A 109,186-nucleotide genomic window follows, 5' to 3' on the forward strand; every position below is an offset into this window, starting at 1 on the left:
CCGCCTTCGTACCGCGCCCGCTCGGCCGTGAACAGGGCCTGCATCGCCGGTTGGATCAGGTCGGTGGGCCCACCGGGCTCGAAGGGCGGCGGCTGCATGCCTCGGCGTACGGCGAGCAACTCGTCGAACGCCGCCCGGGTCGTTGCCTCGGCCTCGTGGTCACGCCGGTCCCGTGCGGTCTCCATCAGGTCGGCCGCGACGCGGGCTCCCCAGACCAGCATTTCGTCGGCGTCGCGGGTATCGGCGTACTGCGTGGCGATCGTCCGGCGCAGCAGGTCGAGGGCTTGTTCGGCGCGGCCGGTGGTCAGCAGGTACTCGGCCAGGACGGGCTGTGCGAACAGGCCGGCGCGCATGTCGAGATCGGGCATCAGCTCCTTGGCCCGCCGGACATGCTGACCGGCCGCGTTCGGACTCCCTTGCCGGACGGCCAACGACGCGGCACTCAACCGGACCATCGCACCGGCGTTCGGCAGTCCGGCGAGGGAGAGACCTTCGCGAAGCACGTCGGCGCTCTCCGGCAGCCGTCCGAGCATCAGCAGGTGGTGCGACAGCAGCCCGGCAGCGAAGGCGGCGACCGACAGCGCGCCCTCGTCCAGAGCGAACGCGAGGAAGTTCCTGGTCGGTTCGACGGTCTCCAGCAGTCGGCCTCGCCGGGTCAGATAGTTCTGCCGGATCACGAGCATCCGCCAGATCAGGTCGGGCTCGCCGGTCTGCTCGGCGAGCCGCAGGCCGGTGGCGGTGTCGTGATCAGAGCCCTCGCCGTGGACGTCCGCGTTGCCGCGGACCGCGTACGCCAGGCTGAGCGCCGCCTTGGAGCCCGACCGGTGCGCGGCCTGCACCACTTCCTCGGCGTACCTCCCGGACAGTTGGGGTTCGTTGTTCCACCACTGGCACCAGGCGAGGAAGGCGAGGGCCTCGGCGTACTCCTCGCTGTCGGGAGAGCCCGCGCTCAACTCGAGCGCGTGCAGTGCCTCGGCGACCGGTCGTCCGTCGGTCCTGCCTGTCGCCCAGGCGGCGTCCGCCCATCGCCGCAGCAACCGGCAGGCCCGCAGCGGGTCCGTGCGCTCGTCGACGAGCTCCACCGCTCGGCTCCAGGCCCGGAAGCTGGCCTCGCCGTCACCGGCCAGGTCGTTCGCGCGCGCAACGCGCTCCAGCAGGCCGACCTCTTCGTCTGCATGCTCATCCGGGTGCTCACCTGCGTGCACGGCCGGCCACAGCCGGGTCGCACGACGCAGATGCACCGCCTCCTCACGCCGCGCCTTGATCGCGCCCGCGAGGTCGGCTGCTCGCAGCGAGGCCTCGAGACAGGCAGCCAGGTCGTGGGCCGCTTCGTAGTGCAGCGCGAGGTCTCCCTGTCGCTGGACCTCGTCGAGGCCGGCGGCCGGGTGGGCTTCGAGGACCGTCGCCCAGGCGGCGTGCATCGGCCCGGCCTCGCCGGGGACGAAGGTGGCGTACAGAACCTCGGCCAGCAAGGGATGCCGAAACCAGCAGGTCTCGGCATCCTGCGCCACGCTGATCCCGGTGTTCGTCGCTGCCGCCAGTGCGCCGGTCACCTCGCCGGGACCGATCCCGCACGCCGCGGCGACCTCGATCAGGTCGTCGATCGATGCCGGCCGCCCGGCGACCGCGAGCAGCCGCATGACCTCCCGCGCCGCCGCCGGCAGCCGGTGCCAGGCAGCGAGCAACGCGCCCGTCAGCTCGGCCGGCAGACCGGCGGGCAACGCGTCGGCGGTCACGGTGACTCCCTCGAGGAGCAGTTCAGTGAGGTAGGGATTGCCCTCGGACCGCCGGACGACCTCGTCCACGAGCCGGGGCCGCGGACGTCCACCCAGCAACGTCGCGATCTGTTGCTCGGTCTCGTCCCGGCTCAGCCGATCGAGCCGTACGTCGCTCACCGACGGAAGCCGGCGGAGATCCGCCAGCCAGCCGTGCAACGGGTGACCGGTGACGAGCTCCTCGTCCCGGTACGTCGCCAGCATCGCCAGCCGCTGACTGCGGAAACCGGCCACCAGGTAGGCGAGCGCGTCCCGGGACGCTGGATCGGCCCACTGCACGTCGTCGACGATCAGGATCGTCGGCCGGTACCTGGCGATCGCCATCACCAGCGCATCGAGCACTGACAAGAGCCTGACCTCACGCTCGAACGCTCGCCCGCCCAGCGCCGGCAGCACCTCGGCGGCGGCCGGCACGGCCTCGACCACCTCGGCCAGCTCAGGAGACTCGGCCGACTCGGCCCAACCCTCCAGCGCACTGACGAGCGGACCGTACGGCGAGTCGACAGCACCGAAGCGGACGCAACGGCCCCACAGGACAGCCACACCGCGGTCGGCGACGTCGTCGCAGACCGCCCGCACCAGACGGGTCTTGCCGACACCGGCCTCGCCGTGCACGAACACCGCACACGGTCGCCCCTCGATCGCTCCCCGCATCGCGGTCCCGAGGACCTCGCGTTCCCCGATCCGGCCGGCGATGCCGGGTGAGCTGGTGGCAGCTCCCCTTCCCACACGGCTCAGTCTGCCGTCGGCAGCCCCGGCTTGTCTGTATCCGCTGTCCGGCGGGCATCAGCACGCCGGACAGCGGATCCCCCTCCTGGTGGAGCTTGCGGCTACCCGGCGAGCCGGTGGTGACGCCGGAACAGCCACATGGCACCGAAGGCGACTCCGGCACCACCGAGGGCGGAGGCGCCGGCCTGCAGCACCGCGGTCGGGTCGGTGTCCGACGGAGCCGTCGCGCCGGCCGCCACGGGAAGCACAGGCTGCACCGGCGTCACGCCGTACCGCCTGTCGTAGTTCTCCCGGGTCCCGGCGCCCGGGTAGCCGGCGCCTTCGTCCGGCCAGCTCGTCGATCCGGCCGTGGGCACTGCGCCCGGGTAGCCGGTTCCTTCGTCCGGCCAGTCCGTCGAGACGCCCACCCACGGGTCCTTCGGATCGGCCGACGCCTCGGTCGCGGTGGCGGCGACCGCGCCCATCGCCACTACGGACAGTGCGAGGGCTGACCACCTGCGGTTCATGATTCCTCCAGTGAGACTTTCGCGGCGGAGTCGCCGCTGTCCTCTCACGATCGGCGCGCAGACCCTGCGGCCACATCGGAATCAACCCCTCAGAAACCGCCCGCAACCCCTCAGATCGAGTCCAGGTACGCCATGCCGCGGGGGCTGAGTTCGTAGCCGGTTTCGAGGCTGTAGGTGAGGCCGAGGTTCTTCAGCTTGCGGACGTCGAGCTTGAACGGCGCGGTGTCGCGGTTGAGCTCGGCGGCCAGGTCGGCGGCCCGGGTCGCCGGCTTGGACTGGATCAACCGGAGCGTGGCCGTGGTCCAGGGCCCCTGCCGGCCCTCGTCGAACCGGGCGAGGCGGGACCGCAGCTCGGCCAGCTCCTCGGGAGACAGGTCCGCCTGGGCCGCCAGTTGTTCCCGCGGATCGGGTCCCTCGACCAGGTGGAATTTGATCAGGAACGTCGGCCAGTCCTCGTTGCCGCGGAGCCGGCGCCGGACGTCCTTGGCGTTGCGGCGGTCGGCGGCCGCGACGTCGGCGTCGTGGTCGGCGATCAGCTCCGGGTTGACCTCGCGGACGCTGTCGATCTCGATCCGGCCGGCGTTCGTGCGGTAGATCCGGCCCTCGACCACCCGCGGCTCCGCCCACCGCCGGTACGCCGAGGTGATCCTGCCGTCGGCGACGCCGTCGCGATCCGATCCGGCGAACAGCATGACTACCCTCCCAGCGCCTTCGCGACGATCGGCGCCAGGGCGCGCAATGCCTTGCCCCGGTGGCTGATCGCGTCCTTCTCCTCGACCGACAGCTCGGCCGTCGTCCGGTCGTACCCTTCGGCGGCGAACAGGACGTCGTACCCGAAGCCGCCGGTGCCGCGGAGCTCGCGGATGACCGAGCCGCGCATCTCGCCGATCACGATCTCGTCCTCGGCGCCCGGCCGGACGAACGCGACCGCGGCGACGAACGACGCGCCGCGCCGCTCGTCCGGCACGTCCTCCAGTTGTCCGAGCAGCAGCAGGTTGTTCGCGTGGTTGTCCTTCGCGGGCCCGGACCAGCGGGCGGACAGCACCCCCGGCATCCCGTTCAGCGCGTCCACACAGATGCCGCTGTCGTCCGCGATCGACGGCAGCCCGGTGGCCGCCATCGCGGCGTGGGCCTTCAGCAGCGCGTTGCCCTCGAACGTCGGCTCGGTCTCGGCCGGCTCGTCGTACGCCGGTACGTCGCCCAGCCCGAGCACCTCGATCCCGGGCACGATCGGGGTCAGGATGCGGCGCAGTTCCTCGAGCTTCTTCTGGTTGTTCGAGGCGAGCAGCACACGGCTCACGCGAGCGCCTCCTGCTGCAGCTTGGTGAGCTCCGCGCAGCCCGCCGCACCGATCTCCAGCAGGCTGTCGAGCTCGCCGCGGTCGAACGGCGCGCCCTCGGCGGTGCCCTGCACCTCGATGAACCTGCCGTCCCCGGTCATCACCAGGTTCATGTCGGTCTCGGCCCGGACGTCCTCCTCGTAGCAGAGGTCGAGCATTGGGGCGCCGTCGATGATGCCGACCGAGACCGCGGCCACCGATCCGGTCAGCGGCTCGCTCTTCAGCAGCTTGCGGTCCCGCAGGTAGGACACCGCGTCCGCGAGGGCGACGTACGCGCCGGTGATCGCCGCCGTCCGGGTGCCGCCGTCGGCCTGCAGGACGTCGCAGTCGAGCAGGATCGTGTTCTCGCCGAGCGCCTTGTAGTCGATCACCGCGCGCAGCGACCGGCCGATCAGCCGGGAGATCTCGTGCGTCCGGCCGCCGATCCGGCCCTTCACCGACTCGCGGTCGGAGCGGGTGTTCGTCGACCGCGGCAGCATCGCGTACTCCGCGCTGACCCAGCCCAGCCCGGAGCCCTTCCGCCACCGCGGCACGCCCTCGGTCACACTCGCCGCGCACAGCACCCGGGTCCGGCCGAACTCGACCAGCACCGACCCTTCCGCATGGTCGAGCCACTGCCGGGTCAGGGTGACGGGCCGCAGCTGATCCGGAGTACGTCCATCGATACGCGCCATGCCCCGACCCTATGCCTCCAGGCGCTGGACCTCCGAACGCACCGGGGTGCGGAACTGGTTGACGGCCATCCGGGCCGCCCACGGCGTCAGGTCCCCGGCCCGCCGCCCCAGCCACGGCACGCCCTCGCGGACGAGCCAGACCGTGTCCGCCCACTTGCTCGGCGGCTTGTACGCGCAGTCCAGCTCCGGCGGTACGTCGATCCGCAGACCACGGCGGGCCAGCTCGTCGGCGAACCCACGAGCTAGCCGCCGGTGACCGCGTTCGCCGGGATGCAGCCGGTCGATGCTCCAGAAGTCCCGGCGGTACACCTCGGGGTAGTCGGCCATGTCGAGCCGGATCCCGCCGAAGCGTGCGTGCAGGTCGTCGTACGCGAGGTTGACCTGCTCGATCCGCTGCCACAGTGGCCGGCGCAGCCACGACGGCAGCCCGAAGACCTGGCCGTGATCGTGGAACCTGACGGTGAGCAGCAGGGCGCCGCGAGCGGTCAGCTGTTCGGCGCAGTGGTGCAGGTAGTCGCGGATCCGGCCGGCGTCGAAGCCGGACCGCATGGTGTCGTTGACCCCGACGATCAGCGACGCGAGGTCGATCGGGCCGGTGCCGGTCTCGGGCAGTTGCTCGGTCGCGACGACCGGCACGGTCGCGCCGCTGGTCGCGAAGTTGGCGAACGTCACACGGTGGGAGCTGGCCAGGGAGTCGGCGAGCAGCGAGGCCCAGCCCCGCCACCCTTCGCCCGGGCGCGCTCCGGCACCGGATAGGTCGGTCGTACTGCTGCCGTTCATCGGGTCCCCGACACCCACGGTGGTCGAGTCCCCCAGTGCCACATAGTGGAGGCTCACATTCCGTCATGGTGACGTCACCGGACGAGCCGACGGTGTTGCCTGGATGACGTGTTGGTCAATTCCAGCTGGAGGACGGGTGATTGAAGGACGGAAGTGCGCGGAGTTAGGCTGCTGTAAACAACTATGTGCAGGAGTTGCTCGGTGATGACTGATCTTCGGTTCGGTGTGGTGGGACTCGGTGCCCGTAGCCGCATCGCGCAGTACGCCCACCGGCCCGGCGAAGGGTCGGAGGTGGTCGCCCTCGCCGACCCGGCCGCCGCCCAGCGGGACGCGGCACAGGCGCAGTACCCGGACGCCACCACGTACGCCGACCACGCCGAGCTGCTCGACCAGAAGCTCGACGGGGTCTTCCTGACCACGCCGGACGACCTGCACGAGGGCCCGGCGATCGACTTCCTCCGGGCCGGCGTGGCGGTGTTCGTGGAGAAGCCGCTGGCGATCACGACGGCCGGGTGCGACCGCGTGCTGCAGGCGGCGTACGAGAGCGGCGCCCGGTTGTACGTCGGCCACAACATGCGGCACATGCCCGTCGTCCTGACGATGCGCGAGCTCATCCAGTCGGGTGCGATCGGCGAGGTGAAGGCGATCTGGTGCCGGCACTTCGTCGGCCACGGTGGCGACTTCTACTTCAAGGACTGGCACGCGGACCGTCGCCGGACCACCGGACTGCTGCTGCAGAAAGGTGCCCACGACATCGATGTGATGCACTGGCTCGCCGACGGCTACACCACCCGGGTCAACGCGATGGGCGCGCTCACCCTGTACGGCGGCATCGAGGACCGGCTCGACCGCTCGGACCAGCGGTTCGGCGACTTCGTCTCGTCGGAGAACTGGCCGCCGCTGTCACAGAAGGGTCTGGCGCCGGTGATGGACGTCGAGGACCTCTCGATGGCGAACCTCCTGCTGGACAACGGGGTCTTCCTCACCTACGAGCAGTGCCACTACACGCCGGACTACTGGCGCAACTACACCGTGATCGGCACCGCGGGCCGGCTGGAGAACTTCGGCGACGGCCCGGGCGGCGTGGTGAAGGTGTGGAACAGCAAGCGGTCGGGGTACCGCGAGGACGCGGACCTGGTGGTCGAGATCCCGGACGCCGAGGGCGGTCACGCCGGTGCGGACCCGCGGCTGGTCGGCGAGTACATCCGGTTCGTCCGCGAGGGCGGCGCGACGCTCACGTCGCCGGTCGCGGCCCGCGCCGCGGTCGCCGCCGGCTACGCCGCGACCACCTCCCTGCGCACCAACGGCACCCCGGTCGACATCCCACCCCTGGACCCAGCCCTGGTCACGTACTTCGACAACGGTCAGAGCCGCTAGTACGATCCTTGTCGTGAATACGTACGCCGCCATGCGAATGCTGAGCCCTCGATGCGGAGGACTCTAGCGGCGCGTGCACTGACGCTTGCAGCCAGAGAGGTCCCCGACGTCGGGGGCCTCTCTTTTTCGTCCCAGCTGCACAACGTCTCCAGGAGCACGCATGTACCCGATCACCTATCTCACCGACTGTTTCGACGCGAACGCCCGGGCCCGGCTGAGCACCCGCATCGGCGCCCTGTTCGGCCAGTCGCCGACCATCGTCGCCGCCGACGGTCCTGATCCTGAGGCCTTCGCGGCCCTCACCCTGCTGGACTGTCTGAGATCCACGGAATCCCTGGGCGAGGACGGTCATCCGACCATCACGTTGCTCAACATCGCACCACGCGACGGTGCGTGGCCGAACGGCGTACCGTTCTGCTACTTCTGGTTCGGGCGGCACCTCGTGGCCGGCACGTTCAACCCGCGTGCGCTCGCCCTCGTACGGCGGGAGCTCGACGTACAGAAGGTGTTCGTCACCGACATCCGCGAGGTCCTAGCCGCGGCCTCCTGGACGAACCTGACCTCGGCCGAGGCGGACCGGATCGCGGACACCCAGTTCCGCAGCCTGTGGTACCTGCCGCTGCTCGCCAAGTGGATCGCCGACGACCGCTCGGTCCCGTCGACGCCGACCGTCGTACCACTCACCCCGGACGAGCCCCCGACCATCAGCGTCATCGACAACTTCGGCAACTGCAAACTCGACCACCACCCATCGACAGCCGGCTTCGCCCTCGGCGCCACCCTCCCGATCACCCACCGCACGCCCGACGGCACCACCATCGTCACGAACGTCCGCTGCTACCCCCACCTGACAGCAGTCCCACGCAACGCACCAGGCCTGATCCCCGGCTCGTCCGGCACCGGCTACCTCGAGCTGGTGATCCGCGGCGGCTCAGCGGCGAAGTACTTCGACCTGAGGCCCGGAGACTCGCCTCTGCACGGCGTATGAGGTGCCAGAGGCGGGACTCGAACCCGCACGCCCGGGGGCACCGGCACCTAAAGCCGGCGTGTCTGCCGTTCCACCACTCTGGCCGGGAAGTCGCCTTCCCTGCGGAGAACATCCTAGGGGAGGCGGTGCCCGCTGATCCCCACACAGCTGCGGGGACCAGCGGGCGCGACCGTGTTCAGCGGCTCTGGAGGGCGTCGATGAAGACCTGGCGGAGGTCGGAGGGGTTGCGGGCGACGTAGCTCTGGCCGCCGGTCGCCTTGGCGATCGCGCGGAGCTCGTCGGCGTTCGCCTCCGGGCCCATCCCGAGGGCGATGATCCGGACCGGGCGGGCCGGGTCCTTCAGGCCCTCGAGCGTCCGGACGGTCTCCTCCAGCGTCGGGCTGCCCGGGTCGTCGTTCTTGCCGTCGGTGAACAGCAGGATCGAGTTGACCGCCTTGGAGTCGTACTGCTGCCGGACCGCGCGGACGGCCGCGATCGCGGTGTCGTACAGGCCGGTGCTGCCGTTCGGGATCGGGCGCTGGATCTTCAGGTTGTCCAGGATCTTCTTGCGCTGCCGGTCCGACAGCGGCGCGATCGGGACGAGCTCCTTGTAGTCGGCGCCGTCCGGACCGATCTTGGTCGAGAACGTCCACAATCCGAGCGACGCGCTGTTCGGGAACAGCGACAGACCGCCGCCGGCCGCCTCGATGGTCAGCTGCATCCGGGTCTTCTTGCCGACCAGCTCGGCCATCGAGCCGGAGATGTCCAGCACCGCGAGCGAGTGCGTGGACAGCGACAGGCGGGTCCAGTTGAGCAGCGTCTTGTCGATCGTCTCGCCGTTCGGCTTCGGCAGCTGCGTCAGGTCACCGACACCCCGGCCGGCGCTGAGCGGGCTGAACAGCGCGTCCCGGAAGCCGGCCTCGTCACGTGCCTGGGCGGCGCCGTCGGTGAGCAGCTCGGCCGCGAGCGACTTCGCCGCGTCGTTGGCCTGCTCGGTCTCCGACTTGGCCGTGACCACGATCGGGTAGTCCAGTGTGAGCGTGCCGGTGGCCGGCACGATCGCCTTCAGCTGGGCGTCCGGGTGGTCCTCCTGGTACTTCACGAAGCTCTGCTCCGAGGCCGGTACGACGACCCGGCTGCCGTCCTGGTCGGCCCGGGCGAACAACCCGTTCGGGTCGGTGTACGGCTTGGCCATCGAGCCGAGCCGCTGCGCCAGCGGCACGACCACCGTCGCGACCTGGGTCTCCGACGCCGACGTCCGCTGCCGCTCCGACTGGATCGCGAGCAGCGAGAGCGCACCCGGCGACGTACTCAGCGGATCGAGCAGCGCGGGCTCGGCCGCGCCGAACGAGCGCAGCCAGGACGAGGTGTCGGCGAAGTTGGTGTTCCGCCCGACCAGCACCAGCGGGGACGACGCGATCGACGGTACGGCGACCGTCGGCACGCTCTCGCCGTCGTCGGCCTGGGCCACCCAGAGCGAGGAGTCCGGGATCCACAGGTCGGGACGGTTGTCGGTGCTGCCGGCAAGTTCCTGAGCGACCTTCGCCGAGGGTGCCGCGGTGATGGTGAACTGCAGACACGGAGTCCCGTCGTCGCCGCCCTTGCCGGCCAGCGTCTTCGCCGCCGACTCCAGTGACGGCTGGAGCTCGGGCGTCGTGCTGAGCGACACCTGTGTGGGGTCGTCGCACGACTGGCCGCCGCCGCTGAGGAAGCCGTCGGCTCCCGCCTCGGACCCGAAGGACCGGACCACGAACACGGCGCCCAGCGAGATCACCAGAAGCGCGACCGCGGTGATGTACACCGAACGGCGGTTGTTGTTACTTCGCGTCACCGCAGAGGAATGTTTTCCCATCGCGGCAGGTCCCTCCCTCCCAGAGGCTGACTGCGCGCGCAGATTACCCGGTTTCGGCTGGTCACGGCCAAGATCGCCGTGGCACGTCCCACACTCCGGCAGCGACCGCAACCGGACGCTGACCGGCCTGCGAGTACCGCTCTTTCGCAGGAACGCTCAAAAACTCACCGACGGTAGTCCTTCGGCTGCGGTGGGGTGAAATCTGCGTGTGATCCAAATCACAGTGGATCTTTGCTCAAACGACCGTTCCATGGACCACTCGCGTGAAACGGTCGAAGGTTTTCCTCCACCAGGAGGCGCGGCTCGGGAGGTCGTTGACCGTGACTCAGAGGCCCAGGTCGCGGCGGAGCTTGGCCACGTGCCCGGTCGCCTTGACGTTGTACTGCGCGACCGCGATCTTCCCGTCCGGGTCGACCACGAACGTCGACCGGATGACGCCGGTGACCTTCTTGCCGTACATGGTCTTCTCGCCGAACGCGCCGTACTCGGTCAGCACCTGCTTGTCCGGGTCGCTGAGCAGCGGGAACGTGACCGCGTCGCGGTCGCGGAACTTGGCCAGCTTCTCCGGCTTGTCCGGGGAGATGCCGAGGACGGCGTACCCGGCGGCCTGGAGGGAGTCGAGCGAGTCACGGAAGTCGCACGCCTGCTTGGTGCAGCCCGGGGTCATCGCGGCCGGGTAGAAGTAGACGATCACGCTCTGCCCGCGCAGGTCCGTCAACGCCACCTGGTTGCCATCGGCATCGGACAGCGTGAACTCCGGTGCGGTGTCACCGACGGACAGACGTGCGCTCATCAGGCCCCTCCACGATCGATCGACTGACCGCAATGGTACGGGTGGCGCTGCCGGCCGAGCGCGGCGAGTTGCGTGCGGGGAGGTCGCAGGGTGGAGTGGACGCATGCGGGCGATGACAGTGACGACGGGGAAAGCTGACTCTGCCGCCGTAGGAGAGGTCGAGGAGCCGCCGCTCACCGACGGCTCGATCCTGGTCGAGGGACTGCTCACCGGGATCTGCGGCACCGACGTCGAGTTGGTTTCGGGGGCGTTCGGCTCGGGCAGACCGGGCTCGAGCCACCTGGTGATCGGCCATGAGTCGCTCGGACGCGTTCTGGAGGCTCCGGCCGCGTCCGGCTTCGCCGCGGGCGACCTGGTGGCCGGAGTGGTCCGCAGACCCGACCCGGAGCCCTGTCCGGCGTGTGCGCGCGGCGAATGGGACTTCTGCCGCAACGGGAAGTACACCGAGCGCGGCATCAAGGAGATGGACGGGTACGGCGCCGAGCGGTGGCGCGTGGACCCGTACTTCGCCGCACCCGTCCCGGAGCAGCTCGGGCGGCTCGGCGTACTCGTGGAGCCGGCCAGCATCCTCGCCAAGGCGTGGGAGCAGGTGGACCGCGTCGCGTCGCGGTCGTGGTTCGGGCCGGAGCAGGTGCTCGTCACCGGGGCCGGTCCGATCGGGCTGCTCGCCGCTCTCATCGCCGTGCAGCGCGGGTACGCCGTACATGTCCTGGACCGGGCCGTGGACGGGCCGAAGCCGGAGTTGGTGCGGGCGCTCGGCGGGACGTACCTGACCGACCTGTCGGAGCTGACTGTCACGCCGGACGTGGTCATCGAGGCCACCGGAGCCGGGCAGGTGGTGTTCGACTGCGCCAAGCTGCTCGCGCCGGCCGGAGTCATGTGCCTGACCGGTATTTCGCCGGGACACGCGACCCTCGACGTACAGCTGGACGCGCTCAACCGGCAGCTGGTGGTGCGCAACGCGGCCCTGGTGGGCTCGGTGAACGCGGCCAAGCGGCACTACGCGGACGCGGTGGACATCCTGACCACGGCCGACCGGGCCTGGCTGGAGCGGTTGATCACCCGGACGGTACCGCTGTCCGACTGGCCGTCCGCACTGGTCCGGGAGCCGGGCGACATCAAGGTGGTCGTCGACCTGCAGGCATGACCTGCAAGGATGGAGTCAGCAGGGCAGCCCCGGCCATCCCGGGGCAGCCCCGAGGAACGAAGGGAGTGTCGACAGGTGTCGGAGACGAAGGCTCGGACCGCCGAGCAGATCGAGGCGGACATCGAGGCCACCCGGGTGCGACTCGCCTCGACCGTGGACGAGCTGGTCGACCGGGCGCACCCGAAGAACGTCGCGAAGCGGCAGGTCGAGCAGGCGAAGGCGCAGGTCTTCGACGAGCGCGGCCAGTTGCGCACCCAGAAGATCGTCGCGGTCGGCGGTGCCGCGGTCGGCGTCCTCGCCGTCCTGCTGCTGATCCGCCGGCTGGTGGGTCGCCGGTGACTCCTCGCAAGCGGCTGTCCGACGACAAACTGCCGATCCGGATGCTGCACGACCGGGTGCTGGTCTCCCTCGAGCAGGAGGGCGAGCGGAAGTCCTCGGCGGGCATCCTGATCCCGGCGACCGCCCAGATGGGCCGCCGGCTCGCCTGGGCGAAGGTGGTCGCGATCGGCGCCAACGTCCGGACCGTCGAGGTCGACGACCGGGTCCTGTTCGACCCCGAGGACCGCGCCGAGGTCGAGGTCCGCGGCGACGACTACATCCTCCTGCGCGAACGCGACCTCCACGCCGTCGCCGCCGGCCGCCTCGAAGACGGCCAGACCGGCCTCTACCTCTGATCCAAGCCGTAGAGGCGTACGGCGTTGTCGCGACCCCACATTCTGGCTACGCGGGCGGCGTCCTCAGCTGACCAGTCGCCTTGTTGGACGAAGGTGTCCAGGACCGAGGTAGCTGCTCGGCGCCAGAGGGTGGCGCCTAGGTAGTGGAGTTCGGCGGGGCCCCAGGCGTCGGAGGAGTAGAGGAGCTTGGCGAACGGCGCCAGTTCCAGGCCTTCCGCGAGTACGGCGGGTGCCCGCGCGCCGACGTACATGGTGGTGAGACCCAGGTCGAGGTGGACGTGCGGGAAGACGTGGGCGAGGTAGCCGGCCTCGCGGTGGTACGAGTAGCAGTGCAGCAGGACGACCTGGGTGCCGAGCGGCTCGACCAGGCGCAACCACTCCGTCAGCAGCGCCGGGTTGACCCGGTGCAGCTGCAGGTCGGTGTCCCCGAGCCCGACGTGGAGCTGGAGCGGCAGACCGCGCCGCGCACCGGTCCACAGCAGCCAGCGCAGCAGCACGGGGTCAGTGACGCGCTTAGCGCCGGTCGCGTACCAGCGGTCCAGTGATGCGCGTACGTCGCCCGCACTCGGCTCAGCCGGGTCGAAGTCGAACCCGTACCGATACGCCACGATGCTCTTGAGCCCGACCGCTCCAGCAGTCCGCTCCTCCAGTCGACCTACCAACGCATCAGGTACGGCGGCCACGTCCGACTCCTGTGAGGCGACGTACTCGAGCTCAGCCTCCAGCCGGACCACCTCATGCGCGCGGGAGCCGCTCAGCTTCGCCAGCTCGTCGACGTCGGTCAGGGAGTCGGCCAGATGCCCGGTGTCGACCAGGTAGTCGCTCACGCCGGCCGCACCGAGGAAGAGCCGATTCACGTCCTGCTCAGCACGCGCGGCCAGGTAATCGTCGGCCGACGCGTGCGGCTCGAGTCCCAGGAGGGGCGCGCAGTGCCGGCGGATCGCCAGGCCCAGCTGCGAGTCGAACGTTGACATCCACGCCGGCACCGGACGGTCGGACTCGGTGATCAGCTTCTCGAACCCGGCCCGGTCGAGCGGCTCCTTGACCGCGCCGTGCACGTGGTGATCCACGAGTTGCAGGTCGTCCAGATCCATCGCTCACCCTCCCACGTCGGCGTCGGGTCCATCCAATCCCATTGCCAAGGCGCGAACGGTCGTGCTTTTATTTCAGAGTGGGCAAGGGTGAGGAGACTCGAGCTGCTGTGCTCGACGAGGCTGCGCGGGTGGTGAGTGCCGCCGGGCTGGGCGGGCTGACCATCGGGTTGCTGGCCGACCGGATGCAGCTGTCGAAGAGCGGCCTGTTCGCCCACTTCCGGTCCAAGGAGCAGTTGCAGGTCGCGGTGGTCGAGCGGGCGGCGGAGTTGTTCGCGGAGCGGGTCGTGCGGCCGGCGCTGCAGGCCCCACGCGGCGAGCCGCGGCTGCGGGAGCTCTTCGACCGCAAACTCCGCTGGGACGACGGCGATCTGGCGTTGCCCGGCGGATGTTTCTTCGCCAGCGTCTCGGCGGAGCTCGACGACGCCCCGCCGAGCCCGGTCCGCGACCGTGTGGTCAGCGCCGAGCGCGACTACGGCGACCTGCTCGCCAACGTGTTCCGGACCGGGATCGGCGAGGGCCACTTCCGGCCCGACGCCGACCCCGAGCAGTACGCCTTCGACATCAGGGGCGTCCTGCTGTCCTACCACCACGCCAGCCGGTTGCTGGCCGACCCCAAGGCCGAGGACCGGGCGCGCACCGCCTTCGAGGCGCTCCTCCGGGCGGCCCGCCGCTGACCCCCTGATCTGAGTCTGGAGCACCCGACGTGGCACCCAAGAAAAGCACGAACGTTCGGTTCTTTAATCTGTCGTTCCGTCTCTTAGAGCTTGTCGCGCCAGTGGTCGGTGTGCGGATCGTCGACCGGCTCTGGTTCCGCCTCCCCGCCGTGCCGCCGCACGTACGACGGCCGGGCGGTGAGCTGCCGGTGGCGACGCCGTTCGAGGTCGACGGCGTCCGCGGGCAGGCGTACGGCGACGGGCCGAACGTCTACCTCGTCCACGGCTGGGGCGGCTGGGGTCTGCAACTCGCCACCCACATCCAGCCGCTGGTCGACGCGGGCTTCCGGGTGGTCACGTACGACGCACCAAGCCATGGTGACTCGGCCCCGGGAGGCGGGGGCAAGGGCGCCGGGACGCTGCTCGAGCTGGCCGCCGCGCTGGAAGCGGTCGTCGCCGCGCAGGGTCCGGCGTACGGCGTGATCGCGCACTCCCTCGGCGCACCCGCGACCGCGCTCGCGCTGCGCGACGGGCTCGCGGTCGAGCGGGTCGTCTTCATCTCCGCGGCGACGGACTTCACCGAGGCGCTGGATCAGCTGGAGGCGTTCCTGGGGTTCGGGCCGCGGATCCGGGCCGGGTTCCTGCGGCGGTTCGAGGCGCGGTTCGGGCCGATGGACTCGTTCCGGATGGAGGTGCTCAGGTCCGCGATCGCCGGTCCGTTGCCGTCGCTGCTGCTGATCCACGACCGGGCGGACCGCGAAACGTCGTACCAGGGGAGTGCCGAGCTGGCCGCGCGCTGGCCGGGCGCCCGCCTCGAGACCACCGAAGGGCTGGGGCATCGGCGCATCCTCCGCGACCCCGACCTGGTGAAGAAGGCGGTCGAGTTTCTCGCGGAGCGGGCGCCTGCCGAGCGGGCACCGGGCCGGCAGGAGAGAATGCCGGAGTGATCTTCGAGACTTCGCGCCGGTTGCCGGACTTCCCGTGGGACAAGCTCGCGCCGTACAAGCAGAAGGCGGCGGCACATCCCGACGGGATCGTGGACCTATCCATCGGCAGTCCGGTCGATCCGGTGCCGGAGCTGATCCAGACCGCGCTCGCGGAGGCGGCCGACGCCCCGGCGTACCCGACCACGATCGGTACGTCGACCGTCCGCCAGGCGGCCGTGGACTGGATGGCGCGGCGTCTCGACGTACCGGAGGTCGACCCGCAGGCTGGCGTGCTGCCGGTGATCGGCACCAAGGAACTGATCATGCTCCTGCCGACGCTGCTCGGGATCGGCGCCGGCGACACCGTGCTGATCCCGGACCTGGCCTACCCGACGTACGAGGCCGGCGCCGCGCTGGCCCGGGCCACGAGCGTCCCGGTCGCGGACCCGGCGACGTACGACGGGCCGGTGCGGATCGCGTACCTGAACTCGCCGCGGAACCCGTCCGGCGAGATCACGTCGGCGGCGGACCTGCGTCGCGCGGTCGAGTGGGCGCGGGCGAACGGCGTACTGCTGGTCAGCGACGAGTGCTACGCCGAGTTCGGCTGGGACGCGCGCCCGGTGTCCGTGCTGCATCCGGACGTGAGTGGCGGTAGCTTCGACAACCTGCTCGCGGTGCACTCGCTTTCGAAGCGGTCCAACCTCGCCGGATACCGCGGCGGCTTCGTCGCCGGTGACGAGTCGGTCGTCGCCGAACTCCTTGCCGTCCGCAAGCATGCCGGCCTGATGGTGCCGGCGCCGATCCAGGCCGCGATGGCCGCCGGGTTCGCCGACGACGGACACGTGGAGGAGCAGCGATCGCGGTACCTGCGGCGGCGCGCCGTCCTGCGGGACGCCCTGACGGACGCCGGGTGGGTCATCACGCTGTCCGACGGCGGCCTCTACCTGTGGGCCGAGCACCCGGACCACGACGCGTACGGTTCGGTCGGCGCGCTCGCGGACCGCGGCATCCTGGTCGCCCCGGGCTCGTTCTACGGTACGGCGGGCGAGCGGCACGTCCGCGTCGCCCTCACCGGCACCGACGAGCGGGTCGACGCGGCGGTGAAAAGATTGCAGGAGTGACAGAACTTCCGCGTTTCCGGTGACGTCTTCTTCTGTGGCCGCATCTTTAGTGGGTAAGTTGCGGTCGGGGAGAGGAGCGTTCACATGGCGTGGCGGGTCTACGGGGTGGGATTGGCAGCGCTGCTGCTCGCGGCAGGTCTGCACGCGCCCGGTGCAACGGCGATCAGTGCAACGGCGATCAGTGCAACGGCGGTCGACGAACCGACGCCGCCGACGTCGGTGGTGAGCGAGTCTCCGCCGACTCCCTCGACCCCGCAGGAACTGATCGAACCGCCGACGCCATCAGCGGCTGAGACCCCAGCGACCGAGGAGCCGACGGTGACGCCGCCTCCCACGCCGACTCCTAAGCCGACTCCTACGCCGACGCCGTCGGTGACCGCGGACGCCGAGGACTGGTCCATCACGCTGGACAAGCCGGCCGCGTCCTGGGAGGACCGGGTCACGGTCTTCACCGGCAGGATCAGCCAGCCGATCACCGGCTCGTACATCACGCTCTGGCAGCGCGTGCCCGGTGCGTGGGTGCTCCGCGGTTCGGCGCGGACCACGGCAGGCGGTGTCTACCGGTTCCACTACGTCTCGCCGGGGCCCACCACGTCGGCGTTCCGGACGATGATCGGCGTCAAGGCCGAGACCGCGCTGGCGATCTCGGACTACCAGCTGTCCAACATCCAGGACCGCAAGATCGTCCTCAACAAGCCGGCGCCCTGGTACGCGACGCTCACCGGTGTCTCGGTCACCGGCCGGATGATCCCGGCCGAGCCCGGCAAGGAGCTCGCTCTCCAGGACTACCTCGGCAGCGGCAAGTGGAGGCTGCTGGCGATCGGCACAATGGATGCTGCTGGCAACTTCCGGCTCAGGGTGCCGGACGACGTCCCGGCGACCCGGACCGTCCGGGTGGTGACACGCTGGGTCACCCAACCGCTGATGGAGTACTCCGGTCTCGCCACCGTCGTGGTCAAGGCCCACCTCAACGCCAAGGTGTACGCCGTCTCGGCGTCGATGGTGCCGTACACGTACCGGGCCGGCTGTCCGGTCCGGCCGTCGTCGCTGCGGCTGATCCAGCTGAACTACTGGGGCTTCGACCGCAAGGTCCACCGCGGCGAGCTGATCGTCCGGGACGCCGCCGTCCAGAAGATGCTCACGGTCTGGACCTCGACGTTCGCGTCCACGTTCCCGATCCGGCAGATGCGCCGGGTGGACCGGTTCGGCGGCAGCGACATCAAGTCGATGGCCGCTGACAACACGTCGGCCTTCAACTGCCGCCGGGTGACCGGCAACCCGTACGCCCTCTCGCCGCACTCGTACGGCTGGGCCATCGACATCAACACCGTCGAGAACCCGTACCTCGCGGCCAACGGTGTCTGGTACCCGTCCAACGGGCTCGCCTACCGCAACCGGTCGGTGTCCCGGCCCGGCATGCTGTACGCGAGCAGCACCGCCACCAAGGCGCTGGTTGCCCAGGGCTACTTGTGGGGCGCGTACTGGAGCAAGCCCGACTACCAGCACTTCCAACCGAGGTGAGAGCCGTCGCAGCCGCTGCGGCCCTCTCGGTGCTGCTGGTCGGCTGCAGCAGCGAAGAGACTCCGCAGGCAGCAAGCACTCCCAGCGAGACGCCGATCCCGAGCACGGTCGGCGGGACGGTGCCGGTGCCGACCAACACGCTCAACACCGTGAAGCCGACCGATGCCGCCGTACCGCCTGAGTTGCCCGAGGAGGCGACCGCGCCGCCGCCCGCGACGGCCGGTCCGCTGAATGCGCGGAACCTGCCGGCGCCGGGCACGCTGGGCGCCGGCTGGAAGACGTACGTCGACCCGGGCGGGGCGGAGGAGGGCTTCCTGGGCAACCAGACCTGGACTCGTCGTCGCGAGCCGCATCAGGCTGCGTACGAGGCCCTGCCGGTCGGGTGTGCCGGCCAGGTGCCCACCGGCTCGTTGCCGGTCCCGCAGTACGCACTGCAGGGTGCGTACCGCACAGGAGACGGCAAGCCCGGCACTGCGCTCCTCCTGCGCTTCCCTGACGCTGCCAAGGCGATGGCGTACCGGACTGGCTATCACGCGCGGATGGCGGCGTGCGGCAGTGGCGGTGACCTGAGTGTTAAGCAGCTGTGGTCGGAGGACGCCGCTGCAGCCGCAGTACGGCGCTATGCGGGTGACGAGGCCGAGCAGTTCGTCGATGTGTCCGTGGTGCAGGGCTCCACGGTCGCTCTGCTCGCGGCGGCCTCGGCTGCGCCGGACACCCAGGCCGACTGGGCGCACGGCGTCGTCCAAGCGTTGAAGGCTGTGATCGATTCACCGTAGGAAGCGCAACAGAAGTTGTATTACCTTTCAGTATTTGTTGTCCTACACTCCGGGTATGGGTGACTTCGACCGGTACGCCCGCCTGACCGCGGACCTCGACGCGCCGTTCGCGGTCGTCGACCTGGCCGCGTTCCGGCAGAACGCGGACGATCTGGTCCGCCGCGCCGCCGGGACGCCGATCCGGGTCGCGTCCAAGTCGGTGCGCTGCCGGTCGTTGATCGCCGCCGCGCTCGAGCGGCCCGGGTTCCACGGCGTGATGAGCTACGCGCTGCCGGAGGCGCTCTGGCTGGCCCGCAACGGCGTCGACGACATCCTGCTCGGCTACCCGACCACCCACCGGACCGCGCTCCGCTCGCTGGCCGAGGACCCGGAGGCGGCCGCCCGGATCACGCTGATGGTCGACTCGCCCGAGCACCTGGCCTTCATCAGGTCCGTCACCGCGGGCGGCGCGCGGATCCAGGTCTGCCTGGACGTGGACGCGTCGCTGCGGATCCTCGGGCAGCACCTCGGCGTACGTCGTTCGCCGTTGCGGACTCCCGACGACGTCGCCGCGCTGGCGCGCCGCGTCGTCGCCGACAGCGCTTTCGAGTTGGTCGGCGTGATGTTCTACGAGGCGCAGATCGCCGGCCTGCCGGACACGTCGCCGGCCGTCCGCTGGGTCAAACGCCGCTCGGCCGCCGAGCTCGCGGACCGCCGCGGCGCCGTGGTCGACGCGCTCAAGCAGTTCGCTCCGCTGCGATTCGTGAACAGCGGCGGCACCGGCAGTCTCGAGATCAGCAGCGCCGATCCGGTCGTCACCGAGGTCACCGCGGGCTCCGGCCTCTACGGCCCGACTCTCTTCGACAAGTACGACGTCTTCCAGCCACTACCCGCGGTCGCCTTCGCGCTGGACGTCGTACGCCGGCCGGCGCCACGGATCGCCACGCTCTTCGGCGGTGGCTACGTCGCGTCCGGGCCAGCCAAGAAGTCCCGGCTGCCGCTGCCGACCTGGCCGGCCGGGCTGAAGCTGCTCGGGACCGAAGGGGCAGGGGAGGTGCAGACTCCGGTCAGTGGAAGGGCCGCGGACGCGTTGCGGCTCGGAGACCGGGTGTGGCTGCGCTATGCGAAGGCCGGCGAGATGCTGGAGCGATTCGATGTCGTGCACGCGATCGACGGTGACGAGCTGACCGCGCTCGCGACGTACCGGGGCGAGGGGAAGAACTTCGGATGAGCACCTGGCGGAACTGGTCGGGCACCGAATCGGCGACCGGAGTGGAGCTGCTCCGCCCGTCCTCGGCCGACGAGCTCGCGGCTGCGGTGAAGAACGCCGCCGAGCAGGGCAAGAAGCTGAAGGCGGTCGGCTCGGGGCACTCGTTCACCGGCTGCTCCGTGCCCGAGCAGGTGATGATCCGGCTCGACGGGCTGTCCTCGATCACCAGCGCCGACAAGGAGTCCGGCCGGGTCACGGTCGGCGCCGGCACCGGGCTGCGCAAGCTCAACGCCGGGCTGGCGGCGTTCGACCTGGCGATGGCGAACCTCGGCGACATCGACAAGCAGACGATCTCCGGCGCGATCTCCACCGGCACGCACGGCACCGGTGCGCGGCTCGGCGGGCTGGCCACCCAGGTCGTCGAGCTCGACCTGGTCACCGCCGACGGCTCGGTGCTGCGCTGCTCCAAGGAGGAGAACGCGGACGTGTTCGACGCCGCCCGCATCTCGGTCGGGGCGCTCGGCGTGATCACCTCGCTGACCGTGCAGTGCGTGCCCGCGTTCCTGCTGCGTGCCCAGGAGATGCCGCTGCCGCTGGGCGAGGTCCTGGACGGCTTCGATGAGCTTGCCGACGGCAACGACCACTTCGAGTTCTACTGGTTCCCGCACACCGACATCGCGCTGACCAAGCGGAACAACCGGGTCGCGGCCGGCGTCGGTCCGTCCCCGGTCGGCCGGATCCGCGGCTGGGTCGACGACGAGTTGCTGTCCAACCAGGTCTTCGAGCTGACCAACCGGCTCGCCAGCCGCCGGCCGGGGTTGGTCCCGCGGATCAACCGGATCGCGTCCCGCGCGTTGTCGGCCCGCGAGTACGTCGACGCGTCGTACAAGGTGTTCTGCTCCGAGCGCAGCGTGGTGTTCCGCGAGTCGGAGTACGCCGTACCGCGGGAGCACGTGGTCGACGTACTCCGTCGGCTGCGCGAGTGGATCGACGCGTCCGGGTCGCGCATCCCGTTCCCGATCGAGGTCCGGGTCGCCGCCGCGGACGACATCTGGCTGTCCACCGCGTACGGCCGCGACACGGCGTACGTCGCGATCCACCAGTACCACCGGCTTCCGCACGACCCATACTTCCAGGCCTTCGAGCGCATCGTCGCCGACTACGACGCCCGGCCGCACTGGGGCAAGCTTCACACGCTCGATCCTTCCGGCCTCGCGGCCCGGTATCCGCGCTTCGACGAATTCCTGGCCATGCGAGACCGGTTGGATCCGGAGCGCGTGTTCACCAACCCGTACTCGCGTCAAGTCTTCGGCTGACTCGCGTCGGGAATCACGTTCACTGATGACGCGCCGGGCGGTTAGCCTGCGGGCATGAGCGTGGACAAACTCGAAGCGGTGGCGGAGGACTGGCACAAGGCGCTGGCGGTGATCGCGCATCCCGACGACCTGGAGTTCGGGGCGGCCGCGGCGATCGCGCGGTGGACCGGCCAGGGCAAGGAGGTCGCGTACTGCCTGCTGACCTCGGGTGAGGCCGGCATCGACGGCGTCGCACCGGACGAGTCCGGACCGCTGCGCGAGGCCGAGCAGATCGAGTCCGCGCGGATCGTCGGAGTGTCGGCGGTCGAGTTCCTCGGTCAGCCGGACGGCACCATCGAGTACGGCGTCGCGCTCCGCCGCCTCATCACGTCGGTCATCCGGCGGCACCAGCCCGAGATCGTGATCACGAACAACTTCCGCGAGACCTGGGACGGCGACGTCTCGCTCAACCAGGCCGACCACATGAACACCGGCCGGGCCACCCTCGACGCGGTCCGGGACGCCGCCAACCGCTGGATCTTCCCAGACGCCGGTGACCGCTGGAACGGCGTACGCCAGGTCTGGGCCGCGAGCTCACCCGGCTCCCGTCACGGGGTGGACACCACTGCCACCTTCGACGTCGGTGTGGAGTCGCTGCGTGCGCACAAGGCCTACATCGAAGGGCTCAACCAGCCCGACTTCGACCCCGCCGAGTTCCTCGAGGGTCTGTGTCGCGCCGCCGGCACCCGCCTGGGCACCAAGTACGCCACCGCCTTCGAAGTCTTCACCCCGTAGCCGGACGCGAAGGAACCGGTCAATCCTTGGGCAGGTCGAGGGTGACCCTCAGATGGGGTGGGTTGGGCGCCGGGCGGCGGGGCTCGCGGTCGCCGGACGGGTCTGCCGGGGGCGGTGGGGTGACCCAGGAGCGGACCAGCGTCCGGCCCCTGCGGGACAGGCGGTGCAGGTCGATCTGCTGGACCTGGCCGGCGGGGATGCCGAGTTGGGCGAGGCTGCGGTTCGCCATCGTGCAGGCGGTGTCGTGCTTGCGGGGCGAAAGCTTCTGCTGGAGGACGACGGCGATGGTGCCGTCGGGCAGGTCCTCGACCCGCTGGAACCGCATGCCCTTGTCGAGAGCGTGCGACTTGAGGGCGAGCTCGAGGTAGTCGGTGTCGGACAGTCGTCGATCGGTCTTCGCGCGAGCAACCACTTCATACCGGGCCATACCCCGATCATCCGTCGCCCCTCGACGGTTTTCCAGGCATGCCGCTGGCAGCTAACTGCCGGTCGACACTCGCGGTCAGAGCTCGAGGGCCGCGCTTTAGAGCTCGAGGGCCGCCCTTAGAGCTCGAGGGCTGCGGTCAGAGTTCGAGGGCCGCGCTTAGAGCTCGAGGGCTGCGGTCAGAGTTCGAGGGCTCGGTTGGCTTCGGCCAGGACCGCGGGGGAGGCCAGGGACTGCCAGCGGGGAATCTGGTCCTGGAGGAAGGGGCGGAGCTTCGGGGCGAGCGCGGGGGCGTGGTCGAGGACGTCGAGCTCGTTGACGATGGTGAGATCGACGAAGTCGCGGAGGTCGGCGCCGGAGAGCTCTTCCGAGGTGCCGGTGAAGCGGTCGGTAACCGTCCGGTGCTCGGCGAGGTCGCGCCAGGTGGTCTCGCGTTCGCAGGAGCCGTAGCGGTACACGATCAGCTCGGCCTCGGGGCCGATGACGGCTTCCAGGACAGGGCGTTCCTGCTGCCAGTCGAACAGGTGGGTGGGAAACCCGTCGGTCCCGTACGCCGCATGCGCGAGTCCGGCCAGCACCAGGGTGTCGGACGCGCCGAGCGTGGTCAGGCGCTTGGCGACCCGGTGCAGATGGACGTACAGGCTGCCGCCCGCGTGCTCGAGCTCGTCGGCACCACGGACCAGCAGCAGCGATCCCATGTCCTGAAAAGCGCTCATCTGACCCCTTCATCCGCAGTGGCCAGGGCCCAGCAGGAGCGGCCCAGGCAATCACGGTAAGGCTTCGCTCACCACCCCGCCCACCCATCCGGCGCGCCGACTACATCACATTTCGTAACCCCCAAGCACCCCCGCAGCCCCCGCCGCGCCCGAGCACCCCCGCAGTCCTCGCCGCGCCCTATCACCCCAGCACCCCCGCAGCCCCCGACCCCGAGCACAGCGGAGGTTCCCGCTTCGTCGGAGTACGGCGGTCGGTCCCGCGTCGTCCAAGGCGGGAAGCTCGGGCGTTGCCGGAGTACGCGGTGGGTCTCGCGTCGTCGGAGTACGCCGGTGGGCCTCGCGTTGTCGGAGTACGGCGCGTCGTCGTGGCGCGGGGTGGGTGCCGTGTGGTGGGGTACGGCGTCGTCAGGCACGGCCGTGGTCTCGCGTCGACGTACGACGGTGGGCATCGCGTTGTCGGAGGGCGGGGGTGGGCGTCGCGTCGTGCGAGTACGGGAAGGTTGCCGCTCGTCCGAGGTCGGCGGACGCCTCCCGCCTGCTTGGTGCGGGTGGTTGGTGGGGTTGCCGGTTGGGGTGGCTGCCGTTTGGTGCCTTTCACCCTGTGCGGGAGGAGCGCACGGGATTCGTCGCAGCGAACGGGTGGAAGGCGCCAAACGACAGCAGCTTTGAGCTCGTGCCGGACCTGGACGAAGGACCCGGCCCGGCGCCGCGGGTCGTGAAGTTGGCCCGGGGTGGCCGTGGTCAGTCGAGGTCGGCCAGGGCTTTGCGGGCGGCTTCCAGCTCCGCTTCGAGGGCGGCGACCTTGGCGGCTTGCTGCTCGCGAGCGGCTTCGATGACCTCGTCGATGGGGGTGGAGAGGTCCTCGTGCAGCTCCTTGGCGGCGCGGGAGACGGCGGCGGCCGCGACGGCGAGGTTGCGGGCCAGGTAGGTGCTGCCCTGCTTGAGCTCGGCGTGCCACTCGCCATCGGCCGTGCCGGTGACGGTCAGCGTCAGCTCGAGGGTCTTAATCTTCTTGCCGGCCGCCTTCTTCGCCGGAGCCTTCTTCGGCTTCTCGGCAGCCGTGCCCGCGGCCACATCGGCTCCCGGACCGTCAGCAACACCCGCGGCGACATCCGCCGGAGCGGTCTGCTTCACGGCGACCGACTCCGAAGGGCTGAGGGTGTCGGGAGTGTCGGCGGCGTCCGACGGCGCTTCTACTGCCAGAGTGTCTACAGTCATCGTTGCGGCGATCTCCTTCTGAACATCGCCCGCAGTGAGCGGGCTGGCGCTGTGCGTCCATTAGAACATATGTTCGACACACAAGCCAATCCAGCCCCACCAGTCACACCTGAACCACACAACAGCCGGACCCGACAGGAACGCCGGGCCCCGCTGTCAACCAAGCCGCGTGCGCGGCTACCTCAGGACTGCGTCTCGGAGCGGTCGCCCGACCACTCGAGATGGAAGGTGCCCTCGCGGTCCACCCGCTTGTACGTGTGCGCCCCGAACAGGTCGCGCAGCCCCTGGATCAGGGCCGCCGGAAGGCGCTCCGCCCGCAGGCCGTCGTAGTACGACAGTGCGGCGGAGAAGCCCGGAGCAGGTACGCCGACGGTCGCGGCGGTCGCGACGACCCGCCGCCACGCCTCCTGGCCGTTCGACACGGCTTCCTTGAAGTAGTCGTCGACGAGCAGCGACGGCAGGTCGGCGTTCCGGTCGTACGCCTCCTTGATCCGGTCGAGGAACCGCGCCCGGATGATGCAGCCGCCGCGCCAGATGGTCGCCATCGCCCCGAGGTCGATGTTCCAGTCGTACTCCTCGCTCGCCGCCCGGATCGCGTCGAAGCCCTGCGCGTACGCGACCAGCTTCGACGAGTACAGCGCGTGCCGTACGTCGTCGATGAACGCGTCCCGGTCCACATCCGCCTTCGCCTCCGCCGGCCCCGGCAGCACACCGGCCGCGGCCTCCCGCCGTACGACGTCACCGGACAGCGACCGGGCGAACACGGCCTCGGCCATGCCGCTCACCGGGATGCCGAGGTCGAGGGCGGACTGCACGGTCCAGCGGCCGGTGCCCTTCTGCTCCGCCTGGTCGAGGACGACGTCGACGAACGGACCGCCGGCGGTCGGGTCGGTCTGGCTGAGCACCTCGGCGGTGATCTCGATCAGGAAGGACTCCAGGTCGCCGGAGTTCCACTCGCGGAACACGTCGGCGAGCTCGGCCGGGGACAGGCCGAGCACGTGCCGGAGCAGGTCGTACGCCTCCGCGATCAGCTGCATGTCGGCGTATTCGATGCCGTTGTGCAGCATCTTGACGAAGTGGCCGGCGCCGTCCGGTCCGACGTGCACGCAGCAGGGCTCGCCGTTCACGTGCGCGGAGATCTTGGTCAGCATCGGCTCGAGCGCGGCGTACGATTCGGGTGAGCCGCCCGGCATGATGCTCGGGCCGTTCAGCGCGCCTTCCTCGCCGCCGGAGACGCCGCTGCCGACGAAGTGCAGGCCCTTCTCGCGCAGCGCGGTCTCGCGGCGCCGCGTGTCGACGAAGTGCGCGTTGCCTGCGTCGACGACGATGTCGCCCTCGTCGAGCAACGGCACCAGCTCCTCGATGACCGCGTCCGTCGGCTCACCGGCCTTGACCATGACGATGATCTTCCGCGGCTGCTCGAGCGACTCGACGAACCCGGCCAGGTCGGTGGACGGGACGAACTCGCCCTCGGAGCCGAACTCCTCGACCAGGGAGTCGGTGCGCGCCTGGGAGCGGTTGTGCAGGGCGACGCGGAACCCGTTGCGTGCGAGGTTCCGGGCCAGGTTGCGGCCCATCACCGCGAGGCCGGTGACGCCGATCTGGGCTTTGGCAGCAGAGCTCATCGAATCTCCCGCAGTCTCAAGTTGTGTGCGGGACCAGTCTCGCGCGCCGGAGTCGTGCCCGCTGCGCCGGGGCCGCTTCCTGGACGAGAAGTCGTCCGGCCTGAACTCTTCTCAACCGGGGTGCAACGATGGTAGAAACCTGAGAAATCGATTTCCCACGACGAAGCCGGAAGGCCGCCCATGATCCGTCGTCTCGTTGCGCTCGCCGCCGCCGCGGTGCTCGTCCTCCCTGTCACGACAGCTCCAGGTACGGCGTCCGCCGTACCGGCCACCGCGAACGGCCCGGTCGGCTGGGAGGTCTACCGGAAGCTCGACCGCCTGCCCGAGCTCCAGACCGGGGTGCGGACGAAGCAGTTCTCCAGCTTCGGCCGGGACGGCACCAACAACGACGGCTTCGACGGCAAGTACTCGTGCCTGCGGACGACCTCCGCCGGTTGTGTGATCGCCGAGGACGAAGGCGCCGGCGAGGTCGGGACGGTCTGGTTCACCCGGGACGGCGGCGACGTCACCAACACCGGGACGATCACGATCGAGCTCGACGGCAAGCAGGTCGTGCACACGTCCCTGCAGGACCTCGCCGACGGCAAGCTCGGCGCGCCGTTCGTGTACCCGCTGGTCGCGAACGCCCAGGAGACCAGCGGCGGCGTCTATATCCGAGTGCCGATGCCGTACCGGAAGTCGATGCGCATCACCACCCAGAGCAACCCGTACTTCTATCACGTCGGTTACCGCGAGTTCCCGGACGCGACCGGCATCCGCACGTTCGACCCGGCCGACAAGGCCGAGGACGTGCTCGCCCTGCTCAAGGCCGCCGGCACCAAGGACCCGAAGCCCGCGCACCCGAACGCGCAGACCAAGGCCAGCCCGCTGAACCTTGCCCCCGGCAAACAGATCACCCTGGCCGACGCCCGGGGACCGGGTGAGGTCAGCGCCCTCCGGCTGAGGCTGCCGGAGATCGTCGGTCTCGACCTCCAGTCGGTCGCGGACGACGGCCGTGCGTTCACCGGCAGCAGCAAGTTCACCCTGAAGGTCGACCCGGCCAACACCGGCGTGAAGCTGATCCGCCGGATGGACCTGCGGATCGGCAACCAGCGGGCGAAGGTGCTGGTCGACGGCGTCGAGGCCGGCGAGTGGGCACCGCTGAAGGCGGAGGGCGCGCAGTGGCACGACCAGGTCGTCGACCTGCCGGCCGAACTTACCGCCGGTAAGTCCGAGATCACCGTCACCAACGAGTTCATCTCGTCCGACCTGGACTTCAACGAGTTCACCTACTGGGCCGACTCGATCGTCGGCGGTACGGCGAAGCGCACCGACACCCTGGACCTCGGCCCGGACCATCTCGCCGAGGAGCAGGCCCACGGCTACGTCATCACCGACCAGAAGTGGAGCGGCACGCACGCGATGTCGTACGCCGCGACCGCGGAGGACGGCGCCCGGGTGAAGCCGTCGGACTCGCTGTTGGCCGGCGTCCGCGTCCAGGTGACGATCGACGGCCGCAAGCGCGTCGACGCCCCGATCGGCGAGTTCTTCGGCTCCGGTCTCGGGGAGAACCCGGTCCGCTCGCTGTTCTTCGCGATGGACCCCGACGGCTGGTACTCGTCCTGGTGGCCGATGCCGTACGCCGGCCGCGCCACGGTCACGCTCACCAACACGTCGGCGTACCCGCTCAAGGGCCAGGCCGAGGTGACCACCGCGCGGGACGCCCGCAGGGCGGTCGAGCTGCTGGCCGGGAAGACCGGGTACTTCACCGCGATCTCGCACCGCGGTGAGACCACGCAGGGCAGCGACTGGACGTTCGCGGACGTCACCGGTCGCGGCAAGTTCGTCGGCGTCTCCCAGACGATGGAAGGTCTGCTTGCCGACGGCAACACCCGCGGCTACCTCGAGGGCGACGAGCGGGTGTACGTCGACGGCGAACGCACCCCCGCGATCCACGGCACCGGCACCGAGGACTACTACGAGTCCGGCTGGTACTTCAACGCGGGCACGTACTCCACGCCGTTCCACGGCAACTCGGCGCACGAGGTCAAGGCCGGCTTCTGCACCGTCGAGTGCGACGGCGCCTGGCGACTGCACATCACCGATGCGATCGACTATCACAACCACCTCGACTTCACCATCGAGCACGGCCAGCAGAACGACCACCCGGGCATCTACGGCTCGACGGCGTTCCTCTACACCGCCGCGAAGTTCGGTGCCCGCGAGACCGACCGGATCGACACCGGCTCGGCCGCGAGCCGGCAGCAGCACGGGTACGCCGACAGCGGTGCTCAGGCGTACGACGTGACGTCGGTGTACGAGGGTGAGCACGACGACATCGTCCTGACGGACCAGGTCCGCAAGACGACCCAGCCGGTCAAGTTCAGCGTGAAGGTCGATCCGGTCAACCGGGGAGTGACGCTGCGCCGGACCAGCGACCAGAACACCGCCGGCCAGTCCGCCAAGGTGCTGGTCAACGGCAAGGATGCGGGCACCTGGCTGCAGCCGCTCGGCAACGACCAGCAGCGCTGGCTGGACGACAACTACCAGTTGCCGCCGGCCCTCACCTTCGGCCGGACCAAGCTCGACATCGAGCTCCGGCCGACCGGCCCCGACTGGACGGCCTCGGCGTACGTCGTGCAGTCGATGGTCCTCCCGTACGACGACAGGCGGGCGCCCGGCGCGGTCGCCACGGTCACGGCCACCGGCCGGACGAACAACGCGGTCGACGTGCGCTGGTCCGACGCCGCGGACGACAGCGGGATCAGGCACTACAACGTCTACGGGACCAAGGCCGGTGGCGCGGAGAAGCTGATCGGCACCAGCCCGCTGCCCGGCTTCGTGCACCGGAACCTCGGGCTGCACGAGACCTGGTCATACCGCATCGCCGCCGTCGACTTCGCCGGGAACGTCGGCCGGAAGTCGGCGGCGGCGCAAGCGACGACCGGCAACACGCTGCGGGTCGAGGGCGAGTCGATGCTGCCAGCGGTGTCGTCCACCGTGCCGGTTGATCCGCAGGGCAACTGCTGCGGGGTGAGCTGGTCGAACGGCACGCAGGCCTGGATCCACGGGACCAAGGCCGGCGACAAGGTGGTGCTCGGGTTCACCGTCCCGACCACCGGCTCGTACGACCTGAGCACCGTCCTGACCAAGGCCGCCGACTACGGCATCGCCGACATCCAGGTCGGCAGCAGCAAGACCACGTTCGACGGTTACGTCGCCCAGGGTGTGACTACGCAGCAGGTCGACCTCGGGACCGCGCAACTTACTGCCGGTAAGCACGAGCTGACGATCACCCTGACCGGCAAGAATCCAGCCGCCACCGGCTACCTGGTCGGCCTGGACTTCCTCGACCTGGTGCTGAACTCATGATCCGGAAGATCGTCGCCGCGCTCGTCGGCCTGACCGTCCTCGCCACCCCACTGCAGGCGGACGCATCGCCGTTCCGCGTCCGGATCACGCCGTACGTCGAGGTCAACCAGGTGGTTGCTGCGGGCAAGTTCATGAAGGTCTACGATCCCGGCGTGGGAGAGTCCGAGCCGTGGTACTACAACGACCACACGCTGGTGCAGGACCGGAAGACCGGCACCTGGCACGTGTACGCGATCACCCATGCGGAGCCGGCGAATCCGCTCGATGAGAAGAGCTTCGGCCACGCCACCGCGCCGACGCCGAACGGTCCGTGGACGAAGCAGCCGCCCGCGCTGGTCGCCGATCCGGCCGCCGGGGAGAGCCACATCTGGGCGCCGTACGTGCTGTACGACGCGGGCACCTACTACATGTTCTACGCCGCCGGCACCCCGGACCACACGGCGTACCGGATGCACCTGGCGACCTCGACCGATCTCGTGAACTGGACGCGGGACGCGGCGAACCCGCTGTTCACCGACGGCTTCGACGGGCGTGACCCGATGGTGCTCAAGGTCGGCGATCAGTGGGTGATGTACTACACCGCGAACTCGACGCCGGCCGGCGGCAACCACATCGTTGCCTACCGCACCAGTACGGATCTGCGGAGCTGGAGCGAGCGCCGGACCGCGTTCGAGCATCCGGCGACCGGGACGTTCGGCGGGCCGACCGAGTCGCCGTACGTCGTCCAGCGCGGGAGCGACTGGTACCTGTTCGTGTGCTGCGACGGCGGCTACGAGACGACCAAGGTGTACAAGAGCAAGGACCCGCTGCACTTCACCGTCGATCAGCACGTCGGCACAATCCCGGCCCACGCGGCCGAGGTCGTGCAGGACGGCCGGGACTGGTACGTCACCGGAGCCGGTTGGGGTAAGGGCGGCCTGTTCATCGCGCCGCTCGACTTCGCCAAGCTGCAGGTGACGAAGGGCCGGGTCGTGAGCACCGCGCACTACCGGGCGACGATCGAAAGCACCCCACGGGCCGCGCTCCGAAGCCTGGAGGTCGACCCGGCCGGGCGTCGGAACTACCGGCCGGCGCTGGACTCGTCGGGTCGGTCGACCGCGCCGTATCTCGCGGTCGGGAACTTCGGTGCCACCGACCTCAGCGGTCCGGCCGCCCGCGTCGACACCGGTCGATCGAGGCTCACGCTGCGCGGCGTCTCGTTCGGTGACGAGCCCGTCTCGGCGGACTGGTCGTTCGAGTTCGGCGCGGCCACCTTCGACACGCACCTCACCTGGAAGGTGCACAAGCCGACCAACGCACCGGTCTGGGAGGCGGCGTTCAACGTCGACTCGGCGCTCACCGACCAAGGCGATCCCGGTGGCTTCGGTCGTACGGGCGACGTCGCAGGACTGCCGCGGTGGTCGATGGCGACCGGCTCCGGGCTGAGCGTCGTCACGGCGTACCGGGAAGGGTCGGCCTGGTCGGCGGACAACCACTGGTACGACCCGTCGAACGGCGCGGTCGCCTGGCAGCCGCTGTGGCAACCGGGCGGGCGCCCGCTCCCACCGGGCACGTACGACGGCGGCCACTACCGGGTGGGCTTCTCCGGGACCGAACGGGACGTCGCCTTCGCGGACGGCCTGGCCGCCGGCCTCAACTGATGCCGGCCTGACCAGTGCCTGGGCCGGAGGCCGGGCACTAGGGTCGGAGTATGACCGAGCTCAAGCTGGACCCCCGGCGTACTGCGCTGGTTCTGATCGACCTGATGCCGCGGATCGTGGCGCTGGAGACGGCGCCACTGTCCGGGCGGGAGGTGCTCGAGCGGTGTGTCGCGCTGGCGAAGGCGACCCGGTCGGTGGGCGGGTTGGTCGTGAACGTGCGGGTCGAGCGGCCCGGGGTCGACGTCCAGCCGGAGGGCAGCGGGTTCGCGCCCGGCGCGCAGCCGGAGCCGGGTGACCTGGAGATCGTCAAGCGGACGCTCGGCGCCTTCGGCCGGACCGGGCTGGACCTCGAGTTGCAGACCCGGGGCATCGAGACGGTCGCGCTGGCCGGGATCGCGACGAACTTCGGGGTCGAGTCGACCGGCCGGGCGGCCGACGATCTCGGGTACGCCGCCGTCTACGTCGCCGACGCGATGACCGGGCTGGACGCGCGGGCGCACGAGTTCGCGGTCAGCACGATGTTCCCGAGGCTCGGCACCGTCTGCTCCGGCACCGAGTACGTCGCCGCCCTCAGCCCGACCACCTGACCGAGCCCCGGCCGCCCGGTTGCGATCGGCGCCCGCTGGGTACCGGTGCACGACTATCGGACTGTGCATCGAAGGAGTCGCCGAGGATGAGGTGGTGGGCCGCGATCGCCGTCGCCCTGCTGGCTCTGCCGGCCATGCTGACGGGTTGCGGCGCCGATTCCGAGCGGCAACTGCTCACCGAAGGCGCCCGCGCCGCTCGCGAGGCTCGCTCCGAGGTGAACACCGTCCGCCTGATCAGCAACCAATTCCTCGACGGCAACCTGTGGGCGCCGGCCGCGAACCGGATGGTCACCGACGCCGATGAGGCTCTCGACCAGGTCGTGTCCGGCTTCGAAGCGCGGCAGCCCGGCGATGCGACGGCTCGCCGGAGGTACGACGAGTTCGGTGAGGCGCTCGACGCCGCCGCGTCCGCCGTCCGCGATACCCGGATCGCGCTGGCCAACGGCGACCTCACGACCGTCCGGCAGCAGGTCGGCGTACTCGAGCAGGCCGGCCGCGAGCTAGACCGCCTCGGGGAGTCCGCGCGGTGAAGAAGTGGCTCGGGGTCACGCTCGGCATCCTGACCGCGATCGGCGGCTTCGTCGACATCGGCGACCTGGTCACCAACGCGCTGGTCGGCGCCCGGTTCGGCACCCGGCTCGCGTGGGTGGTCGTGGTCGGCGTGATCGGCATCTGCCTGTACGCCGAGATGTGCGGCCGGGTGGTCGCGGTCTCGGGCCGTCCGGTGTTCGACCTGATCCGCGAGCGGCTCGGCCGCAGGACCGGTCTGCTCGCACTGATCGCATCGTTCCTGGTCACGCTGCTGACGCTGATCGCCGAGATCGGCGGCGTCGCGCTGGCGCTCGAACTCGCGAGCAGCGTCAACTACCTGCTCTGGGTCCCGGTGGCCGCGTTCGCGGTCTGGCTGGTCATCTGGCGGGTGAAGTTCTCCCGGCTGGAGACCGCGTTCGGGCTGCTGGGCCTGCTGCTGATCGTGTTCGCGGTGGCACTGTGGAAGCTCGGTCCGGACTGGGGCCAGTTGATGCACCAGGCAACGAATCCGCGACCGGTCGGGCACGAGACCTGGGCGACCTACGCGTATTACGCGATCGCGTTGTTCGGTGCCGCGATGACGCCGTACGAGGTGTTCTTCTTCTCCTCCGGCGGGGTGGAGGAGAAGTGGACCCGGCGCGACCTGGTGACCGAGCGGGCGAACGTGTTCGTCGGGTTCCCGCTCGGCGGGTTGCTGTCGCTGGCGATCATGGGTTGCGCGGCCGTGCTCTACCTGCCGGCCGGCATCCAGGTCGGCACGCTCGGGCAGGTGACGCTGCCGGTGGCGGTTGCCCTGGGCAAGATCGGACTGGTGGTCGTGCTGCTCGGCGTGTTCGCCGCGACCTTCGGTGCGGCGCTGGAGACCGCGCTGTCGTGCGGCTACACGATCGGGCAGTACTTCGGCTGGCAGTGGGGCAAGTTCGTCCGGCCGCGGGAGGCGTCCCGGTTCCACCTGGTGATGATCATCTGCATCGCGCTGTCGATCCTGGTGCTGCTGACGGCTGTGGATCCGGTGAAGGTGACGGAGTACTCGGTGGTGTTCGCGGCGATGGCACTGCCGTTGACGTACCTGCCCATCCTGATCATCGCGAACGATCCCGACTACATGGGCGAGCACACGAACCGGCGGGTGACGAACGTCCTCGGGCTGTTCTACCTGGGGCTGCTGCTGGTGGCCTCGATCGCGGCGATTCCGTTGATGATCATCACGAGAGCGGGGCAGTAGCCATGGCCGGACGGGTGTTGCACGCACAACTGCATCTGCTGGACCGTCAGCTCATCGACCACCGGACGGGCCGGCTGGTCGGGAAGGTGGACGACGTCGAGTTTGACCTGGCGGCGGATCCGCCGCTGCTGACCGCGCTGATCTGCGGCGGGCAGCGGATCCCGGCGCGGCTGATCGCCGAGGTCGACAGCGCGGTGAAGATCAGCACCGACGGCCTCGACCTGGACCGCTGGGACGACTGGGTCGACGAGCACGTGATCCGCAAGATCCCGGGAGCCCGCCATGCGACTGAATGAGCTGCTCGGCCGCCGGGTGGTGGACGCCGGGGGAGACGACATCGGCTGGGTCGCGGACGTCCGGCTGGTCCAGGACGGGCCGGTGCTGCCGTCGATGCAGGCCGCCTTTCGGGTGACCGGGTTGATCGTGGTCGAGCACCACGCCACCCGGCTGCTCGGCTACGAACGTCACGTCGGCCCGGCTCTGCTGCGCTGGCTGGTGCACCGTCGCCTCGGCGAGGTCTGGTACCTGCCCTGGGAGGACGTCCGGTTGGCCGACCCGAGGATCGAAGTCGCCCGCGGCCGCTCCGACCTGCAGCACCTGGAGGAGACCCCGCGCATCTGACCGCCCGTCGTCGCCGCGACAGGCGGTCCGTTTGTCACCGAGGTGGTCGGGCACCGGGCCGCCATGCTTCCCACTGCGACGTTCCCGGATGCCGCGCGGGCGGTCCGCGACGTACTGCTGCCGGTCGTCGCGCAGGGCGCGATCATGCGCCGGCCGGCAGCATCCAGAGCGGCCGACCTGCTCCACGCCGACGACCGGGCCCTCCGCCGCGTGCGCGCGTTCCGGCAGCGGTACGGCGAGGGCCCGCTGCTGATCCGCCTTCCGGGCCGGACCATCGCGCTGGTCCTGGACCCGGACCACGTCCACCGCATCCTGCACGAGACCCCGGACCCGTTCTCCGCGGCCACCTCGGACAAGGTCGGCGCCCTGAACCACTTCCAGCCGCACGCCGTCCTCGCGACCGACCCACCGCTGCGTGCGCCTCGCCGCGAGCTCAACGAGGACGCCCTCGACACCCATCGTCCGGTCCATCGGTACGCCGACCAGATGGTGGCCGCGATCACCCAGGAGCTGCACCCGAGCGGCACTCTCGGCTGGACCGACTTCCGGAAGCTCTGGTCCCGGGTCGTCCGCCGCATCGTGCTCGGTGACAAGGCCCGTGACGACACCGAGCTGACCAGGCTGCTCGACGTACTGCGCTCGAACGCCAACTGGGCCGCGGCGCATCCCCGCAACCGCCGTGCGCAGGAACGCTTCGACCGCAAGCTCGGCGAGTACGTCGAGAACGCCGCGCCCGGAAGTCTCGTCGAGGCGCTCATGCACAGCACGCTCCACCGCGACAGCCGTACCGTCGAACCGGGTGGCGGACTCGATCCGGCCGGGCAGGTGCCGCACTGGATGTTCGCGTTCGACTCGGCCGGGATCGCGCTCTGGCGACTCCTCGCCGTCCTCGCGACCCGGCCGGACGCGGCCAAGACGATCGCAGCGGAGGAATCGCCGCTGCTCGCGTACGCCGGCGCCGCGGTCCAGGAGTCGGTGCGGCTATGGCCGACGACCCTCGTCGTACTGCGGGAAGGACGGACCGAGACCCGGTGGGACGCCGGCACCGCACCGGCCGGGACCGAGTTCGCGATCGTGACCTCGGTGTTCCACCGCGACGACGAGGCGCTCGACTTCGCGAACGACTTCGTCCCGGAGATCTGGCTGGACGGGCGGTCGGACCGGTCCTGGCCGCTGATCCCGTTCAGCGAAGGGCCGGCGGTGTGTCCCGGCCGGAACGTCGTCCTGCTGACCGTGAGTACGGCGGCCCATCGGCTCACGTCGCGCTACGACCTCGATGTGGATCCGCACACCCGCGCCAAACTCACCGCCGGTCCGCTGCCGGCGACGTTCGACCACACCGCGCCCCGGATGGGCTTCTGGAGGATCTGATGAACGCCAGACCGGCCGAGATCGGCGACCTGCGACTGGCGACGATCGTCGTCAACGCCCTGGACATGGACCGCGCCGCGGACTTCTGGTCCGCCACCCTCGGGTACGGCCGACCCGACCGGATCGGTCCGGCCGACCAGTTCGCCAAACTGACCGATCCCGCCGGCACCGGTCCGGCCGTGCTGATCCAGCGCGCCGAGACGATCCCGTCCGACCCGGCCCCGGTGCACATCGACCTCTACACCAGCAAGCGCGACGAGCACATCGACCGCATCCTCGCCCTCGGCGCAACCCGCGTGGACGACTGGAACTACCCCGACGAGCACGGCTTCATCGTCCTCCGCGACCCCGAAGGCAACGAGTTCTGCGTCATCCAGGTCGACTGACCACACGGGCACTGGTCCGGCCCCAGCTCCACCTAGGCGTTTGCGGAAGATTGGTGCCGGTCCGCGACAGTGATCTTCCGCAAACCCCCTCAACGCACCGGGCAGGCAGGACGACAGGCTCGGGCGGGGAGGTCCGGCCGGGTGCGGCGCAGTACCTGAAGCACCTGTACGGCGGCCTCACACGGGCGGCTGGTGACGTCCAACCAGCCGTACCGCAGCGTCGCCTCCGCGCGGAGCGTGGCGCGGTTGTCGCGGTCCAGATCACGCCATCTCGTCCGCGGGACGAGATGGAGCCGTCCGTCGAGCTCGACGACCAGTCCGAATCCCTGGTACAGGACGTCAGTGAACTCGTTCTCGACCGGACGCTGCCGGACACCCGTCGGCAGCTCGTGTCGGCGCTCGACGTCACGCAGGTACCGCAGTTCGAGCAGTGAGTGTGAGCCGGCGGCGACATCGGCGACGATCGGGCGCAACAGGTGGCGATACCGGAGCCGCGGCCGGTCGGCCAGGGCCTGAAGGAGGTCGGCCGGCGCGACCCGGCCGCTCTGACACGTCTCGGCGATCACCGCGGCCGCGTCGTCGACCGACCGCGAGACGCCGACGATGTCCAGGACGGCGTGGGCCGGCGTACGCCGGGGCGGAATCACCGGCGCCAGGCGGTCCGGCCAGTGCTGATCGCGGTGGATGAGGAGGCCCGGTCGCCGGACCACTCGGCGTCGCTCCGGGATCGACACGTACACCGGCCGGTTGCCGTCCGGCCTGAGCAGGCCGAGCTGCTCCGCCGCGGTGTAGTGGCTCCAGGCCGCCTCCGGGCCGGCGTAGAGCAGGGCGGCCAGCAGCCGGGCGTCGTACCCGATGGGGCCGGTGTGGGTCGCGTAGACGCCGGGGTGGACGACCTGCCAGCGCCGGTTCCGCAACGGTCGGCGGATCCGGGCCTGGCTCCAGCCGGCGATCGCCAGCTGTTTCCGCGACACGATCCGACCCTGGTCGTGGATCAGCGCGTCGATCCCTTCGTCAGCGAGCTGTCGCTGCCACCACCAGTCCATCCGGCGTAGCCTGCCGGATCCCTCCGCTCCCCGCTTGAACCCCTGTGGACAACTGCTTCTCGGAAGAAAATGCTCACTGGGTGACCGTTTCCTTCCGGCAATCTCAGGTCTTCCGGAGGCGGTGCCAGGTGCGGCGGCCGGACTTGAGGAGTACGTCGGATGCCAACGAGATCACCTGGTCGGGGTCGTCCACCCGGGTCCCGTCGACGGTCACGGCTCCTTGGCGCACCAGGCGGCGGAGCTCCGACCGGCTGTCCGCCGGGCGTACCGTCTGCAGCAGCTCGAGGACGGTTGCGGCCTCTCGCCCGACGGAGACCTCCGGGATGTCCGCGGGCTGCTGTCCGTCCGAGAAGGTCCGGTTGAACGCGTCGAGCTCACCGCGGGCGACGCCGGCGCCGTGGTAGCGGGTGACTACCGCGGCGGCCAGCCGGAGCTTGGCGTCGCGTGCCGGTGGACCGCCGACGGCGGCGGCCTCTCCGAGCGCGGCGACGGTGTCGAGCGGGAGTTCGGTGTAGACGCGCGCGTAGCTCTCCACCAGCGAGTCCGGGATGCTCATCAGCTTGCCGAACTTGTCCCGCGGCGTGTCCGTGAGTCCCACGTAGTTGTTCAGTGACTTCGACTGCTTCGCCCGCCCGTCGAGCCCCGGGGTGATGGTCGTGGTGATCACCACCTGCGGTGGCGCGCCCAGGCGCTGCTGGAAGTGCCGGCCGAGCTGCTCGTTGAACAACTGGTCGGAGCCGACGATCGTGAGGTCGCTGCGGAGCGCGAAGCTGTCGTAGCCCTGCAGCACCGGGTACACCAGCTCGTGGACGGCGATCTCCCGCCCGGCCGAGACCCGGTCACGGAACATGTCCCGCACCATCAGCTGGGCATGCGTGACCTGGCTGAGCAGACTCAAAAGCTCGGATACGGCCATCCCGTCGTACCACTCGGAGTTCCGCCGGACCTCGAAGACCTCGGGGTCGGTGCGCAGGACGATCGACACCTGTTCGAGGAAGGACCGGGCGTTCGTCTCGATCTGCTCGGGTGTGAGCACGGGACGCGTCTCGGAACGGCCGGTCGGGTCGCCGACGCGGGTGGTGAGGTCGCCCAGCAGGAACACGACCTGGTGGCCGAGATCCTGCAGTTGCCGCATCATCCACAGGTTGACCGCGTGCCCGATGTGGAGATCCGGCGCGGTGCAGTCCACGCCGTACTTGATCCGCAACGGCCGGCCGGACGCGAGCCGGTCCAGCAGTTCGGCCTCGCCGACGATGGTGTCGGTGGTACGGCGGAGTCGGCCGACCACCTGCTGAGGTTCGATCATGGGTTCCTCTCCGGACAGGAGGCACCCTGACAGACGCCTCCGGGAACAGAAAAGAGGCAGGAAGAGATTCCTGCCTCGGAGGCTCTGGGTGGAGCGGATCGTGGGGACTACCGGATGCCGGCCCCTCCCAGAGCCGGTCGATACGCCACGCGCCGCTTGATCACGCGGACAGGCTAGCAGGCACGGCCCGGCGGGGGTATCGGGTTAGGCTCCAGAGGTGACGGAGGAGCGGGTGGTACTGCTGGACGACGCCGGCCGGGCGATCGGGACCGAGGCGAAGGCGACGGTCCACCACGCGGCGACCCCGCTGCACCTCGCGTTCTCGAGCTACGTGGTCGACGACGCCGGCCGCGTCCTGCTGACCCAGCGGGCGTTCGGCAAGCCCACCTGGCCGGGTGCCTGGACCAACAGTTGCTGTGGGCATCCACTTCCGGACGAGCCGGTGGTGGACGCGGTACGCCGCCGGCTGGCCGACGAGCTCGGGATCGTCGCGGACCGGATCGACCTCGTGCTGCCGGAGTTCCGCTACCGGGCCGAGATGCCGAGCGGCGTGGTCGAGAACGAGCTGTGCCCGGTCTACCGGGTCAGCTGGACCGGCGAACCCACCCCGGATCCGGACGAGGTCGCGGCGTACCGCTGGGTCTCCTGGCCGCTGGACTTCCCGGACCTGTCACCCTGGTGCCTGCTGCAACTCGACGAGCTCGCGAAGCTCGGCCCGACGCCTCGCGACTGGCCGACCGCGGACCCGGCCGCCCTCCCTCCGGCCGCACTGCACTGAACGCCGCACTGGAGGAGACGAGGCATGATCAAGCTCAGGCCGGTCCGGTCGGACGCGGACTACGAAGCCTGGCGGGACGTCCGGAGTGCCGTCGAGCCGAACGAACGCGGCCTGACCGTGGCCGAGCTCCGGGAGCTCGCCAAGCCCGAGCGCCTGCTGTTGCTGGCGGAGCTCGACGGTGACGTTGTCGGCAGCGGCCTGTCGGACCGTTCGGACGTGGCCGGTCGCGCGTTCGTCGTACCCCGGGTGCGTCCGGCGGCACGGCGGCAGGGAGTCGGCTCGCGGCTGCTGGCCGAGCTGGCCGACCATGCCGCGGACCAGGGGTACGACGTCGCCGGTTCGTTCGTCGAGGACGAGGGCTCGCTCGCGTTCGCGCGACGACACGGGTTCGTTGAGACCGGCCGTCAGGTCGAGCAGGTCCGCAGCATCGGTGCCGAGCCGTGGCCGGACGCCCCGGCGTCGTACCAGGTGGTGAGCGTCGCGGAGCGGCCGGAGCTGTGGGCGCAGGCCTACGAGCAGGTCGCGCTGCCGACGCTTCCCGACCTGGATGTCCCTGGCACGCTCGAGGTCTCGGCCGAGGAGTGGGCGACCGAGTGGATCAACGACCCGGCGGCGATGTTCGTGGCCGTCGCGGGGGACGACGTGATCGGGGTCGCCGGGCTGATGCTCGACACCGATCGCCCGGAACGCGCCGAGGTCGCCTACACCGCCGTACGCCGGGAATGGCGTGGCAAGGCGGTCGCGTCGACGCTCAAGCGGACGAGCATGGCGTGGGCCGCCGAGCACGGCATCACCGAGATCTACACCTGGACCCAGCAGGGCAACGACGACATGCGCCGGCTCAACGAGCACCTCGGCTTCCGGTACGGCGCGGTCGCGGTCAACGTCCGCGCGACGCTACCCCTGGAGCTCGCGGAGGAGGTCCGGGCCTGACCAGGCTCGGCGCCTGGTCTCGGCCGCGCGGATCAGCTCGACGAGCTTGGCGTTGACCGGCGCGGTGCGGTCGAGCGACTCGGCCAGGCGGACCACTTCGCCGTTGAGGTAGTCGATCTCGGTCGTCCGCCCGGCCTCGAGGTCCTCCCACATCGACGTCCGGGCGAGCGGGTCGATGGCGAGCATCTTCGCGGCCAGGCGGCGGAAGAGGACGTCGGGCAACCGGAGGATCAGCGGGAAGCGGTGCATCGGGACCGCGAGCAGTTGGGCCGGCGTGATCCCCGCGGCGTCGAGGAGCGCAAGCGTCTCGGCCTGCGCCGCGGCCAGACACCGGCGGAACGAACGCTGCGACAGCTCGTCCCGCAACGGCAGGTCGGACAGCGCGTTGATCGGATTGTTCAGGTTCAGCAGGAGTTTCGCCCACTGCACCGGGAGGATGTCGTCGTGCTGCGTGAGCGGCAGCCCGGCCTTGGCGAACGCATCGGCGTACGGCGCGAGATCAGGGTGACGCTGGACATCGAGAGCGCCCTCGGTGCCTTGGTGGAACACCCCGCCGCCCCGGTTCAGCACGTTGAACGGGACCATCCCGGTCACCACGACGTGGTCCGGCAGCCGCTCGCGCAACAGCTCCCCGTTGCGGATGCCGTTCTGGAAGCTGACGACCACCGCACCCGGCTTCAGTACGTCGGCCAGCTCGGCGCCCGCTTTCTCGGTGGCCGCGGACTTCACGGTCACCAGCACGAGGTCGGCCTCCGCGGCCGCGTCCGGCGTCGTCTCGTAGCGCACGTCCGCCGCCTCGACCCGGAGATCCGCGCCGAGATAGTCGGTCAACCGCAGCCCGTGGCCGGTGAGCTGGTCCGCCACTCGCTGCCGGCCGACGAATGTGACCGGAGCGCCGGTCGCCGCCAACCGTCCGCCGACATAGGAGCCGATCCCGCCCGCGCCGTACACCACGATCGTCATCGCCGGCCTCCTCGAGAGTCATCCAACCGGATCCGGTCCCGGTCGGGTAGTGCGCCGGTCTGCCCGGTCAGCTCCTGGAGCATCGTCCACAGCTCGTCGAACCGCTCGCGACCGAGGGTCGCCTCCCACTCGTCCAGCAGGTCCGCGACCGCGTCGTTGATCTGCCGCTCGAGCTTCCGCCCGGCCGGCGTCAGCCGGACCCGCTTGGCCCGCGGATCGGACCGGTCGGCCTCGCGGACGAGGTACTCGTGCCGCTCGAGGTGGGTGACCAGCTCGTGCATCGACTGCTTGGTCATGCCCGCGTGCGCCGCCAGCTCGGCCGTGTGCGACCCGTCGATCCCGCCGAACCTGAACAGCTGCAGGTGGGCCGGCCGCAGCTCCGGATGACGCGGTCCGACCTGCGCGAGGACGGCGGCCAGCGCCTGGTCGAAGGCGAGCCGGAGCAGACCGAAGTAGCGCGGCGTTGACATGAGGGTCAGGTTACCTTACCTTCATGGTCAGGCAACCTGACTCAATGGGGGACGATGATGACAGCGCGGCAGGAACTGATGGGACTCCTGACCGGCAAGTGGATCCCACCGGTGCTCGCGACCCTCGCGGAGCTGGGGATCGCGGACGAGGTGGCCGAGAAGCCGTTGACCGCCGAGGATCTGGCGGAGCGGGTCGGTGCCCAGCCGCGAGCGCTGTATCGGGTGCTCCGGTCAGCGGCGAGTGTCGGGGTGTTCGCGGAGGACGCCGACGGGCGGTTCGGTCTGACGGAGACGGCCGGTCTGCTGCGGTCCGGCGTACCGGAGTCGTTGCGGGACGCTGCCCGGATGTTCGGGCTCGAGCCGTTCTGGACGCCGTACGCGCAGCTCGCGCACACCGTGCGGACGGGTGAGCCGGCGTTCGACCGGGTCTTCGGGCAGAGCATCTACGAGTATCTGGGCGGGCATCCGGACGACGCAGGCGTGTTCGGCGCGGCGGCGGCCACGTTCCACGGGCACGCGATGGCGCCGATCGTCGCGTCGCACGACTTCTCGCCGTACGGCGTCGTCGTCGATGTCGGCGGTGGATCCGGGGGACTGCTGGTCGAGCTGCTGCGGGCGTACCCCCGCCTGCGTGGGGTGCTGCTGGAGCTCGAGTCGGTGTTGCCGGAAGCAACCACGACCTTCCGGGACGCCGGGGTCGCTGACCGGGTCGACCTGGTCGCGGGCGACTTCTTCACCGACGTTCCACCCGGCGACGCCCACCTGATCAAGAGCTGCCTGCACAACTTCACCGACGAGCAGACGATCGAGATCCTCCGCGTACTGCGCCGGACGGGAGCGCCGGTGCTGATCGTCGAGACGATGATCCCGGCCGGGAATACGCCGCACTACTCGAAGTTCGACGACATCGAGATGCTGGCGATCGCGGGCGGTGCGGACCGGACCGAACGCGAGTGGGCCGCGCTCGCCGAAGCGGCCGGACTCCGGCCGCGCGGGGTGGTCGAGTGCGACGACCGGTTCTCGTTGCTTGAAGCAACTTAAGGCTGTCGGGCCGGGAGCTCGACGGTGAACCGGGCGCCGCCGCCGGGGCGGTCGACGACCTTGACGGTGCCGTCGTGCCACTGGACGTGGCGGGCGACGATGGCCAGCCCGAGACCGACCCCGCGGCCGCGGTTGCTGTTCTCGCCGCGGCCGAAGCGCTCGAAGATCCGCTCCCGGTCGTCGACCGGGACACCGGGGCCGGCGTCGTCCACGGTGATGACGACGCCCAGCCCGCCGGCCTCCACGCCGACACCCTTGCAGCCGCCGGCGTGGTCCTCGGCGTTCTCGACCAGGTTGGCGATCACCCGCTCGAGTCGCCGCTTGTCCGCCTGCAGCGTCAGGCCCTCCGCGTCCGGCTCGACCGTCGTCACGTCCCGGCCGGCGGTCGCGTTCGCCGCCGCCCGGACCAGGTCGGCGATCCGGACCGTCTCCCGGCTGCCCTGGTCGCCGCCGTCGTTCCGGGAGATCTCCAGCAGGTCGACCACCAGCCGGCGGAACCGCTCGAGATCGTCGCCGAGCAGGTCGACCGGCTCGCGCACCGGGCCGGGCAGCTCGTCGCGGTGGTTCTGGATCAGCTGCATCGAGTTCAGCATCGTCATCAACGGTGTCCGCAGCTCGTGGCTCACGTCCCCGGCGAACCGGGCGTCCGCCGCCACCCGCCGTTCGAGGTTCGCCGCGGTCTGGTTGAAGGATCGCGCCAGCCCGTCGAGGTCCCGGTCGTTGTCCACCTGCAAGCGGGCGTCCAGCTGGCCACGCGCGACCGCGTCCGCCGCCCGGGTCAGCGCGGCCAGTGGCCGCAGCGCCAGCGTGCTCGCGAGCCGCCCGACCGCCAGGCCGATCAGGGCGGCCACGATCGCGGCCCCGACCAGCGTGATCTTCAACGTCCGCAGCGTCGTGTCGAGCCTCGTCAGCGGATGCCACTCGAAGAAGGCCTCACCCGGACCGCTCATCGGTACGCCGACCGCGAGCACCTGCTGACCGCCGACGGTGATCCGGCGGTTCGCCGGTTCGCCGTTGCGCACCGTGGCGATCAGATCCTCCGGCAGGTCGGCCGGCCGGCCGGTCAGCGAGTACCACTGGTTGTCGTAGAAGACGATCGAGGCGGCCGCGTCGGTCGACGGCAGGCTGCTCAGCAGCTCGACGATGGTGACGTCCTGGCGCCGGGTGGGGCTGCTGCACTCGGCCTCGTCCTGGAGCCGGCAGGGCTTCGGCGCGCCGAACAGCCCGTAGCGGAAGGCGGCCGCGTTGTCGGCGGTCGCCGTCATCGCCGCGGACCGGCGCTGCTCGGTCAGGTGGTCGGAGACGACGCTCCAAGTGACCAGCGCGAGCACCGAGGACAGACCGAGGGCGAGCAGGCCGTAGGCCAACATAACCCGGCCGCGCAGGCTGAGCCAGGCCCCGTCCCGGCCCCACAGCTTCAGTCGCCGACCGCGCACCGGTCAGCTCACCAGTCGGTAGCCCAGACCGCGGGCGGTGACCAGGTACTTCGGGCTGGCCGGGTCGTGCTCGATCTTCACCCGCAGCCGGCGGACATGGACGTCGACGATCCGGCTGTCGCCGAAGTACCCGTAGCCCCAGACCTTCGACAGCAGCTGCTCGCGGCTGAGCACCTTGCCCTCGGCACCGGCCAGCTCGGCGAGCAGCTTGAATTCCGTCCGGGTGAGCGGCAGCACGGTCTCACCGCGGGTCACCTCGGCACAGCCGACGTCGATCCGCAGCTCCCCGACCACGAGCACGTCCGCGTGCCGGGAATTGGCCGGCTCCACCCGCCGCAGCAGCGCCCGGATGCGGGCCGACAACTCCTTGGCCACCAGCGGTTTGGTGACGTAGTCGTCGGCGCCGGCCTCGAGCCCGGTGACCACGTCGTGGCTGTCGGTCCGCGCGGTCACCATGATCACCGGCACGTCGCTGGTACGGCGGATCTCGCGGCAGACCGTGAAGCCGTCGCGGTCGGGCAGCATCACGTCCAGCAGCACGACGTCCGGCGGCTCCCGGCGCAGCGCGGCCAGGGCGTCGTACCCGTTCGCCGCCTCGGCGATCTGGTATCCCTCGTCCTCCAGGGCGAGCCGCAGTACCCGCCGGATGCGCGGCTCGTCGTCGACCAACAACAGGCTGTGTGCCACCGGTCCAGTGTCGCCTACCGCGGGCTTATCCGCCGGTGGCGCGGGCGGGCCGCCGGATAAATCGGTTGGTCGCTCTCCGGTGGTCTCCTACTCTGGAGGCATGGCTACTTGCCTCTGTGTCTAGCTGCGGACCCGCTTCCCCACCAGAAGTGCGTCCACCAGCTACCACGGAGAGTAACCATGATCACCGTTCGCGGTGTAGATGTTCGCGTCGGCGCCCACCTGCTGCTGTCCGGCGTCTCGTTCAACCTCGGCCCGGGCGACCGCGTCGGGCTCGTCGGCCGCAACGGTGCCGGCAAGACCACCCTGATGAAGACGCTGGCCGGCGAGGACCGCCCGGCAGCGGGCTCGATCACGGTGGCCGGCTCGGTCGGCTACCTGCCCCAGGACCCGCGGGCCGCCGACCCGCGGCTGACCGTCACCACCCGCATCCTGTCGGCCCGCGGGCTGGACGTTGCCGTCAGCAACCTCCGCGCGGCCGAGGCCGCGATGAGCACGGCCGTCGGCGACGCCCAGGAGCGCGCGATGGCGGCGTACGCGCGGGCGGAGGCGCAGTTCCAGGCCGGCGGCGGGTACGCGGCCGAGGCCGAGGCGGCCCGGCTCGCGGCCGGGGTCGGCCTGCCCGCCCACGCGCTCGATCAACCCGTCGGCGAGCTGTCCGGCGGTCAGCGGCGCCGGGTCGAGCTGGCCCGGATCCTGTTCGCGCAGCACGACACCCTGCTGCTCGACGAGCCGACCAACCACCTGGACGCCGACTCGGTCCTGTGGCTGCGGCAGTTCCTGCTCGGCTACCCGGGTGGCCTGGTCGTCATCAGCCACGACCGTGAGTTGCTGGCGGCAACGGTCAACCGGGTGTTCCACCTGGATCCGCAGCGGGCGACGATCGACGTACACAACACCGGCTGGTCGAAGTACCTCGAACAGCTCGAGCTCGACGAGCGCCGCCGGACCCGCGAGCGCAGCACAGCCGAACGCAAGGCCGCGGTCCTGCACGCCCAGGCGGCGAAGATGCAGGCCGGCGCCAACACGGCCGTTGCCGCACGCAACATGGCGCGGCGCGCGGACAGGCTGCTCGCCGATCTCGAGCCGGTCCGGCGGACCGCCCGGGTGGCCCGCATCCGGCTGCCCGAGCCGGCGCCGTCCGGGAAGACCCCGCTCAGCGCTGTCGGCCTGAAGAAGGCGTACGGCGGCCTGCAGGTGCTGGACGGCGTCGACCTGGCCGTTGACCGGGGGAGCCGGGTCGTGATCCTCGGGCTGAACGGTGCCGGCAAGACCACGCTGCTGCGGCTGCTCGCGGGTCGCGAGGTCCCGGACGCGGGCCGGGTCGTCCACGGTCACGGCCTGCGGCTGGGGTACTTCGCCCAGGAGCACGACACGCTGGACCTGGCCGGCACCGTCCGGCAGAACCTGGCGTCGGTCGCGCCCGGACTCACCGACGGCGAGGTCCGGAACGTGCTCGGCTCGTTCCTGTTCAGCGGTGACGACGCGGAGAAGCCGGCCCACGTGCTGTCCGGCGGCGAGAAGACCCGCCTGGCGCTGGCCGGGCTGGTCCACTCCGGCGCCAACGTGCTGCTCCTGGACGAGCCGACGAACAACCTGGACCCGGCCTCGCGGGACGAGGTCCTCGGCGCGGTCGGCAGCTACCCGGGCGCGATCGTCATGGTCACCCACGACGAAGGCGCGATCGAGGCCCTCCGCCCCGACCGGGTGCTGATCCTCCCGGACGCCACCGAGGACCTCTGGACCGACGACTACCTCGACCTGGTGTCCCTCGCCTGACCGGCACGGCTGACCCACCCCGCAGGTGGGTCAGCCGAGCCGTTCCTGGAGGTGGACGGTGACCTCCTCGCCGGGCTCCTTGCCGATCAGGTCGCGGAGGGCGCCCTTCACCGGGAGCTTGTGGGTGCCGTCGCCGAGCGCCATGAACGAGCTCTCGAACGGGTGCCCGTCCATCGTGCCGCGGACCTTCACCAGGCCGCGGGTGCCGAAGTACTCCGCCGACCCGGGCATCTGCACGTAGGTCCAGCCGCCTTTCGCCTCGCTCTTCCGCAGCGGCGCGGTGAACGTCGCGTCCAGCCTGCCGGTCTTCTTGGTCATGGTGAGCTCCTCTCGGGGTGTGCCTTCACCTATTGGTAGAGACCGATCACCGGATTTCGACATCTATTGTTGATCGGTGATCAGATTTCGTCAGGCGGGGCACTCCGCCGTACCCGACGTGCTGGCGTTGCTGGACGGGGCGACCGCGTGGCTGGTGGCCCGGGGACGGAGCGACCAGTGGGGTACGGAGCCGCACTCGGCGAATCCGCGGCGGATCGAGCAGATCACCGGCTTCGCCGACGACGGCGGGTTGTGGCTGGCCGAGGACGACGGGCGGGTGGTTGGTGCGCTGGCCGTGGGTACGGCGATGCCCTACGTGCCGCCCGCGACCGAGCCCGAGCTGTACGTGCGTCTCCTGGTGACGGACCGGGCGTCGTCCGGCCAAGGGATCGGCGCGGCGTTGCTCGACCACGCCCGCTCGCTGGCGCGCGCGGCCGGAGTCGGGATGCTACGGGTCGACTGTTTCGCCGGGGGAGACGGCGCGCTGATCCGGTACTACGAGCAGCAGGGCTTCACGCGGGACGTGGCGTTCGCCGTACCGGTCAATGGTTCGGAATGGCCGGGTCAGGTCCTCGTCCAGCGGCTGTGATCGACCGGTGAACGGTGCCGTGGGCATCGGAACAGTGCGCGTCGACCTCGTCGCCGGTCGCGTGGTCGACCTGGAGGGTCGAGTGCGTGAGCCCGTGCCGCTCGGCCAGTAGGGCCTCGATCCGGACCCGGATCTGGTGGCAGTCGAGCCCCTCCGCGACCAGGACGTGGGCGGACGCGGCCGGCTCACCGGAGGTGATCTCCCAGACGTGCAGGTCGTGCACCTCGACCACGCCGTCGATCGCGCACAGCTCGGCACCGAGCGCCTGCGGGTCGACCCCGGCCGGTGCCGCCTCGAGGAAGATCCGGCCGGAGTCGTGGACCAGGGAGATCCCCGCCTTCAGCATCAGCGCGGCCACGACCAGCGCGGCGATGGCGTCGGCGCGGGCGAAGCCGGTGAGCAGGACGACCAGACCCGCGATCGCGGTGGCGATGAACGCGAACAGATCGTTCAGGATGTGCTGGAACGCGCCCTCGACGTTCAGGCTGGTGCGGTTCGCCTTGCTGATCAGCCAGGTGGCGATCAGGTTCACCACGATGCCGACGACACCGGTGATCAGCACGAGCCCACCCTTGACCTCGGGCGGATGGATTATCCGGGCGATCGCCTCGTAGACGAAGTACGCCGCGAGCAGCAGCAGGGTGATGCCGTTCGCCTGCGCGGACAGGATCTCGACCCGCTTCAGGCCGTACGTGAACCCGCCCGCCGGCGGACGGGCGGCCAGCCGGATCGCGATCAGCGCGAGCACGATCGCGATCGCGTCGGTCAGCATGTGCGCGGCATCGGTGATCAGCGCGAGCGAACCGGCCGCGATCCCGACGACCACCTCGGCCGCCATGAACCCGACGATCAGCGCGAGCGCCCCGCTCAGCAACCTCCGGTCGGCCTCGGCACTCACTCCATGACCGTGCCCATGTCCATGACCATGACCATGCCCTTGTCCGTCCCGTTCTCGGGGCTCGGAGCCGGGTGCGTGCCCGGTGCCGGCCGTCATGCGTCCGACCGCTCGGGATGGATGGCGTCGGTGTGTTCGGTGTGCGCGACGGCCAGGTCGACCAGCATCCGCACGTGCGCGTCGTCCAGGCGGTAGTACGCCATCCGGCCGTCCCGCCGTACGGCGACCACCCGGTGCGCCCGCAGCAGCCGCAGAGCATGTGAGGTCGCGGACTCGCTCATCCCGGTGACCGCGGCCAGATCGCAGACGCAGAGCTCCCCGTCGAGCAACGCCACCAGCAGCTTCAGCCGACGAGGATCCCCCAACAGGCCGAACACGTCAGCCGTGTCGACCACGTCCTCCTCAGCAGGCATCCTGGCATTCACACTGGCCACCCGCTCAGGATCCACCAGCCGCACCCGGCACCCATCCAGACTCTGCACATCTGCAGAACTCTTCATACATCAAACCTAATCCCTTCCCCTCCCGCGCGGCAACGTCGCTCGGTGCGTTTCGGGGTGCGTGATCGGGGTCACGGGGGTGTTTGAGACGATCGTCACGATTGGTCGTGGTGTGCGTAAGGACTGTGTGAAGAATCGGTGCTGACCGCCTGGCCGGGTGTGGATCATCCGGTGCCGGACCGTAAGTTCGATCGGGGTGGTCAGTCGAGGTCAGGAGTGAACGAAGTGCAACGGGGATCACGGGGCGTGCCGTCGGCATGCCCAGGCAACTCGGCGCCGGGATCGTCGTGACGACGCTGAACAAGGTTCTCGCCATCGCCGGAGTGGTCGTCCTGCTCGGCGGGGTGGCGCTCGGCTTCCGGTCGGTCTCGGCCGGCGGCACCGACTGCGGTTCGGCGTTCCGGCCGGCCGCGGGCATCACCCCGATGGCGTGCGACAACGCGCTGAACGGCGCCGGCACCTTGGTGACGATCGTGATCAGCGCGGGCGTGCTCTGCCTGATCGCCGCGGCGGCCGTGAAGGTCGTCCGCGACAAGGCGCACGCCTGAAGCCTGCTCGATGAGCATCGAACCGTTCCGGCTGGACGTGCCGGAGAGCGAGTTGGCCGCCCTGCGGACCCGGCTCGACCTGACGCGCTGGCCGGACGAGCTACCAGGTGTCGGCTGGGCGTACGGCGTACCGAAGGCGTATCTGCAGGAGCTGACCGCCTACTGGCGGCACCAGTACGACTGGCGGCAGGCCGAGGAGCGGCTGAACGAATGGCCGCAGTACACCACCGTGATCGACGGTACGACCGTGCACTTCGCCCACCTCCGCTCACCCGAGCCGGACGCGACCCCGCTGATCCTCACCCACGGCTGGCCGGGCTCGCTCGTCGAGTTCGTGGACGTCGCCGGCCCGCTGTCCGATCCGCGCGCGTACGGCGGCGACCCGGCCGACGCCTTCCACCTGGTCATCCCGAGCATCCCGGGGTTCGGCCTGTCCGGGCCGACCCGCGAGACCGGCTGGGAGTTCACCCGCGTCGCCCGCGCCTGGACCGAACTGATGACCCGCCTCGGTTACCAGCGGTACGGCGTCCAAGGCGGCGACTGGGGCGCCGGGATCTCCCGTGAGGTCGGGCGGATCGACGCCCGCGTGATCGGCGTACACCTCAACCTCATCCCCGGCGGTGGCGCAACATCCGAGCCGACGGCAACCGAGCTGGAGCCGCTGGACGTCGCCGAGCGCGAACGCACCTGGGCGTCCTGGCGACGTCACCAGGAATGGCTGAAGGAGCGGCAAGGATACGCCGACCTGCAGTCGACCCGACCGCAGACGCTGGCCTACGCGCTCACCGACTCACCGGTCGGCCAGTTGGCCTGGATCGCCGAGAAGTTCGCCGAGTGGACCGACCCTGCGAGCGTCATTGACCGCGACCTGCTGCTGACCAACGTGATGCTCTACTGGCTCACCGGTACGGCGGGATCCGCGGCCCGGATCTACTACGAGCGGGCGCATGCGCCGTACTGGGGCCGGCCGCCGGAGCCGTCGACCACGCCGACGGCTCTGCTGGACCTTGCCCATGACAACTTCATCCCGTTGCGTCACCGGGTCGCGGGCACCGACAACATCGTCCGCTGGACGAGCCACCCGCACGGCGGTCACTTCGCCGCGCTCGAGCAACCTGAGCTGCTGGTCGAGGACGTGCGCGCGTTCTTCAAAAGCCTGAAGTGAGTTTGGACCGAAGCGTGAGCTTGGACTGAAGCGGTGCGCCGGCCTGCGCCAGGTAATGGCCGGCGCACCTGTCCGGGGTCAGCTCTCGGCTTCCTTCTCCACCTTCTTCTTCAGCGCGTCCTTGCTCAGCCCCGACGTACCGGAGATGTCGGCGTTGCTCGCCTGCTGCGCCAGCTGCTCCCGGGTCATGTCACCGGGCTGCTCGCCGAGGTGCTGCTTGCGGCTGGCAACGAACGCGTCACCGAGCTGCGCGAGGCGCTCGTCCGAGAGGTTGGAACGCATCCCCGGCAGCACCTTCGTCTCCTCTTCCTCGACGTGGTGCGACACGGCGTCGATCAGGTTCTGCAGCACGGTGTCGAACTCGGCCGACGTCGGATCGGTGCTCGCCAGCTTGGCCAGCAACTGGTCGGCCTCGATGTGCTCCTGCTGGCTGTGCGAGACCTCGTCCTTCTCGCCGGCCTCGGCGGCCGCGACCGGGTAGACCTCCGCCTCCTCGGCGCGGCTGTGCGCGGTGAGCAGGGTGGTGAGCACGGGCAACAGGTTCGGGCGCTTCTCCGGGCTGTCCTTCAGCTCGTCGAACAGTCGTTCGACCTCACGGTGGTCCTGCATGATCAGATCGACAACGTCCGCGGGCATGTCACGTCCTTTCGAGGTGGCCGGGGTGATGGGCCCGCCCCCGGTACCCGCGAGGTAACGACTCATTCGAGGTCGAACTATCGTGGGCCGCATGAGCTTCACCGGGTTCCCGGCCGCCGCGCTGGACTTCTACGACGACCTCGAGATGGACAACACCAAGTCGTTCTGGACGGCGAACAAGCACGTCTACGAGGAGTCGGTCCGGGCGCCGATGACGGCACTGCTGGCGGAGCTCGAGGAGGAGTTCGGGACGGCGAAGCTCTTCCGGCCGTACCGCGACGTCCGGTTCGCCCGCGACAAGACGCCGTACAAGACCCATCAGGGCGCGTTCATCGACGTCGCGCCGTCGACCGGGTGGTACGTGCAGATCTCCGCACCCGGCGTCCGCGTCGGCGCCGGCTTCTACGAGGCGAGCGCGGAACGACTCGGCCGGCTGCGTGCGGCGATCGACGACGACCGCCGCGGCAAGCAACTCGAACGCCTCCTGGCCGACCTCACCGCCGCCGGCTGGACCGTCGGCGGCGACCGCCTGAAAACCAGCCCCCGCGGCTACGACGCCACCCACCCCCGCATCGAACTCCTCCGCCACAAGTCCCTGACGGTCGGCAAGTCCTACGGCTTCGAACCCGTCATCCACACCCCCGCCCTCACCACCCACATCCGCCACGACTGGCAAGCCACCAAACCCCTCCTCACCTGGCTAACCGACAACAGCTAGGTCGGACATCGGGTTTCGCGAAGGACGACGAGCGGCCGTCCGGTGACGCGCTCGACGAAGGCACGCCAGCCGTAGGGATCACCGTGCACCATCAGGTGACCCAAGTGCGGGACGGCGACTGCGACCGTCCCCGGAGTCTCGAGCGCCGCCCGAACGAGAGTCTTCAACCCGCTGGGCATTCCGTCGTGCGCAGCCTGCTCCTCCACGACGATGCAACCCGGCCGAAACCCGGCCTGTCGCGCCGCATCGGCCAGAGCGTCGCTGGTCTCGTTCCAGTCCCAGATCCGGCTCACGAACGATTCGTTCACGTAGCAATGCAGAACCGTCGCATCTGTCATGAAACGACCGTACGGAGCGTAGCGGCAGCTGTACCATACGAATCTCGGTACATGCCGACCCCTTGTCGAGCAGCATTGCCGACACCAGACACCCCCATCGCATGAGATGGGTACCGTTGCGGAGCCCAAAACGAGAGGTTGTGGACAGTGCCGAGACCGCCCGGCCCTCCGACCGTCCGACTCCGCCGTCTCGCCGCCGAACTGAAAGCCCTCCGCGCCGAAGCCAAACTCACCCGCGAGCAGGTCCAGGAACAGACCGGCGTCAATCAAGGAACCCTCTGGCGAATCGAGAAAGGCCACGCCAAGCCCCACAACGGCACCCTCGAAACGCTGTTCGACCTGTACGGCGTACCCGACTCGCGCCGGCTCGAGCTCATCGAGCTGACCAGGGGAGCGAAGTACCCGAACTGGCTCCGCCAGTACCGCCAATACCATTCCGAACTGCCCGAGGGCTACGCCGCGTTCATCAGCTTCGAGTCCGACGCGAAGGCTGCACAGAATTACGAGTCACTCTTCGTTCCAGGACTTCTGCAGACCGAGGAGTACGCTCGGGCGACCATGGTCGACGGTCTGCCGATGGAGCCGGACGGCATCGAACGGCGGGTCCAGATGCGGATGGAGCGGCAAGCCATCCTGACACGGAAGCGAGAGGCCGGCGATCCGCTGCAGTACTGGGCGGTGGTCGACGAGGCTGCGCTCCGGCGAGAGGTGGGCAGTCCCGCCATCCTCCGTGCCCAACTCGGCAAGCTGCTGGAGATGAGCGAACGACCGAACGTGACCCTGCAGGTCATGCCGTTCAGCAAGGGCGCCTATCCCGGGATGCAGGGATCCTTTGTCCGGCTCGTCTTCGGCGGCACAACACCCGACCTCATCTACGAGGAGAGGTTGTCAGGAGATCTCTTTCTGGAAACTGAGGCCGAAGTCGACCGATACAGCTTCGTGTTCGACCACCTACGCGCCAGGGCCCTGAGCCCACGCGACTCGACTACCTTGATCGCCACGCTGATCGCTCAATAGGCAGGTCCACCGGTTCATCGCGAGCCGTCCCTTCCTGTGCCGCACCGTGCGCCTCCGTTGTCCACAGCCTCGCATTTCCTGGACGTCCAGGTGCAGCGCGATGCCTGTACGCCTTGCCGATCGCCCTCATCAGCCATTCAGATTCATCTGGTGCGGGCGTCGTCGATTTACGTACGTTCGTTGCGTGCTCGTCTTCCAGACAGCACGCACCGAGCAGCGGGGCGGACATGCTGGACCCCTGCGCCCGTGTCCGTCCCGCTTTCCACCGCGCAGATCTGCGCGTGCCGTAGAACGGTGGTTCGCGACCACGCGTCGGGAATCGTCGAGGGAGAGCTGAATGCCGATCGAGTTCGAAGCGAAGGTGCTGGACGTCGAACCACACGAGATGGCGGAACGGATCCTGCGGCTGGGTGGGCGATCGGTGGGGGAGCGGCTGATGCGGCGTTATGTGTACGACGTCCGCGCGGGGGACGAGTCGCGATGGATTCGGCTGCGGGACGACGGCTCGGCGGTGACGTTGACCGTGAAGGAAATCGCTCATGACGGGATCGACGGGACGTCGGAGACCGAGGTGGTGGTGAGCGGCTTCGAGGCCGCCGACGAGATCTTGGGGCGGATCGGGTTCCGGGCCAAGTCGTACCAGGAGAATCGGCGGGCGAGCTTCGAGTTCGGCGGTGCTCAGTTGGAGATCGATTCGTGGCCGCTGATTCCGCCGTACCTGGAGATCGAGGGGCACTCCCAGGAGCATGTCGTGCGGGTCGCCGACGAACTGGGCATCGCCGAGGACGAGCTCACCGGTGAGAACACGGTCAACGTGTACGCCCGCTACGGCATCGATCTGACCGCGATCCCGGAGCTCGTGTTTCCGGGGTGATCGAGGTCGGCGGGCGCTGGGTCAGTCGTCGTAGGAGCGGAGGATTCGGGCGATGATGTCTCGGGTTTTGTTGGGGGGAGGGGCGGCTACGCAGAGGGCTTCCATGGTGGCGGTGTAGCGGTCCAGGTCCTCGATCTTGTCGAGGTAGAGGGCACTGGTGAGGTGCTCGATGTAGACGATGTCGGGCAGGTCCTGCTCGGGGAAACGCAGGATGCTGTAGGCGCCGCCGGTCGCGGCGTGGCCGCCGCCCTCGAACTCCATCACCTGGAGCGTGAGGTTCGGCAGGTGGGTCATCTCGAGCAGGTGCTCCAGCTGGAGCCGCATCGACTTGACGCCGCCGATCGGCCGGCGCAGGACCGACTCGTCGACGACGGCCCACAGGCGGACCGGGTCGGGCCGGGTGAGGATCTCCTGGCGGTTGACCCGCAGCGCGACCCGGCGTTCGACCTCCTCGGCCGGGATCAGGCCGCGGCCGAGCTGGACGACGGCGCGCACGTACTCCGGCGTCTGCAACAGACCCGGGACGAATTGCAGCTCATAGGTACGGATCAGCTGTGCGGCGGACTCGAGGTCCAGGTAGGAGTGGAACCAGCTGGGGAGTACGTCGCCGAAGCGGTGCCACCAACCGGGGTTGTTCGCGTCCCGGGCCAGCGACAGCAGTCGCTCGCGCTCCTCGCCGTCGTCCAGGCCGTAGAGCGTCAGCAGGTCGCTGACGTCGCGCTCCTTGAAGCCGACGCGGCCAAGCTCCATCCGGCTGACCTTCGACTCCGACGAACGGATCTCCCACCCGGCGTCGGAGCGGCTGATCCCGGCCGCCTCCCGCATCCGGCGCAGGTGCGCTCCGAGAATGATGCGCAGCGCGGTCGGCCCGCTCTGCGCGCCCGACTCGGTCACACCCACCTCCCACGGCCCCCAGCAGCTCAGATCAGCGGTGACATCATTCCGCAGGGAGACATCATCGCACGGACGACCGGCAATCTGCCGGAGTTCTTACATAAGGCATCAGCCGATCGCGGTCCGGTAACTCAGTGTAGTAGCGGACCAGCCAGTCTCCATGACTATGTCAGGACAAAATCCGGCCGTCGAGCCCGTTCGAACACCGTTCAGAGTCTCGCAGAGGGGTGGTTCGCAGGCGGAAAACCAGGTTTTCGGGTCACGAACTGGAAAACGTGCGGATGCACGTGCATCGGGCGCTTGCATTCGCAGCGTGCCGACGCCATGATTGCTTCATGCACAGAAGGTGAGCTGAATCTCGCGAAACGTGACATCGCGTGATCCGGCAGGCCGGTCCTACAGACCGCCGGCGGCGCAAGCGCCGGCACGACTGGTTGGGGAACCCGAGTCGATGAACGACGACGACAGTGAGGCAGCCGAGCACACCGCCGACACCAGCGGACGCGCGCCGGACGAGCTGACCGAGCGGGAGATCCAGGAACTGGTTGCGCGTTGCCCGGAGCAACAGCGCTGGGCCTTCGAGGGCTGGTTGCGCGGCGTCCGCCAACTCGACGGCGACCCGATCGTGAGCCTGGCCCCATGACCACCGACAGAGCAGCAGGAGGCCGAAAGATGGTGCGGATCTGGCTGGGAGACCACCTGATCGCCGAGTACGTCGCCGAGCCCGACCGCGCCTCGCGGTACCAGCGGGTGATGACGCCGAAGTTCACCGGATTGCGAATCACCGTGGACAATTCGGCCGGCGGCAGCGCATCGGAGCTGCCGAGCGAGCAGCTCTGGCCGCTCACCGTCCAGTAGTCCTCTCCCGCCCCGGGAAACATCAAGGCCGACCCTCGCCGGAGGGTCGGCCTTCGCTGTGTGTACGACGCCGGGTGGGTGACGTCAGGCGCGTCCGCAGGACCCCGCCGCTCGTCGTCGTACAGTCACCGCGGTGGTGTGGAGACGACGCGGCACAGACAAGAAGAGGCCCCTTCGCCACTCGCCTGGCGAAGGGGCCTCTCGTTTCCGGTTCGTCAGACGAGGTTGTCGAACTCGCCGTCGTGAACGCCACCGAGGAACGCCTCGATCTCGGCCTTGGTGAACACCAGTGCCGGGCCGGCGGTGTAGCGCGAGTTCCTCATCGCCACGCCGCCGTCCGGAAGCTTCGCCACCTCGACGCAGTTGCCGCTGGGGCCGCTGCGCTGGCTCTTACGCCAGATCAGCTCGTTCACCGAGTCGCCGGGCATGCCGTTGTAGATCGCAGTCATCAGCTGCACCTTCCGTACGTCTTTGGCATATGCACGTGCATTTGGCCTTGCATTTGCATCGTACACGTTTGTGGCCGATGTGTCCGCTTCGTTACTGCGAGTGTTCGACTTGCCGGTGATCACCGCAGAGTCATCGCCGGACGTGACCGTCTCCGGAGCAGGGCGATCTCCCCGCGAGTGCGGCAAACCTCCCCACGGTCCGGTGGATCGGACGGCCGGACCGGGATATCCAGCTGCCATTTCGCCCGCTCGCTCGCCGGCACCGGGTCCAAGGTGAGCCACGGAAGAGGTGAGCCAAGGAAGAGAGGAGAAGCTGGCAGTGAGGTCTGCCCAGTGAGTGGGTTTGTCAGGACGTGTGGGGCGCTGGAAAGGCTTGTGTGGTTGAGGGATCAGGCAATGGGGAGGAGTTGGAAAGTCGACACTCCCGCAGGGGCGAACCAGTGGTTCGAGAGGTCCGCAACTGCCCTACGATGACGTACAAGATTCCCCCCGACACGAAGGCTGCGCCGATGGCGACTTCCGGCACTCCGGACCCGAATCCGGAGTTCGACACTTCCCAACCGACCATCGCCCGCGTCTACGACGCTCTGCTCGGTGGCAAGGACAACTTCGCCGCCGACCGGGAAGGCGCGGCGCTCTACCTGAAGTACGTGCCGGACGCCGGTCGCTGTGCGATCGAGAACCGGCAGGCCCTGGTGAAGGGCGTGCAGTACCTGGCCCGCAGGGCGGGGATCGACCAGTTCCTCGACATCGGCAGCGGCCTGCCGACGCAGAAGAACACCCACGAGGCGGCGCAGGAGATCAACCCCGACGCCAGGGTCGCGTACGTCGACAACGACCCGATCGTGCTCGCGCACGGCCGCGCGCTGCTCGCGACCAACAACAGCACCATCGTGGTGACCGCGGACCTGCGCCGGCCGCAGGAGATCCTCGACAACGAGGAGATCAAGAACCACCTGGACTTCAGCCGCCCGATCGCGCTGATGGTCGTCGGCATCCACATGCACTTCCACGACGACGAGAAGCCGGACGAGTGGGTCCGCACGCTGATGAACGCGCTCGCCCCGGGCAGCTACCTGTTCATCACCGACTTCGTCGACACCGGCGAGCCGCTGCAGAAGGGGATCGAGCGGGCCGGCCTGGAGAGCCTTGGCAACGGCTGGATACGGACCCCGGAGCGGATCGAGCAGCACTTCCTCGGTCTGCCGCTCATCCCGCCGGGCCTGGACTTCCTGGCCCGTTGGTTCCCGGAGGACCCCGACGCCGACGTGCCCTCCGTCGAGGAGCTGCAGCCGTGGCAGCGGATCCTGATGGCGGGCATCGCCAAGAAGAGCTAACCGCAGCCGGCGCACAAAGGCGCGCACCCCGGAACGCTGGGGTGCGCGCCTTTCCTCTGCGCCGCAGCCGATCGCTGGTCAGGAACTCACTGCGGTGAAGTGAGCGGCTTGGTCGTCGGGCCGTCGAGGACCTCGCCGGTGTAGGTGAAGCGGGAGCCGTGGCAGTCGCAGTCCCAGGTCGTGTCGGCCTGGTTCCAGTGCAGCGGGCAGCCGAGGTGGGTGCAGACGGGATCGACAGTGTGCAGCGTGCCGTCGTGGTCCCGGTACGCGCCGACCGTGCCGCCGTCGTCCTGGGTGAGCAGCCCGCCCTGGCCGACCTCGAGATGGTCGACTCCGCCCTTCAGCCGGCCCAGGTGACCGGCTGCGAACTCCTTGCCGACGTGCAGGTTGTCCTTGACCAGCTTCGCCACCGCCTGCACGTCACCGATGCGACCGGCGTCGTACGCGCCGGCGGCCGGGTTCTCCCGGTCGAGGACCAGGTCGCGGAGGATGCCGGCGGCAACCGTTCCGTTGCTCAGTCCCCACTTGCTCATGCCGGTGGCCACCAGCAGCGGCGTCCCCGGTGCTTTGCCGACGAACGGGAGCAGGTCGGGCGTGCCGTAGTCGTGGGCCGACCAGCGGTACTCCGGCTCGGCCGCAAAGTCCCACGCCGAACCGACCCAGTCCACCAGCCCCTGGTACGTCGACTCGGCGTCGCCGTCCTCGTCACTGCCGACCACGATCAGCCCGTTGGGCCCGCCGCCCGGCCAAGGACGGGTGGAACGGACCGGTGAGTCGACCGAGATGGCCATCCCGGCCGGCGCTTCGACGGGCAGGTGTACGGCGATCCCGCACGACCGGCTCGGCCGCGTCCGGGCGAAGTACCCGCCGGTGAGGCCGATCGGCAACAGCGTTGCGACCACCGCATGGTTCGCACGGACGAGCGGGCCCTGGGCGGTGACCGCCTGGACGTCGTGATCGGTGTCGAGCTCGGTCACCCGGCTGTTCTCGAAGATCCGGCCCCCGGCCTGGGTGAACGCAGCAGCGAGGCCGGCCAGGTACTGGGCCGGATGTAGTTGGATCTGCTCGTCGAACCGCACGGCCTCGGCGGCCTTCAGCGGTAGGCCGACCTCCTCCGGATCGACGAAGCGTGCCGGTAGTCCGAGCGCGGCGGCGACGTCTGCCTCGCGTCGCAACGGGGACTCCGAGGTGGTCGAGTAGACGAACGCCGGGGTCCGGGTCAGTTCACACTCGATGCCGAAGCGGTCCACCAGGGCGGCGACCTCGTCGACGGCGGCCTGGTTGGCGGTCGCGTACAGACCGGCCTTGCTCGCGCCGTGCCGATCGAGCAGGTTCGCGTAGATCGCGCTGTGCTGCGACGTGACCTTGCCGGTGGTGTTGCCGCTGGTCCGGGCACCGATCCGGCCGGCCTCCAGGAGGATGACGTCCGCACCCCCCTCCTGGAGGTAGAGCGCGGTGGTCAGCCCGATCACGCCGCCGCCGACCACGACCACGTCGGCGTGCTTGTCCGCGCGGATCCCGTCGTACTGCGGAAGCGTCGCGGTCGCCAGCCACACAGAACCTTGCGTCGTCATGGTCTGCCGGTACCCGCCCGGGACGATCTCAGCGCTGCCCCTCGGCCAGCAGCGCCAGCCGGCGCAGCGTCTCGTGGTTGCGGGCCTTCAGCACCGGAGCGATCACGTTCTCCGGGATCGCGGCCGCCGGCCCCTTGACCGCCGTCTCGCGCATGACCAGGTGGCAGTCGCCGTCCTTGTCGGTGGCGACGAACTCCACCTGGCCCTCGCCGGTCGGCCAGGCCCGGACCCGCAGTTGCAGGAAGCGCAGCGGTTCGTACTGCAGGACCGTCGTACTGTCGTCGATCACCAGCGGCCAGACGCCGACCGAGTGGTGCAGGCTGTGACCTGGTTGCGGGAACCCCTCCTCGACGTCCCGCACCCGGGAGGCCCCGACGACCCAGGCGGCGTACGTCCACCCGTCGGTCAGGATCTCGAACACGTCGGCCACCGGGGCCCGGATCAGCCACTCGTTCTCGGTCATGCGGCGCCGGTACCCAGGAAGATGCACTGTCAACGAAGTGATGACCAAGGGCTTGTCAACGGATTGATGACATGCTATCTCTGTACCTGCGTGTTGACAGCGGAACTTGTCGACGACCTGGAGGTGGAAACGATGTTGATGCGCACTGACCCGTTCCGGGAGTTCGACCGGCTGGCCCAGCAGTTGACCGGCGCGGTGTCGCCGGGGACGTGGTCGCGGCCGAGCCCGATGCCGATGGACGCCTACCGCTCCGGTGACGACTACGTGATCGTGTTCGACCTGCCCGGGGTGACCCCGGACGCGATCGACCTCGACGTCGAGCGGAACGTGCTGACCGTGAAGGCCGAGCGCCGTCCGGTCGCGGTCGGTGAGGGCGTCGAGATGCAGGTCGCCGAGCGGCCGCTCGGCGTCTTCTCGCGACAGCTGTTCCTCGGCGACACCCTCGACGCGGAGCGGATCGACGCGTCCTACGAGAACGGCGTCCTGACGCTGAGGATCCCGGTCGCGGCGCAGGCCAAGCCGCGCAAGATCTCGATCACCAGCCGCGAGACCGGCAGTACGGCGGTCACCGGCGAGACCGTCGACGACTCCCGGCAGATCGACGCCTGACATCATCCGGACACCAGGAGACCCGATGCAGCCTGACCCCGACGCCCGCACTCCGGCGGCGGCGCTCGAGTTCCTGGTGGACGTGCTGGGGAAGCTGCCCTCCGCCCCGAACGTGCCGGGGGCGGAGGACGCTTCCCGCGACGGTTCCGGCGCCGACGACGTCCTGGAGGCACTCGTCGTCCTGCGCGAACTACGGGAACGCCTCGGCGACTGGGAGCCGCGGCTGATCGAGGCGGCGCGGGCCGCCGGGATCAGCTGGATCCAGCTCGCGCCGGCGCTCGGCGTCACCAGCCGGCAGGCGGCCGAACGGCGCTACCTGCGGCTCAACCCGCGCGCGAGCCAGCCGGAGCTGAACGGCGAGCAGCGGGTGCAGGCGGCCCGGGACCAGCGCGCCGGTGACCGTGCGGTCGCCGTCTGGGCCCGGGACAACGCCGCCGACCTCCGTCGGCTGGCCGGTCAGGTCGCGGCGCTCGACGGTCTCGACGGACGGGCCCAGGCCAGCGTCGACGCCGTACACGATGCCCTGGGCAACAACGACTCGGCCGCGCTGCTCGGGCCGCTCGCCGCCGCCGGCGAGCAGCTCACCCGGGACCACCCGGGCCTGGCCGGCCGTATCTCCGAGATCGGCGCGCGCACCGACGAGGCGCGCAGATCCGGTCAGAACCGCCACCGCTGACAAGGAGACCGTGAATGAAACTGCTGTTCGAGCTCCGCCCGGTCGAACATCTCGAAGCCAGTGTCGACTACTACCGCGGGCTCGGCCTGGAGCCGATCGCCTGGCCGAGTGACGACACCGCCCTGCTCGGGGCGCGCGGCCACCGCCCGACGATCGCCCTGGTGCGGGATCCCGCCGAGGGCGCGCTCGGGGTCGGCGGGGTGTACGACGTGGGCGATATCGACACCTTCTTCGAGGACCATCGCGACCTGGACTGGCTGCTCAGCCCGGCGGACAGTCCACTCGGCCGGTACGCCGTCTTCGCCGACCGCACCGGCACCGCGATCCGGCTCCTCGACCCGGCGCCCGGCGACACCGCCGAGCCGTCGGGAACCACCGAACGCAGACTCGCGCGCGTTTAGGGCGCATGACTTCTGCCCAGGTGGGTACGGGCTAGAGGCAGGCATGACCGTGGTCCAGATACGTGCCACGCCGTGACTAAGAGTCGCGAGGTCATACCCAATGGTTACCAGCAGCGTCACCGATCAGGTTCCTGTTCACTGTTCCACCGCGGCCGATCGGGCCGCGAGAGAAGCAGCCACCCGCGAGTTGATGGAACGCAGGGCTGCCAGCACCGACGAAGCCGAGCGGCAACGACTGCTCGAAGAGGTCGTCGAGCTCAACATCGAGATGGCCCGCGGAATCGCGCGCCGCTTCCGCGGCCGGGGCGCCGAGGCCGACGATCTCGAACAGGTCGCGTATCTGGGCCTGGTGAAAGCCGCACATCACTACCGGCTCGACGCCGACACCCCGTTCATCGGGTTCGCCATCCCGACCATCCGGGGCGAGGTGAAACGCTACTTCCGCGACTGTGCGTGGACCGTCCGGATCCCGCGCCGGCTGCAGGAGATGCAAGGCACGATCGCGGCCAAGCTGCCGGAGCTCGAGCAGCAGCTCAACCGCGAGCCGACCCCGGCCGAGATCGCGGCGCACCTGGGCGTCGAGGTCACCGAGGTCGAGCAGGCCATGGCCGCCAAGGGCTGTTTCAACGTGCTGTCCCTCGACCGGCCGTCCGACGCCGACGCCGACCTCACCCTGGCCGACGTGGTGGCCGACGACGAGGACGGCAGCATCGACCAGCTGGAGACGGTCGAGATGCTTCAGCCGGTGCTGGAGGAGCTCGGGCCGCGTGAGCGCCGGATCCTCCAGTTGCGGTTCGTCGAGGGCTGGACGCAGTCCGAGATCGGCCGCGACATCGGGGTCAGCCAGATGCAGGTCTCCCGCGTCCTGCGCAAGATCCTGGACGACCTCCGAGCCAAGCTCAGCCCCCTCCCCGCCGCCGCGTAGGTCCCTCCCAGCTTCCGCGGAGGCACACACCTCGGCGTTGCCGGAGTCAGAGCGTCAGCACAGCTCCGGCAATGCCGAGGTCGTCCTGCAACCGGCGCACGTCGTCGACATCAGTTGCCCCGGTCAACTGAGTGCCGAACTCGACGTCGATCGCGAGCATGAACTCCCGCGCCGGCTCGCCGAGGACCCGGCCGTCGCCGAGGTCGGTGTAGCCGAGCCCGCCTGACACCATCCCGCTGAGGTGCCGGACCGGCTCGAGTAGGAGAGCCTGCGCACCGGCGCGGCCGCGGCCCATACGCTGGCGGAGATCCCACCGTAGACAAGACCTTCGGTCACGCATTCCTCCGACCCTAAGGTGTGTCCGGATGTCACTGTCGGTGCGGGATACCTGCACAATGGGGTTGAGCGAAGGGACGGAGTCGGAGTCGGTGGTGCTGGCGTTGCGGATGATCAGGACGGTGCCCGCGGACGCGGTCGCCATCGTGCGGTCGTACCCGCCGATGGTGGTGTGCTTCGCGGCCGCGCTGACCGGCACCGCGCTCGTCTTCGACGTGTTCTACCTGGTCGCGAGCCCCGGTCTCGCGCTCGCGCTGGTGTATACGGTGCCGGTGCTGGCCGGGCTGATCGCCGGCCTGGTCGCCGCGGCCGACGACGTCGGCCTGGAGCGGGCGGTGCTGTACCGCACGGTCGGGGTGGCCGTTGCCTTGGGCATCACCAACGCGGTCGTGGTCGCGATGATCGCCGCGATGCGCCGGACCGACCCGTCGAACTGGGCCGCCGGTGGACAGGCCGTGTTGTTTGCCGGCTGCACCGTGGTCTCGGTCGGCCTGTCGATCGTTGCCTGCCACAAGCTGATTGACGCGCTCGGCCTCGAGCTGCGGACCAAGCTGCCGCGCCGGCCCGCTCGGCCCCCGGTCGCCGCGGCCCGGGTGGCGGCGCCCGAACCGCGGGTCAGTAAGGAGTCGGCCGCCCGCGCCAAGCCCGCTCCCGTCCAGGCACCACCGCCGCCGGCCCAGACACCGACTCCGGACGACGACGAGACGATCCACATCTTCGTCCCGCCGCCGCCGAAGATCGTCGACCTCGACGAGGCCCGGCCGGTCACCTCGACCGGGTCCACCGGCCACGCCGATCGCTCGGTCCCACGACTACGCCGTACGTCGTCCCGCCGGACACCCAAGCCTGGCAGAAGGCCGGGGACCTAGCGGCAGGTGAGGTCGGTGGCCGGGAGACGGCCGCTGAGGAGGTACGAGACCACCCGGTTGTCGACACAGTTGTTGCCGTACTCACCGAAGATGCCGTGCTTGCGGGCGTTCTTCAGCGTCAGCAGGCGGGCCGCGGTCAGACCCTTCTGCAGTTCGGCGGCGTACGGGTAGATCGTGCGCGGGTCACCGTCGGCCGCGATGATCAGGGCCGGCTCCGAGTTCGCGACCCGGGTCGGCGGCTCCTGCGGTTGGACCGGCCAGAAGGCGCAGGGCGAGACCATCCGGGTGAGCGAACCGAAGTGTGGCTCGGCGCGGCGGTGCTTCTGGATGTCCCGCCAGTACACCTGCGGATCACGCGGTACGGGCGTATCCCCGCAGATGATCGCGGTCTGTCCACTCACGAGCTGCGACAACGCCGGTGTCAACAGCGCGTCGAGGAACTCAGCGAGCTCCGGGCCCGGCTGCACCGGACCATTAGTGGCCTTGAGCAACGTCTGCACGAACGTGCTGTAGGCCGCCCGGGCCGGGTCGCGATCGTCGGCCAACGGCCCGAACAGCACCATCGGCACGGCTCCGTCGTCGAGCGTGTGCTTGCCGACCCGCAGTCCCTTCCGGGCCGACACCTGGTAGATCCGGTCCACCTTGGCCAGCACCTGCCTGGTCGTCGTTCCCAACTGGTAGGTCGAGTTCCGCGCGGCCGCCCACGACGCCCAGTCGCGGAGCGCCGCCTCGTTCGCCGGGCCGGCGTCGCGCAGCAGGCGGGGACCGTACGCCGACGGGTTCATCGGACCGTCCAGGACGACCCGATCCGTGCGGCCGGGGAACAGTTGCAGGTAGACCGCGCCGAGGTAGGTGCCGTAGGAGTAGCCGACGTACGAGATCTTCTTCTCGCCGAGGGCCTCGCGGACCCGGTCGATGTCGCGGGCGGTGTTCCGTGTGCTGACGTACCGCAGCACGGAGCCTTCCTCGGCCGCACACCGCGCGGCGATGTCGGCCTGCTGCATGGTTGCCCGGACGAACGACGACCGGTCGGCGCCGCCGGACCACGGCCAACCGGCGGACGGCAGTTTGCAGTCCACCGGCGTACTGCGGCCGACGAACCGGGGATCCAGGCCGATCAGGTCGTAACGCGACCCGGCCTCCTTCATCGCCACGCGCATCCGCAGCGGCATGCTCAGCCCGGGGCCGCCCGGACCGCCGTCGTTCAGCACCATCGTGCCGATCCGGCCGCCGGTCGCCTTGAGCCGCGACATGGCGATGGTGATCTGCGGCCCGTTCGGCCGGGTGTAGTCCAGCGGCACCTTCAGCTCGCCGCACTCCGCCCCGGCCTTGTCCAGCTCGGCGCCTTCGGAGTCGGCTGAGTTGAGCTGACAGTGGTGCCATCGAATCGTGGGCGGCTCGTCCGCGGCGGCCGTCGTACCCGACAGCAACGCCAGTACCAGTAGCAGTTTCATCGGTCCCTCCTCGAAGTCACTGCTGACGCTATGGACGGCGGCGTGCCGGCACAGTGCACCGGGGACCCGCGTTCGGGTCGCGTGTGCGCTACCACCTGAGAGACTTGGGGCTGTGTGGGACCTGGTGGTGGTCGGCGCCGGGCCGGCCGGGACATCGGCGGCGCTCGGGGCGCTGACGGTCGATCCGACGCTGTCGGTCCTGCTGATCGACCGGCACGACTTCCCGCGGGACAAGGCGTGCGGGGACGGGATCGCGCCGCACGTCTTCGATCTGCTGGCCGAGGTCGGCGTCACCGGGATCGTCGACGACTGGACGCCGGTACGCCGGTTCGCGCTGACCCGGGGCGCGACCGGCGTCGACCGGGACATGGCCCGACCGAACTGGGTGGTCCCGCGGACCGTCTTCGACCAGCGCCTCGCGGCCGCGGCCCAGACCGCCGGCGCCCAGCTCGTTCGCCGGCGCGTCCGCGGCCTCCGGATCACGACGGACGCGATCACGCTCGAGGGCGATCTGCACGCCCGCTTCGTCGTCGGCGCGGACGGCGCGCACTCCGTCGTACGCAAGAAGCTCGGGGTCGAGCCGGGGCCGGTCGCCCTCGCGATCCGCGGGTACGCGCCGACGCCGGGCGCGCGGGCGGCGAGTCAGGTGATCGCGTACGGGCCGGGTCGGCAACCGTCGTACGCCTGGTCCTTCGACCGCGGCGACGGTTGGTCGAACGTCGGGTACGGCGAACAGCTGACCGCCGGCCGCCCGCGTCCGACCCGCGCGGAACTGCTCCGGCACCTGGACGAACTGCTGCCCGGAGCCACTGACGGTGGGATATCCTGGTGGGGTCACCACCTGCCGTTGTCGAGCTGGACCTGGCGGCCGCGCTCCGGCCCGGTGATGCTGGCCGGTGACGCCGCCGGGCTGATCAACCCGATGACCGGCGAAGGCATCTACTACGCCGTCGCGACCGGTCTGCTGGCCGGTCGTGCGGCCGCCGACGCCCTGCACAGAGGCAGTCGCGATGCGGGTACGTCGTACCGTCGCTGGGCCGGACGCCTGCTAGGCCGGCACCTCCGGCACACCGCCCTCACCGCGCAGCTCACCCGCTCCGGCCGGATCCTCGACGCCGGGATCCGTGCCGCCGCGGCCGACCAGGTGATCTTCGACGACCTGGTCGAGCTCGGCCTCGCCGACGGCCGGATCACGCCACGGCTGCTGCGCGCACTCGTCCGGTCGTCGCGCGGAGGTCTGTGACATCGTGCTCTGATGGAGCTTCCGACGACAGCATGGCAAGGGGTCGAGCTCGAGCAGCGGCTCGCGTGGGCGAGGCGATGGATGCGGCGGACGGCCGCGGCCGCCGAGAGACTGCCGGACCTGACCTCGGTTCGGCTCGCGGTGACCGCGCACCTCGATCTGAAGTCGGCGCTGTTCCTGCGGGCGTACCGGTCGGCCGGGGCGGCGGTCATCGTGCATCCCGCCGATCCGGCGACCACCCGGGCCGATGTGCAACGGCTGGTCGAGACCTGGGGGATCGAGGTCACCGACCCGGCCGCCTGTGTCGACTGGGAGCCGACGCACACGGTCGAGATGGGCGGCGACATCGTCGTCGAGGCCGCCGCCCGCGGGTACGGCGGGATCGTGGCCGGCCTCGAGATGACGCGCACCGGCCTCAACCGGGTGGCCGAGCTCGCCCTGACCTACCCGGTCTTCGACCTGGACGGCGTACCGCTGAAGAACCAGTTGCACAACCGGTTCACCGTCGGCACGAGCACCTGGCACACGGTGACTGCTCGCACACAACTCTCCCTGCACGGCCTCGCCGTCCTGGTCGTCGGGTACGGCGAAGTCGGTGCCGGACTCGCCCGGACGGCCCGCGGCCTCGGTGCGATCGTGCAGGTCGCCGAGGTCGATCCGGGCCGGGCACTGATCGCGTCGTACGACGGGTTCGACGTCGTCGACCTGGCCGGGGACCGGGCCGACATCGTGGTCACCGCGACCGGGCGGACCGGGACCGTCTCGGCCGAGGTGATCGCCGGCCTGAAGGACGGCTGCCTGCTGGTCAACGCCGGCCACTCCGCCGACGAGCTCGATCTCGATGCCCTGGGCAACGGTAAGGAGCTGCTGCCGGGGGTGACCAGCCATCGGGTCGGCGGGCGGGAGATCCTGCTGTTCGCCGGCGGACACGTGGCGAACCTGGCGGCGGGGGACGGCGACAGCCTGAACGCCTTCGACGTCACCGCCGCGCTGATCGTCGACTCGGCCGGCTGGCTCGTGGCCCACGGCAACGAGTTTCCGGCCGGAATGCACCCGTATCCGGGACCTAGCTGAGCGCGGCCAACTGCTCGGGTGTGAGCCTGGCCGGAGCCGGGACGGCCGTGTAGGTGTCCGGAGTGGGTTGGTGGAGCACGACCGGGTCGGTGTACTCGGCGTACTTCGTCGCGTTCGCGAGGGCTTCCGTGAGGCGAGCGGGCTCCCAGCCGAGCGCGGTCGCGAGCTGATCCGCGGTGAGCGGGCGGCCGGCGTGCAGGAGCGCGGCGAGTGCGGTCAGGGCATCGTCGATGACCTCGAACGCCGGACCGCCGGACATGTCCTCGCCGAGCCGGTGGAAGAACTCGGCCATCCTGGTCAGCCGTTCGCCCGCCGACGTACCCGGCCCGAGGAGAGCCGCGCCCTCGGCGGAGGTTTCGGCCCAGTTGACGTTGGTGCGCGCGCTCACCTTCCAGGCGTGCACCCAGACGTCCTCGGCGATGACGTAGTGCTGCCGGCGGCGGCGCGGATCGGGTTCGCGGTGGACCATGCCGACCTGCTCGAGGTAGCCGACGGCCTTGGAGACCGACGCGGGGGAGACCCGCAGCTCGCGGACGAGATCGGCCGCGGTGAGACTGCGGGAGTCGGTCGTGTACAGCAGGGCCAGGACGCGCGAGGCCATCCGCGGCAGGCCGCCGTCCACCATCATCGTCGCGAAGCGCTCGACGAACGCGCGCACCTGGTCGTCGAGGCCTGACTCGGCCTCCGGCGGCTCGGTCCGTCGGCGACGGGCCCGGGACGTGGTCGCGTAGTGCGCGTGGTCGGCGCGGTAGCCGTGCGCCCCGCCGTTGCGGGCGACCTCACGGCTGACGGTCGAGGTCGGCCGATCCAGCTGCCGCGCGATCTCGGCGTACCCAAGGCCGGCCGCCAGCCCGGCCGCGATCTCCCGCCGGTCCTCGTGCGTCAGCCTGCCTCCCGGCATCGGACCTCCTCGGTGCGTTCACCGTCAGCTCATTGCAACAGGCGATTGCGTTCGAAGTCAGTGTCATTGCACAGATTGCCATGATTCGTGCGTGTTGTCAGGCGATCGGCTGTCAGATCGATTGCTCGGTTGGTGAACGCAACGTAGCTTTCAGGAATTCATGAACGAAGGGAGCCGTCCATGGTGCTGGCGGTCGACGGCCTGCGGATGCGCTACGGCTCGACGCAGGTCCTGCACGACGTCTCGTTCGAGGCCCGGCGCGGCGAGGTGCTCGCCCTGCTCGGCCCGAACGGCGCGGGCAAGAGCACGACCATCGAGATCCTCGAAGGATTCCGGCTGCGGTCGGGCGGTCACGCCGAGGTGCTCGGCGTCGATCCGGCGGACGGCGACGAGCGGTGGCGGTCGCGGCTCGGCATCGTGCTGCAGTCGTGGCGCGACCACGGCAACTGGCGGGTCCGTGAGCTGCTCCACCACCTCGGGTCGTACTACGCGCCGTACTCCACCGGCACGATCGAGCGGCCCTGGGACACCTCCGACCTGCTGGCCGCGGTCGGCCTCACCGCGCACGCGGACCAGAAGCTCAGGACCCTGTCCGGTGGTCAGCGGCGCCGGCTCGACGTCGCGATCGGGATCGTCGGCCGGCCCGAGGTGCTGTTCCTCGACGAGCCGACCACCGGCTTCGATCCGCAGGCGCGGTCGGAGTTCCACGACCTGGTCGCCCGGCTGGCGGCCGAGGACGAGACCACGATCCTGCTGACCACCCACGACCTGGACGAGGCGAGCAAGCTCGCCGATCGCATCCTGATCCTCACCGATGGCCGGATCGTCGCCGCCGGTTCACCGGCCGAGCTGACCCGGTTGATCGCGGCGGCGGACGAGGTGCGCTGGAGCGTCGACGGTCGGCACTTCCAGGTGTCGACGGCAGACGCGACCGAGTTCGTCCGCGGCCTGTTCACGCAGTACGGCGACGCCGTCCGCGAGCTCGAAGTACGCCGTGCCTCCCTCGAGGACACCTATCTCGCGCTGGTGCGCGGAGAGGAGCCGGCGCGATGAGATCCGCCGCCGTCCGGGCCGGCTGGAGCCGCGGCCTGATCGAGTTGCGCCAGTCCTTCACCAACGGGCCGGAGCTGTTCAGCCACTTCCTCTGGCCGATGCTCATGCTGGTCGCGCTGTTCTTCCTGCGGGACCGGGACTTCGGCTCGACCGGCTTCCTGCTCGGTGCGCTCGCGTTGCCCAGCATCCTCGGGATGAACGCGGCGATGGGCATGGTCAGCATGAGCCAGCAACTCACCGCCGACCGCGAGGACGGCACGTTGCTCAGGGCCAAGGCGACCCCGAACGGGATGGTGGGCTACCTGGTCGGCAAGGTCGTCTCGGTGGCCGGCGGCCTGCTCGCCGACCTGGCGATCCTGCTGATCCCGGGTCTACTCATCGTGGACGGGCTCGCTCTCGGCTCGGCCGGCGGGTGGCTGACGTTGCTGTGGGTGCTGCTCCTCGGAGTCGTCGCGACGCTGCCACTCGGCGCGGTCCTGGGTTCGGTCTTCACCACCGCCCGCGCCCAGGGGCTCATCCAGTTGCCGGTGCTCGGCCTGATCGCGATCTCCGGCATCTTCTACCCGATCACCGCGCTGCCGGACTGGCTGGCGTGGATCGGCCAGGTCGGCCCGATCTACTGGATGGGTCTCGGCATGCGTTCGGCCCTGCTGCCGGACAGCGCGGTCGTGGTCGAGGTCGGTGAGTCCTGGCGGCACCTGGAGACGGCCGCTGTCCTCGGGGCCTGGGCGGTGATCGGGCTGGCGGTCGCTCCCGTCGTACTCCGCCGGATGGCCCGGCGCGAATCCGGCTCCAAGGTCGCCGAACGCCGCGACCGCGCCCTCCGGCGGATCGCCTGACGGGTGCCGGTGGACCTCGCGCCGGGCTCGCTGGTCCGAAACTGAACGCTCCGGGGCACTTAATCGTTAGAAACGGGTGAAGATTCGCCTCGGGGAGGGATACAAGCTTCAGCAGTCGCTGCTAGCCGCGTTAGATTTGATCAAATCCTACGGGCTACCAAGGAGCGTGAGATGCGAGGTCTGACCAGGCGGGTGTGGTCGGTCCTTGCGGGATGCCCGGCGGAGTCTTCGGCACAGCGAGACGGGCAGTGCTGAGCAAGGTTCTCGGCGCGGTGGGTGTGGTCCTGCTGATCGCCGGGGTGGTGTTCGCCATCCGTCCGGTCTCCGTCGAGGGCCGCGACTGCGGGTCGCTGTTCCAGCCGGACAAGGGCATCACGCCGATGCAGTGCGACCCGCGCCTGGACACCCGCGGCAACGTGGTCGTCGTCCTCGGCATTGGTGGGGTCGCGCTGATGCTGTCCGGTTTCGCGGTCGCCGCCGTCCGCGACCGCCGTTCCCGCGTCAGCTCCTGAGACCGGTTCGGGAGACGCACCCTAGTCGGCCCGCACGATCGTGCCCAGGACCTCGTTGAACGCCTCGGTCGAGGACGGGTGCGTGTAGATCGAGTCCCGCAGCTCGGTCGCGGTGATCCGGTGCCGCATCGCCAGCGCCACCGTGTTGATCAGCTCCTGCGCGTCGACACTCAGCAGGGTCGCGCCGAGGATCTCGTCGGTGTCGGCGTCGATCACGAACTTCATCACCCCCCGCGTCTCCTCGACGATGTACGCGCGCGGCATCGCCACGATGTCGGCGACGTTCTCCCTCCCGATCCGGACCCGGTACCCGGCGGCCCGGGCCTCCCGCTCGGTCAGCCCGACGGTCGCCAGCGGCGGTGACATGAACAAGGTCCGCGGTACGGCGATCCGGTCCGCGGTGGACCGCTTCCCGGTGCCGAGCAACTGGTCGAGCACGATCCGGCTGTCGTCGAGCGAGATGTAGGTGAACTGCGGCCCGCCGTTGACGTCGCCGAGCGCGAAGATGTGTGGCTGACTGGTGCGCAGGTACTCGTCCACCTCGACGGCGCCACGGTCGGTCGTGCGCACGCCGGCCCGGTCGAGGCCGAGTCCGGCGGTCACCGGAGTACGACCGGTGGCGGCCAGGATCGCGTCGACCGTGAGGGTGTGCTCGCGGCCGTTCCGTTCGTAGACGACCGTGTCCTCGTCGCGGATCGCAACGACCTCGGCCCCGGCGACGAGCTCGATGCCGTCGTCGGCCAGGGTCCCGGCCGCGACCGCCGCGACGTCGTCGTCCTCCCGGCCCAGGATCCGCGGCGACGACTCGAGCACGGTCACCTGGGCGCCGAAGCGCCGGTAGATCGAGGCGAACTCGATCCCGAGGTACCCGCCGCCGATGACGGCCAGCCGGCCAGGCAGGTCGGTGGTGCGGATGAGGTCGACATTCGTCACCGTGCGCGGGCTCTCCCGCAGTCCGGGGATGTCCGGGATCACCGGCTCGGACCCGGTGTTGATCAGGAAGGTCTCGGCGGTCACGACCAGGTCAGTGCCCACGGCAACCGTGTGGGCATCGGTGAACCGGGCCTCGCCGGTGATCACGGTGATCGTGTCCGCGCCGTTCAGCGCCTCGTAGTTGCCGGCCCGGAAGGTCGACGTCAGCGCCTGCACCTCACCGACCGCGTGCTCGAACCACTCCTGCGGCGAGTCGTCCGGCCGCCGCTTGCCGGAGTGGTGCACCAGCGCCTTGGTCGGGACACAGCCGACGTTCGGGCAGGTGCCGCCGTACATCTGGTCGGAGCGTTCGATCAGGATCACGCGCTTGCCCGCGCGGCCGAGTGCCGCCGCACTCACCTTGCCGCCCTTCCCGAACCCGATCACGACCACGTCCGCCTGCAGGGTTGAAGTCATGGGGTTGAGTCTGCGGACTAGGCTTGAGACGTACCAGCTGCTCTCGACTCAATTTTCTGCGCGGACGTCTCATGGACACGATTACTCGGCTGACCGAGCTGGCCCGGCTGCGGGCGATCGTCGACAAGCGTTGCCTGCTCGCCGGCGCGACCAGGATGGACGTCGCCGCCGCGGACGGCGCCGACCAGGCAGCGTTCCACGTCGTACTCGACGGGGCCTGCACCCTCGAACTCCCCGGCCGGACCATCGGACTGAAGGCAGGCGACGCGGTCCTGCTGACCGGCAGCCCCGCGCACACGATCCGTACGGCGGGCGGCGGTCCCACCAGGTCGTCGGTCGAGACGCCCGGCGAGCCGTTCGACACGATCCGCAGTCCGTCCGGCGAAACGGTCGCCGACATCTTCTGCGGCCGGTACACCGTGGACTCGCGGGCCGGTCTCCTGCTGCTCCGCAGCCTGCCGGATCCGCTGGTGGTCACCTTCGACGCCGGCGACGACTCGGTTCGGACCCTGACCGAACTGATGCGCGCGGAGGCGCGATCCGTCGGTCCCGGGACGGCGGCCGTCCTCAACGCCCTGAGTGCCGCGTTGTTCGCGATGATGTTGCGCCGGTCACCGAGCGACCTGACCGGCAACACCCTCTGGACCGCGGTCGGCGACCCCCGGATCGCGGCCGCCGTCGACGCCGTACTGCGGGATCCCGGGGCGGACTGGCCGGTCGAGCGGCTGGCCGAGGTCGCGGCGATGTCCCGGGCGACGTTCGTCCGGCACTTCGGCCGGCACACCGGGTCGACGGTCGCCGCCTTCGTCACGATGGTCCGGATGATGGTCGCGGCCGACCTGCTCACGGCTGGCCACGCGACCGTCGCGGCCGTCGCCGGGCGGGTCGGGTACCACTCGGAATCGGCGTTCGCCAAGGCCTTCCGGGAGGCGACCGGACAGACCCCGGGCCGCTTCCGGCGACATTCGTTCTGACCGGGTTGACCTTGACATCGTGTCAACCAGGAAGGTGGAGGCATGTTCACCATCGGGGACTTCGCGGCATTCGGGCAGGTCTCGCCCCGGATGCTCCGGCACTACGACGCGACCGGGTTGCTCCGGCCGGCGGTCGTCGACCAGGCGACCGGGTACCGCTACTACTCGGCGGACCAGCTGAGCCGGCTCAACCGGATCATCGCGCTCAAGGATCTCGGCTTCAGCCTTCAGCAGGTGCACGAGATCGTCGATGCCAAGCTGTCCGCGGAGGAACTGCGCGGCATGCTCCGGCTTCGGCGGGCGCAGCTCGAGGACGAGCTGACCCGCGGCGCGTCCCGGTTGGTCAGTGTCGAGGCGAGGCTCCGCCTGATCGAGAAGGAAGGTCACATGCCCACCGACGACATCGTCCTGAAACACATCGCCCCGGTCCGGGTGGCCGAGCTCTCCGCGCTCTGCAAGAGCTACGAGGGTGAGGACATCGGCCCGGTCCTCCAGCCGCTGTTCGGCCAGCTGATGGAGCGCCTCGGCGCGGCCGGCGTGACGCCGGCCGGTGCGCCGGTCGCCTACTACGAGGACGCCGAGAACGACCAGATCCGCGTCCACGCCGCCGCTCCCGTCGACGCCGGCCCGATCGCCGGCGTCGACGTGCAGGAGCTCCCCGGGATCCCGCAGGCCGCGACCATCGTGCACGCCGGCGACATGTACGACGCCGACCGCAGCATGCAGACGCTGGCCCGCTGGATCGAGGACAACGGGTACCGCAGCCAGGGCTACGCCCGTGAGGTCACGCTGCAGTTCGACCCCGAGAATCCGGCCAACTGGGTCCACGAGTTCCAGATCCCGGTCACACGTTAGGGCCTTGTCTGACGGTCCAACGCCTACTGCGCGGCGCTCGGCACGGCACCTCGCCGCACTGGAGCAAAGGCCACGATGGAAACCACATCGAGGCCTTCACTCCAGCACGCCGAGCTACCGCACCGAGCACCTGCTCGCTACGGCGCTGGACCGTCAGACAAGACCCAGACTGACGGTAGCGAACGAGTGCGGCGGAAGCGTGACCCGCAGACCCCGCGGGTCCGCTTCCAGCCCGGTCAGCGGCACCGGTGCCACCGCGGTGTCCGTGGTCGTGTTGTAGGACTGCGGTTTCGATGCCGTCAGCAACCGTCCGGCCGGGTTCCGGAGCTCCGCGCCGCGCAGGTCGAGGACGACGTCGGCCGGCGCGACCGGGTCCAGGTTGCTGACCGAGATCAGCGCCGTACCGTCCTTGACGCTGGCCGACGCGGACAGCAGCTCCATGCTGCGGCCGTCCAGCTCGTACGGCGCCGGCCGGTCGACCAGGTGGACCGGGACCGACGTCGCGTCGTGGTGCCCCTTGTTCATCTCGAACACGTGGTACGTCGGCGTGAGCACGAGACCACCGTCGTCGTCGGTGAGCAGCATCGCCTGCAGCACGTTGACGGTCTGGGCGATGTTCGCCATCACCAGCCGCTCCGCGTGCCGGTGGAAGATGTCGAAGTGCAGGCTCGCGACCAGGGCATCCCGCATCGCGTTCTGCTGGAACAGGAAGCCCGGGTTCGTGCCCGGCTCGACGTCCCACCAGGTGCCCCACTCGTCGAGCACCAGGCCGACCGTGCGCTCCGGGTCGTACGCGTCCATCACCGCGGAGTGCCCGCGGATGACCCGGTCGACGTCCTGCGCCTTGATGATGGTCCGGTAGTAGTCGTCCAGGTCGAACTCGGTCGCCCGGCCCTTGTTCTCCCAGGTCCCGGCGACGGTGTAGTAGTGGAACGAGATCGCCTGGAAGATGTTCTTCGGGTCGCGACCGCAGCCGAGACAGCTGATCGCCTTCATCAGTGCCTCGGTCCAGTTCAGGTCGTCGTCCGCGGCGCCGGCCGCGATCCGGTACAGCGTGTTGTCGCTGTGGTTCTTGAGGAAGGTGGCGTACCGGCGGGCCAGGTCGGCGTACGCCTCGGCCCGCAGGTTGCCGCCGCAGCCCCAGGCCTCGTTGCCGATGCCCCAGAACGGCACCTTCCACGGCTCGTCCCGGCCGTTCGCCCGGCGCTGGCGGACCATGGGGCTGTCACCCGCGCGGGTCAGGTACTCGACCCACTCGCTCATCTCCTGGACGGTCCCGCTGCCGACGTTGCCGTTGACGTACGGGTCGGCGCCGAGCAGCTCGCACAGCGCCATGAACTCGTGGGTGCCGAAGTGGTTGTTCTCCTCGACGTCGCCCCAGTGGGTGTTGATCATCGACGGCCGCTGGTCCTTCGGGCCGATCCCGTCCTTCCAGTGGTACTCGTCCGCGAAGCAGCCGCCCGGCCAGCGCAGGTTCGGGATGTTCAGCGCCCGCAGCGCCTCGACCACGTCGAGCCGGATCCCGCCCTCGTTCGGGAGGTCCGAGTCCTCGCCCACGTAGAAGCCGCCGTAGATGCACCGCCCGAGGTGCTCGGCGAAATGGCCGTACAGGTGCCGGCTGATGGTCGGGCCGGGCACGTCCAGATCGATCACGACCCGCGATGCGTTCGACAACTGGTTCTCCTTGGGTGCTTGATGGTTCAGATGGACCGGGTCGGTGTGCAGGGGCGAGGGGCGAGCATCACGACTTCACGCTTCCCGCCAGCAGACCGTCGACGATGTGGCGCTGGGTCAGGATGAAGAACACCACCATCGGGATCAGCACGAGCACGCTCATGGTCATGAACCCGGGCCAGTCGGTCGAGAACTCACCGACGGATCGGTAGACCTGCAGCACCAGCGTGGACTTCTCCGGCGAGCTGAGGAACACGCTCGGGGTGATGAAGTCGTTCCAGATCCACATCGTCTGGAACACGCCGACCGTGGCCAGGATCGGCCGGATCAGCGGCAGCACGATCCGCCAGTAGATCTGGAACGGCCCGGCGCCGTCGATCCGGGCCGCCTCGATGATCTCGAACGGCAGCCGGCTGATGTACCCCTGGATCAGGAAGTAGCAGAAGATCGCGCCGCCGGTGTAGATGATCACCAGCCCACGCAGGGTGTCGACCAGCTCCACGTCGACCAGCATCCGGTACAGCGGGATCAGCGTCGACTGCCCAGGCACGATGAACCCGAGCAGCAGCAGCGCACCGAAGAACCGGTTGAACCGGCTGGCCCGCATCGCCATCGCGTACGCCGCCGTCGAGCCGATGAACAGCATCACCACGATCGAGGCGACCGTGACCAGCAGCGTGTTCAGGAAACTCCGCCCGAGCGGCACGGTCTCGAAGATGTGCCGGTAGTTGTCCAGGAACAGCTGACTCGGCAGCCCCAGCGGCGACCGGGCCATCTCCTCCTGCGACTTCAGCGTGTTGACGACGATGTAGTACAGCGGGACGCCGACCACACCGGCCAGCGCGATCATCACCACACTGGTGATCGGTGACCGTCGTTGTTTCACAACACCCTCCGTTCGATCCGGCGGGAGACCCACAGCTGGGCGACGGCGACCAGGCCGACCGCGATCGTGAACAGCACCGCGAGCGCCGACGCCAGCCCGTACCGACCCTGGGCGACCCCGCTGGTGATGATCGACTGCGTGATCGTGTACGTCGCGTAACCCGGGCCGCCCTTGGTCAGGGTGAACGGCAGGTCGTAGACCTTCAGGCCACCGGTCATCAGCAGGAAGTTGCTGATGACGATGGCCGGCGTGAGCAGCGGCAGCGTGAGGTGGAAGAACTGCTGCCGCGCGGACGCGCCGTCGATCGTGGCGACCTCGTAGTAGTCGGCCGGAATCGACTGCAGGTAGGCGAGGTAGAGCACCGCGTGCCAGCCGGCGCCGCCCCAGACCGCGACCACGATCACCGAGATCCGGGCCAGTGTCGCGTCCGACAGGAACGGGTACGGACCGGCGTCGAAGAGACTGCCGAGCAGCGAGTTCAGCACACCGGAGCCCAGCGGGGACAGGATGTAGCCCCAGACCAGGCCGAGGATCGCGATACTCGGGATGGCCGGGAAGAAGAACACCGACCGGACGAAGTTCCGGGCGAAGAACTTCCGGTTGAGCACGACGGCCAGCGGGATCGCGACCACGGTGATGAGCACCGCCGTACCGATCGTGAAGGCCAGCGTGAAGCCGAGACCCGCCAGCATGGACGGATCGGTCAGCACCTTGCCGTAGTTCGAGAGCCCGACGAACTTCACGTCGGCCGAGTAGCCGGTGAAGTCGGTGAAGCTCCAGTAGAACGTCTGCGTCAGCGGCACGACCAGGAGGACGACGAAGACCAGCGCGACCGGGACCAGGAACAGCTGGTTCGCCGTCGTCTCGCGGGCCCGGCCCCAGCCGCGCTGCGGTGGCCGGGCAGCCCCGCCCGGGACCTCCGTGGAGGCTCCGGGCGGAGCGATCACGCCAGCGGTCACGACGTACTCGCGAGCTTGGTGTCGAGGGCGTTCGCAACCTGCTCGGGGGTCGCCTTGCCCTGCACGAGGAGCTGCAGTTGCGCGGTCGCCTCGACGTTGAGGATGTCCTCGGCCCGCTTCCAGGCGATCTGCGGCAGGTACACGTTGCCGGCCCGGACGTCCTTGACGATCGGGGTCAGCGCCGGGTCGAGCTTCGGCTCGAAGTCGGTGGTCACGGTGATCGCGCCGGTCGCCTTCTGGTACAGCGCCATCGCCTCGGTCGAGTTCAGGAAGGTGAGGAACTTCTCCGCCGCCTCCGGGTTCTTCGCCTTGGTGTTGATCGCGTACCCGGGGCTGGCCGCACCGGCCAGGTACGGCTTGCCGCCGCTGATCCCGGGGATCGGTGCCATCTCGATTTTCAGCTTCGGCGCGGCCTCGCGGACGCCGGGCACGTCCCACGGGCCGGCCACCATCATCGCGGTCTTGCCGGTGGCGAACTCGGTGCGGACCTGGTCGCCGGTCAGGCCGACGACACCGCGGGTCACCAGGCCCTCGGTCCACAGCCGGGACCACTGCGTCAGCGGCTCGACCCAGTAGTCCTTGAACTTCGCCGACCCGTCGAAGATCTTGGTGTCCATCGTGCCGCCGTCGGCCGCGTTCCGTGCGCCCAGGAAGGCGGCCAGCGGCGTCGACATCGCCTGCACGGACTCCAGGTACGGCGTGATCCCGGCCGACTTCAGCTTGTGGCACAGGGCAAGGAACTCGTCCCAGGTCTGCGGGATCGTGGTCGCGCCGGCCTTGGCCAGCAGGTCCTTGTTGTAGAGGATCCCGGCGCCCCAGGACGCGACCGACATGCCGTAGACCGCGCCGTCCGGGCCGGAGTACGTCGCCTGGTTGAACTCCGGCACGTTCTTCAGGAACGGCTTGTCCTTCAGGTCGACGACGTGCTTGCCGTTGATCAGGTTGGTCTTGTTCTCGGCCGCGACGACGAACACGTCGGCCGCCGTACCGGCGAGGATCCGGGACTGCAGGGTGGAGATGTACTCCGCGACCGGCGGCGCGGTGGAGAACTCGACCTTCAGCCCGGGGTTCTGCTCCTCGAACTTCGCGATCACCGGTTTCATCGTTTCTTCGCCGTCCCAGGAGAAGAACGTCAGCTTCTTGTCCTCGTCGCCACCGGTGCCCGGCGTACCGCCACAGGCGGCCAGCGGGAGGGCGAGTGCGAGGGCCGCGAGTGCGGCCAGTGTGCGGCGCTGTCTCATCGCATCTCCAGAAGGTGTTTAAGGTTGGGGCCATGAAGCGAGCGACCACCGTGGTGACGATGGCCGACGTGGCGCGGTCCGCGGGGGTGTCCACGATGACCGTCTCGAACGTCATCAACGGCCGGCCGCGCGTCGGCGCGGCGACCAGGGAACGGGTGCTGGCGACGATCAACGAGCTCGGGTACCAGGTCAACCTGGCCGCCCGGCACCTGCGCGCCGGCCGGACCGGGGTGGTCGGGCTCGCGGTCCCGGAGCTCGAGCGCCCGTACTTCGCCCAGCTGGCCGGCCGGCTCGCCGACCGGTTCGAGGCGCACGGGCTGCGGATCGTGATGGAGCGCACCGGCGCCAGCCGCGAGGGGGAGCTGGACGCGGTCGCCTTCTCCCGGCTGCGGATGTACGACGGCCTGATCCTCAGCGTGGTCGACATCGACCCGGCCGAGCTGACCCAGCTGCGCACCGACGCGCCGGTGGTGATGATCGGCGAGCGGGCGCTGCCGTCCCGCTTCGACCACGTGATGATGGACAACGTCGACGGCGCCCGGCAGGCGACCGCCCACCTGCTCGCCACCGGCGCCCGTCGGGTCGCGATGCTCGGCGGCAACCCCGACTGGACGGCGAACATGCCGGCGTTGCGGGCCGAGGGCTACACGCTCGCGCACACCGACGCCGGCGTACCGGTCGACCCGGAGCTGACCGTCCGCTGCCGGTTCACCCTGCAGGAGGGGTACGACGCGATCCGGTCGCTGCTCGACCGGGCGATCGCCTTCGACGCCGTGTTCGCGCTGACCGACGTCCTGGCCATGGGGGCGCTGCGGGCGCTGGCCGACGCTGGGCTGCGAGTGCCGGACGACGTCCAGGTGGTCGGCTTCGACGACATCGACGAGGCGCCGTTCCTGGTCCCGGCGCTGTCCAGCGTCAACCCCGGGCACGAGGAGATGGCCGACCGGATCACGGCGCTGCTGGTCGCCCAGATCACCGGCGGGCCGACCGGCGACCCGCAGGAGGTGATCGTGCCGGCCGAACTGGTGCGGCGCGGCACGACCAGAGCGGCCGGCTGACCGCGCGGTGGACCTCATCTGGACTCCCGGAGGTGGGGGTGTTGTCCAGAGGTATATCGATAAACCTGACCAGTCGGCAAGAGGTCAGGCTGTCCGGATCCGGCCAGGATGAGATCGTCCGGACATGGGTCAGCCCGGCGCCGCCGCCGGTGGGGCGAGGACGCCGGGCTGGTTCGTGGTGGTGTCAGCCGGTCGGCTAGGACCCGGTGTGTCAGCTCGTCGGCTGGGACCGCTTGCGGCGGCCCTTGCCCTGCAGGGTCGGTACGTCGCCCGGCTCCTCGTGGACCGTCCACTGGGTGTCGACGTTCTTCACGCCGGGGATTCGCTTGACCGCGTGCTTGGCCATCTTCTCCTCGTCGGCCAGCACGTCCCCGACCAACGTCACCGAGCCGCCGTCCACCCGTACCTGCAGCGCGTGCGGATGGCTCACGCACCGGCCGAGCTCGGCCCGGACCCGGTCGTGCAGGACGGCGTCGTCCGCCGTCCGCCCGGTGAACCGGTAACGGGCGGCCATCGCCATCCCGCGCCCGCGGTTCGTCAGGTCGCGGGACACACCGGTCAGGCCGTCCATCCCGTGCGCGGCCCGGGCGGACTTGTCCCGGATCTTGGCGCGCCGGGCACGGCCGCGCTCCGGGTCCAGCAGGTATTCGGTCACCATCCCGGCGCAGAGCCCCGCCACGGTCAGGCCGGCGGACTTGAGGAACGGATGCCCGCGATCCTTCACCGCGATGCCACGGCGCCGTGTCGTCCGATCGACGATCAGTCGCATCGTGTCTCACCCTCTCGATGGTTGCTCACCCAACGGGTACCCATCGGCGCGCAGGGGATTCGTCAGCGTCCGAGCAGCCCGGCGATCTCGGCCATCTGGTCGTCCCGCAGCGGCCCGAACTCGATCGCCCGCGCGTTCTCCTCGGCCTGGGCGACCGTGCGGAAGCCCGGGATCGGAACGGTCCGCGGGCTCCGCGCCCACAGCCAGGCGAGCGCGCCCTGCGCGAGCGTCCGGCCGTCGCTCTCCAGGACGTCGCGGATCGCGGACACCTTCTCCCACCACTCCGGAGTGGGTACGCCGCCCTTGCCGAAGTACCGCAGCCACGACGGCGGCAACGTCCGGATGTCGGCGCCGGTGGCGGGCCGGTTCGCGTCCCGGCGGCCCAGCAGACCCATCCCCAGCGGCGTGCGGTTGATGCTGGCCAGGTCGGCGCGTTCGCAGAGCGCGAAGAACTCGGGCGCGTCGTGCAGGACGCTCGCCTCGTGCTGCACGGCCGAGCAGTGCTTGCCCTCAGCAAAGAACTCCGCGCTGGCCAGCGTGTCGGTGCTCCAGGCGTAACTGCGGATCAGGCCTTCCTTCACGAGGGCCTCACAGGCCTCGCGCAACGGCAGTGCGACCTCGTTGCTGGTGTCGAAGTGCAGTTGGTACAGGTCGAGGTAGTCGGTCCCGAGCCGCTCGAGCGACGCCTGGACCGCCGTACGCACGTAGTCGGCCGAGCTGTCCTGGTGGTGCATGACCCTGGTCGACTCGTCGAATGTGTTGCCCCACTTGGTCGCGATGACCACGTGGTCCCGCAGGCCCTCGAGTGCCTTGCCCAGCACGCGTTCGCTGTGGCCGGCGCCGTACACGTCGGCGGTGTCGAAGAACGTCACGCCCAGCTCGACGGCCCGGCGAATCGCCCGGATCGACTCGTCGTCGTCCACCTCACCCCAGCCCAGCGGCTCCCCGCTGGTGTTGGTGAACGGCCCACCGATCGCCCAGCAGCCGAACCCCACCGGGCTGACCTCGATCCCTACTCGTCCCAGTGCACGCTTGTCCATGCTGTCAACCCAACCAGTACGCCGGTCGTGCGTCCAATGCATCTTTCCCACTAGTTCGATGCATGCAGGACATCAACCGATACCGGTGACTGATCCCCGCTCGTCGGTCGTGTAGAGACCCTTGGACAGGTCGAGGACCACCAACGGATTGCCGAACGGGTCCTCGACCACGGCGCAGCGGCCGACCGGGAGGTCGAACGGCGCCGTCACCAGCCGGCCGCCGCGGTCGACGATCTGCTCGGCAGCGGCGTCGGCCGAGCTCACCAGCCAGCTCGGTGCGTAATCCAGCGCGGTCGCCAGGACGATCTCGGCGTCGCTGTCCGGCAGCCGCAGCCCGGCCTGCCCGATCTCGTCGTTCCGCCACACCAGTTCGTGTCCGAGGGCATCGCGATAGAACGCCAGCCCACTGTCCAGGTCCGGCACCCGTACCGTCACCGCGTCGACCGCCCGAAGAAGTCCACTCATGCCCTCAGCATGCCGGTTCAGCGGTCGGTCGCGCGGGCCGCGAGTGCGTGGTTCATCGCGACGAACTGCGGTTCGATGGTCTTCCGGAGCATCGAGCGGGTGAACGGGACGGCCGCGCCGCGGAAGGTCTCTTCATGGATCAGGCGGGTGCTCCCGTCCGGGAGCGCCTCGAGCCGGAAGGAGTGCTCGCCGTCGAAGACCGCGCCCGGCGGCACCTTCCCGATCCAGCGAAGCTCCTTGTTCGGCTCGACCACGAGGAGCTCGGGCGAGAACGTGGTCTCCTTGCCCTTGGTGTCGCGCAGCACGTTGGTGATCGTGCCGCCGGACGTCAGCTCGCCGGTCGAGGAGATGATGAACGGGTTCCACTCCGGATAGGCGGCCCGGTCCGCGAGGACCTTCCACACCTGCTCGGGGGAGGCGTCCATGACGAGCTCCGTGTGCAGGACGAACGGCCGGAGGACCGTGTAGACGACGTATCCGGCGACGAGGACGACAACGGTGCCGACGGCAACCAGTACTTTCATGACTGCTCCAGAGATGGTCCGAGGGTGCTGAGCACCAGCTCCCTCGCGTAGGCGGAAGTGATCGGCTCGCCGGTGACGAGGAGCCGGTAGTACAACGGCCCGACGAGCTGGTCGACCAGCACGACGGGGGAGGCGTGCGTGGGCACGAGTCCACGCTTCTGGGCCTGGGCGACGACCGCGGTCACGGCCGCGTGCCGCTCGCTCCACAGCGCGCGTACGCTCTCGCCGACCCGCGGTTCGCGGGCCGCGGCCGCCATCAGGTCGGCCACGAGTGTCGTCGGTACGGCGGTCAGCGCCGAGGCGACCGCGGTGACCAGGTCGGTGAGGTCTTGGCGCGGATCGCCGGACGGCTCGAAGGGCACGCTCGCGCGCAGCTCGGTGATCATCGCGATCACCAACTCCGCCTTGCTCGGCCACCGCCGGTAGATCGTCGTCTTCGCCACGCCGGCCCGGTCCGCGACCCGGTCGACCGACATCCCGTCGTACCCCCGCAGCCGCATCTCGGCCACCGCAGCCTCGAGCACCCGACCCTCCACGCCCGAATCCCGAGGCCGTCCCCGCTCTGCCATCGCATCCTCTTTTCGCTACCTCCGTATCGAAACTCAGCTTACGCAACTGCGGTAGCGAAATCAACGACTGGTGGTCCGAACCAACAGGACTTATATAAGTGCTGTTATGATGGCGCCATGGACGATCCGACCGAGCAGAGTCAGTGGCGGGCGTTGCATCAGTTGCTGGCGCGGATGGACGGTGAGATCGCGCAGATCTACACCGAGCGGCAGGTCACGGGGCTGAAGCCGAGCTTCGTGCTGGAGTTGCTGCGGCTGCACGCCAAGGGCCCGATGACGATCACGGAGCTGGCCGAGTCGGTCGGCCGTACGCATTCGGCGCTCAGCCAGAAGGTGTCGGCAATGCGTACTGCCGGCCTGGTCCGGACCGCGCCGGGAACGGATGCCCGGAGCAAGAAGGTGGCCCTGACGGCCAAGGCCGAGGGCATCGTCGAGCTGCTGGCCGCCGAGTGGCGCGCGACCGAGGCGGCGATCACCGAGCTCGAGGCCGAGCTGCCGTACCCGATGACCAAGATCGTCCGGGACGTCGAGGAGGCGCTGGCCCGGAAGAGCTTTCACGACCGCATCGCCGAGAAGCTCGAGCACCGGCAGCCGTGAAGGCCCGGCACGCGCTGATCGATCTGGAGCCGTTACGCGCCTCGCCGGTGTTCCGGCGGCTGTGGATCGGGCAGCTGCTGTCGACGTTCGGTGGGCAGCTGGCGTTCGTCGCGGTCATGTTCCAGGTGTGGGACCAGACCTCCAGTGCCGCCTGGACCGGAGCCGTCGGGCTGTCGCAGGCGTTGCCGCTGATCCTGCTCGGACTGTTCGCCGGTGCGGCGGTCGACCGCTTCGAGCGGCGGCGGTTCTACCTGATCACGGTCAGCGGCCAGATCGTCGTGTCCGCGCTGATGGCGGCCCAGTTGGTGATCGGGCCGGTGCCGGTCGGCGTACTGCTCGGACTCGTCGCGGCTCAGGCGGCCTTCGGTGCCGCGGGTGGTCCGGTGGCGCGGACCGTGCTTCCCCAGTTGCTGCCTCGGGAGCTGCTCGCCGCCGGTATCGCGCTCAACCGGATCCGCTTGCAGGGCGGGATGCTGATCGGTCCGGCCCTCGGTGGGCTGATCGCGAGCGCCTGGGGCGTCGGCGTCTGCTACCTGATCGACTGCCTCAGTTTCCTGGCCGCCCTGTACGGCGTACTCGGTCTGCCGGCGATGCACGTCCAGGCCGTCGCCCGGCCCGGGCTGCGCGGGATCCGGGACGGCTTGGCGTTCCTGGTGTCGACGCCGGTGATCCGGGGCGCGTTGATCACCGATCTCGCGGCGACCGTCCTGGCGATGCCGGTCAGTTTGTTCCCGGTCATCAACGCCGAGCGGTTCGGCAACGATCCGCGGACGCTGGGGTTGTTCCTGAGTGCGATCGCCGTCGGTGGCGTGGCGGCGTCCGTGCTGTCCGGGACCTTCACGCGGTTGCCGCGACCGGGGGTGGTAATGCTGGGTGGGGCGATCGGCTGGGGGATCGCGCTTGCGTTGTTCGCGTTCTCGCCGACGCCCTGGTTTGGGTTCGCCTTCCTCGCTGTCGCCGGTGCCGCGGACACGGTGTCGGTCGTCTCCCGGAGCACGATCGTCCAGTTGCACACGCCGAACGAGCTACTCGGGCGGGTGACCGCGGCCGAACAGATCGTCGGTCAGGCAGGCCCTGACCTGGGCAATCTCCGCGGCGGCCTGGTCGCCCAAGCCTTCTCGCCACTGATCGCGCTGACCAGCGGAGCTCTGCTGTGCATCGCCGCGGTGGCCGCCGTCGGCGCGACCACGCCAGGTCTCCGCTCAGCGGTCACTCGCGACCGCAGCGTCGCCTGAGCTCAGGGCGACCGTGCGGAAGCCGGCGTTGCCCATCGACGACTCCGGGGTGTTCGAGGAGCGGGCGGCGTTGCGGTAGCGGTTGCAGTACGAGTCGTGGCACAGGTACGAGCCGCCGCGCATCACCCGGGCCGCGCCCAGGGACGGGCCGTGCGGATCCTCGTCGGGCGAGAACTTGTAGTACCGCGGGCCGAACCAGTCCGCGCACCACTCCCAGACGTTGCCGACGGTCTGCCACAGTCCGTAGCCGTTGGGCTCGAAGGTCCGCACCGGCGCGGTCGTCAGGTAGCCGTCGTCCAGGTCGTTGCGCTCCGGGAACACGCCCTGCCAGATGTTGCACCGCCACTCACCGTCGTCGCCGAGCAGTTCGTCGCCCCACGGGTACCGCGCGCCCTCTGTGCCTCCCCGGGACGCGTACTCCCACTCGGCCTCGGTCGGCAGCCTCCGCCCGGCCCACGAGCAGTAGGCGACCGCGTCGTTCCAGCTGATGTGGACGACGGGATGGTCGGCGAGCCCGTCGAGATCGGACCGTCCGCCACCGGGGTGCCGCCAGTCCGCACGTCGTACGCCGATCCACCACGGCGTCCCGGATGCCGGGCCCATCAGGTCCTTCGGGTCGGCCTGCACCGCGAGGTGGAACACCGCGGAGAAGCCGTAGATCTCCGCCTCGGTCCGGTACCCGGTGTCCTCGACGAACCGCTCGAAGTCGGCGTTCGTGACCGAGGTGGCGTCGATGCTCAGCGGCCCGACCCGGACCTGGTGGATCGGCACCTCGCCGTCACCGGCGTTGCCGTCTCCGTAGCCGTCGCCCATCGCGAACACGCCGCCGTCCAGCCGGATCTGCTCGATCCCGTGCACGCCGACCGCGGGCACCGGCGCGGGCGGCGGGGTGGACCCGATGTCCATCACCGGCCGCGAGGGCGCGCAACAGGACGGCAGTTCCTCACTCATGGTCCCAGGATCTCAAATCGTCACCGGGTCACAGACTGGGCGGGCCCTGCTCGATCCGGCGGAGGACCGGATCCAGGCGGTAGAAGTCGTCGCCGCGGATGAGCTGACGCTCGTCCCACCAGGTGGCACCCGCCTCGGCCAGCGGCTCGATGGTGCCCCGGTAGTCGGCCGGGTCGCTGACGCCGCCCACGACCACGTCGTACGGCGTCGCCCGGTCCTCGCGGACGTCGCGGAGGTAGCTCATCAGCTCGCGGAAGTCGTCGAGCGGCGGCGCGACTCCGTGGTTCGCGCTCAGGAACAGTGGTACGGCGCCGTCCCAGCGAGCGGCTCGCCGCATCGGGGCCTTGCGCGGCCAGTAGCCGGCGATCCAGATGGGCGGTCGGGGCTGCTGAACCGTTGCCGGCAGCAAGGTCACGTCCTCGGCGCGGTAGTGCCGGCCGTCGTGGTCGACGGTCTCGCCCGACCAGTACCGGGTGAGCAGGTCGAGACCCTCGTCGAGCTTCTCGGCCAGCACCTTCGGATCGGTCTCGTCGCCGAAGCTGCCGAACTCGTCGTCGATCGGTCCACCAAGGCCTGCGCCGAACACGACCCGGCCGCCACTCAGGCCGTCCAGCGTCGCGACCTGCCGGGCCAACTGCTCCGGCCGCCGCCGTGCGACCGGGGTGACCAGCGGGCCGAGCTTGATCCGGGAGGTGGCGAGGCCGGCCGCCGTCAGCAGCATCCAGGGGTCGCCGAACGCCTGCCCCTGCCGTTGCTGCTTGCTGTGGACGACGTGGTCCCAGAGGAACAACCCGTCCCAGCCGGCCTCCTCGGCCGCGGTCGCCACCCGCGCGACCGTCCGGGCGTCCGCGAAGTCCCGAAGTTCGGAATGTTGATCGAGTAGCGCATCCCAGCATCCTCGCGGCTCGCACGAGACCGGGCAATCGGGTTACTCCAGGCGCAGCTCGATGAAGGGGATGGTGTCGCCGGGGAGGAGGTAGGTCTCGACCTCGATGAAGCCGTGGGCCTTGGCGAAGCGCAGGCCGTCCTCGTTGGTCGCCAGGATGTGCGTCTCGATGCCCGCGTCGCTCAGCTTCCGGCCTTCGGCCAGACTCCGCTGGTAGATCGCCGTTCCGTATCCCTGGCGCCGGTGCTCGGGCAACACGCGCGCGATCACGGTCGCCGCCGCGGTCTCCTCGGACGGCGGTCGCACCGTCGAGCATCCGATCAGTACGTCGCCGGCGTACGCGACCTCGAGCACGTTGCGCTCGGCGCGTTCACGGATCTCGTCGACCGACAACGGCGCCGTCGGGATGATCTCGTTGTGCACGCGCTGCCAATCCAGCAGCGTCACGTCGTCGCCCACCGGCACGATTCGCAGTCCGCTCACCGCTCGAGTCTAGTAGTTTGCGGGTCGTGCGCATTCTCTTCGTCGGGAACAGCTTCACCGCCCGGAACAACCTGCCCGGCCTGCTCACCGGCCTGGCCGGCGCGCGCGGGATCGAGCTCGAGCACCAGCTCATCCAGGCCGGCGGTGCGTCGCTGCGGCAGCATCTGAACGGCGGCAAGGCGCTCGCGGCGCTGGCGACCGGCGGTTTCGACGTCGTCGTACTCCAGGAGCAGAGCACACTGCCGATCAAGGGTCCGGCGCGGTTCCGGGAGAGCGTGCGGGACTTCGACGTCGCGATCAAGGAAGTCGGTGCGCGGACCGTGCTCTACATGACGTGGGCCCGGCGGAACGCACCCGAGACGCAGCAGGCGCTGACGACGGAGTACGCCGAAAGCGCCGCGGAGCTCGGGGCCACGCTCGTCCCGGTCGGCCTCGTCTGGGAGCGCTTCCTGACGACGTACGACGAACCTGTGCTGCACGACCAGGACAACAGCCACCCGGCGTTGCCCGGCAGCTACCTGGCCGCGTGCGTGTTCCTGATCGCCTTGCTCGAGCAGGACCCGGTCGGCACCGACGTACCGGTGAAGGGCCTCGACGCGGACACCGCCGCGCTGCTGCGGCAAGCCGCGTGGGACATCTGCGCGTCTTTCTAGTCCCTCCTGCCTGGCACCGGGAGCTTGGTGTCCAGCAGCTTGAACAGCGCGGCGAGGACGACGCCGATCACCAGGACCAGGCCCGCGTTGCGCATCGCCGTACCGAGGCCGAGGTCGGTGACGTCGAGGAACGGGTACGGGTACCAGTCCGTGAACGCGCCCTGGGTGAAGATGTAGACCAGCCACGCGCACGGCCAGATGAAGGCGAAGGCGACGATCGCCCAGGTCAGTCGTGGTCGAGGCCCGAACACCAACCACGCGAGCAACGCCGCCCACGGCGAGATGTAGTGGAAGCCGATCGTCGCCACCAGCGCCCAGCCGGCCAGGTCGACCTGCGGCGCGAGCACGATCGCGAACACCAGCCCGGTGATCACGATGCCGAGCAGCGAGTCGAGCCGCAGCGTCCGCCAGAAGCGTCCGTCGTACGTCGGCCGGAGCGCCAGGACCAGCGCGGCCGCGAGCACGATCAGGTTGCTCTGGATCGTGAAGTAGCTGAACAGCCGCCACAACCGGGTGCCGAGCCCGACCGACTCACCCGACTCCCCGGAGTTGGCGTCGGCCCCGCCGGTGAACAACAACACGAGCTGAATCACCAGCGACACCGCGATCACCGCCGCGATCCCACCCTGACTCACCCGCCCGGCCGTCGTGACAGTCCGATCGCTGCCCCGCGTCGAGAGCTCCGTCATGCCCACATGCTCCTGTCTCCACCCCCACTGTGACCAGCAGGCACGCGGAAGAGTGAAATGCGGGACAGGACACCGCCTTCGGCGGCGGCTGTTTGTTGCCGCCTTCGGCGGGGCGCGGAGTGGTGTCGGGTGGCCGGTGGTTGGCGGATCGGATGCGGAGAACGGGCGACGGCGGGAGGTGGCAGCGGATCGGGTGGAATCGTCGGCGGGAGGGATGGAGAAGGCTTGGAAGCGTGGCGGTGCGTGAAACAGGCCTTCCGGTGGATGCGCCCACCGGCCTAACGATTCTGGGTCCAACCACGCAGGCGCCGCAGGCGGTCCTTCTGCCGTCCAGAGTTCATCCGCGCGAGCACGCCGACCCGAACCATCAGTCTCGGCCAAGGAGAACAGCCGCCGCCGGAGGCGGTGTCCTTTGGGTGTGCGTCTGGGACTACTTTGCGTCGTGGAAGACGAGGCCTAGGGTGTGGCGGTGGCCGGTGCGGATGGGGGAGACGCCGTGGCGGACGGGGGAGGCGGACCAGCCTCGGGTGGATTGGCGGGGCGGTCGCGGGTGGTGAAGACGAGACCGTGGCCGTGGGGGATGAGGGTGGCGGTGCCGCGGGACTGGGCTCGTGGGCGTTGTTCGACCAAGAGGAACTCGCCGCCGGTGTGGTCGACGCCGGGGTTGTTGAGGTTGATGACGACCTGCAGCGGGAACACCTTGTCGCCGTACAGGTCGCGGTGCAGGGCGTTCCAGTCGCCGGGGCCGTAGCGGAGCAGGATCGGGGTCGGGCGGGTCTGGCCGGCGCGGTGGCAGATGTCGAGCCACTCGTCCAGGGTGTCCGGCCACTCGGCGTCGCGGCCGAGCTTGGCGTACCAGTCCCTTGCTATTGGCAACAATCGCGGATAGAGCGCCTGCCGGAGCGACTCGACCGGCTCCGGGAACGGTGCGTCGAAGTACCGGTACTCGCCCTCGCCGAACCGGTACCGCGCCATGTCGACCGTCGCCCGGAACCGGTCGGCGTCGTCGTACAGGCCGGCGATGCGACCCGCTTCGGCCGGGGTCAGCAGTTGCGGTAGCAGCGCGCACCCGAGGTCGTCGACCTCAGTCGCCACCTGGTCCCAGTCCGCTGTCGCCACGCGTCGCGCAAATCTGTCCATACCGGTGGAACGGTTCAGCTCGCCGTCGTGTGAGGGCGGCGGGTGGAAGTTCCACCTCCACGTCTTGACGCGGTCGGCGAGTGGGGCGACGGTTGGGGGAGACGTGGCTGGGAAACTTGATGAGTATGGCGGAGAGCGGTTGGGGATCGTATCGCCGCGGCTGGCGGACGGCAGTGGTGGTGCTGGTCGCGCTCGGCCTCGTGACGGCCTTCGTGTTCGTCGGATTGTCGACGATCGTCATCGCGTTCCTGATGGGCGGGACCCTGGTCGCGTCGATCCATCTGAGTATCGGGCTGGCGCAGGAGCGACCGCCTGCTGAGCTGGTCCGGGTCGTACTGCGCTCGGCCGTCCAGGCCGGCGTCTGCGTGGTGGCGGTTGCCGGGTTCCTCGCCGCGATCGGCTCGGCGACGGTGTGGTTGGCCGTACTCCTCGCCATCACCTCGCCCCCTGTCATCAGCTGGTTCTGGCCTCAGTTGGCCGAGCGAGTACGGCGCCCGGCGTCGCCCCAGCCACCTCGGATCGAGCAGTTGAACGAGGAGCCCGAAGGCGACCTCCGTGAGCAGCCCCGGCCCGACCTGCACCTCCGCAAGGAGGAACCGACGCCCGAGCAGGAGTCCCGCGAAGAGACCAAGCCCGAGCGCGCAGGCCGGAAGCAGTCGAAACACGACCGCGAGCGGAAGGCCGGCGACCGCGAGCGCAAGGCCGGCGACCGCGAGCGGAAGGCCGGACGGAGCAGCCGGAAACACTCGAAACCTGAGCCGCCGCCGCTGCAGGAGCCGATCGCGCCCAAGACCCCCGAGCCGGTCGACCTGAGCGGCCTGACCGACGAGGACCTTTGCCTAGCCTGGCGACGCAGCTTCACCGAGCTCCAGAGTTGTACGACAGACGAGCAGCGCCTGATCGTGATCGCCAACCGCCACGCGTACCTGGACGAGCTCGAACGCCGCGCCCCCGACGCCTTCTCCCAGTGGCTCGACTCCGGTGCCCGCGCCGCCGGCAACCCCGCCAAGTTCTTCAGCCCGCGCACCAACCACGGCGACCCGGACTGAAACCGAGCTACTTCTTGACGCGGAACCGCAGGTTCAGGCCGTCGCCACGAACGAGCTCAAGCTCGGAGTAGGCGGCTCCCGGACTCCGGTAGAAGGGGATCCCGTCGCCGAGCAGGACGGGCAGGTAGTGGAGGACGACCTCGTCGACCAGGCCGGCGTCGAGGCAGAGGCCGGGAACGGTGCCGCCGCTGACCGTCAGGTTCTTCCCGTCCGCGCCGGCCAGGGCCGTCGCGACGACCTCCCGGATGTCACCGGACAAGTAGGTCAGATCCGGATGGGGCGCGGTCGCCGGGTCCTTGTGCGTGTAGATGAACGTCCGCCCGTGCCAGTCGTCGCCGTATGGCCGGCTGTTGTCGAAGTCGAAATCCTCGGTGATCAGCCGCCCGCCGGTCAGGAACGCACCGGCCGCCTGGGCGACCTCGTCGCCGAGCTCGGACGGCGGCCCGGAGCTGACCGAGTACCAGTCCAGGGTGTCACCCGGGCCGGCGATGTAGCCGTCGAGTGACATGGTCATGTGCCAGACAACGCTTCCGGTCATCTGAGCTCCTTTCGTCACGCAGCAGCCTGCCGCCCCGCCCTCCCATGCGTCCAATGCCAATCCGGCTGCGGACGCATAGATACGATCGATGCATGCTCGATCTCGTCCGGCTCCGCGTGCTCGCCGCGGTCGCCGCGCACGGGTCCGTGACCGGCGCGGCGCAGGCGTTGCACTACACCCAGCCCACGGTCAGCCACCACCTCGCCCGGCTGGAGGCGGCCACTGGGGCACGGCTGGTGCAGAAGGTCGGCCGGGGGATCCGCCTGACCCCTGAAGGTCAGGTGCTCGCCCGTCGCGCGGCCGAGATCATCGGCCGGGTCGACGCGGCCGACGCCGAGTTGGCCGCGCTGATCGGGCTGGAGGTCGGCCGGGTCCGCCTCGGCGCGTTCACCTCGGCCCTGACAGTGCTGGTCCCGCCGGCCGCCGCGGAACTCCGCGAACAGCACCCGAACATCGAGCTCGAGCTCACCGACGTCCACCCGGTGGTCGCGCAGCAACAGCTCCGCGACGGCACGCTCGATCTCGCGATCGTCTTCCGGTACGACGACGAGCCGCCGACGGACGGCATCCGCTACACCCATCTCCTCGACGACCCGGTCTACCTGCTCAGCCGTCGTACCGGCGAGACGCTGGTCGACCATCGGGAGTCGGCCTGGATCGCCGGGTGCGTGCATTGCCGGCAGGAGTTCGTCGAGCTGTGCGCCGAGGCCGGGTTTACCCCGCGGATCGCCTACACCCAGCGACGACATCATGGTCCGGCAGGCGTTCGTCGCGCACGGACTGGGGGTCGCGACGATGCCGGGGATGGCGCTGCGCTGGCACCAGGCGGACGGCGTGCAGGCGACCAGGACGGACGCCGTCCGGCGCATCTATCTCGCGACGTACGGCGAACCGCCGGACCCGCCCGCGACCGCTGCCTTCGTCGAAGCCCTCAAGCAGGCAACGCCTCCCGGAGATCCGCCGCGATGAGCTCGATCGCGTGCCGCCCGGCCGACAACACGGCCGGGAAGTTGAGGAACGCGTGCATGGTGTCCGCGTACTCCACCAGCCGCGCCGGTACGCCGTCCGCCGTCAGCCGGGCCGCGTAGCTGCGGGCATCGTCGCGCAACGGATCGCGGCCTGCCGCCAGGACGAGCGCCGGTGGGAGACCCGCGAGGCTCGAGGCCCGCAGGGGTACGGCGGTGGCCGGCAGCTCGCCCGCCGGGAAGTACTGCGCGGACGACCAGCCGCCCGGCGCGATGCTGAGGAACGTGCCGTCGAAGAGCCGGAACGACTCGGTGTCCTGGTCGCGATCCAGACTGGGATAGCAGAGGATCTGCCGATCGGGCAGCACACCTCCTTCGTCCCGAGCGAGCAGGCACGCTCCGGCCGCGAGTGCTCCGCCGGCGCTCTGGCCGCCGACCGCGATCCGGCCGTCACCGTTGAGCTCCGCGCGGTGGTCACGGATCCACGCGAGCGCGTCGCGGACGTCGTGCAGCGCCGCCGGATAAGGGTGTTCGGGCGCGAGCCGGTAGTTGAGTGAGACAACGATGACGTTGCCTGCGGCAGCGATCCCGGAGGTCGCTGCCTCGATGTCGCGCAGGTCTCCGCCGATGAAGCCACCGCCGTGCAACCACAGCACCACCGGCCTGGGCTCCTCTGTGGCCGGGTGGTAGACGCGGGCTGGCAATCCGCGGATGGTGACGTCCTTGGAGCGTGTGTCCGGATCGCACACGCCCGCCAGCGCCGGATCGGGAAGTTGCTCGCGGTCGAGCAGCAACGCCTCGTACGGATCCAGGTCGGGACCGTCGGGCTGGTCGGCGAAGAAGGCCAGCAGCGCATCAGTTTCGGCCTTGAACTCGGGCCGGCTCACGACCGTCATGCGGGCACCTGTACCGGCTTGAGATGGCGGGCGGCGTGCCCGAACAACGCGCCGTCCGGTGGAGTCGCGGCGTACTCGGCCAGCGCTCCGATGCTCCCGTCGTACCCGCCGCCGGTCGACGGGTCGTGCCACGAGGTCTCGTCGTACTGCCGGAGCTCGGCGACGAGTGCGTCGGCCACACTGTGGAAGCGGTGCACGAGGAGAGCGGACGGGATGTGCCGGCCGGCCTCGACCCCGCCGACGTTCAGGGCGCTGCCCGCGTCGGCCGTCTCCCAGCGCGGATCGATGCTCCAGTGCACCCGGCCGGCGGCCGCGTCGCGGAGTACGGCGAGGGTGATCTCGTCCCACATCAGGATGTGCGCGGTCAGGTCGTGCAACGAGTCGCAGAAGTGGCCGAGCGGTCCGGACACCACGCGGTACGGCGCCCGGAGCTCGGTCTCGGTCAGCCCGTCGATCCGGTCGATCAGCAGTTGATGGTCGGCCCGCAGCAGCCGGGCCGCCTCGCCCGGGGAAGTAGTCGCTGTACGCATACCCGGAGCCAACCAGCCCGGCCGCTGCCGTGCGTGTCGATTGACGAATCTCTGCAATCCAACAATCTAACGGTCGACCCTGGCGAGGGCCTGACGAACAGCGGGATCGCCCGCCGCCTGTTCCTGTCCGAACGCACGGTCGAGGCGCACGTCCGGCACGTCTTCAGCAAGCTCGCGCTCCCCGAGTCCGACGACGGCCACCGTCGCGTCCTCGCCGTACTCACGCACCTGAGCGCGGCGACTCCAGACCGAGGTCAGCCAGGACCTCCGTCACCGCCCGCCCCGGCGGCGCAGCCGTGACGAGACCGCGAATGCAGCCGGTCATAACCATCCGGAAGTACGCTTCGCTGCTGATCTGGGGGAGCCCGGTGTGGGCCGCGGCGAGAGTCTCGTCGGCGGCGAGGAGCGCGTAGACCTTCTCGAGCTCACGGGTGTGCGGGCCCTCATGGTACGGGCGGTGGTGCTCCTCCGCGGCGGTCAGGTTGATCGCGAGTGAGGCGACGGTCCCGGACATCATCATCCCGCCGGCCGGGGTGTAGCCGCGCCGACCGAGTGCTTCGATCGCCTCCCGCTGCAGCCGTACGCCGGAGGCGCCACGCGGAAAGAGCGTCTGCATGTACGTCGCCAGGCCCGGGTGGTCGAGCAGGAACGCCCGGATCTGCTGGGCGAACGACAGCAGGTGCTCCTCGACGCCGTGGTCTGGGTCGTCGGTCACGTGCAGGCCGGCCAGGATCGTTTCGCCGACCAGCGCGTCGAGGCCCGGTCTGCCGTCGACGTGCCGGTAGAGCGCGGTCGGGGTCACGCCGAGCGCGCTCGCGACCCCGTTGACGGTCAGCTTGGCGAGCCCGAGCCGCACGCCCTCGCGCTCGATGTCCGCGAGCGTGATCTGCGCCTGCCGCCCGCCGGTCTTGGGCCTGGTTGCCACGTCTCTCCTTGTCCCGTGACCCCTAAATTATGGTACTAACTTAGACATGCACCGTTACCTACGGTGATCAACGACTGTCACCTCCCCAAGGAGATCATGGTGAGTGAGTACCGCCCCAGCCGGAGAGCCATACTGAAGGGCGCCGGCGGCCTGAGCGTCGCGGCCGGCCTCGGCGCCGGCACGATCCTGGCGACCTCGTCGTCCGCCAGTGCGGCCGACGACGGCCACGGCCTGCACATCGTCCAGCGCGGCGAGACCGATCCGCGGATGTGGTTCTACCGGTTCCAGACCGCGGAGCTCAGCTATCAGCCGGCGGTCAACGTGCTGCTGCCGGACGGCTACCACACCAGCGGTCAGACCTATCCGGTCCTCTACCTGCTGCACGGCGGACTGCAGGACTTCATCACCTTCGACCGGCACGGTGTCCGGGAGTGGACCGCGGGCAAGCCGATCGTCGTGGTCATGCCGGACGGCGGCAAGGCCGGCTGGTACTCGAACCCGGTCAGCACGAACGCCGGTCCGCGGAACTACGAGACCTTCCATCTGAACCAACTGCTGCCGTGGATCGAGCAGAACTTCCGGGTGTACCGCGAACCCGCCGGCCGGGCCGTCTCCGGCTTCTCGATGGGTGGCTTCGGGGCGCTGAAGTACGCCGCGAAATACTCCGGCCACTTCGCCTCCGTCAGCTCGCACTCCGGTCCGGCCAGCATCCGCCGCGACCTCGGCCTGGTGGGCCACTGGGCGAACGCGTCCTCGGCCGCGGTCGAACTGAACGGCGGCACCGTGTACGGCGTTCCGTGGGACGAGGCTCGCGTCACCGCGGACAACGCGATGCAGAACATCGAGCGGTATCGCGGCAAGCGGATCTTCCTGGTCGCCGGCACCAGTCCCGGCGGCGACCCGATGAACTACATCCAGGAGACCCAGGTCCTGGCGGGGCACCGCGAGTTCCGCGCGGCGCTGCACGCGGCCGGGATCGGGCACGAGTTCCGCGAGGAGGCGGGCGGCCACGTGATCCGCCCGGACATGTTCCGCGAGGACATCAACGGCATCGTCGCCCACCTCCGCAGGGCCGCCTGACCCTGATCAGGTCGCCCGCTTTCGGCGGAGCTGGTCGATGACGATCAGGGCGGCGCCGAGGGCGCCCAGGCCGAAGAACGAGCCGAGGGCGCTCAGGGCGGGGCCGAGGAAGACGTCGGCGGTGTGTCGGCGGCCGACGTAGTAGCTGGCGTTCTGATCGGTGCAGGTGACCTCGACCGTCTGGGCCGGGATCTCCTGCACCGAGTGCGCCACCACGTAGTAGACGTCGCCGGCGTCGTCCCACTGCTCCGACCGCGACGGTTCCTTCAACGGGATCGACGTGCCGCTCGCGTCCTTCGCCGTACACGACTGAAGCGCGTCCCGGTCGGAGGCGAAGATGGTCAGCCCCGGTTCGTCGAGCCGCACGGGTCCGTCGGTCACCGGCGCCGGCGAGCCAGGGACGGTGCCCATCAACTGCACGAGAAAGTAGCCGCTCACCACGAACGCGACCACACAACACCCGACGCCAATCCACCCCAGCCTCCGCATGCGCGAAGACTAGGACATCAGGCGGCCGTCTCCGGAGCTCAGTTCGTGATCGGGTTCAGGGTGTCCCGTTCGCGGAGGTAGTCCTCGACGGTGAACAGGTGGGCGGCCATCTGGATCCGGGCCCGGTCCGGCTGATGGGCGGTGAGTGCGGCGAGGATCGAGAGGTGCTCGCGGTGGGCGGTTTCGTCGGCGCCGGGCTGGGAGATCGACCGGCGCAGGCGGTCGCGCATCGTCCGCCCGCCCAGGGCGTCAATCAGCGCGGCGAGGACGGGGTTGCCGGACGCTTCCGCGATGATCCGGTGGAAGGCGATGTCGTTCTCGATCACGGTCTCGTGGTTGGGTTCGTCGAGCGTCAACTCGGCCTCGTTGAGGCGCAGCAGCTCGGCGGCGGCCTCCAGGGCCGCGGTCCCGATCTGGAGCGCGGCGACGGCGGCGGCCTCCGTCTCGAGGATCCGGCGTACCGCGTGCAGGTGCACCGTCCCGCTGCCGTCGTGCAGGTCGACGACGAATCCCATCGGCACCAGCAGCATGGAGGGATCCAGGTTGGTGACGTAGGTGCCGTCGCCCTGCCGGGTCTCGAGGACGCCCATCATCGACAGCGCCCGGACACCCTCACGCAGGGGATTCCTCGAGACTCCGAACGCGGCGGCGAGATCCTTCTCGACCGGCAGCCGGTCGCCCGGCCGGAGCCGGCCCTCGATGATCATCTGCCGGATGCTCTGGACGACCACGTCGGTCTGCGAGACGCCCGGGGAACGGGGTGGCACAGCCACCTTGCCCGGCGTCATGGACGTGCGTCCGCGCGCGACGCCCAGTAGGTGCCGTCCGGGAACTGGTAGGTCTGGAAGGACTCCCTGTGCATCTCGGCACTGTAGCCCGGGGCGGTCGGCAGGACGTACGCGCCGTCACGGACCACGCAGGGGTCGACGAAGTGCTCGTGCAGATGGTCGACGTACTCCGTGACCCGGCGGTCGAGGCTGCCGGAAACGGCGACGTAGTCGAAGATCGCGAGGTGCTGGACGAGCTCGCACAGACCGACCCCGCCGGCGTGCGGGCAGACCGGTACGTCAAACCAGGCTGCGAGGAGGTAGACCGCGAGCACCTCGTTGACGCTTCCGAGCCGGGCCGCGTCGAGCTGGCAATAGTCGATCGCGCCGGCCTGGAACAGCTGCTTGAACAGCACCCGGTTCATCCCGTGCTCACCGGTCGCCACGCCGATGGGTGCCACCGCCTTGCGGATGGCGGCGTGACCGAGGATGTCGTCCGGACTGGTCGGTTCCTCGATCCACAGCGGCTCGAACTCGGCCAGGGCCTTGACCCACTCAATGGCCTGCGGGACGTCCCAGACCTGGTTGGCGTCGATCATAAGATGACCGTCCGGTCCGAGGACCTCGCGGGCGATACCGCAGCGACGGATGTCATCGGCCAGGTCGGCGCCTACCTTCAGCTTGACGTGTTTGTAGCCGGAGGCAACGGCCTCCTCGCAGAGCCTGCGCAGCTTGGCGTCGGAGTACCCGAGCCATCCGGCCGAGGTGGTGTAGCACGGGTAGCCGGAGAGCTCCAGCTCCCGGATTCGTTGCTTGCGGCCCGCTTCTTGCCGGGTGAGCAGGGTGATGGCCTGTTCCGGCGTGAGTACGTCGGTCAAGTAGCGCAGATCCGCAGCCTCGACGAGTTGTGCGGGTGACATCTCGGCCAGCAGTCGCCACAGCGGTACGCCGGCCCGCCGGGCGGCGAGATCCCACACCGCGTTCATCACCGCGGCGAGAGCCAGGTGGACGACCCCCTTGTCCGGGCCGAGCCAGCGCAACTGGCTGTCCGACTGCAGTTCCCGGTAGATCCCGCCGAGATCCCCACAGAGCTCGTCGACGTCTCGGCCGACCAGCGGCTCGCCACGCTGAGCCGCGGCGGCCACGCACAGGTCGTTGCCGCGGCCGATGGTGAAGGTGAAGCCGTACCCGGTCAGCTCCGGGTCCTCCGTGTGCAGGACGACGTACGCCGCCGAGTAGTCGCCGTCCTTGTTCATCGCATCGGATCCGTCTCGGGTCAGCGAGGTCGGGAAGCGGACGTCGATGACCTCCACCGAGGTGATGCATGGCATGGCGGGCCCCTCATCCTGATCAATAGGTGGGATCTTTTGGCAGCTTTGATGCCGTTCAGTATGGACCAAGGTCGAGACTGAGGCTACGATCCCGAAAAATCATGGGATCAATACCTCGTCACCCCCGACGGAGGACTCTGGGATGGGCAACCTGGTGAGCTCGGACCGCGCCGGTGGCCAGCGGCTGTACTACGACCGGCCGGCTGCCGCCTGGCTGGAGGCGCTGCCGCTCGGCAACGGCCGGATCGGGGCGATGTGCTTCGGCGGTGTCGGCACGGACCGGATCGGGCTGAACGACGAGACGCTGTGGTCGGGCAGTCCCGAGACCGCGCGGCTGCTGTCCACTCCGCTCGGCGCTACCGGTGCCGAGGCCGTACAGGCGGTGCGCGACGCGCTCCGGGCGGGTGACGTCCGGCGGGCGCACGAGTTGGCGCGGGGATTCCACTCGGGCTATTCGCAGGCGTTCCTGCCGCTCGGCGATCTGCTGAGCGAGATCCGGATCGACGGTGTCACGCCGGCCTCGGACGACGTGGCGCAGTACCGTCGGGAGCTCGATCTCGATGCTGCGGTCGCCACGTCGGAGTTCGACCTCGGGGGAGTGGCGGTTCGGCAGGAGGTCTTCGTCAGCGCGCCGGACGGCGTACTGGTTCAGCGACTCACCGCGTCCGAACCTGTGCTGGCGCTGACCTGCCGGCTGACGTCGCAGCTGCGGTCGCACCCGTACGCCGCCGAGCACGGACTCGGGCTGCTCCTGCAGGCTCCCGCGGACGTCGCGCCGCCACACCGCGACGTACCCGAGCCCGTCCGGTACTCCGACGGCGCCGACCGCGGAATGGCTGCCGCCATCGCCCTCCGCGCCATGAGCGACGGTGAGATCCGGTCGAACGACAGCGAGCTCACGGTAGTGGGCGCAACGGAGATCACCCTGATCCTCTCGACCGCCACGGGGTACGACGGTCCGTTCACCACGCCGACCCGGACGGCGGAAGAGTGCTGGTCGATCGCGGACCGGATCGTGTCAGCGGCGCGCGAACGCGAGTACGACCGGCTGCTGGCCGACCATCAGGCAGATCACCGGCGACTGTACAGGCGGGCGTCGCTGGAGCTGGCCGGCCCGGCGGAGCAGTCCGCGGTGCCGACCGACGTACGGGTGGCCCGGGCGGTTGACGTCGAAGACCCTGCCCTGGCCGCGCTGATCTTCAACTACGGCCGCTATCTGATGGTGGCGAGCTCGCGGCCCGGTGGACTGCCGACCAACCTGCAGGGGATCTGGAACGACATCCTGCGGCCGCCGTGGAGCTCGAACTACACGGTCAACATCAACACCGAGATGAACTACTGGCCCGCGGAGACCACCAATCTCTCCGAGTGCCACGAGCCGCTGCTCCGGTTTATCGATCAGCTCGCCCAGGCCGGACGGCGTACTGCTCGCGAGCGCTACGGCTGTGCCGGCTGGACCGCCCACCACAACGCAGACGCCTGGTGCTGGACCTTGCCCGTCGAGGGCGATCCACGCTGGTCGAACTGGCCGATGGCCGGCGCCTGGCTCGTCCGTCACCTGTGGGACCACCACGAGTTCACCGGGGACCTGACGTTCCTGGGCGGGTCCTGGCCGGTCCTGCGGCGCGCGGCGGAGTTCTGTCTCGACTGGCTGGTCGAGCTGCCGGACGGAAGTCTGGGTACGGCGCCGTCGACGTCGCCGGAGAACGACTACCTCGCCGACGGCGGACAGCCCGCCTCGGTCACCGAGTCGTCGACGATGGACCTCGCGCTGATCTCGGACCTGTTCCTGCGCGTCGAGCGGGCCGCAGAGCTCCTCGACGTCGTGGACCCGCTCGTGGCCGAGCTGTCGACGGCCCGCAAGCGCATCCCCGATCCGCGGATCGGTGCCGGCGGCCAGTTGCAGGAGTGGGCCGCCGACCTGCGCGAGGAGGATCCGCACCACCGGCACATGTCTCACCTGACCGGCCTGCATCCCGCAGATGCGATCACCCCGGACGGCACGCCCGACCTGGCCGCCGCGGCCGCGCGTTCGCTCGACCTCCGCGGTGACGAGGCGACCGGCTGGTCGCTCGCGTGGAAGGTCTGCCTGCGGGCCCGCCTCCGGGACGAGACGGCCGCGCATCGCCTGGTCCGGGCGTTCCTCCGGCCGGCCGACGACCAGGCCGAGGGCCACGTCGGCAGCGGCGCCGGCGTCTACCCGAACCTCTTCTGCGCCCATCCGCCGTTCCAGATCGACGGCAACTTCGGCGTAACGGCGGGGATCGCGGAGATGCTGCTGCAGAGTCACGCCGGCGAGGTCGAGCTGCTGCCGGCGCTGCCGGCCGAATGGCCGAGCGGACGCGTCACCGGACTCCGGGCTCGTGGCCGCCTCGTCGTCGACATCGCGTGGACACCGCACGGGCTCGAGGCCGTGCTGACCGCCGACCGCGATCAGGAACGGATCGTCCGGTACGGCTCCGAGCGACTGCCGATCCGCCTGACGGCCGGCGTCGGCCACCGGTTCAGCACGACCTGATCACCCGTCCGGAGGAGGAGGTCCGATGGCAACCCTGACGAGAATTCCGCCGAGCATCGGCGAAGCACCGGCTCCGGAGCGTCGACGCCGCCGGCGCGAACGCACCACGCTGACCGGTCTGCGGCGTAGCCTGCGCCGGCACTGGACCCTCTACCTCCTGATGGTCGTGCCGCTGATCTGGTTCGTGGTGTTCAAGTACATCCCGATGGCCAACGCCGTGCTCGCGTTCAAGAACTACAACGTGGTCAGGGGCATCTGGGGCAGTCCGTGGGTCGGTTGGCAGAACTTCGAGCTGTTCTTCCAGAACCCGGTGTTCTGGACGTTGGTGAAGAACACGTTCCTGCTGTCGGTGTACACGGTCGCGGCCAGTTTCCCGCTGGCGATCATCCTGGCGCTGGCGCTGAACGAGATCCGCGTGGGCCTGTTCAAGAAGACGGTCCAGCTGGTGACGTACGCGCCGTACTTCATCTCGACCGTGGTCGTGGTGTCGATGACGATCCTGATGCTGTCGCCGCGGGTGGGCCTCGTCAACGATGCCATCGGACTCTTCGGCGTGCCGGCGATCGACTTCCTCGGCAACCCGGACTACTTCCGGCACATCTATGTGTGGTCCGACGTGTGGCAGACCACCGGGTACTCGGCGGTGATCTACCTGGCGGCGCTGGCCGGGGCCGACCCGGCGTTGCACGAGTCGGCCAAGATCGACGGCGCCAACCGGTGGCAGCGGATCCGGAACGTGGATCTGCCGGGGATCATGCCGACCGCGGTGATCATCCTGGTGCTTGCTGTCGGCAACATCATGGCGATCGGGTTCGAGAAGGCGTTCCTGCTGCAGAACCCGTTGAATCTCAGCGAGTCCGAGATCATCGCGACCTACGTGTACAAGACCGGCTTGCTGAACGCCGACTTCAGCCTGGCGACCGCCGTCGGCCTGTTCAACTCCGTCATCAACCTGGTCCTGCTGCTGGGGGTCAACATGATCGCCAAGCGCATCACCGGAAACGGGCTGTGGTCATGAGCGCGCGGGGCGAGGTGATCACGCGAGCGACCGCCCGCAGCGAGCGCCGGGCGGCCAAGGCGCGGCGGATTCGGGATTCGCGCACGGACCGGATGTTCATGTTCTGCGTGTACCTGCTGCTCACGGTGTTCCTGCTGATCGTTCTGCTCCCGCTGGTGTACATCGTGGCGAGTTCGTTCAGCAGCCCCGAGGCGGTGTCGTCCGGCCGGGTGCTGTTCTGGCCGGTGGAGTTCTCGCTGCGCGGCTACGAAGCGGTGTTCGAGAACCCTCAGGTACTCCGGGGTTATGCGAACTCCCTGTTCTACACGGTGGTCGGCACGCTGGTCAGCGTCGTGATGACGATCGCGATCGCGTATCCGATGTCACGCCGGACGCTGGTCGGGCGGAACCTGGTGATGAGCCTGATCCTGTTCACGATGCTGTTCACCGGCGGCCTGATCCCGACGTACCTCGTGGTCCAGCAAGCCGGACTGCTGGACACCCGTTGGGCACTGATTGTGCCGCAGGCGATCGGGGTCTGGCAGGTGATCATCGCGCGGACGTACTTCCGGACCGTGATCCCCGAGGAGCTGGTCGAAGCGTCGCAGCTCGACGGATGCGGCGACCTGCGGTTCCTCTGGTCGGTGGTGATTCCGCTGGCCAAGCCGATGATCGCCGTCATTGCGCTGATGTACGCCATCTTCCAGTGGAACTCGTACTTCGACGCGCTGATCTATCTGAAGAACCCGGATCTGTTCCCGCTGCAGATCGTGCTGCGCAACATCCTCATCCTCAACACCTACAGCGGCGGCGCGATCGACGCATCGGTCGTCCTGCAACGCCAGCAGTTGGCTGACCTGCTCAAGTACTCGCTGATCGTGGTCGCGAGCGTTCCGGTCCTGCTCATCTACCCGTTCGTGGCGCGCTACTTCACCAAGGGAATCATGATCGGCGCCGTCAAGGGCTGATCCTTCGCACCATCTCTACCCCCTGTGAGGGACACATGACAACTCAGCTCAGGAGAACCCGGGCGGCGGCGGTCGCCGGACTCGGCGTACTGGCACTCGGTCTGGCCGCGTGCAGCGGCTCCGATACGACCGCGGAGGAGGGCAAGCCGCTGCCGACCGTGACCGGCAACCCGAAAGTGACACTGGATGTGTTCGCGCCACAGGGCGCGGAGACGAACCTCGCCACGAACGAGTTCACCAAGAAGATGAGCCAGAAGTTCAACATCACCTTCAAGTGGCAGACCAGCACGTTCGATGCCGGCCCGGCCAAGGAGAAGCGGCAGATCTCGCTGGCCAGTGGCGACTACCCGGACGTGTACATGCTGATCCCGTGGGTCGACCAGTTCACCCCGACCGAACTGCTGAAGCTGGGCAACCAGGGTGTCGTCGTACCGCTGAATCAGCTGATCGAGCAGTACGGGCCGAACATCAAGAAGGCCCTCGACGCGGAGCCGGAGTGGAAGGCGATGGCGACGGCGCCGGACGGCAAGATCTACGGCCTGCCGCAATGGGTCGACTGCTACCACTGCTCGTACCAGGGCAAGCTGTGGATGAACAGCACCTGGCTGAAGAAGCTCGGGCTCGAGCAGCCGAAGACCACCGAGGACATGGTCAAGGTGCTGCGGGCGTTCAAGACACAGGACCCGAACGGGAACGGAAAGGCGGACGAGATCCCGCTGACCGCCAGCGTGCGGAGCGCGCTGATCCCGTACTTCATGAACGCCTTCATCTACAACCCGCAGGGCGCCAGCGGTTACAACAACTCGACCCTGGTCCTGAACGACGGCAAGGTCGACGTGCAGGCCAACAAGGACGGTTGGCGCGAAGGGCTCAAGTACCTGAACTCGCTCTACAAGGAAGGGCTGATCGACAAGGGCGCGTTCACCCAGAACCCGGACGCGCTGACGCAGCAGGGTGACGGCGGCAAGGTACCGATGCTCGGTTCGACCACCGTCCTGCACCTGGGCGAGGCGGTCACCATCGGCTTGCCCGACGGTCGCGACAAGCAGTACGACGCGGTGCCGCCGCTCACCGGTCCTCAGGGAGTGAACCACACCGGGTACAACTTCCCGAGCGCGCCGGGTGCGACGTTCGTGCTGACGAACAAGGCCACGCAGGAGGAGCAGATCCAGGCGATCAGGCTGCTCGACTACATCTTCACCGACGAGGGTCAGATCAACGGGCAGTTCGGCACCGAGGGCAAGTCCTGGATGAAGCCACAGCCTGGGGACGTGGCGCTCGACAAGTCACTGAAGCCGACGTTCAAGCAGATCCCGCAGAAACCCGGTGCGGCTCCGCTGAACGACGACTGGACAGCGATGGCGCAGTACAACAACACCGAGAAGTTCCGGAACTCCGAGGCGATCGCGACCGACATCTACAGCCAGGCTGGGTACGAGCGGCGCCTGTTCGAGGCCACCAAGCTCTACGAGGGCAAGGAAGACAAGTCGAAGACCTACCCGTTCTGGAAGGTGTGGATCGACCCGTCGCTCGCGACCGAGGTCGCGACGCTGCAGACGAACATCGACAATTTCGTGCAGCAGAACTCTCTGCAGTTCATCACCGGCTCGAAGAACATCGAGACCGACTGGGACGCCTACGTCAAGGGCCTCGAGGGCCTGGGTCTGAAGCGCTACCTCGAGATCCAGCAGACGGCGTACGACAAGATGCCCGGCAAGTAGCCATCGCGTTCGGCGGCGGCTGTAGTCACGGCCGCCGCCGTTTCCCGCCCGTGACTGGGGAGGATCTGGCCCCCGGATCGGGCCAGAACTCTCCCCAAACCCACCCCGTCCGATCGCGGGCTCAGGCGGCTTTTTCGAACTGGGTGGTGTAGAGGTCGGTGTAGAGGCCGTTGGCGGCGAGGAGGGTGTCGTGGGTGCCGCGTTCGCGGATGGTGCCGTTCTCGAGGACGAGGATCGCGTCGGCGTTGCGGATTGTCGACAAGCGGTGCGCGATCACCAGTGACGTCCGTCCGGCGAGGGCGTTCGCGAGGGCGGCCTGGACGGCGGCCTCGGACTCGGAGTCCAGGTGAGCGGTGGCTTCGTCGAGGATGACGATCGAGGGTGCCTTGAGCAGGAGCCGGGCGATCGCGAGCCGCTGCCGTTCGCCGCCGGACAGGCGGTAACCGCGGTCGCCGACCACGGTGTCGAGGCCGTCGGGGAGGCTGTTCACCAGCGTCGCGATCTGGGCGGCTTCGAGGGCTTCCTGCAGGTCGGGCTCGGTCGCGTCCGGGCGGGCCAGCAGGAGGTTGGCGCGGATCGTGTCGTGGTACATGTGCGAGTCCTGGGTGACCACGCCGATCACGTCGCGCAGTGACCGCTGGGTGACCTCGCGGACGTCCCGGCCGCCGACCAGGACCGCTCCGCCGGTCACGTCGTACATCCGGGAGACCAGCGACGCGAGCGTCGTCTTGCCGGCGCCGGACGGTCCGACGACGGCGACCAGCTGGCCCGGCTCGACGGTGAAGCTGACGTCTTTCAGGACTTCCTCGCCGGTCTCGGCGGACAGGGTCGCGACCGACTCCAGCGAGGCGAGCGAGACCTCCTCGGCCGACGGGTAGTGGAACGACACGTGCTCGAACTCGATCGACGGCTCGACGTCCGCCGGGAGCTCCTTCGCATCCTTGTGGTCGGCAACCATCGGCGGCAGGTCGAGGACCTCGAGCACGCGCTCGAAGCTGACCAGCGTGGTCATCACGTCAACCTGGATGTTGGACAGGGCGGTCAGTGGTCCGTAGAGCCGGTTGAGGTAGGCCGTGAGCGCGACGACGGTACCGATCCCGAGTGCGCCGTGGATCGCGAAGACGCCGCCCACGCCGTACACGAGCGCGACCGCGAGCGCGGCGACCAGGGTCAGCGAGACGCGGAAGATCCCGGCGTACATCGCGGTGGTGACGCCGATGTCGCGCACCCGCGCGGCCTTGCCGGCGAAGTCCTGCGACGACTCCTGCGAGCGGCCGAAGACCTTGGCGAGTACGGCGCCGGCGACGTTGAAGCGCTCGGTCATCGTCTGGGCCATGGTCGCGTTCAGCCGGTACGTCTCGGCGGTTGCCTCGCGCAACCTGCCGGCGATCAGCCGGGCCGGGAGAATGAACAGGGGCAGGAGGACGAGCGCGAGCAGGGTGATCTGCCACGACATCACGAACATCGCGCCGAGGACGAGGGCGACGCTGAGCAGGTTGCTGACCACGTTCGAAAGGGTCGAGGTGAAGGCCTGCTGGGCGCCGAGGACGTCACCGTTGAGGCGCTGGATGAGTGCGCCGGTCTGCGTCCGGCTGAAGAAGGCGACCGGCATCTGCTGCACGTGGTCGAAGACCTGGGTCCGCAGATCGTAGACAAGGCCTTCGCCGATCCGCGCGGAGAACCAGCGCTGGGCCAGCGTGACCGTGCTCGCGAACACGGCGAGCGCCGCGACGAGCAGCGAGAGCCAGACGACCAGTCGCGTGTTGCCCGGGACGATGCCGCGGTCGATGATCTCGCGGAACAGCAGCGGGGTCGCGGCGCCGGCGGCCGCGTCGATCGCGACCAGGAGCAGGAAGACGGCCAGATAGCGGCGGTAGGGGACGGCGAACGTGAGGATCCGGCGGAAGGTGCCGGCTGACAGTTTGTGGTTGCGGACGGACGAGTCCTTGAGCAGCGATCGCATCGCGCGACCGCCGCCGCCTCCTCCGCCCGGGAGTCCTGAGATCTGTGACATAGGAGCCTCTCGGTAGAGATCAGATATACTGAGGTTACCTCACTATGAGCTAAACTCACAAGATGGACCGACCACTAGGCTTTGCTCGTGCCCGCACCGGATGACACCGCTGAACAGATCGCGGCCCTGCTCGACGGCATCGTCCGCCGCCAGCGCCGCGCGTCCAAGGACAACCTGGGCAGTGCGGTCACCCACGGACAGTTCCGAGTCCTGCGCACCCTCGACAACGCCGGCCGCGCCCTGCGCCTGAGCGAGCTGGCCGGCCAGCTCGGCATCGTTCCCCGCTCGGCGACCTCGGTCGTCGACGACCTGGAAGCCGCCGAGCTGGTCGCCCGCCGACCCGACCCCGACGACCGCCGCGCCACCCTGGTCGACCTCACCCCCGCAGGCGCCGACGTGCTCGCAACGGTCCGCCGCCAGCGCCGCGACGCCATGCTCACCCTCATCGAACGCCTCGACACCCGCGAACAGGCCGACCTCCTCCGCCTCCTGACCCGCCTGGCTGACGACTGACTGCCCGCTCCCCAGCGCTCGCCGGCGCGCATGCGGACTGGGCCTCTCCGCTGGCTTGTTTGTCAGGTGTTGATGGCGGAGGGTGGCGGGATGGGTTGTGTTGTTGGGGTTGATATCGGGACGGGGAGCACCAAGGGGGTGCTGGTCGGGCTCGACGGGAGCGTGGTTGCGGTTGCTCGGCGGGAGCATTCGGCGGGGTTGCCGCGGCCGGGGTGGGTGGAGATGGATGCGGAGCGGGACTGGTGGGGAGACGTCGCCGACGTACTGCGGGAGCTCACCGCGACCGGTGAGGAGATCCTGGCTGTGTGCGTGTCGGGGCTCGGGCCGTGCGTGGTGCAGACGGACGAGGAGTTGCGGCCGCGGCGGCCGGCGATCTTGTACGGCGTGGACACGCGGGCGACGCGCGAGATCGCCGAGATCACCGAGCTGCTCGGGGCCGAGGAGATCCTCGAGCGGTGCGGGAAGGACCTGTCCAGTCAGGCGATCGGGCCCAAGCTGGCGTGGTTGCGCCGGGAGGCCGGCCCGGACTGGCGGCCGCAGGAGCGGTGGTTCAGCGCGCACTCGTACGTCGTCGCGCGGTTGACCGGCGAGTGGATCCTCGACCACCACACCGCCAGCCAGTGCGATCCCTTCTACGACATCCACACGCAAGACTGGGCGACGGACTGGGTCGAGCAGGTACTCCCCGGGCTCGTGCTGCCGAGGCTGGTCTGGCCGTCGGAGCAGGTGGGCGTCGTCCACGGTACGGCGGCCGCCGCGACCGGACTGGCCGAGGGGACACCGGTCGTTGCGGGAACGGTCGACGCGTGGGCGGAGGCGTTCAGTGTCGGCGTACGTCGTACTGGCGACCTGATGCTGATGTACGGCTCCACCATGTTCTTCGTCCAGGTCCTGTCCGCGCCGACCAGCGTGCGCGGATTGTGGACGACCTCGGGTGTGGAGCCCGGATCACACACGCTCGCCGCCGGCATGGCGACGTCCGGGACCATCACGACCTGGCTGCAGGACCTGACGGGTGGGGTGCCGTTCGAGACGCTCGTTGCCGAGGCGGCCGCCGTACCCGCGGGCAGCGAAGGACTGGTGATGCTGCCGTACTTCAGCGGCGAGCGCACGCCCATCTACGACCCGTTGGCGCGAGGCGTGATCGCCGGGCTGACTCTGCGGCACGGGCGTGGGCACTTGCTGCGTGCGGCGTACGAGGGGATCGCCTGCGGGGTGAAGCAGATCGTGGGTGCGCTCGAGGAGGCGGCCGGGCCGCCGCAGCGGATCGTCGCGGTCGGCGGTGGTACGCAGGGCGGGCTGTGGACGCAGATCGTGAGTGACGTGTGCGGGCTGGAGCAGGACGTACCGGCGCAGACGATCGGGGCCTCGTACGGCGACGCGCTGCTGGCGGCGATCGGGGTCGGACTGGTGCCGCCGGAGACGGACTGGACTGAACTGGACCACACGGTGCGTTCGGATCCGTCCACGGCGGCGACGTACTCGACGCTGTTCGAGACCTTCACCGAGCTGTATCCGGCAACCCGCCGCCAGATCCACCGCCTGGCGCGGATCTCTTGAGATGAAGGGCATGTACACACCGACCGCGGGAGTGATCGCCGCCGCCTTCGAGCTGGGTGAACCTGTCGGCGACCTGGTCTTCGTACGACGCGGCGACACCGACACCTGGCGCCTCGAAACCTCGTCCGGCCGGTACTTCGTGAAGGGCTACTGGCCGACCACAGGCGGTCAGTTCACGCCTGGCCGACTGCTGGACCAGTTGGCGGTGGCGATGCCCTTCGAAGAGCGTGCGCTCGCGGCCGGGGTCGACCTCGCGCAGCCGGTGTCGCCGCGCGAGCCGGAGCTCGGCTGGGTCACGCGGATCCACGATCGGCTGTTCCGCGTGTACCGCTGGGTCGAGGGCCGCACGGTCCGCCCCGACGACGACGTCACCGAGTGGCTCGGGCAGACGATGGCGCTCGTACACCAGTTGCATCCGCTGGAAGAGGCGGGTCTGCCGGATTGGTGGCGTACGGCGCTCCGGCCGCGGAGCGACTGGCAGGAGTGGTTCACCGAGGCACGTCGCCGGGGTGAGCCGTGGTCGGACGCCGCGTGGGAACGCCTGCCTCGCATCGTCGAGCTGACCGCACGGATCGAGCAACTGTGCGAGGTCGCCCCGGATCGCGTGCTGACGCACGGAGACTTCAAGTCACACAACATCCTGCTGACCGCGACCGGCCCCGTGCTGATCGACTGGGACAGCGTCCGCGCCGACAGCGCGGCCCTGGAGGCTGGTCGGATCGCGCAGATGCTCGGCCGCAAGACGCTGGACGCGTACGTCGCGGCCGGCGGCGACATCACCTGGACCGGAGACGACCTGTACCTCGGCGTCGCCCGCGCCAACCTCCACCGAATCTACGATCGGGTCCACGTCCTCCTGGACCACATCCCGGCACCCCGCTGGATGACCAACCGCGAAACCACCACCCACGAGCTCCTCGACGCCCTCGCCCACCTGGGCTGAGGCGAACTGACGCGGGCGAGCGGCCGCGTGTGCGGCCGCTCGCCCGGGTCGGGGTTACTGGATGTCGTCGTCCTGGCCGTCGAGGTTGTCGAGGCGGTCCTTGGCGAAGTCGGTGCCTTGGTCGATCTTGTCGCCGTGCTCGCCGCCGGTCTTCTCGTTGGCG

At 69.6% G+C, this 109,186-nt stretch carries 115 protein-coding genes, 1 tRNA gene and 2 pseudogenes (2 of these 118 cut by a window edge); 62 read left to right on the forward strand and 56 right to left on the reverse strand.

From position 1 onward, the window contains the following. The 6 genes from ACQPYZ_RS08620 to ACQPYZ_RS08645 all read right to left on the reverse strand — a co-directional run. A protein-coding gene (locus ACQPYZ_RS08620; protein ID WP_433166902.1) for a helix-turn-helix transcriptional regulator crosses the window boundary here: on the reverse strand, positions 1–2,504 show its 5' portion. Its footprint begins 475 nt before the window's first position; 2,504 of the gene's 2,979 nt are visible here — the first part of the coding sequence; its start codon is at positions 2,502–2,504; the stop codon falls past the left edge of the window. Between the two features lie 101 nt (positions 2,505–2,605). After that, positions 2,606–3,010: a hypothetical protein gene (locus tag ACQPYZ_RS08625; protein ID WP_433166903.1), complete on the reverse strand. Its 405-nt coding sequence runs from the start codon at positions 3,008–3,010 to the stop codon at positions 2,606–2,608. A gap of 110 nt (positions 3,011–3,120) precedes the next feature. Next, complete coding sequence (locus ACQPYZ_RS08630) at positions 3,121–3,702, reverse strand: hypothetical protein (RefSeq protein ID WP_433166904.1); 582 nt, start codon at positions 3,700–3,702, stop codon at positions 3,121–3,123. Between the two features lie 2 nt (positions 3,703–3,704). After that, complete coding sequence (gene rdgB, locus ACQPYZ_RS08635; protein ID WP_433166905.1) at positions 3,705–4,310, reverse strand: RdgB/HAM1 family non-canonical purine NTP pyrophosphatase; 606 nt, start codon at positions 4,308–4,310, stop codon at positions 3,705–3,707. Further along, positions 4,307–5,023, reverse strand: a complete 717-nt coding sequence (gene rph, locus ACQPYZ_RS08640) for a ribonuclease PH (RefSeq protein ID WP_433166906.1) — start codon at positions 5,021–5,023, stop codon at positions 4,307–4,309. The genes rdgB and rph overlap by 4 nt, the downstream gene beginning before the upstream one ends. 9 nt (positions 5,024–5,032) lie before the next feature. After that, positions 5,033–5,860 carry an SGNH/GDSL hydrolase family protein gene (locus ACQPYZ_RS08645; RefSeq protein ID WP_433166907.1) on the reverse strand — a complete coding sequence of 276 codons (828 nt, stop codon included), beginning with the start codon at positions 5,858–5,860 and terminating at the stop codon, positions 5,033–5,035. 147 nt (positions 5,861–6,007) lie between these two features. Here ACQPYZ_RS08645 and ACQPYZ_RS08650 point away from each other — a divergent pair, with 147 nt between their 5' ends. Together ACQPYZ_RS08650 and ACQPYZ_RS08655 are read left to right on the forward strand one after the other, a co-directional pair. Next, positions 6,008–7,180: a Gfo/Idh/MocA family protein gene (locus tag ACQPYZ_RS08650; protein ID WP_433166908.1), complete on the forward strand. Its 1,173-nt coding sequence runs from the start codon at positions 6,008–6,010 to the stop codon at positions 7,178–7,180. 160 nt (positions 7,181–7,340) lie between these two features. Beyond that, positions 7,341–8,168 carry an SAM hydroxide adenosyltransferase gene (locus ACQPYZ_RS08655; RefSeq protein WP_433166909.1) on the forward strand — a complete coding sequence of 276 codons (828 nt, stop codon included), beginning with the start codon at positions 7,341–7,343 and terminating at the stop codon, positions 8,166–8,168. 2 nt (positions 8,169–8,170) lie between these two features. Here the strand turns inward: ACQPYZ_RS08655 and ACQPYZ_RS08660 are convergent. From ACQPYZ_RS08660 to bcp, 3 genes are all read right to left on the reverse strand, one after another. Then, a tRNA-Leu gene (locus ACQPYZ_RS08660) sits at positions 8,171–8,251 on the reverse strand. A gap of 92 nt (positions 8,252–8,343) precedes the next feature. Further along, on the reverse strand, positions 8,344–9,978 hold the full coding sequence (locus ACQPYZ_RS08665; protein WP_433166910.1) for a substrate-binding domain-containing protein: 1,635 nt from the start codon (positions 9,976–9,978) through the stop codon (positions 8,344–8,346). Positions 9,979–10,324: 346 nt separating this feature from the next. Next, a complete protein-coding gene (gene bcp / locus ACQPYZ_RS08670) occupies positions 10,325–10,792 on the reverse strand; it encodes a thioredoxin-dependent thiol peroxidase (RefSeq protein WP_433166911.1) in 468 nt (155 codons plus the stop codon). 103 nt (positions 10,793–10,895) lie between these two features. On the opposite strand from bcp, the gene ACQPYZ_RS08675 reads away from it, so the two are divergent. The 3 genes from ACQPYZ_RS08675 to ACQPYZ_RS08685 all read left to right on the forward strand — a co-directional run bounded on the left by ACQPYZ_RS08675 (position 10,896) and on the right by ACQPYZ_RS08685 (position 12,613). Further along, on the forward strand, positions 10,896–11,939 hold the full coding sequence (locus tag ACQPYZ_RS08675) for a glucose 1-dehydrogenase (RefSeq protein ID WP_433166912.1): 1,044 nt from the start codon (positions 10,896–10,898) through the stop codon (positions 11,937–11,939). 75 nt (positions 11,940–12,014) lie between these two features. Next, positions 12,015–12,278: a DUF3618 domain-containing protein gene (locus ACQPYZ_RS08680; protein ID WP_433166913.1), complete on the forward strand. Its 264-nt coding sequence runs from the start codon at positions 12,015–12,017 to the stop codon at positions 12,276–12,278. Then, positions 12,275–12,613, forward strand: coding sequence for a GroES family chaperonin (locus tag ACQPYZ_RS08685; protein WP_185759412.1), 339 nt, complete (start codon positions 12,275–12,277; stop codon positions 12,611–12,613). The genes ACQPYZ_RS08680 and ACQPYZ_RS08685 overlap by 4 nt, the downstream gene beginning before the upstream one ends. Here the strand turns inward: ACQPYZ_RS08685 and ACQPYZ_RS08690 are convergent. Then, positions 12,604–13,707, reverse strand: a complete 1,104-nt coding sequence (locus ACQPYZ_RS08690) for an amidohydrolase family protein (protein WP_433166914.1) — start codon at positions 13,705–13,707, stop codon at positions 12,604–12,606. The two genes, ACQPYZ_RS08685 and ACQPYZ_RS08690, sit on opposite strands and share 10 nt — an antisense overlap. Before the next feature lie 107 nt (positions 13,708–13,814). Here ACQPYZ_RS08690 and ACQPYZ_RS08695 point away from each other — a divergent pair, with 107 nt between their 5' ends. The 8 genes from ACQPYZ_RS08695 to ACQPYZ_RS08730 all read left to right on the forward strand — a co-directional run bounded on the left by ACQPYZ_RS08695 (position 13,815) and on the right by ACQPYZ_RS08730 (position 21,983). Beyond that, a complete protein-coding gene (locus ACQPYZ_RS08695; protein WP_433166915.1) occupies positions 13,815–14,381 on the forward strand; it encodes a TetR/AcrR family transcriptional regulator in 567 nt (188 codons plus the stop codon). Between the two features lie 110 nt (positions 14,382–14,491). Then, positions 14,492–15,307, forward strand: a complete 816-nt coding sequence (locus ACQPYZ_RS08700) for an alpha/beta fold hydrolase (RefSeq protein ID WP_433166916.1) — start codon at positions 14,492–14,494, stop codon at positions 15,305–15,307. Beyond that, positions 15,307–16,407 (forward strand): succinyldiaminopimelate transaminase, encoded by a 1,101-nt coding sequence (gene dapC / locus ACQPYZ_RS08705; RefSeq protein ID WP_433169644.1) that lies wholly within the window; start codon positions 15,307–15,309, stop codon positions 16,405–16,407. The genes ACQPYZ_RS08700 and dapC overlap by 1 nt, the downstream gene beginning before the upstream one ends. An 84-nt stretch (positions 16,408–16,491) precedes the next feature. Next, the gene (locus ACQPYZ_RS08710) at positions 16,492–17,928 is read left to right on the forward strand and encodes a M15 family metallopeptidase (RefSeq protein WP_433166917.1); all 1,437 of its coding nucleotides are present in this window, start codon (positions 16,492–16,494) and stop codon (positions 17,926–17,928) included. Further along, complete coding sequence (locus ACQPYZ_RS08715) at positions 17,925–18,704, forward strand: hypothetical protein (protein WP_433166918.1); 780 nt, start codon at positions 17,925–17,927, stop codon at positions 18,702–18,704. The genes ACQPYZ_RS08710 and ACQPYZ_RS08715 overlap by 4 nt, the downstream gene beginning before the upstream one ends. A 55-nt stretch (positions 18,705–18,759) precedes the next feature. After that, positions 18,760–19,914, forward strand: a complete 1,155-nt coding sequence (locus ACQPYZ_RS08720; RefSeq protein ID WP_433166919.1) for an amino acid deaminase/aldolase — start codon at positions 18,760–18,762, stop codon at positions 19,912–19,914. Then, on the forward strand, positions 19,911–21,209 hold the full coding sequence (locus tag ACQPYZ_RS08725; protein WP_433166920.1) for a D-arabinono-1,4-lactone oxidase: 1,299 nt from the start codon (positions 19,911–19,913) through the stop codon (positions 21,207–21,209). Before ACQPYZ_RS08720 ends, ACQPYZ_RS08725 begins: the two co-directional genes overlap by 4 nt. Positions 21,210–21,263: 54 nt before the next feature. Then, on the forward strand, positions 21,264–21,983 hold the full coding sequence (locus ACQPYZ_RS08730) for a PIG-L deacetylase family protein (RefSeq protein ID WP_433166921.1): 720 nt from the start codon (positions 21,264–21,266) through the stop codon (positions 21,981–21,983). A 19-nt stretch (positions 21,984–22,002) separates the two neighbouring features. On the opposite strand, the gene ACQPYZ_RS08735 is transcribed toward ACQPYZ_RS08730, so the two are convergent. The 4 genes from ACQPYZ_RS08735 to gndA form a co-directional block, all read right to left on the reverse strand. Beyond that, positions 22,003–22,410, reverse strand: a complete 408-nt coding sequence (locus ACQPYZ_RS08735) for a hypothetical protein (protein ID WP_433166922.1) — start codon at positions 22,408–22,410, stop codon at positions 22,003–22,005. A 176-nt stretch (positions 22,411–22,586) separates the two neighbouring features. Beyond that, the gene (locus ACQPYZ_RS08740) at positions 22,587–23,123 is read right to left on the reverse strand and encodes a DUF6817 domain-containing protein (protein ID WP_433166923.1); all 537 of its coding nucleotides are present in this window, start codon (positions 23,121–23,123) and stop codon (positions 22,587–22,589) included. A gap of 741 nt (positions 23,124–23,864) precedes the next feature. Further along, entirely contained in the window at positions 23,865–24,341 is a 477-nt protein-coding gene (locus ACQPYZ_RS08745) for a DUF6319 family protein (protein WP_433166924.1), read from the reverse strand. Positions 24,342–24,523: 182 nt separating this feature from the next. Continuing rightward, positions 24,524–25,966 (reverse strand): NADP-dependent phosphogluconate dehydrogenase, encoded by a 1,443-nt coding sequence (gene gndA, locus ACQPYZ_RS08750; RefSeq protein WP_433166925.1) that lies wholly within the window; start codon positions 25,964–25,966, stop codon positions 24,524–24,526. 180 nt (positions 25,967–26,146) lie between these two features. Here gndA and ACQPYZ_RS08755 point away from each other — a divergent pair, with 180 nt between their 5' ends. From ACQPYZ_RS08755 to ACQPYZ_RS08795, 9 genes are all read left to right on the forward strand, one after another. After that, positions 26,147–29,317 (forward strand): DUF2961 domain-containing protein, encoded by a 3,171-nt coding sequence (locus ACQPYZ_RS08755; protein WP_433166926.1) that lies wholly within the window; start codon positions 26,147–26,149, stop codon positions 29,315–29,317. Beyond that, positions 29,314–30,957, forward strand: coding sequence for a family 43 glycosylhydrolase (locus ACQPYZ_RS08760; protein ID WP_433166927.1), 1,644 nt, complete (start codon positions 29,314–29,316; stop codon positions 30,955–30,957). Before ACQPYZ_RS08755 ends, ACQPYZ_RS08760 begins: the two co-directional genes overlap by 4 nt. A 50-nt stretch (positions 30,958–31,007) precedes the next feature. Then, positions 31,008–31,544: an isochorismatase family protein gene (locus ACQPYZ_RS08765; RefSeq protein WP_433166928.1), complete on the forward strand. Its 537-nt coding sequence runs from the start codon at positions 31,008–31,010 to the stop codon at positions 31,542–31,544. 86 nt (positions 31,545–31,630) lie between these two features. Then, positions 31,631–32,074: a hypothetical protein gene (locus tag ACQPYZ_RS08770; RefSeq protein WP_433166929.1), complete on the forward strand. Its 444-nt coding sequence runs from the start codon at positions 31,631–31,633 to the stop codon at positions 32,072–32,074. Then, complete coding sequence (locus ACQPYZ_RS08775) at positions 32,071–33,300, forward strand: NRAMP family divalent metal transporter (protein WP_433166930.1); 1,230 nt, start codon at positions 32,071–32,073, stop codon at positions 33,298–33,300. The genes ACQPYZ_RS08770 and ACQPYZ_RS08775 overlap by 4 nt, the downstream gene beginning before the upstream one ends. 2 nt (positions 33,301–33,302) lie before the next feature. Beyond that, positions 33,303–33,596 carry a hypothetical protein gene (locus ACQPYZ_RS08780; protein WP_433166931.1) on the forward strand — a complete coding sequence of 98 codons (294 nt, stop codon included), beginning with the start codon at positions 33,303–33,305 and terminating at the stop codon, positions 33,594–33,596. Continuing rightward, positions 33,583–33,921, forward strand: coding sequence for a hypothetical protein (locus tag ACQPYZ_RS08785; RefSeq protein WP_433166932.1), 339 nt, complete (start codon positions 33,583–33,585; stop codon positions 33,919–33,921). The genes ACQPYZ_RS08780 and ACQPYZ_RS08785 overlap by 14 nt, the downstream gene beginning before the upstream one ends. A 63-nt stretch (positions 33,922–33,984) precedes the next feature. Further along, positions 33,985–35,292 carry a cytochrome P450 gene (locus tag ACQPYZ_RS08790; RefSeq protein WP_433166933.1) on the forward strand — a complete coding sequence of 436 codons (1,308 nt, stop codon included), beginning with the start codon at positions 33,985–33,987 and terminating at the stop codon, positions 35,290–35,292. Further along, positions 35,292–35,678 (forward strand): VOC family protein, encoded by a 387-nt coding sequence (locus ACQPYZ_RS08795; RefSeq protein WP_433166934.1) that lies wholly within the window; start codon positions 35,292–35,294, stop codon positions 35,676–35,678. The genes ACQPYZ_RS08790 and ACQPYZ_RS08795 overlap by 1 nt, the downstream gene beginning before the upstream one ends. An 89-nt stretch (positions 35,679–35,767) precedes the next feature. Here the strand turns inward: ACQPYZ_RS08795 and ACQPYZ_RS08800 are convergent, their stop codons facing one another. Then, positions 35,768–36,724 carry a hypothetical protein gene (locus tag ACQPYZ_RS08800; RefSeq protein ID WP_433166935.1) on the reverse strand — a complete coding sequence of 319 codons (957 nt, stop codon included), beginning with the start codon at positions 36,722–36,724 and terminating at the stop codon, positions 35,768–35,770. A gap of 103 nt (positions 36,725–36,827) precedes the next feature. Continuing rightward, positions 36,828–38,030, reverse strand: a complete 1,203-nt coding sequence (tyrS, locus tag ACQPYZ_RS08805) for a tyrosine--tRNA ligase (RefSeq protein WP_433166936.1) — start codon at positions 38,028–38,030, stop codon at positions 36,828–36,830. A 217-nt stretch (positions 38,031–38,247) separates the two neighbouring features. Here tyrS and idi point away from each other — a divergent pair, with 217 nt between their 5' ends. Next, entirely contained in the window at positions 38,248–38,808 is a 561-nt protein-coding gene (gene idi, locus ACQPYZ_RS08810) for an isopentenyl-diphosphate Delta-isomerase (protein WP_433166937.1), read from the forward strand. A gap of 24 nt (positions 38,809–38,832) precedes the next feature. After that, on the forward strand, positions 38,833–39,741 hold the full coding sequence (locus ACQPYZ_RS08815) for a GNAT family N-acetyltransferase (protein WP_433166938.1): 909 nt from the start codon (positions 38,833–38,835) through the stop codon (positions 39,739–39,741). Here the strand turns inward: ACQPYZ_RS08815 and ACQPYZ_RS08820 are convergent. Then, a complete protein-coding gene (locus tag ACQPYZ_RS08820) occupies positions 39,706–40,704 on the reverse strand; it encodes a 2-dehydropantoate 2-reductase (protein ID WP_433166939.1) in 999 nt (332 codons plus the stop codon). The genes ACQPYZ_RS08815 and ACQPYZ_RS08820 overlap by 36 nt on opposite strands. Then, the gene (locus ACQPYZ_RS08825; protein WP_433166940.1) at positions 40,701–41,174 is read right to left on the reverse strand and encodes a MarR family winged helix-turn-helix transcriptional regulator; all 474 of its coding nucleotides are present in this window, start codon (positions 41,172–41,174) and stop codon (positions 40,701–40,703) included. The genes ACQPYZ_RS08820 and ACQPYZ_RS08825 overlap by 4 nt, the downstream gene beginning before the upstream one ends. 57 nt (positions 41,175–41,231) lie before the next feature. On the opposite strand from ACQPYZ_RS08825, the gene ACQPYZ_RS08830 reads away from it, so the two are divergent. Further along, positions 41,232–42,215, forward strand: a complete 984-nt coding sequence (locus ACQPYZ_RS08830; protein ID WP_433166941.1) for a methyltransferase — start codon at positions 41,232–41,234, stop codon at positions 42,213–42,215. On the opposite strand, the gene ACQPYZ_RS08835 is transcribed toward ACQPYZ_RS08830, so the two are convergent. Both ACQPYZ_RS08835 and ACQPYZ_RS08840 read right to left on the reverse strand, forming a co-directional pair. Then, positions 42,212–43,651 carry a HAMP domain-containing sensor histidine kinase gene (locus ACQPYZ_RS08835; RefSeq protein ID WP_433166942.1) on the reverse strand — a complete coding sequence of 480 codons (1,440 nt, stop codon included), beginning with the start codon at positions 43,649–43,651 and terminating at the stop codon, positions 42,212–42,214. The genes ACQPYZ_RS08830 and ACQPYZ_RS08835 overlap by 4 nt on opposite strands. 3 nt (positions 43,652–43,654) lie before the next feature. Then, on the reverse strand, positions 43,655–44,338 hold the full coding sequence (locus ACQPYZ_RS08840; protein WP_433166943.1) for a response regulator: 684 nt from the start codon (positions 44,336–44,338) through the stop codon (positions 43,655–43,657). A gap of 180 nt (positions 44,339–44,518) precedes the next feature. On the opposite strand from ACQPYZ_RS08840, the gene ACQPYZ_RS08845 reads away from it, so the two are divergent. Further along, on the forward strand, positions 44,519–46,117 hold the full coding sequence (locus ACQPYZ_RS08845; protein ID WP_433166944.1) for an ABC-F family ATP-binding cassette domain-containing protein: 1,599 nt from the start codon (positions 44,519–44,521) through the stop codon (positions 46,115–46,117). A 30-nt stretch (positions 46,118–46,147) separates the two neighbouring features. Here ACQPYZ_RS08845 and ACQPYZ_RS08850 read toward each other — a convergent pair whose 3' ends face one another. Further along, positions 46,148–46,435 carry a DUF1905 domain-containing protein gene (locus ACQPYZ_RS08850; protein ID WP_433166945.1) on the reverse strand — a complete coding sequence of 96 codons (288 nt, stop codon included), beginning with the start codon at positions 46,433–46,435 and terminating at the stop codon, positions 46,148–46,150. A gap of 76 nt (positions 46,436–46,511) precedes the next feature. Between ACQPYZ_RS08850 and ACQPYZ_RS08855 the strand changes: the two genes are divergently transcribed. Then, on the forward strand, positions 46,512–47,024 hold the full coding sequence (locus ACQPYZ_RS08855) for a GNAT family N-acetyltransferase (protein ID WP_433166946.1): 513 nt from the start codon (positions 46,512–46,514) through the stop codon (positions 47,022–47,024). Here the strand turns inward: ACQPYZ_RS08855 and ACQPYZ_RS08860 are convergent. Together ACQPYZ_RS08860 and ACQPYZ_RS08865 are read right to left on the reverse strand one after the other, a co-directional pair. Beyond that, the gene (locus ACQPYZ_RS08860) at positions 46,978–47,922 is read right to left on the reverse strand and encodes a cation diffusion facilitator family transporter (protein ID WP_433166947.1); all 945 of its coding nucleotides are present in this window, start codon (positions 47,920–47,922) and stop codon (positions 46,978–46,980) included. The two genes, ACQPYZ_RS08855 and ACQPYZ_RS08860, sit on opposite strands and share 47 nt — an antisense overlap. Positions 47,923–48,014: 92 nt before the next feature. After that, the gene (locus ACQPYZ_RS08865; RefSeq protein WP_433166948.1) at positions 48,015–48,332 is read right to left on the reverse strand and encodes an ArsR/SmtB family transcription factor; all 318 of its coding nucleotides are present in this window, start codon (positions 48,330–48,332) and stop codon (positions 48,015–48,017) included. A 344-nt stretch (positions 48,333–48,676) separates the two neighbouring features. Between ACQPYZ_RS08865 and ACQPYZ_RS08870 the strand changes: the two genes are divergently transcribed. Together ACQPYZ_RS08870 and ACQPYZ_RS08875 are read left to right on the forward strand one after the other, a co-directional pair. Continuing rightward, positions 48,677–48,967, forward strand: coding sequence for a hypothetical protein (locus ACQPYZ_RS08870; protein ID WP_433166949.1), 291 nt, complete (start codon positions 48,677–48,679; stop codon positions 48,965–48,967). 10 nt (positions 48,968–48,977) lie between these two features. Continuing rightward, on the forward strand, positions 48,978–50,132 hold the full coding sequence (locus ACQPYZ_RS08875) for an epoxide hydrolase family protein (protein WP_433166950.1): 1,155 nt from the start codon (positions 48,978–48,980) through the stop codon (positions 50,130–50,132). 78 nt (positions 50,133–50,210) lie between these two features. On the opposite strand, the gene ACQPYZ_RS08880 is transcribed toward ACQPYZ_RS08875, so the two are convergent. Continuing rightward, on the reverse strand, positions 50,211–50,768 hold the full coding sequence (locus ACQPYZ_RS08880) for a hemerythrin domain-containing protein (protein WP_433166951.1): 558 nt from the start codon (positions 50,766–50,768) through the stop codon (positions 50,211–50,213). 91 nt (positions 50,769–50,859) lie between these two features. Between ACQPYZ_RS08880 and ACQPYZ_RS08885 the strand changes: the two genes are divergently transcribed. Further along, positions 50,860–51,486 (forward strand): DUF2461 domain-containing protein, encoded by a 627-nt coding sequence (locus ACQPYZ_RS08885; protein WP_433166952.1) that lies wholly within the window; start codon positions 50,860–50,862, stop codon positions 51,484–51,486. Here the strand turns inward: ACQPYZ_RS08885 and ACQPYZ_RS08890 are convergent. Then, a complete protein-coding gene (locus tag ACQPYZ_RS08890; RefSeq protein WP_433166953.1) occupies positions 51,483–51,824 on the reverse strand; it encodes a hypothetical protein in 342 nt (113 codons plus the stop codon). The two genes, ACQPYZ_RS08885 and ACQPYZ_RS08890, sit on opposite strands and share 4 nt — an antisense overlap. 147 nt (positions 51,825–51,971) lie before the next feature. Here ACQPYZ_RS08890 and ACQPYZ_RS08895 point away from each other — a divergent pair, with 147 nt between their 5' ends. Both ACQPYZ_RS08895 and ACQPYZ_RS08900 read left to right on the forward strand, forming a co-directional pair. After that, entirely contained in the window at positions 51,972–52,841 is an 870-nt protein-coding gene (locus ACQPYZ_RS08895) for a helix-turn-helix domain-containing protein (protein WP_433166954.1), read from the forward strand. A gap of 337 nt (positions 52,842–53,178) precedes the next feature. After that, positions 53,179–53,715, forward strand: coding sequence for a class IV adenylate cyclase (locus ACQPYZ_RS08900; RefSeq protein ID WP_433166955.1), 537 nt, complete (start codon positions 53,179–53,181; stop codon positions 53,713–53,715). A 21-nt stretch (positions 53,716–53,736) separates the two neighbouring features. On the opposite strand, the gene ACQPYZ_RS08905 is transcribed toward ACQPYZ_RS08900, so the two are convergent. After that, the gene (locus tag ACQPYZ_RS08905; protein ID WP_433166956.1) at positions 53,737–54,609 is read right to left on the reverse strand and encodes a helix-turn-helix domain-containing protein; all 873 of its coding nucleotides are present in this window, start codon (positions 54,607–54,609) and stop codon (positions 53,737–53,739) included. 451 nt (positions 54,610–55,060) lie between these two features. On the opposite strand from ACQPYZ_RS08905, the gene ACQPYZ_RS08910 reads away from it, so the two are divergent. Then, positions 55,061–55,252, forward strand: coding sequence for a hypothetical protein (locus tag ACQPYZ_RS08910; RefSeq protein ID WP_433166957.1), 192 nt, complete (start codon positions 55,061–55,063; stop codon positions 55,250–55,252). 29 nt (positions 55,253–55,281) lie between these two features. Next, positions 55,282–55,467 (forward strand): hypothetical protein, encoded by a 186-nt coding sequence (locus tag ACQPYZ_RS08915; protein ID WP_433166958.1) that lies wholly within the window; start codon positions 55,282–55,284, stop codon positions 55,465–55,467. 215 nt (positions 55,468–55,682) lie between these two features. On the opposite strand, the gene ACQPYZ_RS08920 is transcribed toward ACQPYZ_RS08915, so the two are convergent. After that, a complete protein-coding gene (locus tag ACQPYZ_RS08920; protein ID WP_433166959.1) occupies positions 55,683–55,916 on the reverse strand; it encodes a DUF397 domain-containing protein in 234 nt (77 codons plus the stop codon). Positions 55,917–56,425: 509 nt separating this feature from the next. On the opposite strand from ACQPYZ_RS08920, the gene ACQPYZ_RS08925 reads away from it, so the two are divergent. Further along, complete coding sequence (locus tag ACQPYZ_RS08925; RefSeq protein ID WP_433166960.1) at positions 56,426–57,253, forward strand: SAM-dependent methyltransferase; 828 nt, start codon at positions 56,426–56,428, stop codon at positions 57,251–57,253. Between the two features lie 86 nt (positions 57,254–57,339). Here the strand turns inward: ACQPYZ_RS08925 and ACQPYZ_RS08930 are convergent, their stop codons facing one another. After that, positions 57,340–58,827 (reverse strand): FAD-dependent oxidoreductase, encoded by a 1,488-nt coding sequence (locus tag ACQPYZ_RS08930; protein ID WP_433166961.1) that lies wholly within the window; start codon positions 58,825–58,827, stop codon positions 57,340–57,342. A gap of 28 nt (positions 58,828–58,855) precedes the next feature. After that, entirely contained in the window at positions 58,856–59,290 is a 435-nt protein-coding gene (locus ACQPYZ_RS08935) for an SRPBCC family protein (protein ID WP_433166962.1), read from the reverse strand. Positions 59,291–59,422: 132 nt separating this feature from the next. On the opposite strand from ACQPYZ_RS08935, the gene ACQPYZ_RS08940 reads away from it, so the two are divergent. The 4 genes from ACQPYZ_RS08940 to ACQPYZ_RS08955 all read left to right on the forward strand — a co-directional run bounded on the left by ACQPYZ_RS08940 (position 59,423) and on the right by ACQPYZ_RS08955 (position 61,901). After that, a complete protein-coding gene (locus ACQPYZ_RS08940; RefSeq protein WP_433166963.1) occupies positions 59,423–59,899 on the forward strand; it encodes an Hsp20/alpha crystallin family protein in 477 nt (158 codons plus the stop codon). A 25-nt stretch (positions 59,900–59,924) separates the two neighbouring features. Next, positions 59,925–60,575 carry a hypothetical protein gene (locus ACQPYZ_RS08945; RefSeq protein WP_433166964.1) on the forward strand — a complete coding sequence of 217 codons (651 nt, stop codon included), beginning with the start codon at positions 59,925–59,927 and terminating at the stop codon, positions 60,573–60,575. A 14-nt stretch (positions 60,576–60,589) separates the two neighbouring features. Further along, entirely contained in the window at positions 60,590–60,976 is a 387-nt protein-coding gene (locus tag ACQPYZ_RS08950; protein WP_433166965.1) for a hypothetical protein, read from the forward strand. 190 nt (positions 60,977–61,166) lie between these two features. Next, positions 61,167–61,901: a SigB/SigF/SigG family RNA polymerase sigma factor gene (locus ACQPYZ_RS08955; protein WP_433166966.1), complete on the forward strand. Its 735-nt coding sequence runs from the start codon at positions 61,167–61,169 to the stop codon at positions 61,899–61,901. Positions 61,902–61,947: 46 nt separating this feature from the next. On the opposite strand, the gene ACQPYZ_RS08960 is transcribed toward ACQPYZ_RS08955, so the two are convergent. Next, positions 61,948–62,196 carry a hypothetical protein gene (locus tag ACQPYZ_RS08960; protein WP_433166967.1) on the reverse strand — a complete coding sequence of 83 codons (249 nt, stop codon included), beginning with the start codon at positions 62,194–62,196 and terminating at the stop codon, positions 61,948–61,950. Between the two features lie 106 nt (positions 62,197–62,302). Between ACQPYZ_RS08960 and ACQPYZ_RS08965 the strand changes: the two genes are divergently transcribed. After that, positions 62,303–63,106: a hypothetical protein gene (locus ACQPYZ_RS08965; protein WP_433166968.1), complete on the forward strand. Its 804-nt coding sequence runs from the start codon at positions 62,303–62,305 to the stop codon at positions 63,104–63,106. Here the strand turns inward: ACQPYZ_RS08965 and ACQPYZ_RS08970 are convergent. Next, positions 63,103–64,560, reverse strand: a complete 1,458-nt coding sequence (locus ACQPYZ_RS08970; protein ID WP_433166969.1) for an alpha/beta hydrolase — start codon at positions 64,558–64,560, stop codon at positions 63,103–63,105. The genes ACQPYZ_RS08965 and ACQPYZ_RS08970 overlap by 4 nt on opposite strands. A gap of 112 nt (positions 64,561–64,672) precedes the next feature. Here ACQPYZ_RS08970 and ACQPYZ_RS08975 point away from each other — a divergent pair, with 112 nt between their 5' ends. Beyond that, positions 64,673–65,803, forward strand: coding sequence for a geranylgeranyl reductase family protein (locus ACQPYZ_RS08975; protein WP_433166970.1), 1,131 nt, complete (start codon positions 64,673–64,675; stop codon positions 65,801–65,803). 12 nt (positions 65,804–65,815) lie between these two features. Beyond that, on the forward strand, positions 65,816–66,877 hold the full coding sequence (locus ACQPYZ_RS08980) for an NAD(P)-dependent oxidoreductase (RefSeq protein ID WP_433166971.1): 1,062 nt from the start codon (positions 65,816–65,818) through the stop codon (positions 66,875–66,877). On the opposite strand, the gene ACQPYZ_RS08985 is transcribed toward ACQPYZ_RS08980, so the two are convergent. Continuing rightward, the gene (locus ACQPYZ_RS08985) at positions 66,870–67,778 is read right to left on the reverse strand and encodes a MarR family transcriptional regulator (protein WP_433166972.1); all 909 of its coding nucleotides are present in this window, start codon (positions 67,776–67,778) and stop codon (positions 66,870–66,872) included. The two genes, ACQPYZ_RS08980 and ACQPYZ_RS08985, sit on opposite strands and share 8 nt — an antisense overlap. 180 nt (positions 67,779–67,958) lie before the next feature. On the opposite strand from ACQPYZ_RS08985, the gene ACQPYZ_RS08990 reads away from it, so the two are divergent. From ACQPYZ_RS08990 to ACQPYZ_RS09000, 3 genes are all read left to right on the forward strand, one after another. Further along, positions 67,959–68,831: an ABC transporter ATP-binding protein gene (locus ACQPYZ_RS08990; RefSeq protein ID WP_433166973.1), complete on the forward strand. Its 873-nt coding sequence runs from the start codon at positions 67,959–67,961 to the stop codon at positions 68,829–68,831. Then, positions 68,828–69,670 carry an ABC transporter permease gene (locus ACQPYZ_RS08995; RefSeq protein ID WP_433166974.1) on the forward strand — a complete coding sequence of 281 codons (843 nt, stop codon included), beginning with the start codon at positions 68,828–68,830 and terminating at the stop codon, positions 69,668–69,670. Before ACQPYZ_RS08990 ends, ACQPYZ_RS08995 begins: the two co-directional genes overlap by 4 nt. A 248-nt stretch (positions 69,671–69,918) precedes the next feature. Next, on the forward strand, positions 69,919–70,182 hold the full coding sequence (locus ACQPYZ_RS09000) for a hypothetical protein (RefSeq protein WP_433166975.1): 264 nt from the start codon (positions 69,919–69,921) through the stop codon (positions 70,180–70,182). Positions 70,183–70,203: 21 nt separating this feature from the next. Here the strand turns inward: ACQPYZ_RS09000 and ACQPYZ_RS09005 are convergent, their stop codons facing one another. After that, entirely contained in the window at positions 70,204–71,571 is a 1,368-nt protein-coding gene (locus ACQPYZ_RS09005) for an FAD-dependent oxidoreductase (RefSeq protein WP_433166976.1), read from the reverse strand. 71 nt (positions 71,572–71,642) lie between these two features. Between ACQPYZ_RS09005 and ACQPYZ_RS09010 the strand changes: the two genes are divergently transcribed. Together ACQPYZ_RS09010 and ACQPYZ_RS09015 are read left to right on the forward strand one after the other, a co-directional pair. Next, entirely contained in the window at positions 71,643–72,545 is a 903-nt protein-coding gene (locus ACQPYZ_RS09010) for a cupin domain-containing protein (protein ID WP_433166977.1), read from the forward strand. Positions 72,546–72,587: 42 nt separating this feature from the next. Beyond that, positions 72,588–73,400 carry a MerR family transcriptional regulator gene (locus ACQPYZ_RS09015; RefSeq protein ID WP_433166978.1) on the forward strand — a complete coding sequence of 271 codons (813 nt, stop codon included), beginning with the start codon at positions 72,588–72,590 and terminating at the stop codon, positions 73,398–73,400. A 153-nt stretch (positions 73,401–73,553) separates the two neighbouring features. On the opposite strand, the gene ACQPYZ_RS09020 is transcribed toward ACQPYZ_RS09015, so the two are convergent. The 4 genes from ACQPYZ_RS09020 to ACQPYZ_RS09035 all read right to left on the reverse strand — a co-directional run bounded on the left by ACQPYZ_RS09020 (position 73,554) and on the right by ACQPYZ_RS09035 (position 78,160). Next, positions 73,554–75,074 carry an alpha-N-arabinofuranosidase gene (locus ACQPYZ_RS09020; RefSeq protein WP_433166979.1) on the reverse strand — a complete coding sequence of 507 codons (1,521 nt, stop codon included), beginning with the start codon at positions 75,072–75,074 and terminating at the stop codon, positions 73,554–73,556. Between the two features lie 67 nt (positions 75,075–75,141). Continuing rightward, the gene (locus ACQPYZ_RS09025) at positions 75,142–75,960 is read right to left on the reverse strand and encodes a carbohydrate ABC transporter permease (protein WP_433166980.1); all 819 of its coding nucleotides are present in this window, start codon (positions 75,958–75,960) and stop codon (positions 75,142–75,144) included. Beyond that, positions 75,957–76,919, reverse strand: coding sequence for a carbohydrate ABC transporter permease (locus ACQPYZ_RS09030; protein WP_433166981.1), 963 nt, complete (start codon positions 76,917–76,919; stop codon positions 75,957–75,959). The genes ACQPYZ_RS09025 and ACQPYZ_RS09030 overlap by 4 nt, the downstream gene beginning before the upstream one ends. Beyond that, positions 76,916–78,160, reverse strand: a complete 1,245-nt coding sequence (locus tag ACQPYZ_RS09035; RefSeq protein WP_433166982.1) for an ABC transporter substrate-binding protein — start codon at positions 78,158–78,160, stop codon at positions 76,916–76,918. The genes ACQPYZ_RS09030 and ACQPYZ_RS09035 overlap by 4 nt, the downstream gene beginning before the upstream one ends. A gap of 32 nt (positions 78,161–78,192) precedes the next feature. Between ACQPYZ_RS09035 and ACQPYZ_RS09040 the strand changes: the two genes are divergently transcribed. Beyond that, positions 78,193–79,218, forward strand: a complete 1,026-nt coding sequence (locus ACQPYZ_RS09040) for a LacI family DNA-binding transcriptional regulator (RefSeq protein ID WP_433166983.1) — start codon at positions 78,193–78,195, stop codon at positions 79,216–79,218. Between the two features lie 211 nt (positions 79,219–79,429). Here ACQPYZ_RS09040 and ACQPYZ_RS09045 read toward each other — a convergent pair whose 3' ends face one another. The 5 genes from ACQPYZ_RS09045 to ACQPYZ_RS09065 form a co-directional block, all read right to left on the reverse strand. After that, entirely contained in the window at positions 79,430–79,987 is a 558-nt protein-coding gene (locus ACQPYZ_RS09045) for a BON domain-containing protein (protein ID WP_433166984.1), read from the reverse strand. A 62-nt stretch (positions 79,988–80,049) separates the two neighbouring features. Continuing rightward, positions 80,050–81,027, reverse strand: coding sequence for an aldo/keto reductase (locus tag ACQPYZ_RS09050; RefSeq protein ID WP_433166985.1), 978 nt, complete (start codon positions 81,025–81,027; stop codon positions 80,050–80,052). Between the two features lie 72 nt (positions 81,028–81,099). Continuing rightward, a complete protein-coding gene (locus ACQPYZ_RS09055) occupies positions 81,100–81,492 on the reverse strand; it encodes a VOC family protein (protein WP_433166986.1) in 393 nt (130 codons plus the stop codon). A 17-nt stretch (positions 81,493–81,509) separates the two neighbouring features. Then, on the reverse strand, positions 81,510–82,016 hold the full coding sequence (locus tag ACQPYZ_RS09060; protein ID WP_433166987.1) for an SRPBCC family protein: 507 nt from the start codon (positions 82,014–82,016) through the stop codon (positions 81,510–81,512). Then, positions 82,013–82,552: a TetR/AcrR family transcriptional regulator gene (locus tag ACQPYZ_RS09065; protein WP_433166988.1), complete on the reverse strand. Its 540-nt coding sequence runs from the start codon at positions 82,550–82,552 to the stop codon at positions 82,013–82,015. The genes ACQPYZ_RS09060 and ACQPYZ_RS09065 overlap by 4 nt, the downstream gene beginning before the upstream one ends. Before the next feature lie 150 nt (positions 82,553–82,702). Between ACQPYZ_RS09065 and ACQPYZ_RS09070 the strand changes: the two genes are divergently transcribed. Next, positions 82,703–83,182: a MarR family winged helix-turn-helix transcriptional regulator gene (locus ACQPYZ_RS09070; protein WP_433166989.1), complete on the forward strand. Its 480-nt coding sequence runs from the start codon at positions 82,703–82,705 to the stop codon at positions 83,180–83,182. Next, entirely contained in the window at positions 83,179–84,417 is a 1,239-nt protein-coding gene (locus tag ACQPYZ_RS09075; protein WP_433166990.1) for an MFS transporter, read from the forward strand. The genes ACQPYZ_RS09070 and ACQPYZ_RS09075 overlap by 4 nt, the downstream gene beginning before the upstream one ends. Here the strand turns inward: ACQPYZ_RS09075 and ACQPYZ_RS09080 are convergent. The 3 genes from ACQPYZ_RS09080 to ACQPYZ_RS09090 all read right to left on the reverse strand — a co-directional run bounded on the left by ACQPYZ_RS09080 (position 84,385) and on the right by ACQPYZ_RS09090 (position 86,737). Next, complete coding sequence (locus ACQPYZ_RS09080; protein WP_433166991.1) at positions 84,385–85,368, reverse strand: formylglycine-generating enzyme family protein; 984 nt, start codon at positions 85,366–85,368, stop codon at positions 84,385–84,387. The genes ACQPYZ_RS09075 and ACQPYZ_RS09080 overlap by 33 nt on opposite strands. A 28-nt stretch (positions 85,369–85,396) precedes the next feature. Beyond that, positions 85,397–86,194, reverse strand: coding sequence for an LLM class flavin-dependent oxidoreductase (locus ACQPYZ_RS09085; RefSeq protein WP_433166992.1), 798 nt, complete (start codon positions 86,192–86,194; stop codon positions 85,397–85,399). Positions 86,195–86,296: 102 nt separating this feature from the next. Continuing rightward, positions 86,297–86,737, reverse strand: coding sequence for a GNAT family N-acetyltransferase (locus ACQPYZ_RS09090; RefSeq protein ID WP_433166993.1), 441 nt, complete (start codon positions 86,735–86,737; stop codon positions 86,297–86,299). A gap of 26 nt (positions 86,738–86,763) precedes the next feature. Here ACQPYZ_RS09090 and ACQPYZ_RS09095 point away from each other — a divergent pair, with 26 nt between their 5' ends. Continuing rightward, positions 86,764–87,390 carry a hypothetical protein gene (locus ACQPYZ_RS09095; protein WP_433166994.1) on the forward strand — a complete coding sequence of 209 codons (627 nt, stop codon included), beginning with the start codon at positions 86,764–86,766 and terminating at the stop codon, positions 87,388–87,390. Here the strand turns inward: ACQPYZ_RS09095 and ACQPYZ_RS09100 are convergent. Together ACQPYZ_RS09100 and ACQPYZ_RS09105 are read right to left on the reverse strand one after the other, a co-directional pair. Next, entirely contained in the window at positions 87,387–88,079 is a 693-nt protein-coding gene (locus tag ACQPYZ_RS09100) for a Pr6Pr family membrane protein (protein WP_433166995.1), read from the reverse strand. The two genes, ACQPYZ_RS09095 and ACQPYZ_RS09100, sit on opposite strands and share 4 nt — an antisense overlap. A 430-nt stretch (positions 88,080–88,509) precedes the next feature. Next, positions 88,510–89,219 (reverse strand): annotated as a pseudogene (locus ACQPYZ_RS09105) (2OG-Fe(II) oxygenase). A gap of 119 nt (positions 89,220–89,338) precedes the next feature. Here ACQPYZ_RS09105 and ACQPYZ_RS09110 point away from each other — a divergent pair. Next, a complete protein-coding gene (locus ACQPYZ_RS09110) occupies positions 89,339–90,268 on the forward strand; it encodes a hypothetical protein (protein WP_433166996.1) in 930 nt (309 codons plus the stop codon). A gap of 7 nt (positions 90,269–90,275) precedes the next feature. On the opposite strand, the gene ACQPYZ_RS09115 is transcribed toward ACQPYZ_RS09110, so the two are convergent. Next, positions 90,276–90,806, reverse strand: coding sequence for a dihydrofolate reductase family protein (locus ACQPYZ_RS09115; protein ID WP_433166997.1), 531 nt, complete (start codon positions 90,804–90,806; stop codon positions 90,276–90,278). A gap of 92 nt (positions 90,807–90,898) precedes the next feature. Between ACQPYZ_RS09115 and ACQPYZ_RS09120 the strand changes: the two are divergent. After that, positions 90,899–91,483 (forward strand): annotated as a pseudogene (locus ACQPYZ_RS09120) (LysR family transcriptional regulator); the annotation flags it as partial. Between the two features lie 254 nt (positions 91,484–91,737). Here the strand turns inward: ACQPYZ_RS09120 and ACQPYZ_RS09125 are convergent. Further along, positions 91,738–92,667 (reverse strand): alpha/beta hydrolase, encoded by a 930-nt coding sequence (locus ACQPYZ_RS09125; RefSeq protein ID WP_433166998.1) that lies wholly within the window; start codon positions 92,665–92,667, stop codon positions 91,738–91,740. Then, entirely contained in the window at positions 92,664–93,197 is a 534-nt protein-coding gene (locus ACQPYZ_RS09130; protein ID WP_433166999.1) for a maleylpyruvate isomerase N-terminal domain-containing protein, read from the reverse strand. The genes ACQPYZ_RS09125 and ACQPYZ_RS09130 overlap by 4 nt, the downstream gene beginning before the upstream one ends. On the opposite strand from ACQPYZ_RS09130, the gene ACQPYZ_RS09135 reads away from it, so the two are divergent. Then, positions 93,141–93,497: a response regulator transcription factor gene (locus tag ACQPYZ_RS09135; RefSeq protein WP_433167000.1), complete on the forward strand. Its 357-nt coding sequence runs from the start codon at positions 93,141–93,143 to the stop codon at positions 93,495–93,497. The genes ACQPYZ_RS09130 and ACQPYZ_RS09135 overlap by 57 nt on opposite strands. On the opposite strand, the gene ACQPYZ_RS09140 is transcribed toward ACQPYZ_RS09135, so the two are convergent. After that, a complete protein-coding gene (locus tag ACQPYZ_RS09140) occupies positions 93,418–94,122 on the reverse strand; it encodes a hypothetical protein (RefSeq protein ID WP_433167001.1) in 705 nt (234 codons plus the stop codon). The two genes, ACQPYZ_RS09135 and ACQPYZ_RS09140, sit on opposite strands and share 80 nt — an antisense overlap. Positions 94,123–94,221: 99 nt before the next feature. Between ACQPYZ_RS09140 and ACQPYZ_RS09145 the strand changes: the two genes are divergently transcribed. After that, the gene (locus ACQPYZ_RS09145; RefSeq protein ID WP_433167002.1) at positions 94,222–95,202 is read left to right on the forward strand and encodes an alpha/beta hydrolase; all 981 of its coding nucleotides are present in this window, start codon (positions 94,222–94,224) and stop codon (positions 95,200–95,202) included. A gap of 6 nt (positions 95,203–95,208) precedes the next feature. On the opposite strand, the gene ACQPYZ_RS09150 is transcribed toward ACQPYZ_RS09145, so the two are convergent. Genes ACQPYZ_RS09150 through ACQPYZ_RS09160 form a run of 3 tightly spaced genes read right to left on the reverse strand, consistent with a single transcriptional unit; the run spans position 95,209 to position 97,789 of the window. Continuing rightward, entirely contained in the window at positions 95,209–95,691 is a 483-nt protein-coding gene (locus ACQPYZ_RS09150) for a hypothetical protein (protein WP_433167003.1), read from the reverse strand. 38 nt (positions 95,692–95,729) lie between these two features. Next, positions 95,730–96,458, reverse strand: coding sequence for a FadR/GntR family transcriptional regulator (locus ACQPYZ_RS09155; RefSeq protein WP_433167004.1), 729 nt, complete (start codon positions 96,456–96,458; stop codon positions 95,730–95,732). A 17-nt stretch (positions 96,459–96,475) separates the two neighbouring features. Further along, on the reverse strand, positions 96,476–97,789 hold the full coding sequence (locus tag ACQPYZ_RS09160; protein WP_433167005.1) for an L-fuconate dehydratase: 1,314 nt from the start codon (positions 97,787–97,789) through the stop codon (positions 96,476–96,478). Positions 97,790–97,931: 142 nt separating this feature from the next. Here ACQPYZ_RS09160 and ACQPYZ_RS09165 point away from each other — a divergent pair, with 142 nt between their 5' ends. Genes ACQPYZ_RS09165 through ACQPYZ_RS09180 form a run of 4 tightly spaced genes read left to right on the forward strand, consistent with a single transcriptional unit; the run spans position 97,932 to position 103,993 of the window. Continuing rightward, positions 97,932–100,307: a glycoside hydrolase family 95 protein gene (locus ACQPYZ_RS09165; RefSeq protein WP_433167006.1), complete on the forward strand. Its 2,376-nt coding sequence runs from the start codon at positions 97,932–97,934 to the stop codon at positions 100,305–100,307. A gap of 25 nt (positions 100,308–100,332) precedes the next feature. Next, positions 100,333–101,325 (forward strand): ABC transporter permease, encoded by a 993-nt coding sequence (locus ACQPYZ_RS09170; protein ID WP_433167007.1) that lies wholly within the window; start codon positions 100,333–100,335, stop codon positions 101,323–101,325. Next, on the forward strand, positions 101,322–102,272 hold the full coding sequence (locus tag ACQPYZ_RS09175; RefSeq protein WP_433167008.1) for a carbohydrate ABC transporter permease: 951 nt from the start codon (positions 101,322–101,324) through the stop codon (positions 102,270–102,272). The genes ACQPYZ_RS09170 and ACQPYZ_RS09175 overlap by 4 nt, the downstream gene beginning before the upstream one ends. A gap of 35 nt (positions 102,273–102,307) precedes the next feature. Further along, on the forward strand, positions 102,308–103,993 hold the full coding sequence (locus ACQPYZ_RS09180; protein WP_433167009.1) for an ABC transporter substrate-binding protein: 1,686 nt from the start codon (positions 102,308–102,310) through the stop codon (positions 103,991–103,993). Positions 103,994–104,114: 121 nt separating this feature from the next. Here ACQPYZ_RS09180 and ACQPYZ_RS09185 read toward each other — a convergent pair whose 3' ends face one another. Next, on the reverse strand, positions 104,115–105,956 hold the full coding sequence (locus tag ACQPYZ_RS09185) for an ABC transporter ATP-binding protein (RefSeq protein ID WP_433167010.1): 1,842 nt from the start codon (positions 105,954–105,956) through the stop codon (positions 104,115–104,117). Positions 105,957–106,094: 138 nt separating this feature from the next. Between ACQPYZ_RS09185 and ACQPYZ_RS09190 the strand changes: the two genes are divergently transcribed. The 3 genes from ACQPYZ_RS09190 (at position 106,095) to ACQPYZ_RS09200 (ending at position 109,023) form a co-directional block, all read left to right on the forward strand. Continuing rightward, positions 106,095–106,520 carry a MarR family winged helix-turn-helix transcriptional regulator gene (locus ACQPYZ_RS09190; protein ID WP_433167011.1) on the forward strand — a complete coding sequence of 142 codons (426 nt, stop codon included), beginning with the start codon at positions 106,095–106,097 and terminating at the stop codon, positions 106,518–106,520. Positions 106,521–106,610: 90 nt separating this feature from the next. Further along, complete coding sequence (locus tag ACQPYZ_RS09195) at positions 106,611–108,080, forward strand: FGGY-family carbohydrate kinase (protein WP_433167012.1); 1,470 nt, start codon at positions 106,611–106,613, stop codon at positions 108,078–108,080. Positions 108,081–108,090: 10 nt separating this feature from the next. Continuing rightward, a complete protein-coding gene (locus ACQPYZ_RS09200) occupies positions 108,091–109,023 on the forward strand; it encodes a phosphotransferase (RefSeq protein ID WP_433167013.1) in 933 nt (310 codons plus the stop codon). A gap of 54 nt (positions 109,024–109,077) precedes the next feature. Here the strand turns inward: ACQPYZ_RS09200 and ACQPYZ_RS09205 are convergent, their stop codons facing one another. Then, positions 109,078–109,186: the 3' portion of an antitoxin gene (locus tag ACQPYZ_RS09205; protein WP_433167014.1), read on the reverse strand. It continues 95 nt past the right edge of the window; the window shows 109 of its 204 coding nt (coding positions 96–204); its start codon lies beyond the right edge, outside the window; its stop codon occupies positions 109,078–109,080.

Origin of the sequence: Kribbella sp. CA-247076 (assembly GCF_050942445.1) — a bacterium.
Lineage (GTDB): Bacteria > Actinomycetota > Actinomycetes > Propionibacteriales > Kribbellaceae > Kribbella.

Bases quoted from the DNA above. Each gene is read 5' to 3' on its own strand.
- ACQPYZ_RS08625 (WP_433166903.1), bottom strand. From the start codon at position 3,010: ATGAACCGCAGGTGGTCAGCCCTCGCACTGTCCGTAGTGGCGATGGGC.
- ACQPYZ_RS08630 (WP_433166904.1), bottom strand. From the start codon at position 3,702: ATGCTGTTCGCCGGATCGGATCGCGACGGCGTCGCCGACGGCAGGATC.
- rph (WP_433166906.1), bottom strand. From the start codon at position 5,023: ATGGCGCGTATCGATGGACGTACTCCGGATCAGCTGCGGCCCGTCACC.
- ACQPYZ_RS08650 (WP_433166908.1), top strand. From the start codon at position 6,008: ATGACTGATCTTCGGTTCGGTGTGGTGGGACTCGGTGCCCGTAGCCGC.
- ACQPYZ_RS08655 (WP_433166909.1), top strand. From the start codon at position 7,341: ATGTACCCGATCACCTATCTCACCGACTGTTTCGACGCGAACGCCCGG.
- bcp (WP_433166911.1), bottom strand. From the start codon at position 10,792: ATGAGCGCACGTCTGTCCGTCGGTGACACCGCACCGGAGTTCACGCTG.
- ACQPYZ_RS08675 (WP_433166912.1), top strand. From the start codon at position 10,896: ATGCGGGCGATGACAGTGACGACGGGGAAAGCTGACTCTGCCGCCGTA.
- ACQPYZ_RS08690 (WP_433166914.1), bottom strand. From the start codon at position 13,707: ATGGATCTGGACGACCTGCAACTCGTGGATCACCACGTGCACGGCGCG.
- ACQPYZ_RS08710 (WP_433166917.1), top strand. From the start codon at position 16,492: ATGGCGTGGCGGGTCTACGGGGTGGGATTGGCAGCGCTGCTGCTCGCG.
- ACQPYZ_RS08720 (WP_433166919.1), top strand. From the start codon at position 18,760: ATGGGTGACTTCGACCGGTACGCCCGCCTGACCGCGGACCTCGACGCG.
- ACQPYZ_RS08725 (WP_433166920.1), top strand. From the start codon at position 19,911: ATGAGCACCTGGCGGAACTGGTCGGGCACCGAATCGGCGACCGGAGTG.
- ACQPYZ_RS08730 (WP_433166921.1), top strand. From the start codon at position 21,264: ATGAGCGTGGACAAACTCGAAGCGGTGGCGGAGGACTGGCACAAGGCG.
- ACQPYZ_RS08735 (WP_433166922.1), bottom strand. From the start codon at position 22,410: ATGGCCCGGTATGAAGTGGTTGCTCGCGCGAAGACCGATCGACGACTG.
- ACQPYZ_RS08740 (WP_433166923.1), bottom strand. From the start codon at position 23,123: ATGAGCGCTTTTCAGGACATGGGATCGCTGCTGCTGGTCCGTGGTGCC.
- ACQPYZ_RS08745 (WP_433166924.1), bottom strand. From the start codon at position 24,341: ATGACTGTAGACACTCTGGCAGTAGAAGCGCCGTCGGACGCCGCCGAC.
- gndA (WP_433166925.1), bottom strand. From the start codon at position 25,966: ATGAGCTCTGCTGCCAAAGCCCAGATCGGCGTCACCGGCCTCGCGGTG.
- ACQPYZ_RS08755 (WP_433166926.1), top strand. From the start codon at position 26,147: ATGATCCGTCGTCTCGTTGCGCTCGCCGCCGCCGCGGTGCTCGTCCTC.
- ACQPYZ_RS08760 (WP_433166927.1), top strand. From the start codon at position 29,314: ATGATCCGGAAGATCGTCGCCGCGCTCGTCGGCCTGACCGTCCTCGCC.
- ACQPYZ_RS08765 (WP_433166928.1), top strand. From the start codon at position 31,008: ATGACCGAGCTCAAGCTGGACCCCCGGCGTACTGCGCTGGTTCTGATC.
- ACQPYZ_RS08770 (WP_433166929.1), top strand. From the start codon at position 31,631: ATGAGGTGGTGGGCCGCGATCGCCGTCGCCCTGCTGGCTCTGCCGGCC.
- ACQPYZ_RS08780 (WP_433166931.1), top strand. From the start codon at position 33,303: ATGGCCGGACGGGTGTTGCACGCACAACTGCATCTGCTGGACCGTCAG.
- ACQPYZ_RS08785 (WP_433166932.1), top strand. From the start codon at position 33,583: ATGCGACTGAATGAGCTGCTCGGCCGCCGGGTGGTGGACGCCGGGGGA.
- ACQPYZ_RS08790 (WP_433166933.1), top strand. From the start codon at position 33,985: ATGCTTCCCACTGCGACGTTCCCGGATGCCGCGCGGGCGGTCCGCGAC.
- ACQPYZ_RS08795 (WP_433166934.1), top strand. From the start codon at position 35,292: ATGAACGCCAGACCGGCCGAGATCGGCGACCTGCGACTGGCGACGATC.
- ACQPYZ_RS08800 (WP_433166935.1), bottom strand. From the start codon at position 36,724: ATGGACTGGTGGTGGCAGCGACAGCTCGCTGACGAAGGGATCGACGCG.
- tyrS (WP_433166936.1), bottom strand. From the start codon at position 38,030: ATGATCGAACCTCAGCAGGTGGTCGGCCGACTCCGCCGTACCACCGAC.
- ACQPYZ_RS08815 (WP_433166938.1), top strand. From the start codon at position 38,833: ATGATCAAGCTCAGGCCGGTCCGGTCGGACGCGGACTACGAAGCCTGG.
- ACQPYZ_RS08820 (WP_433166939.1), bottom strand. From the start codon at position 40,704: ATGACGATCGTGGTGTACGGCGCGGGCGGGATCGGCTCCTATGTCGGC.
- ACQPYZ_RS08825 (WP_433166940.1), bottom strand. From the start codon at position 41,174: ATGTCAACGCCGCGCTACTTCGGTCTGCTCCGGCTCGCCTTCGACCAG.
- ACQPYZ_RS08830 (WP_433166941.1), top strand. From the start codon at position 41,232: ATGACAGCGCGGCAGGAACTGATGGGACTCCTGACCGGCAAGTGGATC.
- ACQPYZ_RS08845 (WP_433166944.1), top strand. From the start codon at position 44,519: ATGATCACCGTTCGCGGTGTAGATGTTCGCGTCGGCGCCCACCTGCTG.
- ACQPYZ_RS08850 (WP_433166945.1), bottom strand. From the start codon at position 46,435: ATGACCAAGAAGACCGGCAGGCTGGACGCGACGTTCACCGCGCCGCTG.
- ACQPYZ_RS08865 (WP_433166948.1), bottom strand. From the start codon at position 48,332: ATGCCTGCTGAGGAGGACGTGGTCGACACGGCTGACGTGTTCGGCCTG.
- ACQPYZ_RS08870 (WP_433166949.1), top strand. From the start codon at position 48,677: ATGCCCAGGCAACTCGGCGCCGGGATCGTCGTGACGACGCTGAACAAG.
- ACQPYZ_RS08875 (WP_433166950.1), top strand. From the start codon at position 48,978: ATGAGCATCGAACCGTTCCGGCTGGACGTGCCGGAGAGCGAGTTGGCC.
- ACQPYZ_RS08880 (WP_433166951.1), bottom strand. From the start codon at position 50,768: ATGCCCGCGGACGTTGTCGATCTGATCATGCAGGACCACCGTGAGGTC.
- ACQPYZ_RS08885 (WP_433166952.1), top strand. From the start codon at position 50,860: ATGAGCTTCACCGGGTTCCCGGCCGCCGCGCTGGACTTCTACGACGAC.
- ACQPYZ_RS08890 (WP_433166953.1), bottom strand. From the start codon at position 51,824: ATGACAGATGCGACGGTTCTGCATTGCTACGTGAACGAATCGTTCGTG.
- ACQPYZ_RS08900 (WP_433166955.1), top strand. From the start codon at position 53,179: ATGCCGATCGAGTTCGAAGCGAAGGTGCTGGACGTCGAACCACACGAG.
- ACQPYZ_RS08910 (WP_433166957.1), top strand. From the start codon at position 55,061: ATGAACGACGACGACAGTGAGGCAGCCGAGCACACCGCCGACACCAGC.
- ACQPYZ_RS08915 (WP_433166958.1), top strand. From the start codon at position 55,282: ATGGTGCGGATCTGGCTGGGAGACCACCTGATCGCCGAGTACGTCGCC.
- ACQPYZ_RS08920 (WP_433166959.1), bottom strand. From the start codon at position 55,916: ATGACTGCGATCTACAACGGCATGCCCGGCGACTCGGTGAACGAGCTG.
- ACQPYZ_RS08925 (WP_433166960.1), top strand. From the start codon at position 56,426: ATGGCGACTTCCGGCACTCCGGACCCGAATCCGGAGTTCGACACTTCC.
- ACQPYZ_RS08930 (WP_433166961.1), bottom strand. From the start codon at position 58,827: ATGACGACGCAAGGTTCTGTGTGGCTGGCGACCGCGACGCTTCCGCAG.
- ACQPYZ_RS08935 (WP_433166962.1), bottom strand. From the start codon at position 59,290: ATGACCGAGAACGAGTGGCTGATCCGGGCCCCGGTGGCCGACGTGTTC.
- ACQPYZ_RS08940 (WP_433166963.1), top strand. From the start codon at position 59,423: ATGTTGATGCGCACTGACCCGTTCCGGGAGTTCGACCGGCTGGCCCAG.
- ACQPYZ_RS08945 (WP_433166964.1), top strand. From the start codon at position 59,925: ATGCAGCCTGACCCCGACGCCCGCACTCCGGCGGCGGCGCTCGAGTTC.
- ACQPYZ_RS08950 (WP_433166965.1), top strand. From the start codon at position 60,590: ATGAAACTGCTGTTCGAGCTCCGCCCGGTCGAACATCTCGAAGCCAGT.
- ACQPYZ_RS08955 (WP_433166966.1), top strand. From the start codon at position 61,167: ATGGAACGCAGGGCTGCCAGCACCGACGAAGCCGAGCGGCAACGACTG.
- ACQPYZ_RS08960 (WP_433166967.1), bottom strand. From the start codon at position 62,196: ATGGGCCGCGGCCGCGCCGGTGCGCAGGCTCTCCTACTCGAGCCGGTC.
- ACQPYZ_RS08970 (WP_433166969.1), bottom strand. From the start codon at position 64,560: ATGAAACTGCTACTGGTACTGGCGTTGCTGTCGGGTACGACGGCCGCC.
- ACQPYZ_RS08980 (WP_433166971.1), top strand. From the start codon at position 65,816: ATGGAGCTTCCGACGACAGCATGGCAAGGGGTCGAGCTCGAGCAGCGG.
- ACQPYZ_RS08985 (WP_433166972.1), bottom strand. From the start codon at position 67,778: ATGCCGGGAGGCAGGCTGACGCACGAGGACCGGCGGGAGATCGCGGCC.
- ACQPYZ_RS08990 (WP_433166973.1), top strand. From the start codon at position 67,959: ATGGTGCTGGCGGTCGACGGCCTGCGGATGCGCTACGGCTCGACGCAG.
- ACQPYZ_RS08995 (WP_433166974.1), top strand. From the start codon at position 68,828: ATGAGATCCGCCGCCGTCCGGGCCGGCTGGAGCCGCGGCCTGATCGAG.
- ACQPYZ_RS09005 (WP_433166976.1), bottom strand. From the start codon at position 71,571: ATGACTTCAACCCTGCAGGCGGACGTGGTCGTGATCGGGTTCGGGAAG.
- ACQPYZ_RS09010 (WP_433166977.1), top strand. From the start codon at position 71,643: ATGGACACGATTACTCGGCTGACCGAGCTGGCCCGGCTGCGGGCGATC.
- ACQPYZ_RS09015 (WP_433166978.1), top strand. From the start codon at position 72,588: ATGTTCACCATCGGGGACTTCGCGGCATTCGGGCAGGTCTCGCCCCGG.
- ACQPYZ_RS09035 (WP_433166982.1), bottom strand. From the start codon at position 78,160: ATGAGACAGCGCCGCACACTGGCCGCACTCGCGGCCCTCGCACTCGCC.
- ACQPYZ_RS09040 (WP_433166983.1), top strand. From the start codon at position 78,193: ATGAAGCGAGCGACCACCGTGGTGACGATGGCCGACGTGGCGCGGTCC.
- ACQPYZ_RS09045 (WP_433166984.1), bottom strand. From the start codon at position 79,987: ATGCGACTGATCGTCGATCGGACGACACGGCGCCGTGGCATCGCGGTG.
- ACQPYZ_RS09050 (WP_433166985.1), bottom strand. From the start codon at position 81,027: ATGGACAAGCGTGCACTGGGACGAGTAGGGATCGAGGTCAGCCCGGTG.
- ACQPYZ_RS09055 (WP_433166986.1), bottom strand. From the start codon at position 81,492: ATGAGTGGACTTCTTCGGGCGGTCGACGCGGTGACGGTACGGGTGCCG.
- ACQPYZ_RS09060 (WP_433166987.1), bottom strand. From the start codon at position 82,016: ATGAAAGTACTGGTTGCCGTCGGCACCGTTGTCGTCCTCGTCGCCGGA.
- ACQPYZ_RS09070 (WP_433166989.1), top strand. From the start codon at position 82,703: ATGGACGATCCGACCGAGCAGAGTCAGTGGCGGGCGTTGCATCAGTTG.
- ACQPYZ_RS09080 (WP_433166991.1), bottom strand. From the start codon at position 85,368: ATGAGTGAGGAACTGCCGTCCTGTTGCGCGCCCTCGCGGCCGGTGATG.
- ACQPYZ_RS09100 (WP_433166995.1), bottom strand. From the start codon at position 88,079: ATGACGGAGCTCTCGACGCGGGGCAGCGATCGGACTGTCACGACGGCC.
- ACQPYZ_RS09110 (WP_433166996.1), top strand. From the start codon at position 89,339: ATGAGTATGGCGGAGAGCGGTTGGGGATCGTATCGCCGCGGCTGGCGG.
- ACQPYZ_RS09115 (WP_433166997.1), bottom strand. From the start codon at position 90,806: ATGACCGGAAGCGTTGTCTGGCACATGACCATGTCACTCGACGGCTAC.
- ACQPYZ_RS09125 (WP_433166998.1), bottom strand. From the start codon at position 92,667: ATGACGGTCGTGAGCCGGCCCGAGTTCAAGGCCGAAACTGATGCGCTG.
- ACQPYZ_RS09135 (WP_433167000.1), top strand. From the start codon at position 93,141: ATGGTCGGCCCGCAGCAGCCGGGCCGCCTCGCCCGGGGAAGTAGTCGC.
- ACQPYZ_RS09130 (WP_433166999.1), bottom strand. From the start codon at position 93,197: ATGCGTACAGCGACTACTTCCCCGGGCGAGGCGGCCCGGCTGCTGCGG.
- ACQPYZ_RS09150 (WP_433167003.1), bottom strand. From the start codon at position 95,691: ATGCGGAGGCTGGGGTGGATTGGCGTCGGGTGTTGTGTGGTCGCGTTC.
- ACQPYZ_RS09160 (WP_433167005.1), bottom strand. From the start codon at position 97,789: ATGCCATGCATCACCTCGGTGGAGGTCATCGACGTCCGCTTCCCGACC.
- ACQPYZ_RS09165 (WP_433167006.1), top strand. From the start codon at position 97,932: ATGGGCAACCTGGTGAGCTCGGACCGCGCCGGTGGCCAGCGGCTGTAC.
- ACQPYZ_RS09170 (WP_433167007.1), top strand. From the start codon at position 100,333: ATGGCAACCCTGACGAGAATTCCGCCGAGCATCGGCGAAGCACCGGCT.
- ACQPYZ_RS09175 (WP_433167008.1), top strand. From the start codon at position 101,322: ATGAGCGCGCGGGGCGAGGTGATCACGCGAGCGACCGCCCGCAGCGAG.
- ACQPYZ_RS09180 (WP_433167009.1), top strand. From the start codon at position 102,308: ATGACAACTCAGCTCAGGAGAACCCGGGCGGCGGCGGTCGCCGGACTC.
- ACQPYZ_RS09185 (WP_433167010.1), bottom strand. From the start codon at position 105,956: ATGCGATCGCTGCTCAAGGACTCGTCCGTCCGCAACCACAAACTGTCA.
- ACQPYZ_RS09195 (WP_433167012.1), top strand. From the start codon at position 106,611: ATGGGTTGTGTTGTTGGGGTTGATATCGGGACGGGGAGCACCAAGGGG.
- ACQPYZ_RS09200 (WP_433167013.1), top strand. From the start codon at position 108,091: ATGTACACACCGACCGCGGGAGTGATCGCCGCCGCCTTCGAGCTGGGT.